A 112,762-nucleotide genomic window follows, 5' to 3' on the forward strand; every position below is an offset into this window, starting at 1 on the left:
GCTTTTCAGCCCCCACCAGCCGCCGTTTCGTGCCAGATCTCCTGAATACTCTCACTCCATGATCAAGAAGTTCTTAGACAAACTGATGGGCAAATCGACGCCCGGCACCTCGGGCGGAAAGCCCCATTTCGGCAAGCGCGAAGAGGTGCCTGCCTCGGTCCACGGCATCAACCCCGAGCTGGTGGACCGCCGCGCCGCCGAGGTGGTGGCCACGCTCAAGCAGGCAGGTTTTGAGGCCTACATCGTGGGCGGTGCCGTGCGCGACCTGCTGCTGGGCCTGCGCCCCAAGGACTTTGACGTGGCCACCAACGCCACGCCCGAGCAGGTCAAGGGCCTGTTCCGCCGCGCCTTCATCATCGGCAAGCGTTTTCGCATCGTGCACGTCGTGCATGGCCGGGGGCGCGAACACGAGGTGATCGAGGTCTCCACCTTCCGTGCCTACCTCGACAACGCCGCCGCCGGCCAGGTGGCAGGCAACGAAAAGACCAGCAAGGCCCAGCTGTCGGGCATGCAGCATGCCGTGGACGCCAGTGGCCGCGTGCTGCGCGATAACGTCTGGGGCCCGCAGGACGAAGACGCCACGCGCCGCGACTTCACCGTGAACGCCATGTACTACGACCCGGTGAGCCAGATCGTGGTGGATTACCACAAGGGCTTGCAGGACGCGAAGAAAAAGACGTTGCGCATGATTGGCGACCCCGCCACACGCTACCGCGAAGACCCGGTGCGCATCATCCGCGCCGTGCGGTTTGCGGCCAAGCTCAGTGCCCTGGGCTTCAGCATCGAAGCCAAGACGGCTGCCCCGCTGGTGCAATCGCAGACGTTGCTGGCCGAGGTGCCTCAAAGCCGCATGTTCGACGAGATGCTCAAGCTGCTGCAGACGGGCCACGCGATTGCCACCATCGAGCAGCTGCGCAAGCTGGGCATGGCCAAGGGCATCTACCCGCTGCTGGATGTGGCCGTGGAGCGCGCCGACAGCGCTTTTGTCAAAGCCGCTCTGGTGGACACCGACCGCCGCGTGAACGAGGGCAAGCCCGTGGCCCCGAGCTTCTTGCTGGCCTGCGTGTTGTGGGAAGACGTGCGCAATGGTTGGACGGAACGCCTGAACCAGCGCCAGCACCCCCTGCCTGCGCTGCAGGAGGCCATCGACGAGGTGTTCGACAAGCGGATTGGTGACGTGTCCGGCCGGGGCAAGCTGGCGGCCGACATGCGCGAGATCTGGGTCATGCAGCCCCGCTTTGAAAAGCGCGTGGGCAGTACGCCGTTTGGCATGGTCATGCAGCCGCGCTTTCGCGCCGGGTTCGACTTCATGCGCTTGCGCGCCGATGTGGGCGAGGTCGAAGAGGCGCTGGCCGAATGGTGGCAGGACTTCCAGGCGGCCGACGACGAGCGCCGCGAAGACCTGATGGACCAGGCCCGCGAAGAGCAGAAGGCTCGCCAGAAGGCCCAACCCGTGGTCAAGCGCGTGCCCCGCGCCGCGCCTGCCGCCGACCCGCGCGGTCTGCCAAGTGCCGAAGGTGCTGCGCCAGATGCCGGACCAGCCGACGGCGACGCCGCGTTTCCATACGAAGGCAGCGCCCCCAAGAAGCGCCGCCGCCGCCGTCGCAAGCCGGGCGGGGCCGGTGGTGGCGAAGGCGCCGCACCCGCCGCTGCGGGCGAGTGACGCAGCAAGCCTTGGCAGTGTCCGTGGCTGAGTGGCCCAACTCCGGGGTGGATGGCGTCAATGACCGCACCGAGGGGGACCGCCCCGCAGTATCCGTATTCATCGGCCTGGGCGCCAACCTGGGTGACCGCAAGGCCGCCCTGCGCGCCGCCCTGGCTGCCATCGTCCGGTTGCCCGGCACGCAGTTGCTGCGTGTGTCGCCGCTCTACGGCAGCGCACCGGTCGATGCCGGTGGCCCGGACTACCTGAACGCCGTCGCCGAGCTGGCTACCACGCAGGCGCCCCAGGCGCTGCTGAAGGCCCTGCAAACCATCGAACAAGCCGCCGGTCGTGAGCGCCCCTACCGCAACGCCCCGCGCACGCTCGACCTGGACATCCTGTGGTTCGGCGGCCAGGTCATCGACACCCCCGAACTCGCTGTGCCCCACCCCCGCATGGCCGAGCGCGCGTTCGTGTTGCACCCGCTGGCCGACCTGGCACCGGAGCGCGTGGATGCCGCGTGGCTGCAGGCCGTGGCGACGCAAGACATTCACGTGCTGGAAGGGCCGCACTGGGCGGCAGACCTGACGCCGGTGTAGGTTGCTCCTGAAATAGGAGCTACTGGCGCTTTCTCAATAAGCGCTAGAGGCCAAAAACACCTGAATTTTCGGTTGCCTGCCGTTGGACGAATGGCATTTCTCACCCATCCACTGCACCCGTTCATCGCAGTCGCCGGCAACTGGCGCAGCCCACCCCCGTGCCGCCGTGGAACCGGCTCCGCCAGGCCACCGGAGGCTCTCTCCCTCTGGGCTGAGGGCTGCGGCTCCAAGCCTGCCTGCGCAGGCTTGGGTGTGCCCGAAGAGACGCAGCCTCCGCGGCGGCGGTGGCACCGAGGCGCCGCAGGCGACTCAGGGGGCTGCTCTTTCTGGGGGTTACCCCTTTCTAGCGCGTTGGTTCGACGCAAACACGTTGTCCTTGGGCAAAGCCTGGCCGGCCTGCACGGCCGCCACCCAGTCGCGGGTCGAAGCGGCGGCGGCAAAGTTGCTGTGGAACACCACGCTGAAGACGCGGTGGATTTCTTCGGCGCTGGCGCTACCTGCCGCGTTGGCATAGGGCAGAGCGCCGCTTGCGTCGCTCAAAAACTCCACCCCCAGGCCCCGGTGCGAGGCTTCGTAGATGGTGCTGGCGTCGCAGTTGTGCGTCATGTAGCCCACCACGGTCAGGGTGTCGATGCCGCGCTCTGTCAGCCATTCGGCCAGGCCGGTGTTCGTGAAGACACTCGCGAAGTTTTTCTCGATATGGTGGTCGGCGGGGCGGCGTGCCACCTCGGGGTGCAGCTGCCAGCGCTCGGTGGCCTTGTCGAACACCGGCGCACCCGACGGCGCGGTGTGCTGCACCACCACCACGGGCACGCCCGCGGCCTGGGCGGCATCCATTGCACGGGTGATATTGGGCAGGGTTTCGGCCACGGGTGGGTATTCGATGGGCAGGTTGCCGCCCGCGAAATACTCGTTTTGCACGTCGATGACGATCAGGGCGCGGCGGGGGGTGGTGTTGGAAGAGGTCATGGTCACGGTCCTTGGAAGATGAAGAAAAAAGTGGGTTGTGTGGAAGGGATAGGGTGAATTGTTCGCGCTTCGGCCAGTTGTCGAAAGTGGCTTGATTGACACTCATCGATAGAATCAGGCCATCATGCCCACCCCTGCCCAACCTGACACCCACCCTGTTTCTCCCCTTGTCCCGGATACCGTCGCGGTGGTGGCTTTTGACGGCATCAGCCCTTTTCACCTCTCGGTGCCCTGCCTGGTCTTTGGCGAGGACCGCACGGCAGAGGGGGTGCACCGCTACCGGCTGGTGGTGTGTGGTGTGGAACCTGGCCCGCTGCGCACCTCCGCTGGCTTTGGCATCGATGTGGGCCATGGCCTCAAGGTGCTGCAGCGTGCGCAGACCATCGTGGTGCCCTCGTGGCGCGATGACCTGGCACCTGTGCCCCCTGCGTTGCGGGCCGCGCTGCGGGCCGCGCACCGTCGCGGGGCGCGCATCGTGGGCTTGTGCCTGGGGGCCTTCGTGCTGGCCGACGCGGGGCTGCTGGATGGCCGGGCCGCCACCACGCACTGGGCGCTGGCAGCGGAATTCGCGCGGCGCTATCCGCAGGTGCAGCTCAGGCCCGAGGTTCTGTACGTGGAGGACGGCCTGGTGCTCACTTCGGCCGGCACCGCGGCGGGCATCGACTGCTGCCTGCACCTTCTGCGCCAGCAGCATGGGGCTGAGGCTGCCAACCGCGCTGCGCGCCGCATGGTGGTCGCCCCCCACCGGCAGGGCGGGCAGGCGCAGTACATCCAGCAGCCGGTAGCCCCCTCGGTGCGCGGCGACCGGCTGGCACCGCTGCTGCAGTGGCTGGGCGAGCACCTGCACGAGACGCACACCCTGGAGGCCTTGGCCGAGCGCGCGGTGATGAGCCCGCGCACCTTCACCCGGCGCTTTCGGCAGTCCACCGGAACCACCGTGGGCCATTGGCTGCAGAACCAGCGCATCGCCCTCGCGCAGCGCCTGCTGGAGGGCGGGGACCAGTCCATCGAAGCCGTGGCCGTCGAAGCGGGGTTTGGTTCGGCGGTGTCGTTGCGGCAGCACTTCTCGGCCAGCGTGGGCATTGCGCCCTCGGCCTACCGGCGACAGTTTCGGCATCCTGAATAAATTATTGCTATAAAATTTGTAGCAATGTTTTACCGCTGGACTGGCGGTAGGGGCAATTTTTATTCAAGAAAATCTACCAATCCTCCAACACTGGCGTGCCGCAAGCCAGTGCACCCGTGGAACTGGCTTCGCCAGGCCACCGGGTGCGTCCCCCTTCAGGGGGAAGCGGCGCAGCCGCTCAGGGGGTCAGTCGACCTTTGCCCCGGAGGCCTTCACCACCTGCTGGTACTTGGCGCGCTCGGTGGCCATGAAGCTGTCGAACTGCTGGGGGGTGGTGGGCACGGGCTCGGCCAGCAGGGCGCCGAAGCGGGTCTTGGTCTCGGGCGCATTGAGGGCTGCCACAAATGCCTTGTTCAGCTTGTCGATGATGGGCTTGGGCGTGGCCGCAGGCGCCACCAGGCCCCACCAGGTGTCGATGGAAAAGCCCTTGAACGTGGCAGACAGCGGTGGCACGCCCGGCAGCGAGGCCGAGGCGTCGAGCGAGGTTACCGCCAAGGCCTTGAGCTTGCCCGCCCGGATGTTGGGCGCGGCGGCCGCCAGGTTGTCGATGTTGAAGTCCACCTCGCCCGCCAGCAGGGCCAGTTGCGCAGGATTGGCGCCCCGGTAGGGGATGTGCAGCGCAAAGATGCCTGCGCGCTGCTTGAACATCTCGCCCGCCAGGTGGCCGGCGCTGCCGTTGCCGCCGCTGCCGTAGTTGAGCTTGGCGGGGTTGGCCTTGGCGTAGGCGATCAGGTCGGCCACGGTGTGGATCTTGAGCTGCTCGGCCTTGGCCGCGTTGATGACCAGCACATTGGGCACGCGCACCATCTGCGTGATGGCCGCGAAATCCTTGGCCGAGTCGTAAGGCATCTTGGAATACAGCCAGGGGTTCACTGCGTGGGTGGCCGTGGCGGCGATGCCGATGGTCAGGCCGTCTGGCGCGGCCTTGGCAATGGCGTCGGCGCCGATGTTGCCGCCTGCGCCGCCCTTGTTGTCGATGATCACTGTGCCCAGCGACTCCCGCACGCGCTCGGCCAGCGCACGGGCGGTCACGTCAATGGGCCCGCCGGGGGCATAGGGCACGATCAGGCGGATGGGCTGGCCGGAGTCCTGCGCAAGCGCGACCGAGGCCGCGAAGGGGGATGAAAAAGCCGCTGCAACAGCGGCACTGGCGATGAGGTGGTTTCTGCGGTTCATGGTGCCATTGTGCAAAAAATAATAAGACTGCTTACGAAAACCGGTGGAAGGCCGGTCATGTCGTGCGCGAAGCGCCGTCTGCCAGCCCCAAATCTTCCACCAGCATCCCCAATTCATGCGACGAGCGGATGTCCAGCTTGAGAAAGATGGCGGAGCGGTGCGTGTCCACCGTGCGCGGGTCGATGGGGCGTTCCGGGTCCAGCTGGGCCAGGGCGCGGGCCACCTCCTTGCTGCTGATGCCGGTGGCCAGCAGGCGCGCCACCTCCTGCTGGCGGGGGCTCAGCGTGTTCCAGCGCTCCCGCAAGGTGTTGCGCCGCCGGGCGTGCTGTGCGGTTTCCTGTGACAGGCGTGCAGCCTTGAGCACGGCGGCCAGCAGGGTTTGTTCGTCGCAGGGCTTTTCGAGCCAGTCCACCGCACCTTGCTTGACGGCGGCGACGGCCGAGGCCAACTCGCCATGGGCAGACAGGAACACGGTCTTGAGCACGGCATCGCGTTCGCGCAGGGCATCGAACACCTGCAGGCCGCTCATGCCATCCATGCGCAGGTCCAGCAGCACGCAGCCAGGGTGTGCCAGGTCGGCGCTGGCCAGGAACTCGGGACCGCTGGCAAACGTGCGCGGCATATGACCGCCAGCGAGCAGCAGGGCGGCCAGGGAGTTGCGCACGCCCTCGTCATCGTCCACGACGTAAACATTGGGGGGGGCGGGGATCGGGGGGCTGTCGGTCATGGCGGAGAGGAGAGGCGGGGCAACCGGATTTCAAACACCGCGCCGCCACCGTCCCGGTTGTTGGCCCGCAATTCGCCGCCCATGCTTTCCACAATGGAGCGGCAGATGTTGAGGCCCAGCCCCAAGCCGTCGGAGCGGGTGGTAAAGAAGGGCTCGAACAGCCGCTCGGCGATCTCGGGCGCCAGGCCGGGGCCCCGGTCCAGCACTTCGAGGCTGGCAAACCTTGCATCGGCCGTGGTGCGCAACAGCAGTTCGTGCTCGGTGGGGGGCGTGGCGTGCGTCTGCATGGCCTGCAAGGCATTGAGGCCCAGGTTCAGCACCACCTGTTCGAGCAGCACACGGTCGGCATTCACGTGCAGCGGGCCCTGGGCAAGGTCCAGGCGCACCGCCACCCCGTGTCGCCGTGCTTCGGCGCGCAGCAGCAGGCCCAGCGACTGGTCCACGGCGGCATTGAGGTCGCAGGGCTCGCGGGCCTCTGGATGCTGGCGCACCCAGCGGCGGATGCGCCCGACGATATCGGCTGCGCGCAGGGCCTGGGCGGACAGCGCGGTGAGGCTGTCGTTCAACAGTTCGGTTTTTCCCTGTGCGGCCAGCGAACGCGCTGCGGCCGCATAGTTGACCAGGGCTGCCAGGGGCTGGTTCAGCTCGTGCGCCAGGGTGGACGCCATCTCGCCCACGGTGATCACGCGCTGCACGCGCTGCAGTTGGGCCTCGCGCTGCTGTTGCTGCTCTTCGGCGCGCTTCTGGGCAGTGATGTCCACCACCGAGCTCATCCAGCCAATGTGCTGGCCGTTGCCGTCGATGAGCCGTGTGGTGTAGAACATGGTGTGCACGTCGGAGCCGTTTCTGTGCCGCAACCTGTTCTCGCGGCCCTGGGGCGAGGCCTTGCCGGCCAGCACAGTGTCGCTGTCGTTCCAGTGGCGATCGAGGTCGTCGGGGTGCCAGTAGGGGTAGGGCGGCAGGGAGCCGATGAGTTCGGAGGCAGCGTAGCCCACCATGTCACACATCGCGGCATTCACGTAGACGATGCGGCCCTCGAGGTCGCGGGCGCGCATGCCGACCAGCAACGAGTCTTCCATCGACTGCCTGAACGCCTGCGCCTGCTGCAGCGCGTAGGTGCGTTCGTGCACACGCTGTTCCAGCTCGATGCGGGCCTGGCGGTTCTCGGCCAGTCGTCGTTCGCGCAGCTGCCAGTACAGCGCGCCCAGCACCAGCAGGCCAGAGGCGAGACTGGCGAGCGCCCAGGCCTGCTGCCGGGCCAGGGCAATGGCCTTGCTGTCGGCCGTGAGGGTCAGGGTCCAGCCCAGGTCGGGCAGGCGCTCTTCAAAGGCCAGATAGCGCTTGCCGGTGCCGGGCACGACGATCTCGGTCCCAGGCTGGCTGTCGCGCTGGAGTGTTTGCCAGGGCACGGGTTGTGGTGCCCAGCGCGCGCCATACTGCTCGTCGAACTGCACCTGTTGCACGTCCTGCTCGGGCAGTGAGCGCGTGGTCTTGTACAGCCAGGGGAATACGGAGCCGAGGAAGACGATGCCGCGCTCATCGGTCACAAAGACCGGGTCGCGCAGTTGCGCCCAGGTGTCCACGATGGGCTGCATCCACACCTTCACGGCCACGACGCCGATCACCCGGCCGTTTTCCACCACGGGTGCCGACGCAAAAAGACCCGGCTCGCCGGTGGTCTTGCCAACGCCGTAGAACCGCCCAGGCTGCCCTTGCAGCGCATCGCGGAAATACGGGCGGTTGCCGTAGTTCTGGTTCACGAAACTGGTGGGCGTGTCCCAGTTGCTGGAGGCGACCGTGAGCCCGTCGGTGTTGATCACGTAGAGCGTGTCCGAGCCTGCATTGGCGTTGATGGCCTGCAGGTAGGCGTTGGCAGCGTTGCGCAGTGATTGCGCGCCGGGGTGGTGCAGCAGCTCGGCAATCAACGGCTGCTGTGCTGCTGTGAAGGGCAGATAGCTGTATCGGGTGGCCACGCCGCGCAGGGCCAGGGCCTGCACCTCCCCCGAGCGCCGCAGGTTGTCCCACTGGTTGTCGAGTTCATTGCGGGTCGCCCATTCACCGGCCCCCAGCACCAGCAGCACCGCTAGCCCCACCACGGCCGCCATGGGGCCCGTGCCGCGCAGTGCATTGCGCCAACGCGATCGCAGCCCCTGGGGAGGCGAGGGGGCAGGAGGAGGGGGCGCCGGCGCTGCCGCTGGCTCAGCCGGAGTGGTCGGCATGCGCGCCCCGGTCAACCGCCGTGCTTGTCTGCCTCGGAGGTGAAGGAATCCGCATAGAACTCTTCCTCTGGCAGGCCGCGCTGCGTGCTGTAGGCTGCGCGCGCGGAATCGACCACGATGGGGGCGCCGCAGGCATACACCTGGTGCCCCGAGAGGTCGGCCACATCGTCCATCACCGCCTGGTGCACAAAGCCGGTGCGGCCTGTCCAGCCGTCTTCGGGCAAGGCGTCGGACACCACGGGCACGTAGGTGAGGTGGGGCATGTCGGCCGCACGGGCCAGCACCCAGTCGTGCAGGTACAGATCACCCGGGCGGCGGCCACCCCAATACAGCGTGGTGGGGCGGGTGATGCCCTTGAACTGCATGTGCTCGATCAGCCCCTTGATGGGCGCAAAGCCCGTGCCCGAGGCCAGCAGCACGATGGGTTTGTTGGAATCCTCGCGCAGGAAAAAGCTGCCGAAGGGGCCTTCCACCCGCAGGATTTCCTTTTCCTTCATGGCGCCAAACACATGGTCGGTGAACTTGCCCCCTGGCATGTGGCGGATGTGCAGCTCCACGCCCGGCGTCTCGGCCTGTGTGTGGGGTGCGTTGGCCATCGAGTACGCGCGGCGGGCGCCGTCGCGCAGGATGAATTCGATGTACTGGCCCGCGTGGTAGCGGAAGGTGTCGGCGGCGGGCAGCTGCAGGCGCACCTGCATCACGTCGTGCGATTTTTTCTCCAGCGTCGATACGCGCACCGGCATCTTCTTGATCGGGTAGGCGCTTTCGTCGGTGACCTGGCGTGATTCGAGCACCACGTCGGTCAGTGGCTGCGCGCAGCAGGTCAGCACCAGGCCTGCGGCCTCTTCGTCGGCTGTCAGTGCCTTGGACTGGTGTTCGCCGTGGTGCACGGCGCCGCTGAGCTTCTTGCACTTGCACGAGCCACAGGCGCCGTCCTTGCAGCCATAGGGCAGGCCCACGCCGCTGCGGATGGCGGCGGACAGGATGGCCTCGCCCGCATTGGCACTGAAAGCGCGGCCGCTGGGCTGCACGGTGATCTGGAACGCTGCAGTCGGGGCAGCCTCGGCGCTGGTCATGTTGTGGGTATCCTTGGAATCGTCTCAAGCTAAGCAAACGGAACCGATTTTGCCCTCAAACCAAAACCCCCTCGGCGCCTTGCCAGCGCGCTTTCGCCGCGAACGCCTGTTGATCGTAGGGTGCGGTGATGTGGGTCAACGTGTGGCGCGCGACCTGAACACCGGTCCTGGCGCCGGGCGCTTGCAGGTGCTGGCACTCACGTCCAGTCCCACCCGGGTGCTGGGGCTGCGCAAGCTGGGAGTTCGTCCACTGGTGGGCAACCTGGACGATGCAACCACAGTGCGACGGTTGTCGGGCGTGGCCACCCGGGTGTTGCATCTCGCCCCCCCGCCGGGCGAAGGGGCTGGAGGAAGTGCCTGGTGGCTGGACCCGCGCACGGTGGCGCTGACCCGCATGCTGCGGCAACGCAGCCTGCCGGTGTCCTTGGTCTATGCCTCGACCAGCGGGGTCTATGGCGACTGCCAGGGTGCCTTGGTGCCCGAGACCCGGGCCGTAGCCCCTGGCACTCCGCGGGCGCAGCGCCGGGTGAACGCTGAAGGTGCCGTGCGCCACCTGGGCCGTACCGGAGTGCGGGCCAGCGTGCTGCGCATCCCGGGCATCTACGCGCCGGACCGCGAAGGTGGCACGCCCGAGGCCCGCCTGCGCAGGGGTACACCGGTGCTCGTGCCCGAGGACGACGTGTATACCAACCACATCCATGCCGATGACCTGGCGCGGGCTTGCATGGCCGCCTTGTGGAAAGGGCGGCCACAGCGCACTTACAACGTGAGCGATTCCACCCACATGAAGATGGGCGACTACTTTGACCTGGCCGCCGACCTGTATGGCCTGCCGCGACCCCCGCGTGTGCCGCGCAGCGCTGCGCAGGAGCAACTGTCGCTGATGCTGCTGAGCTTCATGAGCGAGTCACGCCGACTCGACAATCAGCGCATGTTGAGGGAGCTGGGTGTGCGGCTGTGCTACCCCAGCGTGGCCGAGGGGTTGCGAGGGGGCCTGTGAGGTAAGGCCTTTTGCGGGTGGCCTGCTGGATCAGCAGGGTGCTTGGCCGCCGTTCGAGCGGCAGACCCCGCCGGGCCCAGGAAACCGCCCCGGGCCTGCGCGGGGATAGGTGTTGCCCAGGTTGTCGGTGCAGCGAAAGTCGCCACACTGCGTGAGCCGTGGCTGGGGTTGCGGGGTGCCTGCCTGGGGAAACGGGTCGGGGTAGAGGGGGCGGTGCCTGGAGGGCGGAACCACCACGACACGCGGCTGGTTGGCACGGGCCTTTTCGACTTCGGCATAGCCCTGGGGGCCCAGGCAGTCCAGGTCCACCTGCCGCTGGGCTGCTTCCAGCCGCAGTTCCTGTTCATGGGTCGAGCGCGACAGGCCTGCCGCCACCATATCGAAATTGCGGCGCGAGCGCGCACATTCCGGGGAGCGGGCGTAGTCCTGGGGCTGGGGGGCGGTTGCGGCGGCCTGGGCAGCGCGTGCCCGATCCCGCTCGGCGTTGCGGCGCGCCTCGGTCTCTGCGGCTGTGGCCTCGGCCTGCAACCGCTGCTGCTTGCGCTCCAGCGCCTCTGCGGCAAGCTCGCGATCCAGCTGGATTTCTTCGGGTGTTTTGCGCGCTTCCACCTCGCGTACCGCAGAGCCGCCGGCGCAGGCGCCATCGGTATAGGTCACCTTGCCGGTGCGGGCATCTGTGCAGCGCACCACCTGTGCGTGGGCCACTGCGCCCCACCAGGCAGCGCACACACACAGGAATGGAACGAGATGGCGGGTCGGGATGCGCATGGTCTGCAGCCAAGGTGGGCTAAAAAGGTGGCAGTGGGCTCGCCCCTCTCACCCTCTGCCAGGGTTGGTCAGGGTTTGTCGGGGTTATTGGACTGCTGGCGGGAGCGCCAGTCCTGGGGGTGCGGCGTGTAGCTGCCTGGTGCCATGCGGCCGGGCTGGGCTTCGCGGTTGCGGCGGTCGTCGGCGGCACGGCGGTCGCGTTCAGCCTGGTCGCGCAGGGCCTGGTCACGGTCGCGCTGGCGGCGGTCGGCCTCGCGGGCCTGCTGGTCGCGGCGGTCGCGCTCGCGTTCCCGGGCCTGCCGGTCGCGCTCGGCACGTTCCCGTTCGCGTTCCCGCTCTCTCCAGTCACCGCGGTTGCGGTCGCGCTCCCAGCGGTCATCCCGGTCGCGTCCGCCGTAGTAAATGACGGGAGGGGGTGCGGAATAAGCGGGGTAAACCGGCTGTGGGCTGGAATACACCGGGGGGGCGTTGCTGTGGATGTAGCCTGGCTGCTCGTAGACCCGGTACGGCGCTGGCTCGTAATACGGGTCACCCGGCACCGTGGCGCAGCCGGTTACCGCGGCGCCCAGAACCGCGACAGAAATAAGGCGGGCGAGTGTGTATGTCATGCTGGTCAGACCCTGGCAAGGCGTGGCCGTTCCACCCTGCTCGTAAAGCCCCCGAAAAGCACCCCGGCGGGGTGTTACAAGTTTCGAAGGCTTGCGCATTAAAGCCGCTCCCAATGTAGCGCGTGGGCCTGCGGTTTGGTTGACCTGCATGCCGATGTGCAGGGTAGGACGGCGCCTATTGTCCCGCCCGCTGGTGCGGGAGGCACGGGTGAGAAGTATCAAAAATGATAGCTATCGGTTGTTATGCGAAAAGCGATAGCGGCCAATTTCTATTCGATTTCTCACCGCGGCCAGACGCGGCACCCACTTCAGGCGAGCTTCCTCAATGGTCTTTACTTGGGCAACACCCGGCGGATGGTCTCTGCCAGATCTTCGGCCACAAACTTGGCAACGTAGCCGTCGGCCCCGACGCTGCGCACGTGGTCTTCATTGGCCGAGCCCGACAGCGAAGAGTGGATGACCACGGGCAGTCCATGAAAGCGCGAGTCCTGCTTGATGTTGCGTGTCAGGGTAAACCCGTCCATCTCTGGCATTTCCAGGTCGGTCAGCACCATGGCGACACGGTCCAGCACACTCTTGCCTTCGGCTTCGGCACTCTTTGCAATGGCGTTGAGGCGGTCCCAGGCTTCCTTGCCCGATTTCACCATTTCATAGGGGGCCTTGAGCACTTTGAGTTCTTGCTCGATGAGCGAGCGCGCTACAAACGAGTCGTCTGCCGCCAGGATGATGGTGCCCGGCTTGAGCACCAGCTTGGCTCCGACTTTTTCTTCGGTGACTTCATGACCGTCCGAGGGCGACACCATCTGCAGGATGGCTTCCACGTCCAGCACCTGGGCCAGGCGGGATTCGTCGGTATTGCCGTCCAGGCGGGCAATGCTGGTGACCAGCTTGCCAGCGGCGCCGCTGGTTTCGGCCGAGAGCACCTGCTTCCAGTCCAGGCGCACGATGTCTTCCACCGATTCCACCGCAAACGCCTGCGTGGTGCGCGCGTACTCGGTCACCAGCATGATGTTCAGGCCGGTCTGGGGCTTGCAGCCCACGATGGCGGGCAGGTCCAGCACCGGGATCACCTGGCCGCGCAGGTTGACCACGCCCAGCGAGTACTGCGTCGTGCCCGCAATCGGCGTGATGCTGGGCATGGCCACGATCTCGCGGATCTTGAACACGTTGATGCCAAACAGCTCGGACTTGCCCAGCGCACTGTCGGTGCCCAGGCGAAACAGCAGCAGCTCGAACTTGTTGGTGCTGGTGAGGTTGGTCCGCTCGTCGATGTCCTGCTGCACTGCTTTCATGATGGGTCCTTCGCGCAGAAAAGAAGAAGATACGCGCGTTTACAAATTCTAGGATCAGAACGGCATGCGCAGTGGGCTAAATGTTCAGGCAATACCCGAATAGTGCACCGCAGCATCGTGGCGTGGCAGCGCCGTCACAGGTCGGGTGGCGCGGGGGGGCGATTCAGGCCATGGGTGGCAGGGCCACTCGCTCAAAGTGCACCACCGAGGGGAACGGGTCGTAGAAGTGGTGCAGCAGCTTTTTCCATTCCTGGTATTGCGCCGACTGGCGAAAACCGATCTCGTGGTCTTCGAGCGTGGCCCAGCGCACCAGCAGCACGTAGTCCTGCGGGCGTTCCAGGCAGAGGCCCAGCTCGTGCGACAGATAGCCGGGCATGGAGGCAATGATCCGTTGCGCCTGGGTAAAGGCCTGCTCGAAGGCGGCGTTCTGGCCGGGGCGAATGGTGAGGTGGGCGATTTCGAGAACCATGGTGGTCAGTGGCGCGCTGCGCAGGATGGAGGTGCCCCCTTTTTACTGCATGGACCAGCTGAAAGGACCGTGTGCAGCAACCCGCTCGCTTCCCGCAAGCACAGGGTGGGCTCAGGCAACGCTGCTCTGGGGGATCGCGGATGCCTTCAAGCTGTCGGCCAGGCGGCCCAGCAGTGCAAGCATGGGCGCATCCGATGCATCGCACGCCAGACCCAGGTGGCGCGAGAACGCCAGGGGCCCATCCAGCGGCCGCGTGACCGAGCGGCGTGCATGCGCCGCATGGGACTGAGGCACCACCGCCACGCCCAGGCCGCTGTCCACCATGTGCAGCAGAAGCTCTTCGCGCGCGGCACTGGCCTGCACCTCCAGGGCAATGCCGCGCTCGGCCAGCAGGCGAATGAACGACTGGTGCAGCGGGCAGTAGGGCCACTCGAGAAGCGGCACACCCTGCAGGTCAGCCATGCCGAATTTTTTCTTGAAGCGCAATGGATGCTGTTCGGGCAAGAGCATCACATAGGGCTCGCGCCACAAAGACACGAAGGTGTCGCCAGGCGGCTTGCAATGCTCCGCCACCAGGCGCAGCCGCGCCTCTTGCGCACTGGCAGTGAGCCGGACCAGCGTGTTGGGCAGGAGGTCGGCAATCTGCGCAAACAGCGGCGCGGCCGGGCCCACCATCAAATCGTCCTGCAGGAACACGCCCAGCGTTTCGCGTGGCGCGTCGCGAAAGTCGCGCACCATGGCGCTGGATTGCGCCAGCAGGCTGCAGGCGCGCGGGTACAGACGGTGGGCGGCGGGGGTGGGCGCCAGGCCCTGGCGGCTGCGCTCGAACAGCACGGTGTCGAGCGCATCCTCCAGCCCCTTGATGGCCATGCTGATCGACGGCTGTGCCACAAAGCAGCGGCGCGCCGCCGTGGTCACGGAACGTTCTTCGTAGGCCGCCACAAAGTAGCCGAGGGCGCGCAGGTCAAACAGCATGCAGGTTTCAGGGGCCGAGGCGGCAGTCAGGTCGGGGTGATGGTGGTGACGGTTTCGCGGAAGTAGTCGAGCTGGCCGTTTTGTGAGTGGCTCACGATCCAGGTCAGCGATTCCACTTCGCGCTGTTGTACCGCATAAAAGAAACGCTGGTGGAATTGTGTGATCACCCAGTCGTTGCCCAGGGGCTGGCTGTGGGTATGCACGATTTTTGTGCCACGCGGAAAAATCTCGGTGCCCAGGCGCTGCACCACGGCCAGCAGGTCGGCCTTGTTGCGGGCGACTTGCCAGCTGGTGTCTGCGTCATCGCGGTAGTGGTCGATGCGGAAATCCATGTCATCGGCAACGCTGCCCAGCAGCGTGGGCACGTCGCCTTTTTCAAAGGCGGCCAGCACGCGGTCGATGGGGAAGTTTGTGGTGGGGTTGGTCGTCATGTGTGCGCTCCAGTCGGGGGGTTAAAGGCTCAGAAGCAGGTTCTGGGAGGCGACTGTAGGCAGCACGCGCGGCCCGCACAACGATGGAATTTGTGGGCTGAAACGATAAAAAAATGATGGATAAAAAGTGAATGCAGTCTTGCTGCGGGAGAAAGCGCCGAAGGCAGCTGCTTCGGGGCTGCTCCCATCTCATTCCGTGACGCCAGGCACCTGGCCCAGATAGCGGTGCAGCGCCGCGATGGCCTGGCGCACCTTGGCGGGCTGGGCATCGCGCTGGGGTGTCACCGCCCAGATGTCCAGCGTGCCAAACGACCAGTCGGGCAGCAGCCGCACCAGCCGCCCGGCCTGCAGCGCATCGTGCGAATCCATGCTGCCCACCAAAGCCAGGCCCAGCCCGGCCTCGCACATCTGCTGGATCGAAAGCTGGTTGTTGCTGGCAATGCGCGGCTCCACCCGCAAGGCCCGGGGATCGCCCGTGGGGCTGCGCAGATCGATCAGCAGGCCGCCGTTCTCGCGCGCAAAGCCCAGCCAGCTGTGCGACAGCAGCGCGTCTGGGTGCTGCGGCATGCCGTGGGCCGCCACCCAGCCGGGCGACGCGCACAGATACCACTGCATGCCACCCAGGCGCCGCGCCGCCCAGGTGGAATCGGCCAGACGTCCATAGCGCACGGCCAGGTCGATGCGCGCATTGATGAGGTCGATGGTGGAGTCGTCCACCAGCAGCCGCAGGCGCAGCGCCGGGTGGGCCGCCAGCAGCTCTCCCAGCGCCGGCGCAATGTGCCGGGCAAAGCCCACCGTGGCCGACAGGCGCAGCTCGCCGCTGGGCGCATCGCGTGACGCTGCCAGTTCTGCGCGTGCCTGGTCGGCTGCGGCACACATGGCCGCACAGCGGGCGTGGTAGCGCTGGCCCGCCTCGGTAAGTGCCAGCTTGCGCGTGGAGCGGTGCAGCAGGGTGACGCCGCCGTCGCTTTCGAGCTTGCGCACCTGCTGGCTCACGGCCGAGGTGCTCATGCCCAAAGCGCGGGCTGCACCGCTCATCGAGCCGTACTGCACCACGGCGGCAAATACCGCCATGCGTTTGAGGTCTTCCATGGGTGAAAAAACGTGATTGTGAAGTTGAGCTTCAAAGAGAAGGCAGTTTTAGCCATCTACCACCCGCTTTGACAAGCTCCTATTCTCACTGCATCGCAACTTTGAAACCAAGGACACCGTATGAACATCGCCCTGATTGGCGCCTCTGGCTTTGTCGGCTCTGCCGTGCTGAATGAACTGCTGCAACGCGGCCACCGCGTGACCGTACTGGCCCGCAGCCCCGCCAAGCTCGCCGCCCGTGAAGGCCTCACGGTGGTCGCGGCCGACGCACAAGACGCCGCCCAGGTCGCCAAGGCCGCTGCGGGCCACGATGCCGTGGTGAGCGCCTACAACCCGGGCTGGGAGAACCCCAACATCCACGACGAATTCCTGAAGGGCACCCGCGCCATCATCGACGGCACCAAGGCGGCTGGCGTGCGTCGCTTCCTCATGGTGGGCGGCGCCGGCAGCCTGTTTGTGGCGCCCGGCCTGCAATTGGTGGACACGCCCCAGTTCCCCGCCGAATGGAAGCAGGGCGCCCTGGCCGCCCGCGAAACGCTGAACTGGATCCGTACCGAAAACACGCTGGACTGGACCTTCCTGTCGCCCCCCATCCTGCTGCAGCCCGGTGAACGCACCGGCCAGTACCGACTGGGTGATGAGGCACCGCTGATGAATGGCGACCAGCCTGGCAGCATCAGCGTGGCCGACCTGGCCGTGGCCATTGCCGACGAACTGGAAACGCCCCGCCATGTGCAGAAGCGGTTCACGGTGGCGAGCTGAAACGCCAACGGATGGGAAACAGGCGGGAGTCAGGCGCCGGCAGGGCATAAGACTCCTTTTTTGATAGCTGCTAGCGCTTTATCAATAAGCGCTAGCGGCCTATTTGGCCTTACAAATGGTGTGCTAGCCAATAAACCACCGCATCGGCACCAGCACGATGGACGGGAACAACACCATCAAGAACATCATGGCGAACTGCGCGCCCATGAAGGGAAGCACCCCCCGGGTGACCTCGTCCATGCGCATCTTGCCCACCCCCGCCACCACGTTCAGCACCGTGCCGACCGGCGGCGTGATCAGGCCGATGGCGTTGTTCATGATGAACAGCACACCGAAGTACACCGGGTCGATGCCTGCGGCTTTGACCACTGGCATCAGCATGGGCGCCATGATCAGGATGGTGGGGGTCATGTCCATGGCGGTGCCCACGGCCATCACCAGCAGCATGATGGCGATCATCAGCAGCGTGGGGTTGTCCATGAAGGGACGCAGCAGATCCACGAGCTGGCGGGGGATGTCGGCCACGGTGATCAGCCAGGCGCTGACCATGGCCGCAGCCACCAGGAACATGATCACGGCCGTTGTTTTGGCGGCGCTCACGAACACGGCGGTGAGCTGGCGCCAGTGCAGCTCACGGTAGACCAGCGTGGCCACGAGCAGCGCATACACCGCTGCCACGGCTGCCGCCTCGGTGGGAGTGAACACGCCCATCTTCAGGCCCACGATCACGATGACCGGCAGAAACAGCGCCCAGGTGGATTCCTTGAGGGCCTGTAGTTTGTCTGCGGTAGTCGCCTTGGGGGGCGGGGTGATGTTTTCGCGCTGTGACACCCAGTACCACGCGATGGCGATGGCCACGCCCATCAGCAGCCCCGGCACGATGCCGGCCAGAAAGAGCTTGCTGATCGACACATTGGCGGCCACGCCAAACACCACAAACCCGATGGACGGCGGGATGACGGGCGCGATGATGCCCGCCGACGCAATCAGCCCCCCGGCGCGGGCCTTGTCATGGCCGGCCTTCACCATCATGGGCAGCAGCAGGGCGGCCAGAGCCGCAGTGTCAGCCACGGCAGATCCGGACAGTGCGGCCAGCATGCACGCCGCCAGGATGGCCACAAAACCCAGCCCGCCGCGCTTGTGCCCCACCAGCGTCAGGGCCAGCTTCACGATGCGCTGGGACAGGCCGCCCACGTTCATGATCTCGCCCGCCAGCATGAAAAACGGCACCGCCAGCAGCGGAAACGAGTCTGCGCCGTTGATGACGTTCTGCGCCAGGATCTGGGCGTCAAACAGGTCCAGGTGCCACATCAGGGCGGCGCCCGACACCAGCAGCGCGTAGGCGATGGGCACACCAATGGCCATGGCGGCCAGCAGGGAGCCGAGGAAGATGAAAATGGTCATGGGATGTTGCTCCGGGGCGATTCACTTCGGGCCGCTGGTGCGGTCCAGGTGCAGGTGTGGGATGGCTGCCACCTCTTCGGATTCGGTGACCTGCACCAGCTGGTCGTCCGGCACCTGGCCAGACAGCAGGCGCCACAGGTGCATCAACAGCAACAGCCCCGACGCCACCGCAAACACCACCCCGGATGCATAGAAGATGGCCACCGATGCGCCGGTGACGGGTGCCTCCACATCCCAATTGATGCGGGCCTGTGCAAGGGCGCCGCTGAACAGCAGCCAGGTGCAAAACAGCATCAGCCCATAACTGGCCGCCAGGCAGATGCGTTTGCCGATGGGGGGCAACCGGGTCAGCAGGATGTCGGTGCCCAGGTGGCCGTGCTCCTTGACCGCCACGATGGCCCCCAGGAAGGTGATCCACACAAAAAGCCACCGCGACAGCTCCTCACTGACGGAAATGCCGGAGTTGAAAACGTAGCGCAGCACCACGTTGCCAAACACCAGCAGCACCATCACCGCAAGGGCCAAGGCGATCAGCAGATTGATCCACCGGCAGCACCGGTCGATAAAGGCGTTCAGCATGGTTGTGTCTCCGTCATGGCAAGGCCATTTGATTTTTGGTGAGGGGAGCCGAGCTGTGGGCCCGGCGCACGCGGCGCTGCGGGTCAACGACGGCCTGTGCGGGCTAAAGCGCGGCGCTGCGCAGCAGGCCGCGCTGCGCCAGGTTGCCGATGAAGGCGCGCAAACCAAATTGCCAGGGCGCGGCAGTTTCGCTGTGGGTCACGCGGTTGTGCAGGCCGCCCAGCCAGGCGCTCTGGATGGTGACCACATCACCGAGCTTGTGGGTGAAGCCGCTGCCCGGCTGGTCGCGGTCTTCAATAGGCGCAAACAGCGTGCCCAGGAACAGCATGAACCCGTCGGGGTACTGGTGTGCGGCCAGCGTTTGGGCCACCAGGTCCGTCGGGTCGCGGCTGATGCTGGCCATGGTGTTGATGCCACGCAGCTCAAAGCCGTCCACCCCCGCCACCCGCAGGTGCACGGTTTCGTTGCGCACCTGGTCCATGCCGAAGCCAGCGTCGAACAGGCGGATGAAGGGGCCCAGCGCACACGATGCGTTGTTGTCCTTGGCCTTGCCTAGCAGCAGTGCGCTGCGGCCCTCGATGTCGCGCAGGTTCACGTCGTTGCCCAATGTGGCGCCGACGATGTCGCCCCGGCTGTTGATCGCCAGCACCACCTCGGGCTCGGGGTTGTTCCAGGCCGAATCGGCGCGGATGCCGATGTCATCGCCGCAGCCCACGGACGCCAGCACTGGCGCCTTGGTGAACACCTCGGCGTCGGGGCCAATGCCCACTTCCAGGTACTGGGACCACAGCCCTTTTTCCTGCAGCAGCGCCTTCAGGGCCATGGCCTCGGGCGATCCGGGGCGCATGTCGGCCAGGTTCTCGCCGATCAGCCCGATCACCTGGCTGCGCAGCCCCTGCGCGCGGGTCGCGTCGCCCCGCGCTTGTTCTTCGATCACGCGTTCGATCAGGCTGGCTGCAAACGTGACGCCTGCCGCCTTGACCACCTGCAGATCGCAAGGGGCGAGCAGCCAGGGCAACGTGGGCTGGCGTTGGCCCGGCAGGCTGTTCTGGATCAGTTCATCCACACCGCAAATGCGCCGCCCGGGCGTGTTGTGCGCAGCCTGTGCGGGCAACTCCGTGTCAAGCAGCGTGCTCATGGTCGGGTAGCTGTCGCTCAGGTCAAAAACGCCTTCGGGCCGCAGCGCCACCACGGCCGGGCCGGGGATGGCGCCGTGGGTCCACACACGGCCCACCAGCGTGCCTTGCAGGCCGTCGTCCGGTAAAACCTGGGCATGCGTGTCCGCACCGGCCGCGCGGGCCGTTGTCATGTTGTTCATTTGAAATCCTTCAAAGGTTCATTGCGCGGACCGCACACGTTGTGCGGTGCTGTGCGGTGCGGCAGGCGTTGTCGCCAGCTTCAGTGGTTGTGGCGCGGGGTTTTTTCGGAGATGCGCCGAAAGGTCAGCGCAAAGTCCAGCGTGGCGCCATCGACCAGCTGGCCTGTCTTTTCGCGGTACAGCGCTTCCCACGGTGACTGGCTGGCAGGCACGGGCGGCGCGGGCAGCTCGCGTTGGCGGCGTTCGATCTCATCCGCCGCCACCAGCGCGTCGCAGCGGCCTGTGTTCAGGTCGATGCGGATCGTGTCGCCGCTCAGGAGCCAGCTCAACCCCCCGCCCACCGCGCTTTCGGGCGACGCGTTGAGGATGGAGGGGCTGTCTGCCGTGCCCGACTGGCGCCCGTCGCCCAGGGTGGGCAGTGTGTTGATGCCACGCCGGATCAGCGCGTCGGGCGGCTGCATGTTGACCACCTCCGCAGAGCCCGGCCAGCCGATGGGCCCCGCACCGCGCATCACCAAAATGCAGCCCTCGTCGATGTTCAGCGCCGGGTCGTTGATGCGTGCGTGGTAGTCGTCAGCGCCTTCAAACACCACGGCACGGGCTTCAAAGATGCCTTCGTGCCCGGGGCGGCTGAGGTAGCTTGCGCGAAACGCTTCGGAGATCACCGAGGTCTTCATGATGCCGAAGTCAAACAGGTTGCCGCTGAGTACCAGGAAGCCCGCCTTCTCCATCAGTGGCGCGCTGAAGGGGCGTATCACCTCGCGGTCGCGCGTTTCGCGGCCTTGCAGGTTGTCGCCGATGGTCTTGCCCGTCACGCTGGCGCAATCGCTGTGCAGGCGGCCCGCCTGCTGCAGCTCCCACATCAGGGAGGGTACGCCCCCCGCGCGGAAGAACCGTTCGCCCAGGAACTTGCCTGCGGGCTGCATGTTCAGCAGCAGGGGCAGGTTGTAGGCATGTTCGGTCCAGTCCTTGGCCTCCAGCACCACGCCCGCATGGCGCGCCATGGCCATGATGTGCACCTGCGCGTTGCTGGAACCCCCGGCCACGCTGACCACCGACAGCGCATTCAAAAAGCTCTCTCGCGTCAGGATGCGCGAAGGGCGCAGGTCTTCATACGCCATCTCGACAATGCGGCGCCCGGTCTCGTAGGCCATCTGGCCACGCTCGCGGTAGGGCGCCGGAATGGCGGCGCAGCCAGGCAGCGACAGGCCCAGCGCCTCGGCCACGGCGTTCATGGTCGAGGCAGTGCCCATGGTGTTGCAGTGGCCCGCCGAGGGTGCGCTACTGCAGGCGCGCTGCAGAAACTCTTCTTCATTAATCTCGCCCGCTGCCAGCTGGCGGCGGCTGCGCCAGATCACGGTGCCCGAACCCACCAGTTCGCCGTCGTGCCAACCGTCCAGCATGGGCCCGCCCGAGAGCACGATGGCCGGGATGTCCACGGTGGACGCGGCCATGATGCCAGCCGGTGTGGTCTTGTCGCAGCCCGTGGTCAGCACCACCGCGTCGATGGGGTAGCCGTACAGGATCTCGACCAGGCCCAGGTAGGCCAGGTTGCGGTCCAGCGCCGCAGTGGGGCGGCGGCAGTTCTCAAAGATTGGATGGACCGGAAACTCCATCGGAATGCCCCCCGCATCGCGGATGCCATCGCGCACGCGGCGCGCCAGGTCCAGATGAATGCGGTTGCAGGGCGACAGGTCGCTGCCCGTCTGCGCGATGCCAATGATGGGCCGGCCCGAGCGCAGCTCTTCGGGCGTGAGCCCGTAGTTCATGAACCGTTCCAGATACAGCGCGGTCATGTCCGAGCGCGCGGGGTCGGCAAACCAGTCGCGGGAGCGAAAGGGGCGTCGGGGTGTCTTTTGCATGGGGTTGTCAGAAGAACGCTGTGAAAGAAGGGAAAACCGCCGCTGCCAGCGCGCAGCATTTGGCGGCGCGCCGACGGGGCCGGGCTTTGCTTACTTGCCGCCGCGCGCCTTGGCCAGTTCGCCCATCAGTTCGCTGGTGGTTGCTTCACCAAATTCCTTGCCGTACTTTGTCAGCACCGGCTGCAGCTTGGTGCGCAGCTTGGCCTGTTCGGCAGCAGGCAGCTCGGTGATCTGCATGCCCGCCTTCTTCAGCTCGCCCAATGCGGTTTCGCTGAAAGCGCGGATGGTCTTGCGCTCAAACAACGTGGCTTCGCGCGCGGCTTCCTGCACGATCTTCTGCTCCTCGGCTGACAAGCCATCCCAGGCCTTTTTGGACATCAGCAGCACCCAGGCGCTGTACATGTGGCGCGACAACACCAGGTGCTTTTGCACTTCGTAGAACTTGCTGGCCAGGATGGTGGCCGGTGGGTTCTCCTGCCCATCCACCGCAGCTTGTTCCATGGCCGTGTACAGCTCAGTGAATGGCATGGGTGTGGCGTTGGCGCCCAGGGCGTTGAAGGTGTCCAAAAACAAGGGGCTCTGGATCACGCGCAGCTTGAGGCCCGCCAGATCGTCGGCCTTGTTGATGGGGCGGCGCGAATTGGTCACGTGGCGAAAGCCGTTCTCCCAGAACCCCAGGCCGATGAGTCCCTTCTCGGGCAGCATGGCCAGCAGCTTCTGGCCAAAGGGGCCATCCAGCACCGCGTCGGCTTCCTGCTCGTTGTTGAAGGTGAGCGGCAGATTGAGCACGCCAAACGGCTTGATCAACGACATCAGCGTGGACGAATCTGGCACCGTCATCTCCAGCGTGCCGCCGCGCAGGGCCGACGTCATGCTCACGTCGTTGCCCAGGGAGCCGCTGGCAAACAGCTTGGCGTTCATCTTGCCGCCGCTCTTGGCCTGGAGCCTTTCGGCAAAGTGCTTGACCGCCTGCGCTTGAGGGTGGTCGTCGCTCAGGCCGATGCCAACCTTGAACGTGTGTTCCTTGACTTGTGCAGACACCGGGGCGGCCAGAGCGGCCAGCACCGTGGCGACCACGGCGAGGGTTTTGAATTGCATGCTTTTGTCTCCGTTTTGGAATGGCTGGGGTCTCGATGGCCGAGGTCATCGGCGCCCTGCAGTCCTTTTGCAGGACCGTCATCGACGCAGGCCACAGGTTAGGTAGCGCGCGTGCCGGGGTCCACTGAATCTTTTGCTACGATCCATTCCAAACGCTTATGAGTCCAGACGCATTTCCGGGTAAACCCTTGTCTTTGGCGCAGGCCTGTGCGCGGCTGCGGTTTCGGCATTTGCAGTTCCTGGACATCCTGGGGCGCACGCGCAACCTGCGCCTGACGGCCGAGCAGATGCATGTCACCCAACCTGCGGCCACCAAGATCCTGATGGACATTGAAGAGATCCTGGAGGCGCGTTTGTTCGACCGCCTGTCGCGTGGCATGCGGCCCAACGAACTGGGGCTTTTCACGCTGCGCTATGCCAGTGCCGCGCTCGATGGTCAGCGCCAATTCGTGGACGAGTTCAATGCCCTCAAACAAGGCGGCCATGGCCACCTGACGATTGGCGCCATCACGGGCTCGGCGGCCCATCTGCTGGTGGCGTCGGTGGTCGAGATCCAGCGCCTGCGGCCCTTGCTGGTGCTCAAGATCCTGGAGCAAAGCAGCGACCAGCTGATCCAATGGCTGGCCGAGCGCAAGATCGACCTGATGATCGGGCGCTTTACCGACGAGGCCCAGCGCAGCCAGTTCCATTACGAGCGCCTGTCGGCCGAGCCGCTGGCCGTGGTGGGCGGACTGCACCACCCCCTGCGCGGAGGGGCGGACCTGGCCCTGACCGAGCTGGCCCACTGGCCGTGGATTCTGTACCCCGCCTCTACCGCCGTGCGCAAGGTGTCGGACGACCTGTTTGGCGGCGCAGGCCTGGCGCTCACGGCGGGTGTGGTGGAGACGCCGTCCTTTTTGTTTGCGCTGGAGCTGATGAACACCACCAACATGATGTCGCTGCAGCCCGCCGCCCTGGTTGAGAAATACGTGAACAAAGGACTGCTGTCACGTATCCCCGTGGACCTGCCAGACCGCATGCCCAGCTATGGCCTCATCACGCGGCTGGGGGAGCCGCCGACACCCGCCGCGCAGGCCTTCATCGATGTGCTGCGCGAGACGGCGGGCGCTGGCTTTGACGAGCCGTGATGGCCGATGGTCGTCCCACTTTGGCAATAACCAAAAGTTATCGAAAACGACGGCTTTTTGGGGCTTGTCCACCCCGTTGGGACGGTTTGCATCCCCGTCCTTCCTCACCACGCCGTTATGCTCTGCGCCCTTTGACCGAACCTGCCTGCTGCCCCATGACCGACTCTGCCGACGACACCCCCACCCCCATCCAGGAACCCCGCTTGTGGAGCGACGAGCGCTGGATGGCGCGGGTCATCAAGAACGAGGATGACGATGGCTGGGCCGTGTCCATGACGCTGCATGGCGAGTCCGAGCCTGCGCTGGTGGGCCCCTGGACCATGGGGCGTGACAAGAAGAACCCGAAGCCCCTGGATGTGTCGGCCTTCAACACGCTGGTCAAAACCGCCAGCGAGGTGCTGCGCCGCCACGAGCAGCAGCTGCACGCGCAGCTCAACAAGAACGTGAGCATCACCACGGCCGACGGCCAGCGCCTGCGCGTGGCCCTCGCCATCGTGCCGGACGAAGAAGGCGCCACCGCCACGCTGAGTGCCATGGACGACCTGGGGGAGGAGCTGGCACGTGTGCCCGTGCCCCCCACGTTCAAGCTCACCACCCACAGTGCCACGGCCTGGGCCCAGGGCGGGTTCGAAAAGCCGCGCTGAATGAACCCTGGGTGGCTGCAAAAACGGCACTGCCGGTGTTGCCAATCGCATGGGTGACCGGTGACCACAGGGTAAGCCCCTAGAATTCGCTCGTTGGCCCCGGAGTGTTTCCGGGGCCGATTGCGTTCTCAGGGCGGGGCGAAATTCCCCACCGGCGGTATCTGCGGGCTGAAAAAGCCTGCAGCAGCCCGCGAGCGCCTGCAGGGCAGTTGGAACCTGATCAATGTCTTTTTGGAGTCGCGCAAGAACCTTTTCGGGATGGGATGCTAGGCGCGGGGCGCAGTGGATAGCCCAGCTATCCACAAGCGCCGCAACACCGCAGACCGCCCGAAAAGGCTCTTGCCCGAAGGGTTGGGGTGAAATCGGGCGATTGGAAGCCTTGGTTGCTTGCATGGGCATGAGCCCATGCGGCGCATCCGAGGCTTCCACTCATCCCGATTGCACTCCAACGCGATCTCCAAAAAGACATTGATCAGGTTCTTAAGCCCCGCAGGGTCAGCAGATCTGGTGCGATGCCAGAGCCGACGGTCACAGTCCGGATGAAAGAGATCGCGAAGCCATGGGCCTCCCGCCGGGGTGGTTGCCTGTGTGCGTGTCGGGTGCGCGGTGCCGGGCTGTGCGGGGCTGTCTGATCGTGAGGTCGGGCGTGCCTGCAGGGCCAGGGGCTGTTCGCTGGGCCGCATGCGTGTGGGCAGCTGCCTTGCCATGCAAGGGGCTCTGTTCGCGCGCGCCCTGATTCTGGTAACCCTTTTCTTTGTTCGAGAAAATCCATGAATCAGTCCTTCCATTCCCACCATGCCGCTGCTGCCAATGCCGACCAAAGCGGCCGCACAGCGATTGCGCACCGCAGCGAACGGGTTGCGGTCATCTGCGCCAGCTGGCACCGGGACATCGTTGACCAGGCCCGTGATGCCGCCGTGGCCGAGTTCGCGCGCAGCGGGCTGCCTGCGGGGCAGATCGACCAGTTCGAGGTGCCCGGCGCGTTCGAGATCCCGCTGCTGGCCAAGCGGCTGGCGCAAAGCGGGCGCTACGACGCCATCGTGGCCTGCGCGTTCATTGTCAACGGCGGCATCTACCGCCACGAGTTTGTGACCACCGCCGTCATCGACGGTTTGATGCGCGTGCAGCTCGACACGGACGTGCCCGTGATGTCCGCCGTGCTCACGCCGCGCGATTTTCATGAGCACGAAGACCACCTCAAGTTCTTCCGCGAGCACTTTGTGAAGAAGGGCGCAGAAGTGGCGCGCGCCTGCCTGGACACCATGGCCCAGTTCAAGGCGCTGGAGCCCGCGCACGGGGATTGAGCTGCGCGCAACCGGTTGCCGCCACCGGCTTGGGCGTGCGGCTGGGCCAGAATGGCTCCATGAAAATTCTGGCCCTGTGCGGCAGCCTGCGCGCTGCCTCCATCAACGCTGCGTTGCTGCGCACGGCGGCGCGCGTTGCTCCACCTGGCATGGAGGTCGCGTGGTGCGCGGCGGTGGGTAAGCTGCCGCTTTTCAACCCCGACCTGGAGGCACAACCGCCACCCGCCGCGCTGCGTCTGCACGCCGATGTGGCGTGGGCCGATGCGCTGCTGATCGCGAGCCCCGAATACGCCCACGGTGTGACGGGGGTGATCAAGAATGCGCTCGACTGGCTGGTGAGCCAGGAGGCCTTTGTGAACAAGCCGGTGGCGGTGTTCAATGTCTCGCCCCGCGCACACCACGCCGATGATGCGCTGCGCGAAACACTGCGGACGATGTCTGCGCGCATCGTCGAGCCTGCGTGCCTGAGCCTTCCGTTGCTGGGCGCACACCTGGCAGAAAACGAGATGGCCACGCACCCGCTGGTGGCGCCGGCATTGATCGAGGCGCTGCAGGCCTTGCAGCGAGCAGTGGAACCTGAATAGGCTTGGTTGCTATAAAAAACATAGCTTATAGCGCATGATAGGAAAGCGTTAGAGGCCTTTTTATCGGATTTTCTTCTCTGCGTTGGCCCATGCATGGGGCCCTGCGCGCAGCGAAGTCGTACCGGTCGCCCGCAGGCGCCGATAGCCGTATCGGTGCCCCGGCGCCACAGGGCGCACCAGCCCTTGGCCAGCCTGTCAGGCGGCAGCCAGGCGGGGCACGTGCACTCCCGCCGCTGCGTGCTCGCCGGTTGACAGGCGGAACACCGACACCGCGTCCACCAGCTGCTGCGCCTGCCCCTTCAGGCTGTCGGCGGCCGCAGCGCTTTCTTCCACCAGGGCCGCATTCTGCTGGGTGGCCTGGTCCATCTGCATCACCGCCTCGCCCACTTGGGCCACGCCTGCACTCTGCTCGCTGCTGGCGGCGCTGATCTCGCCGACGATGTCCGTCACGCGGCGGATCGAGGCGACCACTTCGGTCATGGTGGCTCCGGCCTTGTCCACCAGCGCGGTGCCCAGTTCCACACGCTCCACACTGGCGTGTATCAGCGTCTTGATCTCCTTGGCCGCATCGGCGCTGCGTTGGGCCAGGCTGCGCACCTCGCTGGCCACCACGGCAAAGCCGCGCCCTTGTTCACCCGCCCGCGCGGCTTCGACGGCGGCGTTCAGCGCCAGGATGTTGGTCTGGAAGGCGATGCCGTCGATCACGCTGATGATGTCGGCGATCTTTTTGCTGCTGTCGTTGATGCCCTTCATGGTGGTCACCACCTCGGCCACCACATCGCCGCCCTGGACGGCCACGGTGGACGCGCTCACCGCCAGCTGGTTGGCCTGGCGCGCGTTTTCGGCGTTGGCCTGCACGGTGGAACTGAGCTCTTCCATTGATGCCGAGGTTTCCTCCAGCGCGCTGGCCTGCTGCTCGGTGCGGGCCGAGAGGTCGTTGTTGCCCAGCGCGATTTCGGTGCTGGCGGCGGCCACGCTGTGGGCGTTGTTGCGCACGTTGCTCACCACGCGCGACAGGCTGATCTGCATGTCGTGCAGGGCGTTGAGCAGCAGGGCAATCTCGTCCTTGCCCGCCACATGCCGCGCCACCGTCAGGTCGCCCCCGGCCACGGCCTGCGACACACGCACCGCGTTGTCCAGCGGGTTCACCACCGTGCGGCTGAAGGCAATGGCCCCGGCAATGCCCAGCGCGCACACCACCAGCATCACCACCAGGCTGATGGTGGTGGCGCGCTGTGCGGTGGCTGCTGCGCTTGCCGCCACTTCGCTGCTGGCCTTGGCGATCAGATCCCCAGCCTGGTCGATCAGCTGCGAGGGCTCGCGGTCCATGCCCGCCACGGCCTTGTCGCCCACCTGCGGGTCGTGGTCGGCGGCCTTGAAGGCTTCAAACCCCTTGCGGTAGGCCGCGCCCATGTTTTCATGGGCCTTGGCAAACTGCACCACACGCTCGCGGCCTTCACCCGGGGGCAGGGCGGCTGTCAGCTTCTGCGCATGGTCCTTGATGGACTTTTCCTGCTTTTCAAACGCAGCCCAATAACGGGTGAGCTGGGCCGGGTCCTTGCCACGCAGCAGCACGTTTTTCCACTCCTGCACCTGCACCTTGAACTCGTTGAGCATGCTGGATGCCAATCGCTCATGCTCAAAGCTTTGGGCCACGGTGGTCTGGTAGGTGTCCAGCGCCTGGTTCAGGCGGCTGATGCCAAACAGCGCCGCTGCAAACAGCAAAAGCAGCGACACGGTAAAGGCCAGGGGGAGCTTGAGGCTGAGCTTCATGGGGAACTCCTGTTGGGTCCACAAATCACCGCAGTCGCGGGCAAGTCCCGGTGGGCCCTGGTCTTGCCCTGCCATGCTTGGTGGCAGTGGTTCGGCTGCGCCCCCGGCTCGGTCAACCGGCGCGCGCGGTGTGTCGTGCCGGAGAGATTCCCACTGCCATTATGGAGAGGAATGTAAATTTTTGTACATGAATTTTTCACCCATGGCCGAGCGCGTTGCGGTGCGGTGTTTGCATGTGGTCGGTATCAAATTAATAGCAGCTACCGCTTGATGGATAAGCGTTGGTGGCCAATTGGATGCCGAACTTATAAACAAAACGGCCTTGCCGAGTTGGGCAAGGCCGTTCCGCTGTTGGTGCACAGCGTGGGTGGATTCTCCGTGGGCCTGGCCCGTGTTGCCTCGGTGGCTACAAAACCCCGTTGGCCCGCAGCGCCGCAATGCGCGCTGCATCCAGCCCTAGCTCGCCCAGCACCTCGTCGGTGTGCTGGCCCAGCGCGGGGGGGGCGTTGCGCAGCACGGGCGGGTTGGCCGACAGGCGCAGCGGGCTGGCCACGCCGGTGATCTGCTGCACGCCGTCCTGGGCGGTGTCCCCCTCCGCCCAGCGCGGCAGTGCCACGGCCAGGCCGCGCGCCTTCACCTGTGCATCGTCAAACGCCTGGGCGATGGTGTTGATCGGGCCGCAGGGCACGGCCTTGTCTTCCAGCAGCGTGATCCAGTCGGCCGTGGTGCGTGTGCGCGTCACGGCTTCCATGGCAGGGATCAGGTCGGTGCGGTGTTTGACGCGCAGCGTGTTGGTGGCATAGCGCGCATCGGTGGCCCACTGGGGCTGTTCGGCTGCGGCGCAAAAGCGCTGGAACTGCCCGTCGTTGCCGATGGCCAGCAGCATGGCGCCGTCCTGCGTGGGGAAGTCCTGGTACGGCGCCAGGCTGGGGTGGCTGTTGCCCTGGCGTGTGGGCGCGGTGCCCGTGGCCAAAAAGCCGGCGGCCTGGTTGGCCAGGATGGCCATGCCCACGTCGAGCAGCGACATGTCGATGTGCTGGCCCAGGCCGGTGCCGCTGGTAGCGTTGTCGCGCACGTTCAGCGCGGCCACGATGGCGGTGCTGGCGTACACGCCGGTGAACAGGTCGGTCAGCGCCACGCCCACGCGCAGCGGGCCGCCGCCGGGCTCGCCATCGGCGCGGCCGGTGATGCTCATCATCCCGGTCATGGCCTGGATCATCAGGTCATAACCAGCGCGTTCGGCATAGGGGCCGTCTTGCCCGAAGCCGGTGACGGAGCAGTAGATGAGGCGCGGGTTGAGCGCGCGCAGGCTCTCGTGGTCCAGCCCGTATTGCTGAAGGCCGCCCACCTTGAAGTTCTCCACCAGGATGTCGGCTTGCTGGGCCATCTGGCGGATGAGCTGTTGCCCCTCCGCCGTGGCCATGTCGATGGTCACCGAGCGCTTGTTGCGGTTGCAGGCCGTGAAATAGCTGGCCTGCGTGGTGTCGTTGCCCTCCGCGTCCTTCAAGAAGGGTGGCCCCCAGTGGCGCGTGTCGTCGCCTGCGCCGGGGCGCTCCACCTTCACGACATCCGCGCCCAGGTCGGCCAGGATCTGGGTGCACCAGGGGCCGGCGAGCACGCGGGAGAGGTCGAGGACCTTGATGCCAGCGAGGGCGCCTGGGGAGGAGGGGGATGTGGTCATGGGGCTGAATACTATGAAATTGATAGCTGGTAGCGCTTTTCTATCAAGCGCTAGATGCCTAAAACACTTGAAATGTGCTTATGAAAGCCCCGTTTTAACTCCCTCTCCCCTCGCGGGAGAGGGTTGGGGAGAGGGGGAGAGCACCGGCACAACGCACACGCCGCAACCCCCCCCCCCCCCCCCCCCCCCCCCCCCCCCCCCNCCCGCGAGGGGAGAGGGGAGTGATGCGGGCGCTCAGTTGGCGAACGCCGCAATGCCCGTCTGCGCGCGGCCGAGGATCAGCGCATGCACATCGTGCGTGCCTTCGTAGGTGTTCACCACCTCCAGGTTCACCAGGTGGCGTGCCACGCCGAACTCGTCGCTGATGCCATTGCCGCCCATCATGTCGCGCGCCAGGCGGGCGATGTCCAGGGCCTTGCCGCAGCTGTTGCGCTTGATGATGGACGTGCCTTCCACGCTGGCCGTGCCCGCGTCCTTCATGCGGCCGAACTGCAGGCAGGCCTGCAGGCCGATGGCGATTTCGGTCTGCATGTCGGCCAGCTTCTTCTGGATGAGCTGGTTGGCGGCCAGGGGGCGGCCAAACTGCTTGCGGTCCAGCGTGTATTGGCGGGCGGTGTGCCAGCAGAACTCGGCCGCACCCAGGGCGCCCCAGGCGATGCCGTAGCGCGCGCTGTTCAGGCAGGTGAAGGGCCCCTTGAGGCCCTGCACTTCGGGGAAGGCGTTTTCTTCGGGCACGAACACATCGTCCATCACGATCTCGCCGGTGATGGAGGCGCGCAGGCCCACCTTGCCGTGGATGGCAGGGGCCGTCAGGCCCTTCATGCCCTTCTCCAGCACAAAGCCGCGAATGGGGCCCACGGCGCCACCTTCGGAGACTTCCTTGGCCCAGACCACGAACACATCGGCCACGGGGCTGTTGGTGATCCACATCTTGCTGCCCTTGAGCTTGTAGCCGCCATCGACCTTGTAGGCGCGCGTGGCCATGCTGCCGGGGTCGGAGCCGTGGTCGGGCTCGGTCAGGCCGAAGCAGCCAATCCACTCGCCGCTGGCGAGCTTGGGCAGGTACTTCTGCTTTTGCGCTTCGGTGCCGAACTCATGGATGGGCACCATCACCAGCGACGACTGCACGCTGGCCATGGAGCGGTAGCCCGAATCCACACGCTCGACTTCGCGGGCGATCAGGCCGTAGGCCACGTACGACAGGCCGGGGCCGCCGTATTGCTCGGGAATGGTGGGGCCCAAGAGGCCCACTTCGCCCATCTCGCGGAAGATGCTCACGTCCATCTTTTCGTGGCGGAAGGCGTCCAGCACGCGGGGCGCCAGCTTGTCCTGGCAGTAGGCGGCGGCGGCGGCCTGGATGGCGCGCTCGTCGTCGGTCAGTTGCTGGCTCAGGAGGAAAGGGTCATCCCATTGAAAAGCGGCGTGGGCCATATGTGTGTCTCCAGGTCAAACAAGAAGGAAAAGAGGCGAAAACGAATCGACTGGGATGCATCGTAGGCTTTGGCGTAGCACCCCGCAAGCGAGTTCTTTTCATTCAGACATGCGTTTATGGAATGTATGGAATACTGTTGCCGTATACGCCAAGGCGTAGCTACCCTTGCTTCAAGTTCCTCTTCATCATGCGCCGCAACATCCCATCGACCCAGGCCTTGGCATGCTTTGAAGTCGCCGCCCGCCACGAAAGCTACACCCGCGCCGCGCAAGAGCTGTCACTGACGCAGAGCGCTGTCTCGCGCCAGATCCAGGCGCTGGAGGAATTCCTGGGCGTGCAGCTCTTTCGCCGCACGCGCCACGGCGTGGTGCTGACGCCCGCCGGCGCGCATTACGGCCGCCAGGTGGCACGCTGGCTGCAGGGGCTGGAGCGTGACACGCTCGATGTGATGGCGCACCAGGGCGAGGGCGGCACGATCACCCTGGCGGCAGTGCCCACCTTTGCCACCCGCTGGCTCATCCCGCGCCTGCCGCAGCTGGCGCAGCAGCACCCCGACATCGTGGTGCACATCGACACGCAGACACGCCCTTTCTTGTTTGCCGACACCACCTTCGATGCCGCGCTGTACGCGGGCACGCCCGAGCAGGTGGCCCACTGGCCCGGCGTGCAGGCCCTGCTGCTGATGCACGAGGACGTGGTGCCCGTGTGCAGCCCCCGCCTGCTCGAATCCGCCGCGCCCCGGGGCCGGGGCCGCGCCCACCAGCCCGTGGCCGCCGAGGCGTTGGCCGACCTGCCCCTGCTCCAGCAAAGCACGCGCCCCTACGGCTGGCGGCAGTGGTTCGACGCGATGGAGGTCCAGGCACCCCACGCGCTCGATGGCCCGCGCTACGAGCTGTTCTCCATGCTGGCCGTGGCGGCCACGCACGGCATGGGTGTGGCGCTGATGCCGCCTTTGTTGATCGAGGCCGAACTGGCCAGCGGCGAGCTGGTGGTCGCCTGCAACCGCCCGCTGCGGGGCGAGCGCGCCTACTACCTCATCAGCCCCGCGCAAGCGCAGCCGCCCGTGCTGGCGGCGTTTGCGCAGTGGCTGCAGGGCATGGCCGCGGCGGCAGGGGGTGTGCCGCCGGTAGCCGGGGCAGACGGCAAGGGATGACGCGCTTGCATCCGCCCAGGGGCTGAACTAATCTGGTGGCGCTGGAGTCTGTCTGCACATACCGACCCGGGAGTGACCCCATGACCACCTACCATGCCCCGCATTTCGACCCCACCGTGGACGAGATCGAGACCCTGAAACAACTCGAAATGGGCCAAGTCATCACGCTGCCCCATGCCATCAAGGACCATGTGTCCGGTCGCCTGCTGGAGTGGGGCTTCATCACCAAGGGTTCCGGCGGCGAGCTGGCCATCACGGCCAGCGGCCGGCAACTGATCCGCCGACAGGACAACTAGCCTCTACGGCGCCACAGAGCGCCACTGACGGCAAGGCGCCCGCGCAGGCCACTTTTTAGCGCCGGGGCTGCGGTCAATCCTCGCGCAGCCGCCGGGGTATTGCGCCCCGCAAATTTCCCCGCGCCGCGTTGGCCCTATCCTGCCTCTCTTGCCGTCCTTCATTCACGAGGAGCTTCTGTGCGCGCACCGTCCCCCATTCGCAAAGCACTGTGTGTTGCCACCCTGGCGGCATGTGGCCTGCTGATGCAAGGCTGCAGTGCCGTCAAGCTGGCCTACAACCAGGTGCCGCAACTGGCCTACTGGCAGCTGAACAGCTACCTCGATCTCTCAGAAACCCAAACCGAGCGCGTGCGCGACGAACTGGGCGACCTGCACCAATGGCACCGCGACACCATGCTGCCCCGGCATGCCGAGCTGCTGCAGAAAGTGCAGCAACAACTACCGTCAGCCATATCGCCCGACCAGGCCTGCCGCACCTATGACGATGTGCGCGCCCAGATCGACAAGGTGGTCACCCAGGCCGAGCCCAAGCTGGTGTGGCTGGCCGCCCAGCTCACCGATGCCCAGGTCCGCAACCTGCAAAAGAAACAGGCCAGCAGCAATGCCGACTGGAAAAAGGAATGGGTCGACGTGACCCCCGAAAAGCTGCGTGAGCAGCGCTTCAAACAGCTCCTGTCACGCGCAGAAACCTTTTACGGAACCCTGGACGAGCCGCAAAAAGCTGCACTGCGCGCTTTTGTCGCCCAGTCATCGTTTGACCCGCAACGCACCTATACCGAACGCCTGCGCCGCCAGAAAGACCTGGTTCAGGTGCTGCAGAAAATCGCCGAAGACCGCACCAACACCGACCAGGCCCGCAGCCTGCTGCGTGGCTACCTCGCCCGCTTCAATGCATCGCCCGACGCGGCCTACCAGCGCTATGCACAGACGCTGGTGGAAGAAGGTTGCGAAGGCTATTCGCGCGTGCACAACGCGATGACGGCAGGGCAGCGGTTGAAGGCAGTGCAATCGGTGAAGGGGTATGAGCAGGACTTTCTGGTGCTGGCGGCGCAGTGAGCGCTGGAGGATAGAAAGACAAACAAAAGGCTGCACTGCCGCTGAAGCGGCGTGCCCTTGTTCTGGGGGGCCTCCTGCGACGCCTGAAAATTCTCGCGCTCCGCATCTTGGTCGCCAGCGCGAATTGCTGTCATGCTCAGCCCTCATTCCCTCAGGTACTTACTTGTATGCATTTCAGCGGTTGTTGCACGTTGGTCATCGCGATAACCGTGACAGGTTCCGCCATCGCACAGCCCGCGAATCCCGTGGAGAACCCCACTGCGTGCACTGCAGAAAAGGCCGACGTCGAAAAACGCATGGAAGTCGCCCGGTCCAAGGGACAGATGCTGCTACGCCGGCAGCTGGCGGACCAACTGGGGGCGCTGCAAGCGAGCTGTCAGCCGCTCGCGGTCGACCCGGGCCGCGCGGCGAATATTGAAAGGCTGGAGAAGGAAGTCCGGGCGCTCCGGGCAGAGCTTGAAGCTGCCGAGGAACAGTTGCGCAAGTTGAGAAGCGAGGCAAACCGCTGAACGGCGAGTGGACTGCAGGAGCCGTGCCACGGCCTACAGGCTCGGCGTCACGCTGGGGGCTGAGAGATTTCTACGCCAGATTGCGGGCGTAAAAATGAACCTGGGGCAGGGGCTTGTTGGATTCTGTGTGCCGGTGGCCATCGGCCTCGCAGATCCCCAAAAAATGCGCTGAAAATGGCGCTTTAGAAAATGGAAATCCCCTGTGAATCAACCTGTTGCCCATGCCGAGCTGATCGCCACTTTCAAAAGGGCGCAGGCAGACGCCGCCCACAAGCAGGGCCTCATCAAGGCTGTGGGCGCCAAGGGCCCAAAAGCCATTCAGGCGGCTGTCGATACGGCGGCCAAAGCAGCGAAGCGCAGGGATTCGTATGCGGAAAAGCTCGCTGCCTTGGGGGTGGTTCTCGAGGATTGAGCGGGGCACGGCGATGGCATCTGCCACGACAAGGCGATCGGTATCGTAGAGGTACCGGCTGTGGGCGCCGGGAACATATCAATGTGCCCCCTTTTTTTGAAAATGTGCCCCCAGATATGCCCCCCAAAATTCCGGACGGGGGTGGATGGGTCTTGGCGGGCACGGACAGCTAAGGTGCTGATTTCAAAGGCGCAAAAAAAAGTCCGCAAGAGCCTGCGCTCTTACGGACTTGTTCGTGGTGCCCGGGGCCGGAATCGAACCGGCACGCCTTGCGGCGGGGGATTTTGAGTCCCCTGCGTCTACCAATTTCACCACCCGGGCTGGAATTCGTGAAGCCCCAAATTATGGCACAGTAGGGCGCATGAAATATCCGACGATTGAAGACGCGGTTGGTAACACACCGCTGGTGGCGCTGCAGCGCATTGGGGCCCAGGACAACACGGCGCGGGGCAATGTGGTGCTGGGCAAGCTGGAGGGCAACAATCCGGCGGGTTCGGTCAAGGACAGGCCCGCGCTGTCGATGATTCGGCGCGCGGAGGAGCGGGGCGACATCCGGCCCGGCGACACGCTCATCGAAGCCACGTCGGGCAACACCGGCATTGCGCTGGCGATGGCAGCGGCCATCAAGGGCTACCGCATGGTGCTGGTGATGCCTGAAGACCTTTCCATCGAGCGCGCGCAAACCATGAAGGCCTTTGGCGCAGAGCTGGTGCTCACGCCCAAGAGCGGTGGCATGGAGCATGCACGCGACCTGGCCGAGGCCATGCAAAAGCGCGGCGAAGGCAAGGTGCTGGACCAGTTCGCCAACCCCGACAACCCGCGCATCCACTACGAAACCACCGGCCCCGAGATCTGGGAGCAGACCGGCGGGCGCATCACCCATTTTGTGAGCGCCATGGGGACCACGGGCACGATCACGGGGGTGTCGCGGTTCCTCAAGGAGAAGAACCCGGCCATCCAGATCATTGGCGCGCAGCCTGAAGAGGGATCGCGCATTCCGGGCATCCGCAAGTGGCCGCAAGAGTACCTGCCCAAGATTTATGACGCGAGCACGGTGGATGAGCTGGTCTATGTGAACCAGGACAGCGCCGAAGACATGTGCCGCCGCCTGGCGCGCGAAGAGGGCATCTTTGCAGGCATCTCGGCCGCAGGCGCGTGCTGGGTGGCGCAGCAGATTGCCGCGCGCGACAGCAATGCCACCATCGTGTTTGTGGTGTGCGACCGGGGCGACCGGTACCTGTCTACCGGCGTGTTTCCGGCGTGACGGGTTGCCACCGGCTGCCGGGTTCGAGAGTTTGAATCAAATTGGCTTCTAGCGCTTGAAGGGTAAGCGCTAATAGCTATAAAAATAATAGTATTACCATGCACTACGAAGTCCGCCATTGCACCCACTGCGGTACCGCGCTGCAGCCGATCACCCTGGCCGAAGATGGGGGCGACAAGGAGCGGCTGCGCTGCCCCGCCTGCGGCTGGACGCACTGGAACAACCCCACGCCCGTGCTGGCCGCCATCGTGGAGATCGACGGCAAGGTGCTGCTGGCGCGCAACGCGGCCTGGCCGGGCAAGATGTTTGCGCTGATCACCGGCTTCATGGAGGCGGGCGAGTCGCCCCAGGAGGGCATTGCGCGCGAGGTGAAGGAAGAAACCAACCTCGATGTGCAGTCCACATCGCTCGTGGGGGCCTACGAGTTCCTGCGCATGAACCAGATCATCATTGCCTACCATGTGGTGGCCACGGGGCGGGTCCAGCTGTCGCCCGAGCTGGTGGACTACCGGCTGTACGATCTGGCGGACCTCAAATGCTGGCCTGCGGGCACGGGCTACGCGCTGGCGGACTGGTTGCGCACGCGGGGGCATGAGCCCGTGTTTTTTACCGCCGAAGAAAATGCAGAACGGCGGCGTGGCCTGGACGAGCAACCACCGCAGCCGCCAAAGGATTGACGACCATGGACATTCACAAAGAAATCGACACCCGGGGCCTGAACTGCCCCTTGCCCATCCTCAAGGCCAAGAAGGCGCTGTCCGACATGGCCAGCGGCCAGTTGCTGAAGGTGGTGGCCACCGATGGCGGGTCGCTGCGGGATTTTCAGGCGTTTGCCAAACAGACGGGCAACGAGCTGGTGGAGCAGCAGACGGTGGGCGAGGAATACATCCACATCCTGCGCCGTCGTTAGATGTAAAAATAGCTGCCAGCGCTTTCTGGATAAGCGCTGGCAGCTATTAATTTGGAAGCGTTTGAGGCGCTTCCAATGTGGGTTCGGACTGTGGCTTACAGCGCCAAAGTCTTCAGATATTCCCGGAACTGCGCGCCCACCTGCGGGTGTTGCAAAGCCAGCTCCACCGTCGCTTCCAAAAACCCTTCCTTGCTGCCGCAGTCGTAGCGCTTGCCATCGTATTGAAAGGCGTACACGGCTTCGTGCTGCATCAGGCGGGCGATACCGTCGGTGAGCTGGATCTCACCGCCCACGCCGCGCGGCTGGTTGCGGATCTCGTCGAACACGCCGGGCGTGAGGATGTAGCGGCCGGCCACACCCATGCGCGAGGGGGCGACATCGGCCTTGGGCTTTTCGACGATGCGTTCAATGCGGATCAGCGGGCCGCCAGCGGGCTCGCCGGCCACGATGCCGTATTTGTGGACCTGGTCTTCCGGCACTTCCTGCACCGCGATGACCGAGCGGCCTTGCTGGCGGAAGGCGGTGGCCATCTGGGCCAGCACGGGCTGGCCGCCTGGGGGGCCCACCATCAGGTCGTCGGCCAGCAGCACGGCAAAGGGTTCCTTGCCCACCAGCGGCTCGGCGCACAACACGGCGTGGCCCAGACCCAGCGAGCGGGGCTGGCGCACGAACGCGCAGTCCATGTCGTCGGGCTGGATGGAGCGCACCAGCGCCAGCAGTTCCTTCTTGCCGGCGGCTTCGAGTTCGGCCTCCAGCTCATACGCCGTGTCGAAATGGTCTTCGATGGCGCGCTTGCTGCGGCCGGTCACGAAGATCATGTGGCGGATGCCTGCGGCGTAAGCCTCTTCCACGGCGTACTGGATCAGCGGCTTGTCGACCACGGGCAGCATTTCCTTCGGAGACGCCTTGGTGGCGGGCAGAAAACGGGTGCCCAGGCCAGCGACGGGGAAAACGGCTTTGCGGACGGTGGTGGCAACAGTCATGGGGCTCCTTGAAGGCGGGGGGTCGGGGTGTTGTGGTCGTCTTGGATATGCAAGTGTCAGGCCAGAGGCTGCCCGGCCGTTCAGCCCAGGCGTGCCAGCTGGTCGCGCAGGCGGGCCAGCGTGGCGCCAAAGTCGGCGATGCGCTTCTTTTCCTGGTCGATCACGGCAGGGGGGGCCTTGGCCACAAACGCTTCGTTGGAGAGCTTGTTGTTGGCCTTGGTGATCTCACCGTCGATGCGGGCGATCTCCTTGGACAGGCGGGCCTTCTCGGCCACCACGTCGATCTCCATGTACAGGCACATGCGGGCTTCGCCCACCACGGCCACGGGCGCAGCCTGGGCGGCGGCGGCCCAGGCGGTTTCGTCCTCGAACACCTTGACTTCGCTGAGCTTGGCCAAGGCCTGCAGCACGGGTGCCACGCCGCGCATGAAGTCGGTGTCGCCCACGGTGTACAGCGGCAGGCGGGTGGAGGGCGAGACATTCATCTCGCCGCGCAGCGCGCGGCAGGCGTCCACAAGACCCTTCACACGGCCCATGTGGGCGATGGAAGCCTCGTCGATCTTGGCGGCTTGGGCTTCGGGGTAGCGGGCAATGCTGACCGACTCGCCAGGGATGCCTGCGACGGGTGCCACCGTCTGCCACAGCGCTTCGGTGATGAACGGGATGATCGGGTGGGCCAGGCGCAGGATGGCTTCCAGTGTGCGGATCAGCGTGCGGCGCGTGGCGCGCTGCTCGGCCTCGGTGCCGTTCTGGATCTGCACCTTGGCGATTTCCAGGTACCAGTCGCAGTACTCGTTCCAGACAAAGTCGTAGATCGTGTTGGCCACGTTGTCCAGGCGGTACTCGGCAAAGCCCTTGGCCACTTCGGCCTCGGTCTTCTGCAGCAGCGAGCTGATCCAGCGGTCGGCCTGGCTGAATTGCATGTAGCCGTGGGCGGGGCCGCCGGGTTGGCATTCTTCCTTGGTGTGCTCCTTCAAGCCGCAGTCCTGGCCTTCGCAGTTCATCAGCACAAAGCGGCTGGCGTTCCAGAGCTTGTTGCAGAAGTTGCGGTAGCCCTCGCAGCGCTTGCTGTCGAAGTTGATGCTGCGCCCCAGGCTGGCCAGCGCCGCAAAGGTAAAGCGCAGCGCATCGGCGCCGTAGGCCGGAATGCCCTCGGGGAATTCCTTTTGCGTGTTCTTGCGCACGGTGGGTGCGGTCTCGGGCTTGCGCAGGCCGGTAGTGCGCTTGTCCAGCAGCGGCTCCAGCGAGATGCCGTCGATCAGGTCCACCGGGTCGAGCACGTTGCCTTCGGACTTGCTCATCTTCTTGCCCTGCGCGTCGCGCACCAGGCCGTGGATGTACACGTGCTTGAACGGCACGCGGCCCGTGAAGTGTGTGGTCATCATGATCATCCGGGCGACCCAGAAGAAGATGATGTCGTAGCCCGTCACCAGCACGGTGCTGGGCAGGTACAGGTTGAAGTCGTCGGTGGGCGCGTCGCCTTGTTCAGGCCAGCCCATGGTGCTGAAGGGCACGAGGGCCGACGAGTACCAGGTGTCGAGCACGTCCTCGTCACGGCGCAGCTTTTTGCCGGGCGCCTTGGCCTGGGCCTCGGCTTCGTCGCGGGCCACGATCACGTTGCCGTCTTCGTCGTACCACGCCGGGATCTGGTGGCCCCACCACAGCTGGCGGCTGATGCACCAGTCCTGGATGTTGTTCATCCACTGGTTGTAGGTGTTCACCCAGTTCTCGGGCACGAACGTCACCTCGCCGCTGGACACGGCGTCGATGGCCTTTTGCGCAATGCTCTTGCCCGTGGGGTCCTGGTCGCTCACCTTGCTCATGGCCACGAACCACTGGTCGGTCAGCATGGGTTCGATCACCTGGCCGGTGCGGGTGCAGATCGGCACCATGAGCTTGTGCTTCTTCACCTCGACCAGCGCGCCGATGGCTTCCAGGTCGGCCACCACGGCCTTGCGGGCCACAAAACGGTCCATGCCCTGGTACTTGGGCGGTGCGTTCTCGTTGATGGTGGCCTGCAGGGTCAGCACCACGATCATGGGCAGCTTGTGGCGCTGGCCCACGGCGTAGTCGTTCTGGTCGTGCGCGGGGGTGACCTTGACCACGCCCGTGCCGAATTCCTTGTCGACGTACTCGTCGGCGATCACCGGGATCTGACGGTCGCACAGCGGCAGGTTGACCATCTTGCCGATGAGGTGGGTGTAGCGCGCGTCCTCAGGGTGCACCATCAGCGCCACGTCGCCCAGCATGGTCTCAGGCCGGGTGGTGGCCACCGTCAGGCTGCCCGATCCATCGGCCAGGGGGTAGGCGATATGCCACAGCGAGCCGTCTTTTTCTTCGCTCTCGACTTCCAGGTCGGACACTGCGGACTGCAGCTTCGGGTCCCAGTTCACCAGGCGCTTGCCGCGGTAGATCAGGCCCTGCTCGTACAGCTTCACGAAGGTGTCGGTCACCACCTTGGAGAGCTTGTCGTCCATGGTGAAGTATTCACGGCTCCAGTCCACGCTGTCGCCCATGCGGCGCATCTGCGTGGTGATGGTGTTGCCGGACTTTTCCTTCCACTCCCACACCTTGGAGACAAAGTTCTTGCGCGCCTCGGGGGGGGTGGGGCCCATGTCGTAGCGGCTGATGCCCTGCTCTTGCAGCTGGCGCTCCACCACGATCTGCGTGGCGATGCCCGCGTGGTCGGTGCCCGGCACCCACACCGTGTTGAAGCCACGCATGCGATGGTAGCGCGTGAGGCTGTCCATGATCGTCTGGTTGAACGCATGGCCCATGTGCAGCGTGCCCGTCACGTTGGGGGGCGGCAGCTGGATGGAAAACGCTGGCTCGCCCGCCTGGGCGGCGCCGGTGCCCCGGAACCCCGCGACGCCGTAGCCACGGCGTTCCCATTCGGGGCCCCAGTGGGCTTCCAGGGCGGCAGGTTCAAAAGACTTGGACAGGCTGTCGAGGCCGGGTTGTGCTTGGGGCGTGCTCATGGGGTTTGGCAGAAGGTGGAGGCAGGCACGGGGCGCGCCTCAACGGTCAAGAGGGTGGACCGGGCATTTTACGGGAGTGCCGACCGGCGTTAGACGTTCTTCCCCTCGCGCTCGCATCCCACCCACATCCCGCCTGTCGGGCATTTCTCGCCAATTGTTACCTTGTCGCTGGACCGGCCCGCTGTGGCGTCTTGATAATCCCGCCCGGTGGAGCGAGAGAGAGCCCCTGGAGAGGAGGGGCGTGGCTCCATGCGTTTATCCGGGTCAAAAAACACAAGACTTCCGCAAATCGGGATGCAACAGCCACCTCGCCTTGGGGTGATCCGCTTGCCTGAGCCTTGTTTTGCGCAAGTCATGAAACATACAACCAATCGGTCCCATTCATGAATCTTCAATCCGCACTCCGCGTGGGCCTGGCCAAGGTCTTTGTCTATGCGCTGCTGGCGCTTTTCCTCATCCCTGCGGTGACCTATGGGTTCACCCTCTACGCCCAGCACGACCAGGACGCGAGCTTTGTGGCCGGCATCAGCCAGCGCATCGACGCCGAAAAGGGCATGCCGCCCGCCGAGAAGCAGGCGCGCAAGGACTACTACCGCAGCAACCCACCCTCCACCATTTGCGACAACACCTCGCCCGAGGCGCAGGACTACCGCGAAGCCCTGTGCGAGCGCTACTCCGACGTGTGGCAGTTCCACATGGCACGCCTGGTGTCGTTCTGGACCCTGGTGGCCGGCGGCGTGCTGCTGCTGGCCGTGCTGGGCCTGGGCGCACTGGCCTTTGCCGACCGCACGCTGCAGTACACCAGTTTTGTGACCGGCTGGCGCTTGACCACCTATGCCAGCGCCGCCGCGCTGCTGGTGCAAGGGGCGATGGCAGTGTGGCTGTCGTTCTGGGTGACGGCATTCTTCTTTCACAAGTATTCGCCCAAGCTCGTGCTTCTCGTGGGTTTTGTGGTGTTGGCGGGTGTGCTGGTGGCGGTGAGGGGCATCTTCAAACGGGTGGAGTCCAGCAACCAGGCCGTGGGCGAACTGGTGTCCGAAGACGATGCACCCCTGCTGTGGAAGCGCATCCGCCACATGGCCCAGCGCCTCAAGACCGAGCCGCCCCAGCACATCGTGGCCGGCATCGACGCCAATTTTTTCGTGACAGAGGCGCCGCTCACAGTGGGCAACCAGACGCTCACAGGCCGCACGCTGTTTGTCAGCTTGCCCCTGCTGCGCATCCTGGACCAGGCCGAAGCCGATGCTGTGTTCGGCCATGAGCTGGCCCACCTGCGTGGCGGCGATACCCAGAGCAGCGCCCGGCTGGGCCCCAAACTCGTGCAGTACGACCACTACCGGCACGCCATGCGCACGGGCGGGCTCACGGTCATGGTCTCGCCGCTGCTGGACCTGTATCGGATGATCTTTGAGATCGCGCTGGCGCGCGACAGCCGCGAGCGTGAGTTCAAGGCCGACCGGCTGGCCGCCAAGCTCATTTCGCCTGCGGCCATTGCGCAGTCGCTGGTGAAGATCGCGGCCTACGCGCAGTACCGCTACAAGATCGAGACCGAGCTGTTTGGCCGCAATGAGCGGCACGACGACACCACGCTGGGCATCGCCCGCTTTGTGGCACAGGGGCTGGCACCCTATGCGGCCTCCGATGATTTTCTGGACGCCATGAAAACGGCCAATGTGCCGCACCCCTTTGACACGCACCCCGCGATGCCAGAGCGCCTGCGCAACGTGGGCATGGCGCTGAAAGAGCAGGACTACGGCGCCATCGCCGTGCGTGCGCCTGCCGCCACCTGGGTGCAGGAGATCCTGACGGCCGATGCGATCGAGCAGCGCCTGTGGAGCGACTACGAGCAGCAGTTCGCGCAAGACCACGAACGCAGCCTGGCCTACCGCTACGAGCCCGCCACCGATGAAGAGCGCGCACTGGTGCTGCGCTACTTTCCACCCGTGGTGTTTGCGCTCAAGGGGGACAACACCGTAGAGGTCAGCATCGAGGGCATCCGCACGAGCGCCGACGAGACCACCGTGTTCTGGGATGCGGTGAAGGCGCTCGAATACAAAGAGAGCAGCTTTGGCAACGCGTTGATCGTGACCCATCCCGAGAAAAATGCCCTGGGCCTGGGCGCCAAGACCAGCAAGATCAAGCTGTCCGGCCTCACCAAGGAGAAGGACCAGTTCAACGCCGTGGTGGGGGCCTACTGGCAGCGCCACCAGATCATGCGGGCGCAGCAGCGGGGCGGCTGAAGCGTGTTCGCGACCCATCGCGCCCGGCGTGTGCGCGATGGGTCGTTTGCTATCTATCTGATAGCTTCTTGTGCCTGGTGGGCGGTCATCCGTGGCAGTTCTTCTTCTGAGCCCACAAGCTTTTACACTGTGACTGCCCACTCTTCCCAGCCGCCATGCCGAAAGCACCTATCGCCCCCCAGTGCCTCCACCTGAGCTCGCGCGACTACACCGGGCGTGACAAGACCGACGCGCTGCGTGAGTTCTACGGGCGCGAATTGATGCGCGTGGAGCTGCGGCCCTTCGAAGGCGCAGGCGCAACCCAGGACGGGCTGGACTTCGCCAGCACCATGCTGCCCCTGGGCGGTGACTCCATCTACGTCCATACCCAGTGCACACCCAGCCGCATGTGGCGCTCGCCCGAGATGCTTCGCGACGGGGACGACGCCCTGTACTTGGCCGTGGCCTGGGGCGGTGGTGTTTTCCATACGCCGCGTGAAAGCCACTGCCTGGCCGGCGGCCAGTACGCCATCGTCTCCAAGGCCCGTGCGCACGAGTTCATCAATCTCCGGGGCGGGGCCAGCGCCTGCATCCAGGTGCCGCATGCCGCCATGGCAAGGCGGGTCGCGGGGCTGGAGGAGGCGCCGATGCGCATGTTGTCGCCCGACATGCCGGAGCCCGCCTTGGCGATCGGCTATGCGCAACTGCTGGCCCGCAGCCCCGAGCTTTCCGCGCCGCTGCTGCAGTCGGCCCTGTCGCATCTGCAGGAGTTGGTGGCGCGTGTGCTGGCACCCACTGCGCAGACCTCTGTGCAGGATGCCGTGGACGTGCCCCGCCTGGCGCTGATCCGCCGCGACATCCTGGCCCGCATCGACCGGGCCGATCTGAGCCTGGTGCAGATCGCACGGTTGCACCACCTCACCCCGCGCCAGGTGCAGCGCCTGTTCGCGCGGGAGGGCACGTACTTTTCCGACTTTGTGCGCGAACAGCGGCTGATGCGCGCCCGCGCCATGCTGGCCGATCCCGCGCAGCGCCACCGCCGTGTGTTGGAGATCGCGCTGGACAGCGGGTTCGACGACGTATCGGCCTTCAGCCGCGCCTTCCGGCGGCAGTTCGGCATGTCGCCCAGCGAGGCGCGCAGCGGCTGACGGCCCGGTGTGCCCATGTCACTTTGGGCACAGCGATTGTCATTTTGGGCACGGACGGGGCGGGGCGGTTTCCCAAGAATCGCCGCAGTTTTCCGAATGTCACGAACACGCCCATGCGCCTTCACTATTTCGCCCAGCCCACATTGCTGGCGGCCCTTGCCTGCACTGCATCCGCCCATGCCGCCCCCGTCGTCGTGGGCACAGGTACGCCCCTCAGTTGCACCGAGGCCGCGCTGGATGCGGCACTGTCTGGCAGCAACCAGATCACGTTCAACTGCGGTGCAGTCCCGCACACCATCACGCTGACCGGCATGAAAGCCCCAGCGTCGGGAACCACCCTCGATGGCGGCGGGCTCGTCACCCTGGATGCCAACCTCGTCGCGCGGCATTTCTATCTGGGCTCCGGCACCTACGCGCTGGCCGGGCTCACGCTCATCAACGGCCAGGCGGACCACGGCGGCGCCATCTATGCCAACAACGTGACGCTGTCGCTCCGCAACGTCATCTTGCGCAACAACCGGACGCTGGCGGGCGGTGACGGCGGCGCCCTGTTTACCGGGGGCAACCTGGGCTCCCAGGTCAGCCTGCAAAGGGTACGCGCCATCGGCAACAGGGCCGACTATGGGGGCGGCGCCATCTACACCAACAGTGAGCACGACACGCTGACGCTGAACGAATTCGTGGCGCAGAACAATATCAGCGTCAATGGCGGCGGCGCCGTCGACCACCATGGCGCGGCCCTCACCATCACGCAAAGCCTGTTTCAGAACAATTCGTCCACGGCTTCGGGGGCTTCTGGCGGAGCGGTGGGAATCAACCCGATCACGTCGAGCACTTTGTCCATCACCAACACCACCTTTGTGGACAACTCCCTGGCGGACGGCGCCGGCAGTGCGCTCGGCATCACCGGCGTGGCGGGCGGCAGCATTGCCAACAGCACCTTCGCCAACAACAGCGGAACCGTGGCGATCTCTGTCTGGGCCGCCGGCACGCGGGTCACGGCGAGGAACACGCTCATCAGCGCCACGTTGGGCGGCATCAACTGCTACGCTCAGGGAGGGGCCGTGTTGTCCGACGGGGGCAACAACCTGCAGTTTGGCGGAACGGCCGTGCAATCGTGCGGCGCATCGATACCGCAGGCCGACCCGCTGCTGGCCCCGCTGGCCGACAACGGTGCGGGCTACTTCAGCCAGACCCTGGCTTTGCAGCCGGGCAGCCCCGCCATCGATGCGGGCAGCGGTTGCGAATTGGTGGATCAGCGCGGCGTGGCGCGCCCTATCGGTCCGGCGTGCGACATCGGCGCCTTCGAGGCCCCGCTGGCCGTGCCGCCCGGCAATGGCGCGGTCGCCGTGCCTGCATTGGACTGGGCGGGCCTGGCCTTGCTTTCCACGCTGCTGGCGGGCGTGGGGGCACTGCGCCGCCGCAGGGCCGGGTTGCTATGATTTTTATGGCCTTTGGCGCTTGATGGATAAGCGCCAAAGGCCAATTTGGTCCTAGAAACAGCGCCGTGCTGCTCAGTGAGGCACGAACTCCGGCCGGTCATTGTTCTCGGGCTTGAGCGGAGCGGCCGCCTTGCCTTCGGCGCGCTCCTTGCGCCACTGCTGCTTGCGCGCCGTCCACTCGTTCAGGCGGGCGTGGGCCACGGTGCTGTCCTTGGCCATCTGTGCTTCGTCGGCCAACTGGGCCGACAGTTCGAGCCGGATGCCGTTCGGGTCGAAGAAATAGATGCTGTGGAAGATGTGGTGGTCCGTCACACCCAGCACCTCGATGCCGTGGGCCTCCAGGCGCTTCTTGGTGTTCTCAAGCTCCTGCACGGTGTCCACGCGGAAAGCAATGTGGTTGACCCACAGCGGCGTGTTGGGCGAAGGCTCGGCCTTCACGTCGTCGCCCAGGTCGAAGAAGGCGATGAACGAGCCGTCCCGCAGGCGAAAGAAGAAGTGCGTGTAAGGGCAGTATTCACCCGTGCTGGGCACGTAGTCGCTCTGGATGATGTGGTACAGCGGCAGGCCCAGGATGTCCTCGTAGAACTGGCGCGTCTCCTCGGCATCACGCGCCTTGTAGGCGTAGTGGTGCAACTGCTGGATGGCGGCCGGCGGGGGAAGCGTGGCCAGGTCAGGGTTCTTCAGGACAGCGTTCATGCAGAGTCTCCTCGAATTGGTTTTGCAATTCTACTATTCGTAATTGATTTACGTTAAGTTAATTTTTGACTGATCTGTGGCATGCGCTGCATCCGCAGGGGACGCAACGGACTGCCAAAGAAAAAGCCACCTGCAGCATCGCTGCTGCGGGTGGCTTCTTGTTCTTGCACTGAGGGGCAAGGGGGCGCCGCGCATCCCCTGCTGCCTTTGCGCTGTGCGGCTTTACTGCTTCACGGCTTCGATCTGCACCACCAGGCGTACGTTCTTGGGGAAGCCCCATTCCACGCCGTAGTTCATGCCCCACTGGGTGCGGTCGATGGTCGTTTCAAAGTCGCCGCCGCACACTTCGCGCTTGAGCATGGGGCTGTCGTAGCAGTTGAACTGCGTGGCCTTCAGCGTCACGGGGGCGGTCTTGCCCAGCAGCGTGAGCTGGCCGGTCACTTCGCTGACCTTGTCGCCGTTGAAGCTGAACTTGTCGGACACGAACTTGATGGTGGGGTGCTTGGCGGCATCGAATAGGTCGGCGCTTTGCAGGTGCTTGTCGAACGGAGGCGTGCCCGAGTTCACCGAAGTGGTGTCGATGGTGATGTCCACCTTGCCATTCTTGGCTGCGCGGTCGAACTCCACCGTGCCTTGCTTCTTGTCGAAGCGGGCGCGGTTGGTGGTGGCGCCGAAGTGGCCAATCTCGAACGTCACAAAGGTGTGTGTGGGGTCGATGGCGTAGTTGGCGGCCTGGGCGGCACCGGCGGTCATGGCGGTGGCAGCGGCCACGGCGAGCAGGGAGAACAGGGACTTGCGCATGGGTGAATACTCCTGAATAGAGACGACAGAGGAAAAACGCGGAACGAAACCGAAAACAAAAACGAGTGAAACGCTGGTGGGAGGGGACTCGGGTGCTAAAGCTTGGCCACCCCAGTCAGCGCGAGCTTGAACTTGACCGTCACGTCGTCGGCCACCATCGAGGTATCGGCCCACTCGTTCTCGCCGATCTTGAACGCCAGGCGCTTGATGGGCAGCGTGCCGGTGGCCGTGGTGGTGGCGCCGCTCTGGACGAGGGCCACGGGCACGGTCACGTTCTGCGCATTGCCCTTGATGGTGAGCTTGCCCGCCACCTCGAACTTGCCACCGCCCAGCGCCTTGATGCTGGACGATTCGAACTGCGCCTGCGGGAACTTGGGCACGTTGAACCAGGTGGGCTTGGGCAGCTCGGCATCGGTCTCGCGCGATCCCAGCGTGGCGCTGCCGGTATCGACCGTGAGCGCGATCTTGCTAGTGGCCAGCTTGGCCGGGTCAAACGCCACCTGGGCGCTGAACGTCTTGAAGTGGCCGTCCAGCGGCACGCCCATCTGGCGCGCGGTGAACTGCACTTCGCTTTGGGCGGGCACCAGTTGTTGCTGGGCCATGGCGGCCTGGGCTCCCATGGCAAGGGCGGCGCCCAGCACGATGCGGGACAGGGTGGAAGCAGACAGGTTCATTCGAAAACTCCGTTCAAAAGACAGAAAAGAGAAGGTGGGGCGGTCGGCTGGTGCATGACAGGTGCGCATCCGCCAGTGCATCCGTGGAACCGGCTTTGCCGGGCCACCGGGTGCGTCCCCCTCCCGCAGGAGAAGGGGAGGACGCGAAGCGGTTCAGGGGGTGCCTCATCTACCAGGCAGCATCCGCGAGAGCAGGCCGTCGCGGTCCACGATCTGGTGCTTGAGCGCGCCCGCGATGTGCAGCAACACCAAGCCCGCCATCGCAAATGCGGTGATCTGGTGCCAGGGTTTGATGGCCTCGGCCAGTTCCTTGCTCACGGGTACGAAGTCGGGCAGTTGCCACAGGCCCAGGAACACGATGGGGAACCCAGCGGCCGAGCTGTAGGCCCAGCCAATCAGTGGCACGGCAAAAAACAGCGCATAGAGCAGCCCGTGCGTGGCGTGGTGCGCCAGTTTTTGCCAGCCCGGCATGGCCTTTTCGATGGCTGGCGGCAGGGCCGGGGGGCGGTGCGTGGCGCGCCACAGCAGGCGCAGCACCGACAGCACGAGGAGGGTGACACCCGCCCATTTGTGCCAGTTGTAGAGCTTGAGCCGCTGTGGCGAAAACGGCAGGCCCGTCATGTAGATGCCCACGCCAAACAGCCCGATCAGCGCCAGGCCCAGCACCCAGTGCAAAAGCATGGCGGTGCGCGTGTAGCGGTGGGGCGGTGCGTCGGCGGCGGTGCGGGTGGCGGTGGCAGTCATCGGGAAAGAATGGGAGGGTCTGGCAAACAGGGTGCTGGGCGAACCTGCCAGCCCGTTCGGGGCTGACATCCGTCAAGCGATGGGGCAGTGTAGGAAGCCGTCGCCGCATTCGGCTTCAGGCAGATTGATGCTTCAATTCAAAAAAAATGAATTGATAGGGCCTGAGCGCTCAAAGTTCCCCAATGCTGTGCAAGTTGCACCTGCGCGCATCAGCGGGGGAGTGGCTGCGGTGAATGCACCAGGAATGCCCTGGTTGGGTGCGGCCCCAACCGTTGCGGTCTGGGCAGGCTGCGAGGGATGTTCTTTGGGCGGCGAAGGACGGCACCCGGAAAGCAGCCCCTGCAAAAGGCCGTTTACCGGCTGAGCGCGGCCTTCTTCCAGGCCTCGGCAGCGGCATTTTCGTCGCCGCGTTTCTCTGCCAGTTCTGCAAGGTGGCGCCAGGCGCTGGCCCGCAGGCTGCTGTCGCTCAGCTGCTGCGCCGCCTGCGTGAGGAGCTGGTGGGCCTTGCCCCACAGCTGGCGCTTGAGGCAGGCCATGCCCGCCAGGTACTGCAGGCGGGCGTCGCGCGGGTTGGCCTGCTGGGCTGATTCGATGCGGGCCAGCCAGGGGGCGTCGAGCGCATCCAGCCCCGCCTCCAGCGCGCGGACCAGCTTCAGCGCATGGTGTTCGGCCAGGGCGTCGGGCAGGTCCACCATGCGGTCCCACACGGGCAGCAGCCAGGCGCGCACCTGCGTGGCATCGCCACCCAGGGCGGCCAGCCGCTGCGCGGCGTGGATGGCCAGCTCGGGCATGCTGCGCTCGGACGACTCCAGCGACATCCAGGTCTGCTGCAGCTGTGCGGTGTCGTGCGCGCTGTTGATGAGTTCGATGGCCAGGCCCCGCACGATGCTCTGGGCCGCTGCGGGCGAGAACGCACGGTGCTTGCCCAGCAAGCGCGCTGTGTCCAGCGCGTCCTGCGTCTGGTGTGCCAGGCGCGTGGCCTTGAGCCTGATACGCAGCGACAGCGTGCGCCGTGCGGCGCCCTGCGGCAGGGCCGCAAGGCGGTCGAGCGCGGCGCTGGCATCGCGGTCGTCCAGCGACCAGCGGGCGGCCCGCATCTGGGCGCCCTCGCGCATTTCCTGCTCGTTCACGCTGCCGCGCAGCGGCGCCTCCTGCAAGGCGTCCTGCAGATGGCTTTCGCGCGTGGCGCTGTCTTGGAGCGCGTGCGATGCCTCGGCGGCAATCATGTGGGCCAGGGCGCGCAGCTGGCGGCCGTGGGGCACAGCCTCCCCGGCGCTGGCCAGTGCGTGTTCTTGTGACAACGCGGCCACCGCCGCCTTGCGCGAGCGGATGAAACGGCCGCCCAGCATGTGGGTCAGGGCATCCAGCAAGGCCGCGTGCATGGTGCGCTCCTTTTGCTGCACGCGCCAGCGGCGGGCCTGGTGTGGCAGTTCCAGCAGCGCCGCCAGGGCGCGCAGAGCCGCGTAGACGGTGACGAAGCCGCCCACCAGCAGCAGCACCACCATGTTCAGCGACAGGTCGATGCGGTAGGGCGGCCAGTACAGGGTGACGGTGCCCTGGTTGTTGCCCGCGAACAGCGCGGCCGCCACGGCCACGCCAAACAATGCCAAAAGCCAGAGTGCTGCGCGCATGTCGTCAGCGTCCAGCAGCAGCGGTAGCCAGCGCAGAGAGCGTTTCGTCCAGGCGCGGCTGCTCGGCCGCCTTCATGCTGGCCTGGGCGGTCTGCAGCGTGCTGGCCGCGTTCTGCGTGCGGCGCGAGGCCGGGTCGAAGTATTTGTTCAGTGCCACCGTGGCGGCCGCCAGGTCGGCGCGGGCCGATTCAAACTGGCGCGCCAGCACGCCCAGGCGCGCGTTGAGCAGCTTGAGCTTGAGGTTCTCGCGCAGGAAGAAGGTCTGCTCGGGTGCCAGCAGGATCGCCTCGGGCTGGTCGATGCGGCTCACCCGCACCAGGCCCCGGGCCTCGTCGCGCACCACCTCCCAGCTGCGCTGCAGGGCAGCCTGCCACCAGGCCAGGTTGCCCTGGTTGGGTGGCGGGGTGCCTTCTGGGGCGGGTGTTGCGGCCAGGCGGCGGGTGGCGGCGGCCTGGGCCACGGCGTTCAGCACGGGCAGCTCGTCCACCTGGCGCACCAGATCGTCCAGGCGGCCCAGCAGGCCAGCGGTGTCGGTCACCGTGGCGCGGGTCAGGCGGTCCAGGTCGCGGCCAATGGCGCGCTGCACGGGTGCCAGACGGGGCTGGGCGGCGCGTTCTATGCGCTGGTTGGCGCTTTTGAGGGCGGCCACCAGGGGCTCCAGGCTGCCGGTGAGCTGGGCCTGCTGCTGGGCCAGGCGAATGGCGGATTCGATGTCCACCACCAGGTTTTCATCGCGCGAGCGCGACAGGCTTTGCATGAGCTCTTCGAGCTGGCTGCGCTGCAATGCCACTTCGCTCACCCGCGCTTCGGCCACCGACAGGCGGGCGGCCGTCTCGCGCACCAGTTCTTCGGCCTGGCGCGCCATGGTGCGGGCCTCGATGGCCTGCGCGCCCGAGTCCGCAGACTGCCGGGCCAGTTGTTCCTGGATGGAGCTGAGCTTTTGCCATAGCAGGCCGCTGCTCACCAGCGCTGCCGCGGCCACCGCACCCAGCAGCAGCGTCACCGCACCGCCCCGGCCGGGGGCTGCGGGTGCCGCCATGGGCGCTGCGGGTGGTGCGGGGGGCAGTTCGTTGGGGGGCGCGGAGCTCATGCGGCCGATTCTATCGAGGCCACCACGTCTTCCAGCGCTGGACGGCATTCCCGCACCGTGCCAAATCCGGCTGCGCGGGCCGCTTCGGCGATGCGCGGGTGGGTGGCCAGCGCGTGCGCGGCGCCCCAGTGCTGGCCTGGCAGGGCTTCGGCCAGGTGGGCCACGGCTTCAGAGCTGCTCAGCAGCCAGATGGAGCCGTCGTGCGCCGCCTGTTGCGCCAACGCCACCTCGTGCGCCGAAAAATGCGGTGCGCCGCGTTGGTAGACCACCACAAACTCCACCGTGCCGCCCGCCGCCTCGATCTGGCGTGCCAGCCAGTCGCGGCCGTTGCCTTGGCTTTCATGCACACCCTGGGGCGTGTCGGATCTCCCGCGCACGATCAGCACGCAGTCGCCGGGCCGGATCTGTGCAAAGACCTGCTGCCACAGCGCTTCCGAGTCGAACTGGGGGGCATCCGGCGCCGGGCCATCGATGCAGCCAGGCGGCACACCGGCCTGCTCCAGCGCACGCGCTGTACCGGGGCCAGGTGCCCATGCTCTTGTTTTTATAGCTGCCAGCGCTTGTCCATCAAGCGCTGGGGCCTTGTTTGGCTCAAAAAAATGGACCGCCGCATTGCCGCTGACAAACATCAGCGCCCGGTACTGCGAAAGCCGGGCATGCGCCAAGGTGAGTGCTTGCTCTGCCGCCGCATCACGGCAGGGGCCGATGGCGATGAGTGGCAGGGCCACTGCATCCACACCGCGCGCGCTCAGCAGCTTGACCCAGTGTGCAGCCTCGCGGGCGGGCCGCGTGACGATCACCCGGGGCATGGCTTGGCCGATCAATTCAGGGGTTCGGCGCCCCGCGCGCCACCGGCACGCAGGCGCTGCGCAATCGCGTCGCCCAGCGCCTCGGCCTGTGCCAGCGTGGTGACGGCGGCGCTGGCCGCTGCGCGCACCAGCGGGGCCTGTGTGTCCACGTCGCCCCAGGCGGCGTCGAGCTGCAGCACGCCGTCGGTGAACGTGCCATGCGCCGCCAGCGGCATCGAGCAGCTGCCACCCATGGCGCGGCTCACGGCGCGTTCGGCGGCCACGGTCAGCCAGGTGGGTTGGTGCGCAAGTGGCGCCAACGCGTCGATCAGGTCTTGTCGGTCGCTGCGCACCTCAATGCCCAAGGCGCCCTGGCCCGCCGCTGGCAGCATGGCCGTGGGCGCAAACGCAGAGCGGATGCGGGATTCGAGCCCCAGGCGTTTCAGGCCCGCCGCCGCCAGCACGATGGCGTCGTACTGGCCTTCGTCCAGCTTGCGCAGGCGGGTGTCGAGGTTGCCGCGCAGCGGCTCGATCTTCAGGTCGGGCCGCAGGGCCTGCAGCAGCACCTGGCGGCGCAGGCTGGAGGTGCCCACCACTGCGCCCTGGGGCAGGGCGTCGAGGTTTTCGTAGCGGGGCGAGACAAACGCATCGCGCGGGTCTTCGCGCTCCATCACGCAGGCCAGGGCAAAACCCTCGGGCAGCTCCATGGGCACATCCTTGAGCGAATGCACGGCAATGTGCGCGCGGCCTTCTTCCAGCGCCACTTCCAGCTCTTTCACAAACAGGCCCTTGCCGCCCACCTTGCTGAGCGACCGGTCCAGGATCTGGTCGCCCTTGGTCGTCATGCCCAGCAGCTCCACCTGGTGGCCGCGTGCGCGCAAAAGGGCCTGCACATGCTCGGCCTGCCAGAGTGCCAGGCGGCTCTCTCGGGTGGCAATGACGATGGAAAGGGGGGAATGGGCGAGGCTCAAGTTCGTAACCTGTTTGTAATCATTCAGGGGCGCGCGATGCTAGCATGCGCCCGCACTGGGGCTGGTGCGTCCTGGGGTATCTGGGGGGCGCGGCGCCGGGCCACTTTACCCACCTCCCGGAGACCACCGCATGAAACGATCCGACAAGGACCAGCCCCTGATTGACGACATCCGCCTGCTCGGCCGCATTCTGGGCGACGTGATCCGGGACCAGGAGGGCGTGGCCGCGTATGAGCTGGTGGAGCAGGTGCGCAAGCTCTCCGTCGCCTTCCGCCGTGATGCCGACCAGGAGGCCGACCGCGCATTGAAGAAGCTGCTCAAGTCCCTGTCGGGCGACCAGACGGTGAGCGTGATCCGCGCCTTCACCTACTTCAGCCACCTGGCCAACCTGGCCGAAGACCGCCACCACATCCGCCGCCGGGCCGTGCACGAGCGCGCGGGCGACACGCAAGAGGGCAGCATCGAAGTCGCCCTGTCGCGCCTGCGCTGGGCCGGCATCGCGCCCAAGACGATTTCACAGACCCTGGCGGGCAGCTACGTGGCCCCCGTGCTCACCGCCCACCCCACCGAAGTGCAGCGCAAGAGCATTCTGGACGCCGAGCGCGACATCGCCCAGCTGCTGGCCACGCGCGACGACATCCAGGTGCGCGCCCAGCTCTACAACAGCGCCAAGGACGCACTCACCCCGCGCGAACTGGCCGCCAACGAAGCCCTGCTGCGCGCCCGCGTGGCCCAGCTGTGGCAAACACGCCTGCTGCGCTACAGCAAGTTGACCGTGGCCGACGAGATCGAGAACGCGCTGTCGTATTACGAAGCCACCTTCCTGCGCGAGATCCCCAAGATCTACGCCGACCTCGAAAACGAACTGGGCCAGTACCCCGTGCACAGCTTTTTGCGCATGGGCCAGTGGATTGGCGGCGACCGCGACGGCAACCCCAATGTCACCGCACAAACCCTGCGCTACGCCCTGGGCCGCCAGGCAGAGGTGGCCCTGCGCCACTACCTGACCGAGGTGCATTACCTGGGCGGCGAGCTGTCGCTGTCGGCCCGCCTGGTGCAGGTGTCCGCCGAGATGGAGGCGCTGGCCCAGCGCTCGCCCGACACCAACGAACACCGCGTGGACGAGCCCTACCGCCGCGCCCTCACCGGCATTTATGCGCGCCTCGCAGCGTCGCTGAAGGACTTGACCGGCGGCGAGGCCGCACGCCACGCCGTGGCCCCGCAAAACGCCTACGGCAGCGCAGATGAATTCCTGGCCGACCTGCGTGTGATCGAAGCGTCATTGAAGTCGCACCACGGCGAAGCCCTGGCCGCAGAGCGCCTGCACCCGCTGATCCGCGCCGTGCAGGTGTTCGGCTTTCACCTCGCCACGGTGGACCTGCGCCAAAGCTCCGACAAACATGAAGAAGTGGTGGCCGAGCTGCTGGCCATGGCCCGCATCGAGCCTCACTACGCAGGCTTGCAGGAAGCCGCCAAGCGCGCATTGCTCATCAAGCTGCTCAACGACGCCCGCCCGCTGCGCGTGGTGGGGGCCCAGTATTCGGCCCATGCCCAGGGCGAGCTGGCCATCTTCGAAACCGCCCGCGTGATGCGCGAGCGCTTCGGCCACGAGGCCATCCGCCACTACATCATCAGCCACACCGAAACGGTGAGCGACCTGCTCGAAGTGCTGCTGCTGCAAAAGGAAGTGGGCCTGATGAGCGGCACCCTGGATGCCGAGTCCAAGAACCACCTCATCGTGGTGCCCCTGTTCGAGACCATCGAAGACCTGCGCAATGCCGCGCCCATCATGCGCGAGTTCTATGCGCTGCCCGGCGTGGCCGCCCTGGTGCAGCGCAGCGGCGGCGAGCAGGACATCATGCTGGGCTACAGCGACAGCAACAAGGACGGCGGCATCTTCACCAGCAACTGGGAGCTGTACCGCGCCGAGATCGCGCTGGTGGAGTTGTTTGACGAACTGGCCACCAGCCACGGCATCCAGCTGCGCATGTTCCACGGCCGGGGCGGCACCGTGGGCCGGGGCGGTGGCCCGAGCTATCAGGCCATCCTGGCTCAGCCTCCGGGCACTGTGCGTGGGCAGATCCGCCTGACGGAGCAGGGCGAAGTCATCGCGTCGAAATACGCCAACCCCGAGATCGGCCGCCGCAACCTCGAAACCCTGGTGGCCGCCACGCTCGAAGCCACGCTGCTGCAGCCCACCAAGCCCGCCACCAAGGCCTTTCTGGATGCCGCCGCGCAGCTCTCGCTGGCCAGCATGGGCAGCTACCGCGCGCTGGTGTACGAGACCCCGGGCTTCACCGAGTATTTCTTCAACTCCACCCCCATCCGCGAGATCGCCGAGCTCAACATCGGCTCCCGCCCCGCCAGCCGCAAGGCCAGCCAGAAGATCGAAGACCTGCGCGCCATCCCCTGGGGCTTCAGCTGGGGCCAGTGCCGCCTCACGCTGCCCGGCTGGTACGGCTTTGGCTCGGCCGTCGATGCGTTTGTGAACCTGGAAGGCAAAGACCCCAAGACCCAGCTGGCCCTGCTGCAAAAGATGTACCGCCAATGGCCGTTCTTCCGCACGCTGCTGTCCAACATGGACATGGTGCTGGCCAAAAGCGACCTGGCCCTGGCCTCACGCTACAGCGAACTCGTGACCGACGCACGCCTGCGCAAAAAGGTGTTCACCAGCATCGAAGCCGAATGGCACCGCACGGCCGAGGCCCTCACCCGCATCACCGGCGACAAACAGCGCCTCACCCACAACACGGCCCTGGCCCGCTCCATCAAGCACCGCTTCCCGTACATCGACCCGCTGCACCACCTGCAGGTAGAGCTGGTGCGCCGCTGGCGCGCAGGGCAGGGGGATGAGCGGGTGCAGACGGGGATTCACATTTCCATTAATGGGATTGCTGCGGGGTTGCGGAATACCGGCTAGCTGAACGCGGCTGAAATTGAGAGGCCTGCCGGGGATTATTTAGAATTTTCTCCGGTTCTGGATTTTGCTCGCGTGTTCAAGAGGTCGTGAGCGGGTTGAGTATTCATAATAAGAGAGGGAGTGCCCATGAGTGCATTGTTTAGGGCGGTTTTTATATTGATTGCGATGCTGGCTGGTGGTCAGGTGCAGGCTCAAGGTAATTATTCTGATGTGTGCGTTGAAAGTAATATGACGGGTCACATGATCTGCCGCTTGAAGCCTGATGTTTTTACGGAATGGGTATATGGATCGGGGTATGGTATTGCCCCGTATGATGTGCCAGGCGGGTATTCTACTGAGGCTAAAGCTGTTCAGGAAACGATGAACTACCTCATTTATTCAAAGCCCAGCTTCAAAAATATGTGTGCAGTTTCGCACTCGCTTGCCGGCACGACAACCGTCTATACCAGGGATGGTTTTAATTTATCCAATGCACCCGTTCACCAGTCGAGAACGTTGCACATCACAAATGGCTGGATTGTGGATGGAAAATGTAAGGATATTTCAACCGTTGGTGTGGAAATCTCTGCCAAACGCTCCTTTCAATGCAATCATCAGGAGCGCGGTGCGCGCGTAACTTGGGCGCCTGACCTGCAGAGTAGCATGTGTGCTACCCCGACGAATACAACCCCGCCGCCTTGTGAAACATGCCCCCAAACCGCCCTAAAAGGCAACCCCATTCTTGTTCCTACCCGAGAAAAGGTGGAGTTAGCGATGGACCTGGTCAACGCAGGTCCTATGCCGCTGGAGTTTCGTCGGATCTATCGAAGTCATCGGGCACGGGACAAGGATATTTGGTTCAGCGGTTACTTTAACGGCCCCGTCCCAAGTTCGATGGGGCCCGGCTGGCTTCATAACCACAACATCCACCTTGCAGTTGCCGGTATAGATACCAGTGGAGAGATTCATTCAAGAAGCGGCTCTGAAAGCGGCGTGGATGTGGGTACCGGCCCCTTGGTGGTAAGAATTCAAATGGGTGACGGGACGTTTAATTACTTCTATCGTCCAAACACCGGTTCAGCCTTTGTTGGCCGCAACAAGCTTCAAACGCTTGAATTCAATGGTACTCGATGGATATTTAACGATGGTGAAGCCGAGATACGGTATGCCTTTGGTTTGAAGGGGCTTTTGGAAGAGCAGGTATATCGCAATGGCTGGCGCTTGGTCTATGGCTACAACACGCAGGGCCTTCTGGCCGTGGTGCAAAACAATTTTGGCCAGAGTCTGCAGTTTACGTATGGGGGCGCTCCGAATGGCGCGCTGATCTCTGTTACCAGCAGCGATCAGCGCAGCGTGTCGCTGATGTACTCGGATACGGGGTTTCTAACGTCTGTGCGTCAGGCAGACGGCACCACCGTTCAGTACGCATATACCAACGCTACTGCCAAGGTGGGCTCCTTGCTGGCCGGGCGTATTGACGAGCAGGGGGTGCGATACACCACCTTCAATTACGACACGGAGGGCTGGGCGCTCAGTACAGAAAAAGCGGGCGGGGTGGATAAGTACACGGTGCCTACAAATAACGGGTATGTAGATCCTCTTGGCACCAGGCGTAGTCACAGCTTCCGCATCTATGGAAACGAGCTGGTTTTTGTGGGGGCGTCGCCAGCGCCAGCTTCTCCTAGTGAGCTTCCCATCGCTTCCCGCACTGTGCGCTCAGATGGTCTTGTGGAGCTCGAATACGACCAGTCCAGCAACCGGTCTACCTACCAGTGGGACGCGCCCCGCCGCCTCCCCGTCTCCATCACCGAAGCCGTAGGCACGCCCGAATCGCGCACCACCCAAACCACCTGGCACCCCCAATGGCGCCTGCCGGTGACCATCACCGAACCGGGCCGGCTCACCACCTACACCTACGACAGCCTGGGCAACCCCCTGACCCAGACCATCACCGACACCGGTGGTGGCTCCGGCAGTTCGGGCAGTGCCCGCACCACCAGCTGGACCTACCACGCCAGCGGCCTGGTTGCCACCGAAACCGCCCCCAACGGCGCCACCACCAGCTACCAGTACGACAGCGCAGGCAACCTGACGAGCGCCACCAACGCCCTGGGCCATGTGGACACCTACACCCACGACAGCGCAGGCCACGTGCTCAGCCACACCGCGCCCACCGGCCTGGTCGCCACCTACACCTACGACGGCCGGGGCCGCATGCTCACTGCCAACCGGGGCGGGCAGCTCACCACGCTCACCTACCGCGCGAGCGGCCAGGTTGCCACCGCCATCCTGCCGCACGGCCACAGCATCACCTACACCTACGACCCCGCCCAGCGCCTCACGGATTGGAGCGACAACCGAGGCAACTCCGGCGCCTACACCCTGGACGCCATGGGCAACCGCACTCTGGAAGACATCCGCAATGCCCAGGGGCAAACGGTATGGCGCCTGGCGCGCTCCATCAATAGTCTCAACCGTGTAGCCTCTGCCATCGTAGGGGGGCAGACGACCACCTATGGCTACGATGCCAACGGGGACTGGGTGTCTACGACCAACGGTTTGAACCAGACAACAAGACAAAGCCTGGATGCCCTGCGCCGCACCAAGGCCATCACCAAGGCCATCACCAATGCCGAAAACGCCACTGCATCCCTGACTTACAACGCCCTTGACAGCGTTACACAGGCCAAGGACGCCAAGAACGTAGCCACCACCTACACCCGCGACGCCCTGGGCAACGCCACCACCGAAACCAGCCCCGACAGCGGCACCGAAACCGCCCAGTACGACGCCCTGGGCCTGCCCCGCACCATCACCGACGCTCTGGGCCAGGCCACCACCATCGAACGCGACCTGCTGGGCCGCCCCACGCTCATCACCTACGCCGACGGGCGCACCACCACGCTGCGCTACGACCTCACGGCCACCAGCAAAGGCTTCCTGGGCGAAATCGTGGATGCCAGCGGCACCACCACCTATGAGCGCGACGCCCATGGCCGCGTCACCACCAAAACCCAGGCCCTGAACAATGGTGACACCCGCAGCGTCAGCTACGGCTACAACGCCCAGGGCCTGCTGGCCAGCACCACCTACCCCGGTGGGCAGGTGCTGCAGCATTTGTACGACAGCACCGGCCAGATCACCGGCCTGACCTGGGCGGGCCAGCCGCTGGTCACCGGCATCACCTGGAACCCCCTGGGCCAGCCCACGGGCTGGAACTGGAGCCTGCCCGGTGGTGCGGCCGCCATCCCGGCCACCCGCAACTACAACACCGCAGGCCAGGTGTCCAGCACCGAATTCAGCGGCTACCAGTACGACGCAGCGGGCCGCATCACAGCGATCAGCCAAGACCTGTGGCAGCCTGCCAGCACCAACCCTCAAGACAGCACCCTCAGCCACGCCACCAAGCTCTGGACCGTCAAGTACGACCTGGCGGGCCGCATCATCCAGTTTGGAGACACAGGGCGCACCACCACCTACACCTACGATGCCAACGGCAACCGTAAAACCAGCGTCCAGACCACCACCGTGGGCACCCCTGGCACCCTCAGCCGCACCTACGGCAGTGCCAGCACCCACAACCGCCTGCTGGGCTTTACGCAAACCACCACGGCAGGCAGCAACACCGCCAACACCAGCGTCACCTACCAATACAACAGCGCAGGCGACCTGCTGGGCGACGGCCTGACCACCTACCGCTACGACAGCGAAGGCCGCCTGGAAAGCGCCAGCACCGGCCAGGGCGAAGACGCCCCCACCACCAAATACGCCCACAACGCCCTGGGCCAGCGCGTGTTCAAGACCGAGCCGCTGTACAGCAGTACCCCGGCCAGCGGCAGCAGCAACAAAAACCTCAACAACCTGCTGGCCGACGACGATGAACCGCAGGCAGAACCACCCGGCCTCATCCAGCAAATCCTCAGCTTCTTCAGCAAACTCTGGAGCCCCAGCACCAGCGACGCCGAGAAGCTGGGCTACAGCTACGTGTACGCAGAAGACGGCAGCCTGCTGGGCGAATACGGCTCGGGCGGCAGCAACAGCACCGGCACGGCCCAATACATCTATTTACCCACCGCCAGCGGCCCCATGCCGATTGCGGCAGTGATCAAAGGCCAAACCTATGCCGTCCACAGCGACCACCTGAACACCCCCCGCAAACTCACCCAGCCCGACGGCCAGGTGGCATGGCAATGGGCGTACAGTGCGTTCGGAGACGAACAGCCCACCATCGGGGCCAAGCGATTCACCAGCGAGACCACCACACCGACCACGGGCGCCACCAGCATCCCGGAAGTCACGTTCAACCTGCGGTATCCGGGGCAGTACTTCGACAAAGAGACGAAGCTGCACTACAACTACTTCCGCACGTATGCGCCGAGCACGGGGCGGTATACGCAGGGGGATCCGATTGGGTTGGATGGGGGGTGGAATCGGTTTGGGTATGTGGAGGGGAATCCGCTGCACCATGTCGATCCTCGTGGTTTAGATAATCCTGGGATGGGGCCTTATGCTGTTGGTGCAAGCGTTTACTATTATTCAGGTGGGCCAGGTCACGTGGGAGTTTCTGTAAATGACAGTAGATCATTTGGTTATTACCCAACGTCTCCATCAAAAACAAATTATGAACTGATATTTCCGGGGGTGCCGGGAACTGTTGAATTGGATAAATTCTACCAAAGTCAACCAGATAAAGCTGTGTGGTTGGAGGGGAGTGTGGAGAGTGTTGAGCTGCTGAAAAGAATAATTAAGAAAAATAGCTTAAATCCAGAGGTCTACACACTGCTGTCTAATAATTGCACAACTTTTGTTTCAAAGGCTCTTAGAGATTCTAATTTTGAAAAAATACCGTACTCAATCGTGCCGTTGAATTTTATAGAATCATTGGAGCGCCTCCATGGAAAATAAAAAGTACGCATTAATTTTAATGCCTGTATTTTTGTTTTTTTCTGTTTTGTTATATTTTTTCATAAGCGATTTTGATGGGAAAACCGTTTGGAGTCATTCTATGAATTTTAAAATTCAAAAATTTAGCGAAGAGTGCCTGAATAAATCCGTGCTGATGAGTGGAGGGTCGGGAATAGAGCCTGTTGGAATTCAAGGTGCTTTTGTTACGAACATATCATTGAATAGTTTTTTTGAGAGAAGTGTAACCTCTACGGTTATATCAAATAGTTATGATGTTTTAATAAAATTCTCTAAAGTAGACTTCAAGCCCAGTAATGAAGATTTGTTATCTATAGAAGCATCTTTGCAGCGATATAAAGAATTCTTGGAAGTTAATTGCGTTTAATGTTTTATTTTCAAAGCCAGGCGTTGGAGTCATTTTGCCTTTTCCTAATCGCGCACAACTCCCCGACCTTCTGAGATTGAATAGATATTGGGGTCAGGTCTCAATACTGTTCGGTTAGGAGATTTTCCCTCGTTTGCGCACCGTCACCGGCAGCGGCTGCAGCATGACCGCCGTGCAATCCATAGGCACATGCCGGGGCGCTGCCCAGTCATGGCTGGCATAGGGCGAGTTTCTGCGCTTGACCATGCGTTTGTTCCTTTTGCCCGTAGTGCGTGTCGCCCGCAATCGTGCACAGGCTGCCAGCACTTGCTCAAACCAGCGCTTGCGCCGTATCGGCTGCTGTGGGGGGAAACGCTCCGGACTGCGGGAGCGTTTGGCGCAATAGCTGCACATGGGCTGAGAAGCTTTGCTGTGCATGCGATATCTGCAGTCTTGCCGCACCCTTGGTGCAGGGGAGCAACGGGGTCAGGTCTTGCCTTTTGCCTCAACCGCGCAACACTCCCCACCGGGGTTTGGTTGGCAGCTATTCAAAACTCCTAAATTGATAGCTGGTAGCGCTTGTCTATCAAGCGCTAGCGGCTAATTTGGCTCCAAACCCGCCAAGGCCAGCAGGCTCCACTCCCTGCTGGCCTTGGCGTCATCGTTGCCGGGGCGACATCCCATGCCATCAGCCTCCCCAGCATTTCCTCGACCAGCCACGGCCACCCGCACCTGCTGGGCGACGGCCTGACCACCTATCGCTACGACAGCGAGGGGCGCATGGTGAGCGCCAAAAAACAAGGGGGCAGGTTGTAGAGTTTTCGAGGCATTCCAACACCAACAAAAAGGGCTCCCAAAGGGAGCCCTTTCTGCCTGCCCGCCCCTGCGGTTCAGTTAACACTCCTCATGGCAGCGCCACCCGCAAATGCAAAGTGCCACCACCATGGGAAGTCCCGCAACTGCTTCAACCAAACTCAAGCAGTTGGTCTACCAATTACATGGCGCTGAATTCGCCCGAAGGGATCTTGCCGGTGCGCAGGGCTTCCGCAGCCTGGGCACGCACGGCAGCGCGGTCAGCGGTGGAGGTGTAGGTCACCACACGCGAACCAGCAGGTTCCTGGCTGCGCGTCTGGGCCACGGTAGCGGCTTCAGCGGCCACTTCAGCGCGGGTGCGGTTCGTTTCGAACTTCAGGGCGAATTGCGAGCTGTCGGCTTCGTCAGCCTGGGCGCCAAAAGAAGCGAAAGCGGCAACAGCAGCGACGGAGAGGAAACGGGCGGTCTTGTTCATGATGAAAATCCTTGAAGGTTAAAAAGCGTCTCAAAAAAGCCGGGTCAAGAACCATTCCTGAACCGGGTTCGGTGAGTCGCCTTGCGGGTTCGGCTCATCGATGGGATGAACTGTACGCCGATGGTGTTCACGGAAAAACTACCTGGTCGCAAACTAACTGTTCCAGTATTGGAAACAATCTTTGAGGCCGCCTTGACCTCCTGGGCCACGCAGGTGCGCCGTGATGGCGAGTGATGTGGGTGGGGTGGGTGGGTTGGGTGAGGTGGGGCTGAGATGCCCATCGCCCCGCAGCGTGGCGGGGGAGGCATCTGCCGGTTTGCGGCAGACGCCGTGCATCAATCCCCCAGCAATTCGCCCACAGCCTTCAGGTCTTCGACCCGGTCGCACACGGCCTTCACGGCCATCATCACCGGGATGCCCAGCAGCAGGCCCCACAGGCCCCACAGCCAGCCCCAGGCGAGCACGCTGACGAACACGGCCACGGGGCTCATGCTGCTGGTGCGGCTGGTGAGCCAGGGGGTGAGCAGGTTGCCCACCAGCGTGTGGATGACCATGGATGCACCGCCGATGGCCAGGGCCATGTCCAGGGTGCCGAACTGCAGGAAGGCCACCAGGGCCGATGCGCCGGTGACCAGGGCCGAGCCTATGTAGGGTGCGAGATTGAGCACCCCGGCCACCACGCCCCACACGGCGGCGTTCTCCAGGCCCAGGGCCCAGTAGGCAAGGCCGGTGGCCACACCCACCAGCACGCTGGTGAACACCTGCACCATCAGGTAGCGCTGGATCTGGTTGGTGATGTCTTCCAGCACGTGGATGGTGACCTTGCGCCGCTCCAGGCTAGTGCCCGCGATGCGCAGCAGCTTGTTGCGAAACAGGTTGCCCGATGCCAGCGCAAAGTAGGTAAGGAACACCACCACCGTGAGCTGCCCCAGCGCGGACATGAGCCCCATGGTGCCGCTCCACAGGTAGTCGCGGATGTTGAAGGGCGGGCGCTCCACCACCACGCGCTGCACGCCGCGCCGGGGTGGGCTGGCGGCGGCGCTGTTTTCGTTGGCGGCCTGTTCGATCTGCGTGGCGGCCTTTTGCATGGTGTCGAGCGGGCTGCTGGCGCCGCTGCGCGCCTTGATGCTGTCGCGCACCTTCTTGGCGGCCACGGGCAGCGAGTCCACCAGTTGCGCGGCGCCGTCGCTCAGCGACCAGGCGGCGCTGGCCAGGCCAAACACGATGGCGATGAGCAACACACCCGCCCCCAGCCAGCGGGGCACATAACAGCGCCGCAAGACTTCCACCACAGGCCGCAGGGCGGTGGTGAGCAGCAGACTGAGCATGATGGGGATGAACACGGCGCTGGCCCAGTGCAGCAGGGCCACGCTGGCAAACAGCGCCAGCAGCGCGAGCGAGAGGTTGCGCACGTCCACGGGCATGTGGAGCATGAGCGGGCCGGGGAGGAATGCGCTGGCGGGGGTGGAGGCGGTGGCGGCCGCATCGGGGTGGAGGGTGGGCGCGGCGGCAGCCTGCGCGGGCGCCTGGGCAATGGTGGCCCCGGTGGCGGCTGCCGTGGTTTCGGGTGTGGCTGGTGGGGGAGGGGCGGGCTGGGCCGTGGGGGCCAACGGTGGTGGCGCCGGTGGGGGCTGCGTGCCTGCGCCGGGGCTGCCGGTTGCCGGCGCGGCCTCCGGTGCGGGCTCGGCCGCGAGCGGGGCGGGGGATGAGTTGGGCGGCAACGGGGGGGCGGCGGGCGCGGTCATGCGCGAATTGTGCGGCAGGTGTTGCCGGGGTTGTGTAGGTGCCCACCCCTGCTGTGCAGGGGCGCCGCCAAAGTGCGATGCAAATCCGGCGCTTATTGGCCGATGGCCGCTGCCTCCCCCCACTAGGATGGCGCAATGCCATTGGACCGCATGCACCTTTTCGCCGTCACCTTCAATACCACCACTACCAGGGGCTCGTGCGCATGAAACACCACCGATCCCTCGCCCGGGTGCCGTTCTGGGCGGCTGCCACCGCCGCCGTGGCGGCCGTGCTGCTGCTGGGGGGCTGCTCGTCCCTGGACGTGCCGCGTGCCGACAACTACCCCGTCAGCGACCAGAAAAAGGCGCGCGCCGTGCACCACTGGGATGTGCTGGCCGACGACGTGGCCAGCCGCGTGGCCGGCAAGATCAGCGCCTGGCCTGCGGGTGAGTACCCCATCTATGTGGCGCCGTCCGCGGGCGATACGAGCTTCAACAACGGGTTTCGCAAACTGCTGATCACGCGGCTGCTGGACAAGGGCGTGACGTTGTCCACCCAGCCCACTGCGGTCACCATGACGTTCGAGACGCAGCTGGTGCAGCACGAGGCGCGGGTCAACAGCATGGGCCCCTTGCCCTGGACGCGCCTGGCGCTGGGCGTGGGCGTGGCGCGCGACTGGTACCTGTACCACCAGAGCGCGGGCTCGATGCTGGCCGGTGTCACGGCCCTGGGCCTGGTGACCGACCTCACGCAGTACGCCATCAGCGGCCCGGCCGCAGGCGGCCCCACGCGCACCGAGGTGCTGATCACCACGTCGCTGGAGGGCGGGGACCGCTATCTGGCGCGCACCGCCGATGTGTACTACATCGAGCAGGAGGATTCGGTGCTCTACAAGACCAAGGCGCCCGAGATGCCCCCACCGCCCCCGCCCGCACCCCCGCCGCCCACGCCCGTGAAAACCTGGCGGGTGGTTGCACCATGACGGCCCGGCCATCCTTCTGCGACAGGGTGCCGACCCGGGCGCCCGCTGTGGCGTTCTCGTTGGTGGCATTCGTGGCAATGGGCCTGCTGCAGGGCTGCGTGACCAACCCGATGCACAGCTACTACTACGGTGACCGGGCGGGCGGAATATCGCGCAGCAACCTCATCGAGCTGAACGACCGCGCCACCGATGCGCTGCTGCAATACGCACCGCTGGACGCCAACCAGCCCGTGCTGGTGGCCACGCTGGTCAGTGTGGACCGGCTCACGGAGTCATCGCGGCTGGGCCGCATCTTCTCCGAGCAGATCGCGGGCCGCATGGTGCACCGGGGCCTGAAGGTGACCGAGGTGAAACTGCGCGAGAACCTGCTGCTGCAGCGCGACCAGGGCGAGCTGCTGCTCTCGCGCGAGGTGCGCGAGGTGAGCCAGGCGCAGGACGCGCAGGCCGTGGTGGTGGGCACGTATGCGGTGTCCACGTCGGTGGTGTACATCAGCCTCAAGCTGGTGAACCCGGTGGGCAACACCGTGGTGGCGGCGCACAACTATGCGGTGCCCATGGATGAAAACGTGCGGGCGCTGCTGGCCGGGCGTTGAGCGGTGAGCATGCAGGAAAGCCCCCTTGAGGGGTTGTTTCTTTTTTTGCTATTAAAAATATAGCTGTTAGCGCTTGTGAATAAAGCGCTGGAGGCTATTTCCCACCAATTTCTCAATGCAACATGAGTGCGCCGGCTGTCTTGCTCTTGCCAGCGCGGGCGGGTGGGTTGCACAGGCCGCAGGTGAAGTGGCGGTTCTCGTACAGCTCGGTCACAAACTGGCCACTGCACTGGCTGCACTTGGTGCGCGTCAACATGCCGGCATCCACGAACTTCACCAGGCGCCAGGCGCGGGTGAACGACAGCAGGGGTTCGATCTCGGCCGTGGCCACTTGCTCGTTGTACAGGCGGTAGGCCTTGGTCAGCAGCTCCACCGAATCCAGGTCCACGCCCTTGGACAGGTATTCGTAGATGTTCAAGAACAGCGAGCTGTGGATGTTCTCTTGCCAGGTCAGGAACCAGTCGGTGGAGAAGGGCAACTGGCCCTTCGACGGTGACTTGCCCGCGATCTCCTTGTACAGCCGGATCAGGCGCTCATACGACAGCGTGGTTTCCGATTCGAGCACTTGCATGCGGGCACCCATCTGGATCAGCATGGCCGCGCGTTCGATCTGTTTGGATTCGTTCAGCACGCTCTTGGCGGGGGCTTTGGCAGCGGGGGCGTTGGTGGACATGGCGGGCTTTCGGTGGAGACTGGGAGAAGAAGGCCGTGGGCAGATGCTTCAGAGCACTTCCGACACGCGGCTGGCCATCAGGATGTTGGCGTGCAGCGTGTTGGTGGCTTCGTTGCCCACCTTCTTGGCAGAGTGGTTGGTGAGCAAGCTCCACACCAGGTTGTCGTCCACGCGGAAGCTGCAAAGCAGCGTGTTGCGGGAGGCCAGTTTCATCACTTGCGCTGCCGACAGAGATGCCAGAATATCGGCAGACTCTTCGTTCATGCCCAAGCGGAACACGGCTTCGGCCTTGTCCTGGCGAATCAGGGTCTGGGCCAACATCAGGTAGGTGAGGTTGGCTTCGCGGATTTCAGCGAGGAGTTGTTCGTTGGTCATGGCAGCTTCCTTTTTTCCAGTACCGGGTCTTGCGTTTTCTGCTGATTGCAGGTTTTGCGTGATCCGTTGAAATGGATTGTGAAACCGCCCCAATCAGAAATTAAGTCGGGGTTTGGCTGTGCCGCGTGTCTGGTTTCGCGGTGGGCCATGTAGGAATTTGCCCTACAAGCCGATCAGGCACCGTCCGGCATTTCACAGGGTGTGGCTTGCTGCGGCCTCGGGCCCGTGTGTGCGGGATCTGCTCATGGTTTTGATAGCGCCTGCAAAACCATCTTTTTTGCGCTTTTGCAACCCTTGCCGCCTGATACGGACCGACACCCCCCCCGTTCAGAGCCGCAAAAGAACCCAGCGAGGCGGTTTTGGCCAGGCGTTGCGTTGCAGGGCGGTGCGCGTGGTGCGGCAAGACGCAGCCACGGCGCCTGAAGTTTTTTGGGGTCGCTCTCAGCCTTTTTCGACGGGCCGCGTGGGGTCGCTGCACCACTCGCTCCAGCTGCCCGCAAAGAGTGCGGTCGTGCCCAGGCCTGCAACCTCCATCGCGAGCAGATTGGGCACGGCACTCACGCCGCTGCCGCACTGGTGCACCACGGTGGCGGGGTTGCGGCCGGCCAGCAGGGCGTCGAACTCTGCGCGCAGCACGGCGGCAGGCTTGAAGCGGCCGTCGGTGCCGATGTTCTCGGCAAAGGGGCGGTTGAGCGCGCCTGGAATGTGGCCCGCCACGGGGTCCAGCGGCTCCACTTCGCCCCGGTAGCGGGCGCCAGCGCGGGCGTCGATCACGGTCTGGCCGGGCTGCTGCAGGCGCGCGAGCACGTCGCTGGCCGTGGCCAGCTGGCGCAGGGGTTCGCCCAGCCGGAAGTTGGACTGGAAGTGTGCGGGCTCGTCGCCGCTGTTCACGGCCCCCCCGTTGGCCTGCCAGGCCTGCAGCCCACCGTCGAGCGCTGCCACCGCGTCATGGCCCGCCCACTTGAGCATCCACCACAGGCGGCCACAGTAGTTGGCGCCCTGGCGGTCGTACACCACGGCCTGCATGCCGTTGGCAAAACCCACGCTGGACAGCCACATGGCAAAACGCTCGCGGCTGGGCAGCGGGTGGCGGCCGCCGGATGCGGGCTGGTCGGCCTCTTGTGCCGTGAGCGTGCCGGTGGCGCCGGGTGCACCGTGCTTGGCGCTCAGGTCGTTGTTCAGGTCGGCGTACACGGCGCCGGGAATATGGGCTTGCGCATATTGCTGCGCGCCTGCCGTGGGTTGCATCAGGTCGAAGCTGCAGTCAAACACCATCAGCGGCGCACCGCTGGCGATGAGGGCTTGCAGGTCGGGGGCGGAGATGAGCGTGGTGTAGGGGGTCATCGGCAGAAAATGGGCAAAGTGACGGAGTGCGTCGAAAGGGGTTCCATTGTGGCCATCTTGGTACGCGGTGTGCTCGTCACTTCGTATCCATCAGTGTTCTTCGGCAGGTGCCCCGGGCGCAGCCCGCGCACGCAGGATGGTGGCCACAATGCCGCTGCCCACGATGAGTGCCATGCCGATCCAGCCGATGGGCGGAATCTTGTCGCCAAACAGCAGCACGCTGTAGACGGCGGCAAACACGATGCCCGAATACTGCAGATTGGCCACCACCAGCGTGCCGCGCTGGGTCTTGGCGCTGGCGTAGGCCTTGGTCATGCACAGTTGGCCGCCCGCTGCCAGAACCCCGATGGGCAGCAGCCACAACGCCTGCCAGCCCGGCCAGTCCGAGGTGCCGGTGAACAGCATGCCCACGCCGCCCGCCACCGCAGAGCCTACGGCGAAGTAGAAGACGGTGCGCGATTCGGGTTCGCCCAGGCGCGACAGCGCCACCACCTGCATATAGGCAAATGCAGCCGTCAGGCCGGACATCAGCCCGATCAGTCCGGCAAAGGCCTGGTTCTGGTCCAGGCTGGGGCGCAGCATCAGCACCACGCCCACAAAACCGACCAGCACGGTCAGCACCAGCGGGCCTTGCAGGGCAGGGCGCGGGGTGGCTGGCGAGGGGCGCCAGGCCAGCAGCGTGCCCCCGATCAGGAAGGCGGCGATCCACACGCTGCTCATGTAGTTGAGCGTCATGGCCGTGGCCAGGGGCAGGTGGGCAATGGCAAAGAACCAGGCACCGAGCGATGTCACACCTACCAGGCTGCGCCAGGCGTGCATGCCAGGGTATTGCGTGGCAAGCCGCACCTTTTGCGAGCGCGCCAGCAGCCACAGGATGAACATGCCGATGAGGCCCCGGTAGCACACCAGCTCGGCCGAGTTGAAGAAGTCCGATGCGATCTTGACGCACACGCCCATGCTGGCAAACAGGAACGCGGCCAACACCATCCAGAGGGCTTGCATCGGGTTGTGATCTCTTGAAGCGCGCCGTGGGGCGCAGAAATGAAAATAGCTGCCAGCGCTTATTTTTTAAGCACTGGCAGCTATTGTAATGAGAGCAGACCACGGCGGGCCTGCAGATTGGCGGGGTTTTGCCGCCGTATTCAGCGTTTTGGCGTGGCCGGGTCGATGGTGTCCGAGCCCATCGCCTCACGGTACCACTCGTGGAAGTGCTGCATGCCGTCTTCCATGGGGCTTTGGTAGGGGCCGACCTCGTTGTCGCCGCGCGCCAGCAGCGCCTTGCGGCCTGCGTCCATGCGCTCGCCGATTTCGTCGTCCTCGATGCAGGTCTCCATGTAGGCGGCCTTCTGTGCCTCGACGAATTCGCGCTCGAACGCCGCGATCTCTTCGGGGTAATAGAACTCCACCATGTTCAGCGTCTTGGTGGGGCTGATGGGGTGCAGCGTGGACACCGTGAGCACATGCGGGTACCACTCCACCATGATGTGCGGGTACAGCGTGAGCCAGATGGCGCCATATTTGGGCGGCTTGCCTTCGCGGTAGGCCAGCAGGGCTTCGTGCCAGCGTTCGTACACGGGGCTGCCGGCCTTGCCCAGGCGGTTGGCCACGCCCACGGTCTGCACCGAGTAGTTCTTGCCGAACTCCCAGCGCAGGTCGTCGCAGGTCACAAAGCTGCCCAGGCCGGGGTGGAAGGGACCGACGTGGTAGTCCTCCAGGTAGACCTCGATGAAGGTCTTCCAGTTGTAGTTGCACTCGTGCAGCTCCACGTGGTCGAGCACGTAACCGCCAAAGTCGAGGTCGGCGCGCGGGCCCATTTGGGCCAGGTCGGCGGCCACGTCGTAGCCGTTGTCTTCAAACAGCAGGCCGTTCCACTCGCGCAGCTTGTAGTTGTTGAGATTCAGGCACGGGTCGTGCGCGAAGTGGGGTGCACCCAGCAGTTCGCCCTGGGGGTTGTACGTCCAGCGGTGCAAGGGGCAAACGATGTTGCCGCCCGCGCTGCCCTTTTGCTGGGTGTTCAGCGACCCTTTGCCCTTGAGCATGACGGCCTGGCGGTGGCGGCAGACGTTGGAGACCAGCTCGACGCCACCCTGGGCGTTGCGCACCAGGGCGCGGCCCTCGCCCTCCTGGGGCAGGGCGTAGTAGTCGCCCGTATTGGGCACTGCCAATTGGTGCCCCACGTAGCGGGGCCCGCGCTGGAAGATGGAATCCAGCTCGCGCTGGAACAGCGCATCGTCAAAGTAGCTTGAAACTGGTAGTTGGCTTGCGGCCTGCTGCAGTTGAAGACTTAAATCAGACATGGGTGACCTGACCTAAAGACTCCCCACAGGGGGAAAGTGCGGGAGGTGCGCCTGGGAATGCGCATCTGGAAAAAAGGAAACCGGCTAGGAGGCTAGCCGGCTCGACTGGAATGGGATTATAGGCGGTGGGGTTATTCCCGCACCCCTGCTACGTGAATAGAAAACATCGCTTTCTGAAAATAGAGCGGCGTCACGGATCGGACCGCATCTGACACGGATGGTGTACCGGTGCGCCTAAAATCACCGGTTTTTCACCCGCGCTCTGCCGCCCCCTCCATGCCCAAGGCCCCTGCAACCCCCGCTCCTCCCGCCGAACCTGCCAGCTACGAGGCAGCCCTGGAAGAGCTGGAGCAACTCGTGGCCCGCATCGAGTCGGGCCAGTTGCCGCTGGACCAGATGCTGGCCGGCTACCAGCGCGGCGCCACGCTGCTGGCGTTTTGCCGCCAGCGGCTGGATGCCGTGCAGGACCAGATCAAGGTGCTGGACGAAGGGCAACTGCAACCATGGAACCAGGAATGAGCGCGGTGCCAATGACTTCTGCGAGCCAGCCCCTGGATATAAATCTCTGGAGCCAGAACCACCTGGCCCGCGTGGAGCAGGCCCTGTCGCAATGGGTGGGCGATGGCGCACCCGCCGGGCTGGGCGACGCCATGCGCTACGCGGTGCTCGATGGCGGCAAGCGGCTGCGGCCCCTGCTGGTGCTGGCAGCCTACGAGGCGGTCTGCAGTGGCGCATCGGCCTCTGCGGTGTATGACGATGCCGCGCTGCGCGCGGCCTGTGCGGTGGAGCTGATCCACGCCTACTCGCTGGTGCACGACGACATGCCCTGCATGGACAACGATGTGCTGCGTCGTGGCAAGCCCACCGTGCACGTGCAGTTTGGCGAGGCCCAGGCGCTGCTGGCGGGCGACGCCCTGCAGGCCTTTGCGTTTGAACTGCTCACGCCCGACAACACCCTCATCCCCGCGGCCACCCAGGCCACGCTGTGCAGGCTGCTGGCGCGGGCCGCGGGCTCGGCCGGCATGGCGGGCGGGCAGGCGATCGACCTGGCCAGCGTGGGGGTTGCGCTGACCGAAGCGCAGTTGCGCCAGATGCACCGCCTCAAGACCGGCGCGTTGCTGCAGGGCAGTGTGCTCATGGGGGCGGTGTGTGGCCACGCCGTGGGCGCGGCCTACCAGGCGCTGTCCGACTACGGCGCGGCCATGGGCCTTGCGTTCCAGGTGGTCGATGACATTCTGGATGTGGTGGCCGATTCCGCCACGCTGGGCAAGACCGCTGGCAAGGATGCCGCAGCCGACAAGCCCACCTACGTGTCTTTGCTGGGGCTCGCGCGGGCGCAGGCCTACGCCCAGGAACTGCTGGCCGAGGCGCATGCGGCCCTGGCCCACAGCGGCCTGCCCGACACCCGTGCGCTGGGCGCGCTGGCGGACATGGTGGTGCGCCGCTCGCATTGAGCCAGGCCCGATGATCCGTGCTGCACCCTGTTCATGCCCCATGCAGTGAAATCAATGCAAAATTGGCCGCTAGCGCTTGACTGTAAAGCGCTGGCAGCTATAAAAAGAATAGCTAATGTCAACTACGTCCTTTCCCCTGCTGCAGACCATCAATGACCCGGCAGATCTGCGCAAGCTTTCGCGCGCAGACCTCAAGGCCCTGGCCACCGAACTGCGCGGGTTCGTGATCGAAAGTGTCGCGCAGACGGGCGGGCATTTGAGCTCCAACCTGGGCACCGTGGAGCTGACGGTGGCGTTGCACCACGTCTTCAACACCCCCGAAGACCGCCTGGTGTGGGACGTGGGCCACCAGACCTATCCGCACAAGATCCTGACGGGCCGCCGCGACCGCATGCACACGCTGCGCCAGTTGGGCGGGATCTCGGGCTTTCCGCAGCGGGCCGAGAGCGCGTACGACACGTTCGGCACCGCGCATTCGAGCACCAGCATCTCCGCCGCCCTCGGCATGGCGCTGGCCGCCAAGCGCAAGGGCGAAAATCGCCATGCCGTGGCCATCATCGGTGACGGTGCCATGAGCGCCGGCATGGCGTTCGAGGCGCTCAACAACGGCGGTGTGGCCGATGCCAACTTGCTGGTGGTGTTGAACGACAACGACATGAGCATCAGCCCGCCCGTGGGCGCGCTCAACCGCTACCTCGCCCAGCTCATGAGCGGACAGTTTTACGCTGCCGCCAAAAACGTGGGCAAGACCGTGCTGCGCCCCGTGCCGCCGCTGCTGGAGTTCGCCAAGCGCTTTGAGCAGCATGCCAAGGGCATGGTGGTGCCCGCCACGCTGTTCGAGAAATTCGGCTTCAACTACATCGGCCCCATCGATGGGCACGACCTTGATTCGCTGATCCCCACGCTGGAGAACATCAAGAGCCTGAAAGGCCCGCAGTTTCTGCACGTGGTCACCAAGAAGGGCCAGGGCTACAAGCTGGCCGAGGCCGACCCCGTGGCCTACCACGGCCCGGGCAAATTCGACCCCAGCGTGGGCCTGACCAAGCCCGCCACGCCACCCAAGCCCACGTTCACCCAGGTGTTCGGCCAGTGGCTGTGCGACATGGCTGCGCACGACACGCGCATGGTGGGCATCACGCCCGCCATGCGCGAGGGCTCAGGCATGGTCGAGTTTGAAAAACGCTTCCCCGACCGCTACTACGACGTGGGCATCGCGGAGCAGCACGCCGTCACGTTCGCTGCCGGCATGGCCTGCGAGGGCGTCAAGCCCGTGGTGGCGATCTACTCCACCTTTTTGCAGCGTGGCTACGACCAGCTGATCCACGACGTGGCCTTGCAGAACCTGCCCGTGGTGTTTGCGCTGGACCGCGCAGGCCTGGTGGGGGCGGACGGCGCGACGCATGCCGGGGCGTATGACATCCCGTTTGTGCGCTGCATCCCGAACATGAGCATGGCCTGCCCGGCCGACGAGCGCGAATGCCGCCAGTTGCTCAGCACCGCCTTCGAGCAGGACCACCCCGTGGCCGTGCGCTACCCGCGTGGCAGCGGTGCTGGTGTGGCGCCGCTGGCGGGGCTGGACAGCCTGCCCTTTGGCAAGGGCGAGATCCGCCGCGAACGCCAGGGCACCGACGCCAAGGCGCCACGCATTGCGATCCTGTCGTTTGGCACGCTGCTGTACCCTGCGCTCGAAGCGGCCGAGGCGCTGGACGCCACAGTGGTCAACATGCGCTGGGCCAAGCCCATTGACGCGGCGCTGCTGCGTGAAGTGGCCGAGCGCCACGATGCGCTGGTCACGCTGGAAGAGGGCGCGATCATGGGCGGCGCGGGCAGTGCCGTAACCGAAGCGCTCAACACCCTGGGCATCGTGCGCCCGGTGCTGCAACTGGGCCTGCCGGATGTGTTCATCGAACATGGCGACCCTGCCAAACTGCTTGCGCTGCAGGGTCTGGATGCCGCAGGCATCCAGCGCGCGATAGCGCAGCGTTTTCTGCAGGCTTAGCGCGCTCTCCAGCGGCTTTGGCGGCGGCCTGCCTCAGGCGAAGGGGCGGCCTGGGAGCGTTGTTTTTGCCTGTGACGCTGTACGGGGTGGCCGCGCTTGCTTCGCGTTCCCGTGGTCTCCCTTTTTGGCCAGCCCTTCCAGCGGGTGACCTCTGTGGCGGCACACGGCGTCTGTGCGTGGCGGCGGCTGTGCAGGGGAAAACCTAGAGGGGCTGCCGCCCTCCCTACTTCTACAATTGCGACAAAAGGCAACAGGCCCCGGCCTGCGTGGCGTCGCAATGGCACCATGCGTTCCTGCCTGTCAACAACACCCCTGGAGACAAGTTTTATGGATCGCCGTTCTCTCATCAGACACGCAGGTATTGCAGGGGTGCTGGCCACCGGTGCGGCGCCGGCGGTGTTTGCGCAGGCATCCATCCGGTGGCGGCTCGCTTCCAGCTTCCCCAAGTCGCTGGACACCATCTATGGCGCCGCAGAGGTGTTTGCCAGGGCCGTGAAAATCATGACGAACGGCCGCTTCGAAATCTCCGTCCACGCCGGGGGCGAGCTGATGCCGGCGTTTGGTGTGGTGGATGCTGTGCAGGGCGGTGCAGTCGAGATGTGCCACACCGTGCCGTACTACTTTTATGGCAAGAGCCCGGCCTTTGCGCTGGGCTCGGCCATTCCATTTGGCTTCAACGCCCGCCAGATGAGCGCCTGGATGCTCCATGGCAATGGCCGCAAGCTCATGGACGAGTTTTATGCGGGCTTCAACATGGTCAGCTTCGCAGGCGGCAACACGGGCACACAGATGGGGGGCTGGTACTTGCGCGAGATCAAGAGCCCCAGCGACTTCAAGGGCATGAAGATGCGCCTGGGCGGCGGTCTGGTGGGCGATGTGATGTCCCGGCTCGGTGCCATTCCGCAAAGCATTCCGGGGGGCGAGATTTACCAGGCCCTGCAAAAAGGCACGATCGATGCGGCCGAATGGGTGGGGCCCTACGACGACCAGAAGCTCGGTTTCAACAAGGTGGCCCCTTACTACTACTACCCCGGCTGGTGGGAGGGGGGGCCGGAGATCGACTTCTTCATCCATCGCAAGGCATTTGACAGCCTGTCGGCCGACAACAAACTCATTGTCGAGGCGGCCGCTGCCATCGCACACACGGACATGCTGGCCAAGTACGATGCCCTGAACCCCACCGCCCTCAAGCAGCTGGTGGCGGCCAAGACCAAGGTGCTGCCGTTCTCGCAAAGTGTCATGGACGCCGCATTCAAGGCCTCGATGGAAGTCTTCGCGCACAACGACTCCAAAAGCCCCGAGTGGAAAAGGATCTACGGAGACATGCGCAACTTTCAGCGCGACCAGATCCTGTGGTTTCGTTTTGCCGAAGCGCGATACGACACCTTCATGTCGGCGCAGAAGATATAGGGGCAACCCCCTGATGCGCTTCGTGCCTTCCCACTTCTCTCGAATTGCTGCGCTATTCGGGAAGGGGGACGCAGCCAGTGCGGCGGGGCGGCCCTTGCACGGCTGCCCTGGCATGGGGCGTGCCAGGGCAGCCGGTCTGCGGTGGCGCTTGCGCGCCGTGCACTCAACAGCCTTTGTTGACTCATCGGGGCCGATGCTTGCAGAACCCTGAAGCCCTTCGGCGATGGCCGGGATTTCACGGGAAAACCCGCAAATCCTGCACAGGGCATGTTCCTACAATCGATTCCGGTAAGAAAGTTCTTGGGCCAAGGGTTACCGCCCTGCGCGCCAAGTTGTGCAATCGAGTTTTCGGAGATAACCACATGGATCGTCGTTCAATCATCAAGCATGCGGGCATTGCTGGCGTGCTGGCCGCCGGGGTGGCGCCTGCTGTTCACGCACAGGCTGCTGTGCGCTGGCGCCTTGCATCGAGCTTCCCCAAGCCCCTTGACACCATCTACGGCGGTGCCGAGGTGTTTGCCAATGCGGTGAAAGCCATGTCGGGCGGCAAGTTCGAAATTTCGGTGCACGCTGGCGGCGAACTGATGCCTGCCATGGGCGTGGCTGACGGCGTGCAGCAGGGCTCGGTGGAAATGTGCCACACCGTGCCGTACTATTTCTACGGCAAGAACCCCGCTTTCGCGCTGGGCTCGGCCATTCCGTTCGGCATGAACTCGCGCCAGATGAACGCGTGGATGATGCACGGCAACGGCCGCAAGCTCATGGACGAGTTCTATGCAGGCTACGGCATGCTGAGCTTCGCAGGTGGCAACACCGGCACGCAGATGGGTGGCTGGTACCGCAAGGAAATCAAGTCGGTCGCTGACCTCAAGGGCTTGAAGATGCGCCTGGGCGGCGGCCTGGTGGGTGAAGTGATGCAGAAGATGGGCGTGGTGCCACAGAGCCTGCCCGGTGGCGAAATTTACCAAGCTCTGGAAAAGGGCACCATCGATGCAGCGGAATGGGTCGGTCCTTATGACGACCAGAAGCTGGGCTTCAACAAGGTGGCGCCTCACTACTACTACCCCGGCTGGTGGGAAGGTGGTCCCGAGGTGGACTTCTTCATCAACCAGAAGGCATTTGACGCACTGTCCCCCGAAAACAAGGCCATCATCCAGGCCGCTTCGTCGCACGCCGCCGTGGACATGCTGGCCAAGTACGATGCCCGCAACCCCGTCGCCTTGAAGCAACTGATTGGCGCCAAGATCAAGCTCCTGCCCTTCACCAAGGATGTGCTGGACGCCTCGTTCAAGGCTTCCCAAGAGGTGTATGCCGAGAACGATGCCAAGAGCCCCGAGTGGAAGAAGATCTATGCGGACTTCCGCAACTTCCAGCGCGACCAGGTGGCATGGTTCCGCGTGGCCGAAGGCCGCTTCGACAGCTACATGCAGACCGTCAAGCTCTGAGTCCGGGTTAATCACCACGACACAAAAACCGCGCTTCGGCGCGGTTTTTTTATGGGCGCCGTTGGAGCGTGTGGCGAGTGGGCCCTCCAGGCTATCTTGCGGAGAGAGCGCCGCGATCGGGCGAAGGGGCTGGGGCCAGGGTCTCAGGCACCCACATGGGCGTGGCAGAAATGGCCAGACAGGCAGTGCTGGCCAGCCTTCCTGGGTGGGGCCGGGAGCATACACAGAGCAGGTCTTTTCACTGCTCATAGTGCTCATAGGGGGCTCCATCCCCTTTGTCGGCAGGTCCAGGTCAGTTGGTTTCTGCTGCAGCGGCAGGTGCTTCTAGCGTGGTACTGCGGATAGGTGAAGGAGCACCTTGAGTTCTTGAAAGAGGGCAGTGCAGCAGGCTCCGAAAGAGGCCTTCAGCTGGCGAAGGCATGCAGGAATGCAGGAGGGGCTTCACGAGGCCTTGGAGGCCGCATGGAACGCTCGCCTGCCCTGCGAAGGCCCATGAAAAAAGGCGGGCATCCCTTTTGGGATGCCCGCCTTGCTGCGAACCGTGGCAGCTCAGAACTGCCGAAAGGTGCTGAGCTCTGTCCTCATGCGTTCAAACTCCTGGATCAAGGCCGGTGTAGCGCCATAGAACACGGTGAATTTGCCCGCCAGGGTGCGCACATACAGACGCGGCGCGATGAGCCAACTGAATCCACGGACCCGGATCAGCCGCACGTAGGCCAGGTCGTCGTAGGCCATTTCCTTGTCCCACACCCAGCGCTGGTGCAGGCCTCGCTGGTCCAGGCGTGTGGTGCTCACCATGATGCTCCACCAGGTCCAGGCCATCAGTGCAAGCCCCGCAATGAACCACCCGGTGCCGGTGCCCACTGAAGTGCCCAGTGCGCCCCGCGTCCACAACTGGGCGAACCACAGGGCGCATCCACCCACGATCACGGTGGCCAGGAGCCGGAAGGAGCGCGAAAACGCGGGGCCCACGACCGTGCCGCCCTCTGGTGCAAATCGAAAGGGCTCGGGCAGGGGCAGTGGCGTGAAGTTCAGCATGGCAATGAGGGGGCTGGAGAGGGCCTGTGCATCACTTTGCCGGTTCCGACGCTGCTTCAGCCGGGGCGTTGCCGAATGGGTTCTCGCCAGCGGTTTCTCCGCCTGCATTGGGCGTGTTTTCCGAGCGCATCAGGTCATCGGCGGGTACGTCGATCTGGACCTTGTCGGTATCGATGATCTCCTGCTTGGGCAGGAACATGGTCACTGTCTGCGGCACAAAGATCACGATGGTCACCAGCAGCAGTTGCATGATCACCCAGGGGATCGCACCCATGTAAATGTCGCTGGAGAGCACGGGTTTGGGAATACGCCCTTCCTTGAACAGCGTGTTGGCGATACCGCGCAGGTAGAACAGCGCGAAGCCAAAGGGCGGGTGCATGAAGCTCGTTTGCATGTTCACGCACAGCAGCACACCGAACCAGATCAGGTCGATGCCCAGCTTGTCCGCGACCGGGCCCAGCATTGGCAAGATGATGAAGGCGATTTCGAAGAAGTCGAGGAAGAACGCCAGGAAGAAGATGAACAGGTTCACGACGATCAGGAACCCGATCTGCCCACCGGGCAGGCCCGACAGCAGATGCTCGACCCACTTGGCGCCATCCACGCCCTGGAACACCATCGAGAATACGCGGGCACCGATCAGGATGAACACCACCATGGCCGTCAGGCGCATCGTGCCTTGCATGGCCTCCCACATCAGCGACAAGGTCAGGCGCTTGTGGATGGCAGCCAGGATCATGGCGCCCACGACGCCCATGGCACCGGCTTCGGTGGGGGTCGCGATGGCGGTGTCGATGCCGGGCAAGCCACCCATGGAGCCGAGCACGGCAAAGATCAGCAGGGCCGAGGGGATGATGCCGCGCAGGCACTTGAGCCAGAGCTTGGCCCCCGACATGGTGCGCGCTTCCTTCGGGATGCCCGGCACGTGCTGGGGCTTGAACACACCCAGCATGAAGGTGTAGCCCGCAAAGATCAGCACTTGCAGGATCGAAGGGCCCCAGGCGCCGCGGTACATGTCGCCCACCGAACGGCCGAGCTGGTCGGCCATGACGATCAGCACCAGCGAGGGCGGCACCAGCTGCGTGATGGTGCCCGAGGCCGCCAGCACGCCCGTGGCGTAGCGCATGTTGTAGCCGTAGCGGATCATCACGGGCAGCGAGATCAGCGCCATGGCAATCACCTGGCCAGCCACGGTGCCGGTGATGGCGCCGAGGATGAAGCCCACGATGATCACCGAGTAACCCAGGCCGCCGCGCACGGTGCCAAAGAGCTGGCCCATGGAGTCGAGCATGTCTTCAGCCAGGCCGCACTTCTCCAGGATGGCGCCCATGAAGGTGAAGAACGGGATCGCCAGCAGCAGCTCATTGCTCAGAATCCCGAAGATGTTGATGGGCAGGTTGGCCATGAAGACGGCCGGGAACCAGCCCATCTCGATGGCGAAAAAGCCCGAGGCCAGCCCCAGCGCGGCCAGCGAGAAGGCGACGGGGAAGCCGATCAGCATCACCACCACCAAGCCCGCGAACATGATCGGGGCAAAGTTTTCCATTTGCATTTTGTTGTTCCTGAAAATCCGGAATTGAGATCGCGGTGCGGGTGGCTTGGCAGCTCAGCGGCAACGCAGGTTCATGGTTGGGCGCGATGGGCCTGATTACTGAACCGGTTTCTCGTAGTGGGTGTTCATCTCGTAGATGCCGCGCAGGTAAGCCACGCGCTTGGTGATCTCTGCCAGGCCCTGCAGGAACATCAGTGAAAAGCCAACTGGCATGAGCATGATGGCGGGCCAGCGGATCAGGCCCCCGGCGTTGTTCGACATCTCGCCAGAGAAAAGTGCGCGGGTGAACAGCGGCCAGCTCAGGTAGGCGATCAGTGCCATGGCCGGCAGCAGAAAGACGACCAGCCCTGCAATGTCGACATACACCTGCTTGTTGCCACGCAGCTTGCCGTAGATGATGTCCACGCGCACATGCTCGTTCATGTACAGCACAAAGGGGGCGCCCAGCATCACGGTGGCGGCAAACAGATACCACTGGATTTCGAGCCATGCGTTGGAGCTGAGGTCCAGCCCGTACCGGATGAAGGCGTTGCCTGCCGATATGAGCGCCGCGGCGAGGACGGTCCAGGTTGCAATCTTGCTGAGTTGGCTGGAAATCCAGTCCATGCCCAGGGCCAATTTGAGTAGTGCTGACACTTGGTGTCTCCTGCGAGTATAAAAACGGTGATGCAGGCCCAATGCGCTGTTGGGTCTGCTGGTGTCTGGAAGTTACGCGGATACTACCCCTTTGCCGCTGAAGAAAGCCTGACGCGGAAACCTGGGGTTTTCCTTAGGTGGGGTTGTGCCGTCTTCCCCCACAGCCCCTCTCACCAGACCTTCCCGTCGTTGGCGCAACCCCCCACCTCCTGTTTCCAGCCTGCAAGGGTTTTGCACCCGGGACAGGCCCGCAAAGCCTCTGAGGGACTGCCGGCGGCATCTCTTTTGCTATGACAGATGTCGGGGTTGCGCTGGGCGGAGGTCCGCCAGCCTTCAAGCCCGTGCGCGCGGGGCGAGCTTGGGGCGTGTGAAGCGCCACCACGGCAGCACCGTGTTCATGGCCTGCACCTCGCCGCAGTGCCAGGGGGCGTAGCCCGGCAGGGTGGCCATCTGGGCGAGCCATTCGGGGGTCTGCAGCAAGGTGCGCAGTGCCAGTGTGGCGGGCTGGTCCAGGCTGGATTTCAGGCAAGCCAGGTGGTAGCACTCGTGCACCAGCGGCACAAAATCCAGCCCGCGAGCCCGGGCGGCCACTTCGATGCCCATGCCCACATCGGCTGCTCCCGCTGCCACGGCCTGGGCGATGGCGGTGTGCGACGGCTCGTTGAGCGCGTAGCCCTGGATGGCCGAGGCAGAAAGGCCCGCCTGGGCGAGCAGGTCGTCGAGCAGCACGCGGGTGCCCGTGCCCAGCGGCCGGTTGAGAAAACGGGCGCCGGTGCGCGCCACGTCGGCCAGGCTGCCCAGCCCGAGCGGGTTGCCCGGTGCCACGATGAGGCCCTGGGTGCGCTGGGCAAAGCCGATGATCTTGTGCAGCCCGGGCTGCAGCAGCGGCTTGTAGGTGCGTGCGGTCAATGAATCGGCGGCAGGCTGCTCCACCGTATGAAAGCCCGCGAGCGTGCAGCGGCCCTCGTTCAGCGCGCGGATCGCGTCCACGCTGCCGGTGAAGCGGATATCGAGGTGCAGCGCGCCCGCATCGGCCTGTGCGGCGGCGTGGGTGCGCAACGCCACCAGGGCATCGTCATGGCTGGCGTACATGGTGAGTACATGGGCGTTGGGGTCGAAGGCCACGGCAAACGCGCGCTCCAGGTCGGCATGCAGTGCGGCAATCTGTGGTGCCAGCCGCGCCTGGGCCTGGCGCTCGGCCCACAGCAGCTTGGTGCCGAACTCGCTGAGCTGGGCCGACTGGCCCTTGCCCCAGATGATCAGCTCGCCGCCCAGTTGCTCCTCCCAGCGCTTGAGCGCGCCCCAGACATGGCGGTACGACAGGTCCAGCCCCCGTGCGGCACCCGAGATGGAGCCTTGTTCTGCCACCGCCTGCAGCAGTTCGGGCAGCGGGTTGCGGATCAGGGCGTTGCCTGCATCGCGGCTGAGTGTGTAGTGAAGTTGGACCCTATGCACGGGAGTTCATATCGCTGGACATTGCTTGGGTGCCTACGATAGCCGAACCCATGTCCACTCTCTCGGAAAGCGCGAGCACAGCGCTGCAACTCACCCTCTCGTCCGACCCCGTCCTCTGGACCATCGTGGGCCGTTCCCTGTCTGTCAGCGCCACCGCCTGCCTGATTGCCTGCGGCGTGGGCCTGGTGCTGGGCGCCTGGCTCGGCGTTGCCCGCTTTGCCGGGCGGGGAGCCGCGCTGGCGGTGCTCAACACTTTGCTGGCGGTGCCGTCGGTGGTGGTGGGGCTGGTGGTGTACCTGGTGCTCTCGCGCAGCGGGCCGCTCGGCTCATTGGGGTGGTTGTTCAGTTTCAAGGCCATGGTGCTGGCGCAGGCCATCCTGGTCTTGCCGGTGGTCACGGCGCTCACGCGCCAGGTGGTGGAAGACGCCGAACGCGCGCATGGCGAGCAGCTGCGCTCCATGGGCGCTGGCCCGTTGCTGCGCAGCCTGCTGCTGGCCTGGGACGAACGCTATGCCTTGCTCACGGTGCTGCTGGCATCGTTTGGCCGCGCGATCTCCGAGGTGGGCGCGGTGATGATCGTGGGCGGAAACATCGACGGCTTCACGCGCGTGATGACCACCGCCATTGCGCTGGAGACCAGCAAGGGCGACCTGCCCCTGGCGCTGGCGCTGGGCATCATCCTGCTGGCCGTGGTGCTGGCGCTCAATGTGCTGATCGCGCTGGTGCGGCGCTGGCGCGAACGCGTGGATGGTTCTGCGTCCAGCACGCCCGTGGGGGTGGCGGCATGAGCGGGCCTTTGGCAAACCCCTGGGTCGATCTGCGCCAGGTGACGGTGCGCTACGGCCGCGTGCAGGCGCTGGACCAGGTCACGCTGCGCATCGCGCCCGGCGAGCACGTGGCACTGGTGGGCGCCAATGGCAGTGGAAAAAGCACACTGCTGCGTGTGCTCAACGGCCTGGCCGACGCCAGCGGCGGCGGCTTTCAATGCAACGCGGCCTTCCGCCAGGCCATGCTGTTCCAGCGCCCGCACATGCTGCGCACGAGTGCGCAGAACAACGTGGCACTTGCCTTGTGGCTGCGCGGCACGCGGTGGCGCGATGCGCGGCTGCAGGCCATTGCCGCCTTGCAGCGTGTGGGGCTGCAGGACATTGCCGCGCAGAACGCACGCACCCTGTCGGGTGGCCAGCAGCAGCGTGTGGCGCTGGCCCGTGCCTGGGCGCTGCGGCCCGATGTGCTGCTGCTGGACGAACCCACCGCCAGCCTCGACCCCCATGCCAAGCGCGAGGTGGAGGCGCTGATGGCCGACTTTGCGGCCAGCCACAGTGCGGCAGGCCCGGCGCACCCCGTGACCATGGTGTTCAGCAGCCACAACCTGGGCCAGGTCAAGCGCCTGGCCAGCCGCGTGATCTACCTGGAGCACGGCCGCTTGGTGGCCGACCTGCCGGTGCACGATTTCTTCAACGGCCCCTTGCCCGAGGCCGCCCGTCTGTTTGTCAAAGGAGAACTGGTATGACGAGAATTGACCCCCACGCTCCCCACTTCGTGTGGTCGCTGCCCACCAAGGGGGCTTTTTCATCTTGGGGCGGCTCCGCGATGAAAAGTTTCAAGCCTTTTTGTGCCTCAGCGCTTTTTTATAAAGCGCTAGCAGCTATTGTATTTGTAGCATCTGGCCCCGTGCTTGCGCAGAACATCACCATGGCGTCCACCACGTCCACCGAACAATCGGGCCTGTTCGGCTACCTGCTGCCCGAGTTCAAGAAGGCCAGTGGGCTCGACACCAAGGTGGTGGCGCTGGGCACCGGGCAGGCCCTGGACATGGCGCGCCGGGGCGATGCGGATGTGCTGTTCGTGCACGACCAGGTGGCCGAAGAGAAGTTTGTGGCCGACGGCTGGGGCGTGAAGCGCTACCCCGTCATGTACAACGACTTCATCCTGGTGGGCCCCAAGGACGACCCGGTGGGCACCAAGGGCAAGGACATCGTGGCCGCGCTGCAGAAGCTGGCCACGGCCAACGGCAACTTTGTCTCGCGCGGCGACAAGAGCGGTACGCACGCGGCCGAGCTGCGCTACTGGAAGCTCGCGGGCGCCGACGCCGCCAAGGGCAGCGGCTACAAGGAATGCGGCTGCGGCATGGGCCCGGCGCTCAACATCGCCGCATCGAGCGGCGCCTATGTGCTGGCCGACCGGGGCACCTGGCTCAACTTCAAGAACCGCGCCGACTTGGCCGTGCTGGTCGAGGGCGACACCAAGCTCTTCAACCAGTACGGCGTGATGGTGGTCAACCCCGCCAAGCACCCGCATGTGAAGTCGCAAGACGCGCAGAAGTTTGTGGACTGGGTGGTGTCGCCCGCCGGCCAGCAGGCTATCGCGGGCTACAAGATTGGGGGCGAGCAGCTGTTTTTCCCGAACGCGGGCAAGTAAATCCCCCTGAGTCGCTCCGGGCCTCCTCCGGGAACGCCACCGGTGGCCTGGCAGAGCCGGTTCCACAGTGGCACTGGCTTGGGTCGCGCCAGTTTCTAGCCGGGGGAAGCTGTGCGGGCTGCCACATTAGTCGTCATCACGGTGGTGGCTGCTGCGCCAGATCGCCCGTACCAGCCACAGGCCACCCACCACCGCGCCAAAGAACCCCAGGAAGCCAAAGGCAGGCAGGCCAAACAGCGTGGGCCCGCCCTTGACGGTCATCACGATGGACGAGCCGATGATCAGCGCCGCAATCACCAGCGCCATCGCGAGCCGGTTGGCCGACCGGTCGATCTGGTCGCCCACACGTTTGAGGTGGGCCAGCTCAATGCCCACTTGCAGGTGCCCGCGCCGCGCATTGCGCAGCAGCCGTCCCAGGTCGTCCGGCAGTTGTTCCACGGTGGCCAGCGCACGCCGCAAGGTGCTCCAGGCACGCCCGGCCAGCGCCTGGGGCTGGTAGCGCTCGCGCACCACCTGCTTGAGCAGGGGCAGGGCCTCGGTGGCCATGTGGAATTGGGGGTCGAGGTTGCGGCCCATGCCTTCGAGTGAAATGAAGGCCTTGATCAGCAGTGCCAGATCCGGCGGCAAGCCCAGGTGGTGCTCGCGCAGGATGGCACTCACGTCGGCCAGCATCTGGCCCAGGCTCAGCTGGGCCAGCGGCACGCCGTGGTATTGGTCCACGAAGGCCTCCACCTCGGTTTCCAGCTGGCCCAGGTTCACGCCTGGCCCGTCGCTGGTCCAGTCCAGCAGCACATCGGCCACTGCCTGGGGTTGGTGTTCCACCATGCCCAGCAGCAGTTGCAGCAGTTCGTCACGCCGGCGCTGGGACAGGCGGCCCACCATGCCAAAGTCGATGAAAGCAATGCGGTTGCCCGGCAGGTAAAACACGTTGCCGGGGTGTGGGTCGGCATGGAACAGGCCGTCCTGCACGATCATTTTGAGCACCGCCTGTGCACCCCGTCGCGCCAGTACCGCGCGGTCAAACCCGGCCTCGGGCGTCAGCGCAGTCAGTGCACCGCCAGGGGTGCCGTCAATGAAGTCCTGCACATTGATGCGTTCGCGGGTGTGGGCCCAGTGCACGCGTGGGATCACGATGTGCGGGAGCGTGGCCATGTGGGCCGCAATGCGCTCGGCCTGGCGGCACTCTCCCGCCAGATCCAGTTCGCGGCGCAGCGAACGTGCGAACTCGCGCACCAGTTGCTGGGGCCGGTAGGGCTTGAGCGCGGGCAGTTCGGCCTCGGCCAGCGCGGCCAGGCGCAGCAGAAGGCGCAGGTCGGCGTGGATGATGTCGGCAATGCCAGGGCGGCGGATCTTGACGATGACCTCGGTGCCATCCTGCAGCCGGGCACGGTGCACCTGTGCAATGGAGGCTGCAGCCAGCGGTGTGGTGTCAAACCAGGCAAACACAGCTTCTGGCTCGGCACCCAGGTCTTCGCGCAGCTGCGGACGCAAGGCGTCAATGGGAACCGAGGGCACCTGGCTGTGCAGCTTTTCGAATTCGGCGATCCACTCGGGTCCGAACAGGTCGGCCCGGCCCGCCAGGATCTGGCCGAACTTCACGAACGCCGGGCCCAGCTCTTCGAGCGCCAGTCGCACCTGCACGGGGGGCTCGACACGGGCCAGGTCGGCCGCGTGGGTCCAGTTGAGGGCCTGGCCAGCGCGTTCCAGCCGGTCGGCCAGGCCCAGGCGGCGCACGGTGTCGCCAAACCCATGGCGCACCATCACGCCCAGAATTTCCTTGAGGCGCCCCAGGTCGCGGGCGGTGTCCAGCGTCTCGATCAGCATGGGGCGATGATAGTTCTCAGAACCCCAGGCTGGGCTTGTTCACCATCAGGTAGAACACCACGGCCATCGCCACAAAGGCCGGGTAGCCCAGCGCCTCCCACCATCGCGTGTAGCGCCAGTACAGCGGGGGCAGTACGCCATCGCCGTGTGCCGCCTGCGCCGCGATGTCGCGCATGCGCAGCTGCAGCCACACCACGGGCAACCAGCAGGCACCGGCCACCAGGTACAGAGCGATGGACACGGCCAGCCACGGCGTGCTCCAGGGCAGCCCGGCCATGGCCGCCATGCCCAGCCCCGTGGCGGGCTGGATGAACACCGTAGGGGTTGTGAACCACCAGTCCGCGCGCACTACCAGGCGGCTGACCACCGCCTGGGCCTGCACGTTGCCGCTGCGGTTGGTGAAGAACATGTAGAACGCCGAGCCCAGCCCGGTGCCCACCAGCAGCACGCTGGAGATGATGTGCAGCCACTTGAGGGTGAGGTACAGGCTCATGGATGGGGCGGCGAGGTGGTGGTGTCCTGCAGCAGCACCCACAGGATGGCGGCGATGGGCAGGTTCTTGGTGAGCGGCCCGAAGGGGTGCAACCACCACGCGGGGTGGATGAGCGTGGCCAACAGTGTCATCGCGGCCATCAGCAGCAGCGCTGCCCAATATGCGCTGCGTCCGGGTCGGAACGCCAGCCACAGCCCCAGCGCGGCATCGGCAGCCGCCCCGGCCAGGATGATGGCTGTGGGCAGCCACGGTGCACGGCCTTCCGTCCACGCAGAGGGCAGGCCCGCCAGCAGTTCGCGGCTTTGGCCGTGGAGTTCCCATACGCTGACCAGGGCGGTGGTCAGCCAGATGGCCACCAGGCTGTGGCGCAGCAGCTTGTGTTGTGCAAGGCTCATGGTGTTACCGGTTCATCCACCACATCCGTCACCATGCCCCACTTTGCAAACTCCGGCGCAAAGGCCGCCAGCGGCAGCAGGCTGGTGCTGGTGTGTGCACCGTTCGGCAGGGGTTGTCCGGCCGCCAGCTGGCGGGCCAGCAGGATGGCGGCCATGCAGGGGATTTCGGGGCCGTGGTCGTGGTCGGCTGCGATGTGCCATGCGCGGCGGCACGGCTGGCCTTGTGCATCGTTGCCTGCCACGCGCACCACCATGCCACCCAGGGGTGTGCCCAGGAAGTCCAGCACACCGCCGGTGTGGTGCATCAGCCAGGCCAGCTTCTCGGGCTGGCGCAGCACGCCCCAGTGGCGCAGCGCCGCGATGGCGGCAAAGCTGCGCTGGGCCAGGCCCACCTCCAGCGCGGCGCGGAAGGTAACGCGGTCGCGGGCCTGGTAGTGGTCCGGGAAGATCTCCAGGTCCGGGATGTCGCAGACCGCCCCCAGGCGCGGCTGCAGCCGGTGGAACTGCACGGGCTCGGGATGCGCCCAGCCCCGCTGGGGGTGCCAGCGGCCGCCGGCCCACACATCAATGGGCAGGCCGCAGTAGCTCAGCACCGCCGTCAGCGTGGCCTGGCCGCGCGGCGCACGCTGCGCGGGGGCGATGCAGATATCGATGCTGTCGATGTGCTGCCAGCCGGCGCACAGGTGGTCGATGACGGCCGAGGACAGCGCGGGAACGGTGCTGGCGCCAGCGATGGCTGTGCGCCCGGCAGCAGCAAACGCGGCCTGCATCGCGGCTGGAAAGTCGCACACGAAGCGGCGGCCATCGGCCAGGTCAATGTAGTGCGCGCCCGCCTCGGCGGCAGCCTGGGCCACGCTGTAGCCCTGCGCCTGGAACGGCCCTGCGGTATGGATGACGAGGCCCACCCCCCACTGGCGCAAGGTGGCTGCCAGACCCGGGGCCTGGTGGTCGAGGGCGACACCCCGGGCGCCGTGGCCCAGCGTGTTCGCCAAGGCTTGGGCACGGGATGCATCGCGGCCTGCCACCAGCAAGGCAATGTGGTGGCGCGTGGCCGCGTCGCCCACCAGCGCGCGGCAGATGCGTGCGCCAAAGTTGCCGTAGCCGCCCAGGACCAGCGTTTTGAGTGTTGCCATGGATCAGTGGGTGGACGACGGTGCCAGGGCCGCTCGGGGTGCTGAAAACGGTGTGTGTACCACTGCCGTGGCCGAACCGGCCGGGTGCAGCGAGGCCTGCAGCACGGCGCGCTGGGGCTGCATGTGGGTGTGGTACCAGTCGGGCACGTTGGCTGCCGGAATGGGCTTGCTGAACACATAGCCCTGGATGCAGTGCAGCCCGATGGCGGCCAGTGTCTGCAGCTCCTCCACGGTCTCCACACCTTCCACCACTACCGACAGGCCGAACTCCCCGGCCAATGCGCTGATGTGCCGCAGCAGCCTCTGGCGTCGGCTGTCCTGCGGCAGCTTTCGCACGAAGAGGCGGTCGCATTTGATGCCTGCAATCGGCAGGTCGGCCAGCATGCCCAGCGACGAGTAGCCCGCGCCAAAGTCGTCCATCCACACGGCAATACCCATGGTGCTCAGGTCTTGGATGGCGGTCACCATCTCCGAGCCCAGCGCAATGATGGCGTGTTCGGTCATTTCGAGCTTGAGGGTGGTTGGCGGCAGGGCACGCTGGGCCAGTTCTTCGCGCAGCCAGTGGGCAAAGCGTTCGTCCAGCAGTGTGATGGGGGCCACGTTCACGCTGATGGCCATGTCGGCCAGGCCCCGGGCTTGCCACGCCTTTGCGCTGTCGAGTGCATTGCGAAGGATCATGCGATCCACTTCAGCCGTCTTGCCCTGCAGCTCGCACACCAAAAGGAAGGTTTCGGGGTTGATGGCGCCCAGGGTCTTGTCGGTCATGCGCAGCAGGGCCTCGAACTGCACCCCATGCTGCTGAAAATCAACGATGGGCTGAAAGTGCAGCGCCAGGTTTTCCGGGTGCAGAAGCCTGTGCAGATGGTCTGCAATGAGCGACAGCTGCATGTCGCGCTGGGCATCTTGTGCACTGGCCGATGACCGCATCATCGACAGCCCGCGCCGCAAGAGCTGCTGGCGGCCTGCGTCCCAGCGCATATTGCTCATTTGCTCCATGGCGACCGCGATGGCAAACACCAGCACGATGACCAACAGGGCAATGCCGTCGGACTCGCCATGCGGGTTGCCCGAATGTGGTGCGAAGGTGTTGACCAGCATCCAGTGCAGCACCAGGATGGCGGCGCCGCACGATACCTTGTCTTCCCAGGTTTGCGTACGGTAATGGGGCGTGAGCACACTCAGTTTGGCTGAGCGGTGGCGAATGGACGTGTAGGCGGCAATGCCCACGGCGGTTGCCATCGACAGCGCAATGGCCAGCCCGTTCACCTGCGAGAAGCTCTGCACATGGCCCCAGGTGATGGTGAAGTGCGCGGCCAGCATGCCGGCCGCCAGCCATGCCCCCGCCCACACGATGCGTGCCTTGCTGGAGCTCGTGCTGAGTGTGGGGATGGTCAAGCGCGCACTCACGGCCATGATGAGCAGACCGCTGAGCGCGGGCACCAGTTCCAGCACATGGTGCGCCAGCTCGGCATACATCAACAGGCCCACCACATCCAAGGCCCAGACAATGCAGCCAATGCACAGGGCGGCCTGCGACGCGCTGATGCGACGGCTTGATGGATCGACTGAAAAAGCCGTGTGTTCGACCAGGCGCTGGCACACATGGACCACCAGCGACGCGAAGATCCAGAACAGCAGACTTTGGAGCAGCGGTGGAAATCCCACCGCAAACGCCAGTGTGGCGTCATGCCAGTTTGCAACCATTTCCTCCCCTTGTTCCCGCCCTTGTTATTGGCAGTCATCATACGACCCTCGGGTGGGGCTCGCGGCTTCCTTGCCGCGCTTGGAGCGCTTGGGCAGGGTCCTGGGATGTCGCAGTCAGTTCACGATGGCAATACCCTTCACCTGCGCGAAAACGGCCAGCCCTGGGGACAGCGCCAGCGCCTGGGCGGAACGCTGGGTGACCCGCGCCAGCAGCCGTGTGGCGCCCGCGTCCAGTGCCACCATCATCTGTCCGGGGCTGTCTTCGCCCAGGGCCACCACGGTGGCTGGCAGGACGTTGAGGATGCTGGTGTCGCTCGGGGCGGTGAGCGCCAGGCTCACATCGCGCGCCTGCACGCGCAGCCGGATGTGCTCACCCGTGGCGCGTGCCGCGGGGCTGACCAGCAGCAGGTGCCCGCCACCGAATGCCACGGTGGTGATGTGGTCGTGTGCATCGTGTTGTTGCACGGTGCCTTCGATCACCGTAGCGGCGGTGTCGCCATGGGCCAGGGGCAGGTCCAGTCGTACGATCAGTTCATCGGTGCGGCCCTGGGCCAGCACGCGGCCCTCTTGCATCAGCACCATGTGCCCTGCCAGCCGGGCCACCTCGTCGATGGAGTGGCTCACATACAGCATGGGGATGTCGAGGGTGCGTTGCAGCCGTTCCAGATAGGGCAGGACCTCGGCCTTGCGCTGCGCGTCCAGGGCGGCCAGGGGCTCATCCATGAGCAGCAAGCGGGGGCTGGTGGCCAGCGCGCGTGCCATGGCCACGCGCTGGCGCTCGCCGCCCGACAGGGCCTGGGGCCTGCGATCCATCAGGGGGCCAATGCCCAGCAGCTCCACCGCCTGCTCGAGCGCCACCTTGCGGTGTTGGGGGGGCGTGCGCCGGAGGCCATAGTCGATGTTGCCGCGCACGCTCAGGTGGTCGAACAGGCTGGCCTCCTGGAACACATAGCCGAGGCCGCGTTCGTGTGCGGCCCGCCATATTTTCTGTGCATCGTCCTGCCACACATCACCGTTGACCACCACACGGCCAGGCTGTGCGCGCGTAAGCCCGGCAATGGCGCGCAGGCAGGTGGTCTTGCCGCAGCCTGAGGGACCGAAGAGAGCTGTCACGCCACGGCCGGGCAGTTGCAGGTCTACGTCCAGCGTGAAGCCGGGGTGGGCCAGCTTCAGCTGCGCGGTGATCTGCGAGGAAGAGGCGGGGGCTTCCATCACTGCACCATCGACGATGTTTTGCGGCGAGTGAGGTTCAAACCCAGCAGCACCACAAATGAAAACAGCACCATGCCCCCGGCCAGCCAGTGGGCCTGGGTGTATTCCAGCGCCTCGACATGGTCATAGATCTGCACCGACACCACACGCGTCACGCCAGGGATGTTGCCGCCCAGCATGAGCACCACGCCAAATTCGCCCACGGTGTGCGCAAAGCTCAGGATCGCGGCGGTGATGAATCCCGGACGCGCCAGCGGCAGCGCCACCGTAAAGAACCGGTCCAGCGGCCCCGCACCCAGCGTGGCCGCCGCTTCGAGCGGGCGCTGGCCAATGGCTTCAAAAGCGTGTTGCAGCGGCTGGACGGCAAAGGGCAGCGAATAGATGAGCGAGCCCACCACCAGCCCCCAGAACGTAAAGGGCAGGGTGCCCAGCCCCAGCCATTGCGTGAACTGCCCCAAGGGTCCGTTGGGGCCCAGCGTGACCAGCAGGTAAAACCCGATCACCGTGGGCGGCAGCACCAGCGGCAGCGCCACCACGGCCGACACCGGGCCGCACCAGCGCGAAGGCGTGTGCGCCAGCCACCAGGCCAGCGGCGTGCACAGCACCAGCAGCAGCACCATGGTGGTGCCCGCCAGCCGCAGCGTGAGGCCGATGGCCGCCAGATCGGCGCTGGAAAAGGGCATGGTTGTAGCGAGTGGATTGTCGGGGATGTTTGTTGAATGTTGAGCGGCAGGCAAAGCTCAGCAAAGCGGCTCTGGCCGGGCGCTCCGGCGCAGACAGTACCAGAGGTACGGCAAGACGGGGCACCCACGCCAGAAGGGCTTTGGTAGTCGCGCTCCCTCAGAAACTATAGCCGTACGACTGGATGATCGCGCGCGCCTTGTCGCCGCGCAGGTAGGTGAGCAGTGCGGTGGCCGCCGCGCTGTCCTTGCCGGGTGCCAGCAACACCGCATCCTGGCGGATGGGGTCGTGCAGGCTGGCGGGCACTTGCCAGGCCGAGCCGCTGCGGATCTTGCCATCTGTCATCACCTGCGACAGCGCCACGAAGCCCAGCTGAGCGTTGCCGGTGGAGACAAACTGGAAGGTCTGGGCGATGTTTTCCCCCTGCACCAAGCGTGGCTGCAGGGCGTCGGTCACGCCCAGTTTGTCCATCACCTGCATGGCCGCCGCGCCATAGGGCGCCAGCTTGGGGTTGGCAATGGCCAGGTGCTTGAAGTTGCCTTTCTTGAGCACATCACCCTGCGCATCCACGATGCCGGCTTGCGCGCTCCACAGTACCAGCGTGCCCACGGCATAGGTAAAGCGCGAGTGGGCCACGGCCTTGGCCTCGCGCTCCAGCTTGGCGGGCGTGGTGTCGTCGGCCGACAGCAGCACCTGAAACGGCGCTCCGTGGGTGATCTGCGCGTAGAACTTGCCGGTGGCGCCGAACGAGAGTTCCGCCTTGTGGCCGGTGTCGGCCTCAAAAACGGCGGCGATCTTCTGCATGGGGGCTGTGAAATTGGCGGCCACCGCGACGGAAACGGTGTCGGCCTGCGCCGTTTGAAGTGCGCCGAAAACGAAGCCAACCGCCACGAAGGTGCGAGCGGCGTGTGCGAAGGGATGTGGCATGGGAGCAGGGCGCAAGAAGCGCTATTCTGTTTATGAATAGCGAAAGTATAGACGCGCCCTTCGGAGCCAGGCTCCTGCGGGTGACCTCAGCTTTCGATGCACACCTGGTTGCGTCCCGTCGCCTTGGCGCGGTAGAGGGCCGCATCGGCCCGCTTCAGTGTGGCGTCGATGCCCGTGTCGTCGGCACACCACTGCGCCAGCCCGATGGAGGCAGTGATGTAGACCTCCTGGCCATCGCGCAGGGCGACCGCCGTGGCCTGCAGGGCAATGCGCAGTCGCTCGGCTGCGTGGGCCGCCTCGGCCAGCGGGGTGCCCGGCATGAGCACTGCGAACTCTTCGCCCCCGAAGCGGGCGGGCATGTCCACCACGCGCAGCTGCGCCACCAGAAGCCGAGCGAGTTGCCGCAGCACGTCGTCGCCACCAGCATGCCCATAGTGGTCGTTGACCTTCTTGAAAAAATCCACGTCGAGCATGAGCACACAAAACGGCTGGCCAGACCGGTGGCTGCGCGCGATTTCGTGTTCGGCCTTGTCGTAGAAGTCGCGCCGGTTGCTCAGCTCGGTCAGCGCGTCGCTGCGTGCCATGCGTTCCAGCTGGGCCTGCACCCTCTTCTTTTCGGTGTGGTCGAACACCGTGGAACGGCTGGCCACAAAGTTTCCCTGGGTGTCTTGGATCGCGGTGGCACTCACCAGAATGGGCATGGCCGCGCCCGAGGCCCTTTGGAGCTCCATCTCCAGGTCTTTGACGTGGCCTTCGCGCATGAACTGGGGAAAGCGCTCCTGAAAGATCTGCTGGCTTGTGGGTGTCAGGAAGTCGGCGTAGGCGCGGCCCTGAACCTGCGCGAGCGGAAGGCCCAGCCAGCGCAGCTCGGTCTGGTTCATGCGAAGCACGCGGCCTTCCTGGTCCAACGAGTGGTAGCCACAGGGTGCGTGGTCGTACAGGTCCTGCACCTGCTCGCGCGCGATCACCGCCACGTCGCGGTCGCCGCGCATGGCGGCTTCGCTGCGTTGGGTGGCGTGGAACTTCCCTACGAGAGCGGCCAGCTCTGATACCCGCAATGGCGTGCTGGACTGCAGCGGCGCTTCGCTGGTTTGATTGATGGCGCGGGCCACGGTTTTCATCTGGCGCAGCAGGTATTGCGAGAACGTCATGGCCGCCACCAGCGACAGGCCCACCCAGAGCAACCCCAGCCCTGCCATGTGCCACAGCATTTCTGCGAGAGGGGCGTGCAGGATGGTCTGTGGCACGGCCATGCCCAGGTACCAGTCGAAGCCGAACACGGGCCGCACGAGGTTCATGGTGGGGGTGCCTTCCAGTGTGGACCCCAGGAATGCGGTGGGTTTTCCTGTGGCCAGGATGCCCTGCCGGAACGAGGCGCTGGCCCGGTGGCCCACGTACCGCGCGGCATCGTGGCTGCGCGCAACCACGGTGCCTTCGGCGTCGGCAATGCCGGCAATCCAGCCTTTGGGCAGGCGTTCTGCTGCCACGAGGCTGTTGAGGGATTCCACGGCCAAGATGCCGCGCAGGGCGTACGTGGCCTCGCCTTCGCGTGCCAATGGCACGGTGAGGGCCACGACCTGGATCGGGCTCACCGGGGAGGAAAACGGCCCCGACACGTTGGGGCTTTGGGTGCGCAGCGCCGCTTCTACGCGGTCGGCGGCGTTCACGGGCATGCCAGTGCGGCCCAGGGGCGCGGCCGTCAGAAACAGGATGCGGTCCTGGGTGACCAAGGTGATGGCGCGGATGTCGGGGTCGCGCGCGACAATGCGCTTCGCATGTGCGTACAGGCTCGGCACGTCCACCGCCAGGGCGGCGTCGGACTCGGCCAGCGCGTTGAGGGTGCCCAGGGTGCTGTGCAGCTTTTCGGCCACGGCGTGGGCCAGTTCATCGCTGTGGCGTTCCAGCTGCTCCACCAGGGCGCGCTGCTGGAACTCCTTGAACTCCCACACCACCGAAAGCGCAAACACCAGCAGGGGCAGGGTGGTCAGCAACGACAGGCCCAGCAGCCACGTGCGCAGGTTCAGGCGCAGGGTGGGTGGGGCGGGCAGCGCGGGCAAGGACATGGGGCAACAGCGTACCGGCTTTTTGCACAGCGCGAAACGCCGTTTCCCTGCAGCGATGGGTGTTGCCACCACACGTCATCCGTGTCCTGATCCGTTGGAGTCCCGGACCGTGAGCAGCGTCACCAGCTTGCGCGTCAGCGGCGCCGCCAGCATCACTGCAGGAAAGGCAAGCAGCCACCCCGTGAGCCAAGCACCCGCCCAGAGACCCAGAAACCCCTGGTCCACCGGCACGGCACGAAACGTGGAGATGCCGGACACCAGCAGCGACATCACGCCCGACAGGATCAGGCTGAACAGCACGGGGCCGTAGCGGGCGGGAATCATGCCGTGACCTGCTCGCCAGGCTGCTCAGCCATGGCCACACCGCCCGGGCGCTGCAGGGTCTCTGCGAAATGCCGGCCGAACATTCGGGCGGTCTTGGTGTCGCCTGGCACAAATGCGTCTGGCGCTGCACCATGGCCCGCCTGCGCCATCAGGCCCGACCAGGAGCCCAGCCGGTTGGCCGCTTCGTCATACGGCACCCCGGCATGCTGTTCCGGCAGGATGGGGTTGCCCACCCACACCATGCCGTGCTGCATGCCAAACACAAACATCGACAGCAGCGTGGACTGCTTGTCGCCTGCAGGCAGTGACGACACGGTGAAGCCCGCCGCGAGCTTGTTCTTGAGCTGCTGCGTTTTCCACAGACGCCCGGTGGCGTCCATGAACGTCTTGAACGGCCCGGACACCCCGCCCAGGTAGGTGGGCGAGCCGAGGATCAAGCCGTCGTAGCGCAGCAGATCATCGGGCGTACGGGCCAGATCTTCGGCCTGGAGCAGATCGGCCCGGATGCCGGGCACGCCCTGGGCGCCCTCCAGCACCTGGCGGGCAATGTGGGCGGTGTGCCCGTGGGCGCTGTGATAAATGATGGCGATGGTTTTCATTGCATGGATTCCAGACAGGTGGTTTCGAGGGGGAAAAGAGTGGGGAGGCGTCGTCGCGACATCACACCAGGGCGATGGCGAGCGCGGACAGGTACAGGCCAAAGCCAAACACGGTGTGGTTGACCAGGCTGCGCAGGCAGTTCCTGAGCGGCGTAGCGGTGCGTGATGCGGCAAAGCCCGCGCCCATGGCGGGTTGCATCACCAGCAGCGGTGCCGCCACGGTGCAGATGCCTACGGCCAGCGCAGGCAGCAGGGTGGGGTGGTGTACCCAGACGGCGCCCTGGATGCCGACCAGCACGGTGGCGAAGGCCACGCCCACGGCGTAGTGCGTGAGCCAGCCCCAGGCCAGCTCGCCCCGGATGGGCGCCGCCTTGGCGATGGCTGCGTGGGCGAACTGGCCCCGAAACAGGTGGCCCACCCAGCGGCCAATGAACGCGAAGTTGAGTGTGGGGACGCCCATGCGCCGGAGCAGCAAAAGCCACGTGTCCATGATGGCGGTGGCGCCGATGCCTATCAGCATGGCGAGGGGAATGTCTTGCAGTGGGAGTGTCATCAAAGCACCTCGAAAAGTTGACGGAAGGAGGTTTTGAATGGAATATAGAAGTTCAAGTCAACTTGAAGTCAAGGGGTTTTTGATGGACATTGCGGAAGTCGCCAAGCGCTCCGGGCTGCGGGCATCCACGCTGCGGTATTACGAGGAAAAAGGGTTGCTGCGCTCCGTGGGCCAGCCCGGAGAGCGCCGCCGGTTTGCGCCGGGCGTGCTGGACCAGCTGGCGCTGATCGCGCTCGGTCAATCGGCGGGTTTCTCGCTGGATGACATCCGCGCCATGTTTTTGCCCAGCGGCGAGCCCAGCATTGACAGGCAACTGCTCTCGGCCAAGGCCGATGAACTCGATGCCATGGTCAAACGCCTCAAGGCCATGAGCAATGGCCTGCGGCACGCGGCGGCCTGCCCGGCGGAGAGCCACGCGCAATGCCCCTCGTTCCAGCGGTTGTTGAAGGCTGCTGCGGACGGCGCGCTGGCGCGCCAGCAGAAGCTTGCAAAACCGGTCACGGGGCTGCACCGCAAGGCTGCGTGAAGAGAACGCGTGAAGGGGCCGCTCAGGCATCATCCACGGATGCCTGTTGTTTCTCATTCCCTCACGGATGCGCTGGGCCATGCCTTGGCCGACAAACGCATCGACATCCTGCGCCAGATCGGCGCCTGTGGCTCCATCTCGCAGGCCGCGCGTGCCGTGGGCGTGAGCTACAAGGCGGCGTGGCAGGCCGTGGACACGCTCACCAACCTGGCGGGCACGCCGCTGGTGGCCCGGGCCGTGGGCGGGGCGGGGGGCGGCGGCGCGCAGCTGACCGAGGCGGGGCACCAGCTGCTGGCGGCGGCCGATGCGATGGCGCAGGCGCGGGGGGCTGTGCTCTCGCGCTGGCAGGCCACGCCGCACGCGGGCTCTGCGCTGGCGCGGCTGGCGGTGCGCACCAGCATGCGCAACCAATTGCCCTGTGTGGTCGAGCGGCTGTTGGTGCAGGGGCAGATCGTGGGGGTGCAGCTGCGCCTCGGGGTCGATGGTGCCGGTGGTGCAGATGGTGCGGTGCTGGCCTCCCGCATCACCCGTGAGAGCGCAGAGCTGCTGGATCTGCAGCCCGGGCTGGCCGTGCAGGCGCTGTGCAAGGCCACGGCAGTGCGGGTGGAGCGGGGAGGGCGCCTGGCGTCTGCGGGGGCGGTGGCCAGTGCCCCCGGTACCCATCGCCTGCCAGCAAAAGCCACGCGCGTGGTGCGGGGCGAATCCGGCGACGAGGTGTCTGCCGAACTGGTGGGTGGCTTGCAGATGGTGGGCTTTGCGGCGCCCGGCAGTGGCCTGCGCGCGGGCAGCACGGTCGTGCTGGTGGTGGAAGACAACGCCGTGGTACTGGCCTTGGCCGAGGTTTGACGCCAGACCTGTCGCTGGCTTGGTTTGCTACTTATTTAATAGCTATTGGCGCTTTTATAGCAAGCGTTAATGGCAAATTTGGCTTAAATTTTGCGCTGTGCACCGCCGATCAGCGTCCCCGCTGCCGATCAAAACCCCTTGGGATGGCCTAGTTTGCGGTACACCGTGGCGCGGCTGATGCCGAGCACGCGGGCGGCTTCTGCCACGTTGCCACGGGCGTCTTGCACGGCCTGGCGGATCAGGGCGGTTTCGGCCTCGCGCAGTGGCGCTGCGGCGGGGGGTGCACCCGCCAGCACCGGGGACAGGGTGGCGACAGGGCTGGCGCCACGGGCGTGTTCTGGCAGTTGCGCCAAAGCCTGCAGGCGCAGTCCCGACCACAGGGGCAAATCGATCGGCTGCGCCGGGTGCCGCCGGGCAGCATCGAACAACATGGCCCATGGCAGGGCCAGCAGGTCGCTGGCATGGGTGGGTGCCCCCGGCGTGCGCAGCGGCTGGGGCACCAGTTGGCGGGCCATGCTGTTGGCGCCCACCACAAACCCATCGCCGTCCAGCGTCAGCAGGCCGTCGCCCTCGCTGCCCAGCGGGCAACCGGGCCAGTTCACGCGCAGCAGCAGGGCATGGGGCAACTGCCGCAGCAAGGCGTCTTCCATGGCGCGGGCCGATCGGGCCACCAGGTGGCGCAGCTCGGGCCGCTCCGGCACATCCACACCGGTCAGGTCCAGCATGCCCACGCACTGGCCCTGGGGGTCGAACAGGGGGGCGCCTGCGCAGCTGTAGCTGGCGTTGTCGTCAAAAAAATGTTCGCCCCGGTGCAGCCACACGGGCTGCAGCTCGGCCAGCGCTGCGCCGATGGCGGTGGTGCCCACGGCCGCTTCGGACAGGTCGATGCCCACGCGGCCGATGGCGCTGGCGCGCGGGTCGCCCTGGTCGCAATGGCCTTGCACATCGACCACGATGCCGCGTGCGTCGGTCAGCATGGCGAAGTAGTGCATGCCCGCAATGGCGCGGGTGAGCTGCTGCAGCACGGGCCGTGCCGCGCGCAGCAAGTGTTGGTTCTGCTCCCGGCTGCGGCGAAGCGCCGTGGCACTGACGGCATCAAACGCCACACGTTGGGTGGGATGGAGCCCCTGGGCCAGGCAGCGTTGCCACGACCGCGCAATCCAAGGCTCCACCTCTGCGCGCAGGGGCGCTGCGCCGTCCGCCAGCAAGGTCTGGCGGGCTTGTGCAATGAGCGCATGGCGGTGGGTGGGGGAGGTGGGCGCGGAGGACAGCATGGTGAACCGAATCCTTGAGCTGCGCATGATGCGCCGGTGTGCGCTGCAACATGTTTCATTTTGAGAATATCCAGCCATGGCTGCTGGAAATCTAGGGTTGTCCCTAGGGATGCAGGGCAGGGTGCGGCAGAAGATTCGTCTGCTTATCCAGCCAAAACCATTCCAGGAGACAGCCAGATGCAAGTCCAGTTCACGGTCAACGGGCGCGCTGCCAGTGTTGACGTCCCCCCCAATACCCTGCTTGTCCATGCGCTGCGAGAGCACCTGCTGCTCACCGGCACCCATGTGGGTTGCGACACCAGCCAGTGCGGGGCGTGCACGGTGCATGTGAACGGCCGGGCCGTCAAATCCTGCGCGATGCTGGCGGTGCAGGCCCAGGGGGCCGAAGTGACCACCATCGAAGGCATGGCAGCCGCTGACGGCACCATGCACCCCATGCAGGCGGCGTTCAAGGAATGCCACGGCCTGCAGTGCGGCTTCTGCACCCCCGGCATGGTGATGAGCGCGGTGGACCTGTGCAAGAACCACCCCAACGCTGGCGAAGGCGAGATCCGCGAGCTGCTCGAAGGCAACATTTGCCGCTGCACGGGCTACCAGAACATTGTTCGCGCAGTACAGGTCGGCCAAAAGGCCATGGCCTCGGCCTAAGCCGGCTTTGCCTTCAACCGGCTAACGTCGTTGGGCCGCCTTGCCGTGCTACAGCACTGTCTGCGGCCCCCCGCCTAGTTATCCGGCTGAATGCAAACCCGGTAGTCCCGTCCCGAATTTCACACACCAGGAGACAACCATGGGTGCATCCGACTTTTCCAAGCTGCCGCACATCGGCGAATCGCTCAAGCGCAAGGAAGACTATCGCTTCCTGACCGGCGCGGGCCAGTACACCGACGACGTGGTGCTGGCCGCGCAAAGCCACGCGGTGTTTGTGCGTTCGCCGCACGCGCACGCCAAGATCAACAGCATCAACGTGGATGCCGCCAAGGCCGCACCCGGCGTGCTCGGCGTGTTCACCGGTGCCGACGTGGCGGCTGACAACATCAACGGCCTGCCCTGCGGCTGGCTCATCACCAGCACCGATGGCCAGCCCATGAAGGAGCCACCGCACCCCATCCTGGCCCAGGGCAAGGTGCGCTATGTGGGCGACCACGTGGCCATGGTCGTAGCCCTCACGCAGCAGCAAGCGCGTGATGCCGCCGAGCTGGTGGAGGTGGATTACGACGTGTTGCCCGCCGTGGTCAGTGTGGTCGATGCGGCGGCAGGCACCGTGGCGGGCGCAGGCCTGCACGATGCCGCGCCCGACAACCACTGCTACAAGTGGGCCATTGGCGACAAGGGCGCCGTGGATGCGGCCTTTGCCAACGCCGCGCATGTGACCAAGCTGGACCTCGTCAACAACCGGCTCATCCCCAACGCGATGGAGCCGCGCGCCGCCATTGGCTCGTACAGCCGCGCCAACGACGAATACACGCTGTACGTCAGCAACCAGAACCCGCACGTGGAGCGGCTGCTGATGACCGCCTTCGTGATGGGTCTGCCCGAGCACAAGGTGCGCGTGATCGCGCCCGACGTGGGCGGCGGCTTCGGCTCCAAGATCTTCTTGTACGCAGAGGACGTGTGCCTGACCTGGGCGGCCAAGAAGCTCAACCGCAACATCAAGTGGGTGGCCGACCGCAGCGAGTCCTTCGTGTCGGACGCCCATGGCCGCGACCATGTGAGCCATGCCGAGATGGCGATGGACAGCCAGGGCAAGTTCCTGGCCATGCGCGTGCACACCGACGCCAACATGGGCGCCTACCTCAGCACCTTTGCCAGCGCCGTGCCCACCATCCTGTACGCCACGCTGCTGGCGGGCCAGTACACCACGCCGCAGATCTATGTCGAGGTGGACGCGTGGTTCACCAACACCGCGCCGGTCGATGCCTACCGCGGCGCGGGCCGGCCCGAGGCCACCTACCTGCTCGAGCGCCTGGTCTCGCGCTGCGGCTGGGAGATGAACCTGCCGCAGGACGAGATCCGCAAGCGCAACTTCATCACCAGCTGGCCCTACCAGACGCCCGTGGCGCTGCAGTACGACGTGGGCGACTACCACGCGTGCATGACGCAGGCGCAGGAGCTGGCCGACGTGGCGGGCTTTGCGGCGCGCAAGGCGGCCAGCGAGGCCAAGGGCCTGAAGCGCGGCATCGGCTACAGCAGCTACATCGAGGCCTGCGGCATCGCGCCGTCCAACATCGCAGGCGCCCTGGGTGCACGCGCTGGCCTGTTCGAATGCGGCGAGGTGCGTGTGCACCCCACGGGCAGCGTGACGGTGTTCACCGGCTCGCACAGCCACGGCCAGGGGCACGAGACCACCTTTGCCCAGGTGGTGGCCGCGCGCCTGGGCATCCCGGTGGAAAACGTGGACATCGTGCACGGCGACACGGGTCGCGTGCCCTTCGGCATGGGCACCTATGGCTCGCGCTCCATCAGCGTGGGCGGGGCGGCCATCATGAAGGCGCTGGACAAGATCGAGGCCAAGGCCAAGAAGATCGCGGCGCATTTGATGGAGGCCAGCGACGCGGACATTGACTTTGCCAACGGCGAATTCAGCGTGCGGGGCACCGACAAGAAGATTCCGTTCGGATCGGTGTCTTTGGCTGCCTACGTGCCGCACAACTATCCCCTGGATGTGCTGGAGCCGGGCCTCAACGAAACCGCGTTCTACGACCCGACCAACTTCACATTCCCCGCCGGCACCTACATCTGCGAGGTCGAAATCGACCCGGCCACGGGCAGCACGCGCGTGGACAAGTTCACTGCGGTGGACGACTTCGGCACCATCATCAATCCCATGATCGTGGAGGGCCAGGTGCACGGCGGCCTGGTGCAGGGCATCGGCCAGGCGCTGATGGAAAACTGCGTGTATGACCGTGAGACGGGCCAGTTGCTTACCGGCAGCTTCATGGACTACGCCATGCCACGTGCCGACGACTTCCCAGAGTTCAAGCTGGGCCACGTGTGCACCCCCTGCACGCACAACCCGCTGGGCACCAAGGGCTGCGGCGAGGCCGGGGCCATTGGCTCACCACCGGCGGTGATCAATGCCGTGCTCGACGCGCTGCGACCGCTGGGCGTGAAGGAGTTCGATATGCCCGCATCGCCGCACCGCGTGTGGGAAGCGATTCAGAACGCCAAGGCTTGAGGAGAACCAGCATGTACGCATTTACCTTTGAAAATCCCTCCTCCACTGCAGCCGCTGCACAGCTCATCGCCCAGGGTGGCAAGCTGCTGGCCGGTGGCCAAAGCCTGCTGCCATCGATGCGCCTGCGCCTGGCCAACCCCGAGAAGATCGTCGACCTCAACAGCATTCCCGAGCTGGCGGGCATCCGCCGCGAGGGCAATGCGCTGCTCATTGGCGCCATGACGCGCCACATGGATGTGGCCAACAGTGCCGACGTCAAAGCCGCCATCCCCGCACTGGCCGACCTGGCCGCACACATTGGCGACCGCCAGGTGCGCGCACGCGGCACACTGGGTGGTTCGGTGGCCAACAACGACCCGGCCGCCTGCTACCCCAGCGCGGTGCTGGGTCTGGGCGCCACGGTCATCACGAACCAGCGTGAGATCGCAGCCGACGACTTCTTCGTGGGCATGTACACCACGGCGCTGGAAGAGGGCGAGATCATCACTGCGATCCGCTTTCCGATTCCGAAGCGCGCGGCGTACCTCAAGTTCAAGCAGGCGGCGTCACGCTTCTCGCTGGTGGGCGTGTTTGTGGCGCAGACCGATGGCGGCGTGCGCGTGGCCATCACCGGTGCGGCCAGCAGCGTGTTCCGCCATGCGGGGCTGGAGGCAGCGCTGAACCAGAGCTTTACGCCCGCATCGGCGGCGGCGGTGAAGATTGATGCGAGCGACCTGAACGCCGACATTCATGCGAGTGCGGCGTATCGCGCCAACCTGATCAGCGTGCAGACGCAAAGGGCCGTGGCGCAGATGCTGGGTTGAGATCCGTAGGTCGGGTGAGCGCAGCGTAAGCCGACATTGCTGCGCCACTCTTTCCGCGGGTGTCGGGTTACGCCCTGCGTGCTAATTCGACCTACGGGGCTGCGAGGCCAGTTGCAATCGCCTTGGGTGGCATGCAAGGTTAATTTTTGAATGAAATTGGTCTCTAGCGCTTATCTATAAAGCGCTAGTAGCTATAAAAATTATAGTAATGAACGTTTCCCCTCCTGCGCCCATGACCGCCCCCGCGCTGTCCTCCATCGACGCCCTGGTGTTGGCCTTGCAGGGCGTGGGCTACTTTGCCGACCGGCGGCTGGCCACGGCCGTGTTCCTGGCGCTCAAGCTGCAGCGCCCCCTGCTGCTGGAGGGCGAGCCCGGCGTGGGCAAGACGGCGCTGGCCCAGGCGCTCTCCAAGGTGCTGGAACGCAGCCTGATCCGCCTGCAGTGTTACGACGGGCTGGAGCAGCGCGAGGCACTGTACGAATGGAACTACGCTGCCCAGCTGTTGCACATGCGGGCGGCGGAAATGTTGACCCCCACGCTCCGCACTGACGTGTCGTCGCTGCCCCCCGAGGGGGCGCTCGCCGCCTTGGGGCGGCCCGGCGGCGGCTCGGTCGCGCCCACGGCCACTGCCGCGCGTGATATCGAAGCAGAGGTCTACCAAGACCGCTACCTCATCCGCCGCCCCCTGCTGCAGGCGCTGCAGGCCCCGGCGCCTGGCGCCGTGCTGCTCATCGACGAAGTGGACCGCGCCGACGAGCCCTTCGAGGCGTTTTTGCTCGAATACCTGGGCGAGTACCAGGTGAGCATTCCAGAGATCGGCACCGTGCGCGCCACGGCCACGCCGGTCACCATCCTCACCAGCAACCGCACGCGCGACCTGCACGATGCCGTCAAGCGCCGCTGCCTGTACCACTGGCTGGACTACCCCGAGCGCGAGCGCGAACTGGCCATCGTGCGTGCGCAGGTGCCGGATGCCAGCGCCGCCTTGGCCATCCAGGTGGCGGATTTTGTGGGCCGTTTGCGCAGCCAGCCATTTGCCAATGCCTTCCAGCGCGCGCCGGGCATCGCAGAGAGCGTGGAGTGGGCCAAGGCGCTGGTGGCGCTCGACACCATCGTGGTGGACCCGGAAGTGGTGTCCGACACCGCAGGCATTTTGTTCAAACAGCGCGAGGATGTGGCGGCGCTCACGCGCCACATGGCGGTGCAATTGCTGCAGCCCGCTGATGTCGACGCCTGAGGGCGCAGCCGTGGCAGAGGGCAAGACCATTTCCCAACTGGGCGATGCCCGGACTGGCAAGCTGGCCGACAACCTGAGCGGCTTTGGCCGTACCTTGCGCCGCGCCGGTGTGCGCGTGGACGCCGCCCGCATGGCGCTGGCCCAGCAGGCGGTGATGCTGGTGGGCCTGCGGCGTGAGGATTTCAGTGCCGCACTGGAGGCCGTGCTGGTCAGTCGCGAGCAGGACCGTTTGGTCTTCCGCGAGTTGTTCGACGCGTACTTTCGCAACCCCAACGTGGCGCAGAAGCTGCTCGCGCAGATGCTGCCCAGCGCTGAGTCCAAGGCCGAGCCCGCCAAGCGCCGCCCGCGCGTGAGTGAGGCGCTGGCCCCCGTGCGTGCGGCCCGCAACGCGCCCCCGCCGCGCGAGGACGAGAAGATCGATTTCGACGCCGCCATGACGGCCAGCGACCTGCAGCGCCTGCGCCACGCGGACTTCAACCAGCTTTCGGCCAGCGAATACTTGCTGGTGGAGCGCCTGGCGCGCGAGGTGCCCTTGCCTCTGCCGCGCTATGCAGCCCGACGTACCCGCCCTGGTGTGCGTGGCAGCCGCCCGCACTGGCCGGGCGCCATGCACCACGCGGCCCGCAATGGGGGCGAGGTGCTGCGCATTCCGCTGCTGCAGCGCCGCCAGCAACCGCTGCCGCTGATGGTGTTGGTGGATGTGTCGGGCTCCATGGAGCGTTACGCGCGGCTGCTGCTCGCCTTTTTGCATGCAGCCACCGCGCCGCGCCACACCGGTGACGCCGTGCGCCGGGATGTGTTCGCCTTCGGCACCGGGCTGACCGACCTCACGCCGGCCTTTCGCCTGGCCGACACCGACGCGATGCTGCAGCTGGCCAGCCATTCGATCAGTGACTTTGCCGGGGGCACCCGCATGGGTGACAGCCTGGCGCAGCTGCGTTTGCAGCATGCCCGGCGGTTGGTGGGGCGGCGCACCCTGGTGCTGCTGATCAGCGACGGGCTGGACACGGGCACGCCCGAGGTGCTGGCGCAGGAACTGGGCTGGCTGCGGCGCCACTGTGGCCGGTTGCTGTGGCTCAACCCGCTGTTGCGATTTGAGGGCTATGCGCCCACGGCACGCGGCGCGGCCGAGCTGCACCGCCAGGCCCACGGCATGGTGGCCGTGCACAACCTGAGCCGCCTGCAAGACCTGGCGGCCAGCCTGGCTGCCGTGCTCCGGCAGTGACTGATTTCAGAGACAACCATCGTCCATACACCGAGAGGAATTCACCATGGAAATGCAAGCCAGCCGCACCCTTGCCGTGAGCCAGCAGCAGGCCTGGGAGGCGCTCAACGATCCTGAAGTGCTCAAGCTGTGCATCCCCGGCTGCGACAAGGTCGAGGCGACCGGTGACAACCAGTACGCCGTCGCCATGGCGCTCAAGATTGGGCCCGTGTCTGCCAAGTTCGCAGGCAAGATCACGCTGTCGGAGATCGTGCCGCCCGAGAGCTACACCATTGCCTTTGACGGGTCGGGTGGCGTGGCGGGATTTGGCAAAGGCAATGCACAAGTCAAACTGGTGCCTTTGCCCGCCGATGCCGCAGGGCAGGCCAGCTGCGAGCTGCACTACACCGTGCATGCCACGGTGGGCGGCAAGATCGCGCAGCTGGGCCAGCGGCTCATCGACGGCGCCGCCAAGAGCATGGCCGAGGATTTTTTCAAGCGCTTTGACAACGAGATGCAGCGCCGCCATCCGCGCGCAGCGGCGGACGATGGTGCGGCCTCTTCCGAAGCGCCCACCGAGCCTGGGGCGCTGGCGGCGTCGGCGGGGGAGGATATTCCCCCCAGCGGCATACCGGTTTGGGTGTGGGTGGTGGGCGCGGCGGCGCTGGTGCTGGTAGCCTGGGCGATCAATTAACTCCCTCTGTGCCGGGGACTGGGCTCCCCCTGAGCCGCTTCGCGTCTTCCCCCGAGGGGACGCCTCCGGTGGACCGGCGAAGCCGGATCCACGGTGGCGCTGGTATGGGCACCGTGCGGCTTCATACGCAGTGGGCGTGGATGGCGGATTTCTGAGTGAGCCGTGGCAATGAATGGGTGATGAAACGATGGAAAACCTGGATGTGATGGTGTTGCGCACGCTGCAGGGCTGGCGGGCCGCCGGGCGGCGGGCGCTGCTGGCGACGGTGGTGCGCACCTGGGGCTCTTCACCCCGGCCGGTGGGCTCCATCATGGCGCTGTGTGAAGACGGGTCTGTGGTGGGTTCGGTCTCGGGCGGATGTATTGAGGACGACCTGATTGACCGCCATACACGGGCCTATGCGCAGGGCGTGCCCACGGCGGATGCAGGCAAAGACCACTGCATTCCGAGTGGCCCGCCGACATTTGTGAAATACGGCGTCACCGCGGACGAGGCGCACCGCTTCGGGCTGCCTTGTGGCGGCACGCTGGAGTTGCTGCTGGAGTACGACCCTGACCCTAATAGCCTGGCAACACTGATCACCGCGCTGGAGGCCGGGCGCCTGATGCAGCGCAGCGTGCGCCTGGCCGATGGGGTGGCCACGCTGACGCCTGCGGCAGCGCCGACCGAGCTGGTGGTGGATGCCGAGAAGCTGACCAACACCTTTGGCCCCGAGTACCGGATGCTGCTGATCGGCGCAGGCCAGCTGGCGGAGTACCTGGCCACCATGGCGTTGTTCAATGGTTTTGCGGTGACAGTGTGCGACCCTCGCGAGGAATACCGTGGCAGCTGGAACGTGCCCGCTGCCACGGTGGTGAGCGACATGCCCGACGACGTGGTGCTGGCCTTCAAGCCAGACCGGCGCAGTTGTGTGGTGGCCCTCACACACGATCCCAAGCTCGATGACCTGGCGCTGCTGGAGGCGCTGAACACCGACGCGTTTTATGTAGGCGGCATTGGCTCGCGCCGCAACAACGAGGCGCGCCATGCCCGCATGATCGAACACTTCGACCAGACCGAAGAAAGCCTGGCGCGCCTGCGTGGGCCGATTGGCATCTACATCGGCAGCAAGACGCCGCCCGAGATTGCGGTGAGCGTGATGGCCGAAATCCTGGCCGTCAAAAACGGCGTGACCCTGCCGCGCGACATGGAAGTAGCCCAGGCCAAGAACGACCGGGAACTGGCGCACAACGACCCGGGTGTGCTGGTATGTGGGGTGCGCGCGGCTTAGATGTGCACTAACGGGGCCGGGCCCGCAACTGCAACTGCTGCCGCACGTGGTGCAGCAGCCCTTCACAGGCGTCTTCCACCAGGTCCAGCACCTCTTCAAAGCCAGCGGCCCCGCCGTAGTAAGGGTCGGGCACCACGGGGCTGTCGAACTGTTGGCAGAACTCGGTCATGCGGCGCAGCTTATGGGCGTGCTCTGGCTGGCAACGCTCTTGCGCCAGTGTCAGGTTGTCCCAGTCCATGGCCAGGATCAGGTCGTGTTGCCCGAAGTCCCTGGGCAGCATCTGCCGTGCGCGCAGGCTGGAAAGGTCGTAGCCCCGTTGCGCCGCGTGCCGCTGGCTGCGGTCATCCGGCGCCTCGCCGGGGTGGTAATTGTGGGTGCCCGCTGAGTCCACACGCACCTGATCGGCCAAACCACTGTGAACCACCTTGTGCCGGAACACGCCGTGGGCCGTGGGGCTGCGGCAGATGTTGCCCATGCACACAAAAAGCACGGAGTAGGTGGCCGCAGGCGCGTGCTCGTCTTGCATGTCTTGTCCGCAGGTTCTCAGGCCGACATCACCACCGGGCCGCCCTTGGCGATGCCACGCTGGTAGGCGGGGCGCGCCTCCATGCGCTGTTTGTAGGCCTGCAGGTTGGGGCAGGCGCTGGCCTTGCTGGCGCGCGAGAGGGCGGCCTCCACCGCAAAGCTCATCTGAAAATCCGCCATGGTGAGGTGCTCGCACGCAAACCAGCGGTGGGTGCCCAGGTGTTGCTCCATGAAGTCGAGCGCGGTGTTCACGTTGGGGTCAATCACCTTTTCCTGTACCTTGCCACACAGGGCTTTGGCGATGGGCTTGACGAAAAAGGGCATGGGCTGGGTCGGAATCGTCATGAACACCAGCTTCATCACCAGCCAGTTCATGAGCGAACCCTCGGCGTAGTGCATCCAGAAGCGGCACTGGCGGTACTCTGGCGTGCGCGGCGCTGGTTGCAGATGGGCCAGGTCACCGCCCGCCTGGGCGCCGTAGGTCTCCACCAGGTATTCGACGATCGCGCCAGACTCGGCGATGACCTCCTTGCCGTCAGTGATCACCGGCGATTTTCCCAGCGGGTGGATCTTCTTGAGCTCGGGCGGGGCCAGCTTGGTGGCCTTGTCGCGTTGGTAGATCTTGAGCTCGTAGGGAACGCCCAGTTCTTCGAGCAGCCAGAGAACGCGCTGCGAGCGCGAGGTTTCAAGGTGGTGGACGGTGATCATGGGTGAACATTTGAACAGTTTGCCGGGGCGCGGTACAAACCTGCGGGTGGCAAGGACGGCCCTGAAAAGCAAAAAGCCCTCTGGCGAGGGCTTTTTGCAGAGGACCCACCGCAGTCGGCCCTTGGCGATCTGGCGATCAGCCGCCCTTCTTGGAGCGCTTGCCAGGGTTCTTCTTGCTGCGGGTTGCCACACCGCGCTCTAGGCTCACGCGTTGGCCACGGCCGCCGGTTGGCAGGGTGTAGCCGGGCACGGGCGTAGGGCGGGGAGTGCGCTTGCGGTCTGCTTCGGTGACGATCTTGTTGCCCATGGTAGGTCTCAGAGTTGGTGGAAAAAAGGGAGATTTTAGGCCACAGCCGGGTCGCCGGGATTTTGACCGGTGTTTGGCAGGACCTTTAGGGGGTGACAAAACCTGCAGCCACGCCTGCAGCCACACCCGCGCCATGGTCGGTGGACAGGGCCTGCGTGCAGTGGCGAGGCAGTTCAAAACCCCGCGCTGCGTCTTGGATGGCAGTCGTGCGGATGACGGGCGGCTTGGCCCACACGCCACCAAAGATGGTGGCAAAGGCGACGTCCGCCGCATCCCGCCCCACGCCAAAACGCAGCAGGCCCATGGGGATCGCCGTGCCAGACGGGTCAAAGATGTACCAGCGGTCGCCCAGGTACACCTCCACATATGCATGAAAATCGGGCGGTCCGAGGGCCGGGTCAGCGCCATAGTCGGTTCCGGTGGTGAAGCGGGCCGGGATGTTGATGGCGCGGCACAACGCAATCATGAGATGGGCGAAGTCGCGGCAGACGCCCACCTGCTCCACCAGCGTGTCCACCGCAGAGGTGTTCGAGTTGGACGTGTTGGACGTGAACGCCACATGCCGCTGCACCCAGTCGCATATCGCCTGCACCCGGCTGTGCCCTTGCCACAGGGCTCCAAACTCATTCGTAGCCAGGCGCAGCAGCCGGTCGGACTGGCAATACCGGCTGGGGTAGATGTAGCCCATCACCTCCTGTGGCAGACGCCTCACCGGCACTTCTGGCAGTTGGGCGGGGTCGACGCGGTAGTGGTTGATATCCACCGTGGCGGAATACGTTAGCTCCAGCGTGCCAGGCTCGCCATGCAACCGCAGGTAGCGGTTGCCCGTGGCTGGATCGGTATGAACGTGGTGGGCAATGGGCTGGTTGATGACCAGGCGCTCCGCGCTCACAGACTGGTTGGGTGTCTGCGCAGCGTGGATGTTGAAGACAAAATCAGCGCCGTGCTGGTCCACCTCGTAGCTCAGATCAATCTGCAGTTCCATGCGCACGCGGTCATGGCTGGGTTGGGCTGCAGGGGCCGCTGGCGCGGGGTAGGGGGCGGGCCAGGTGGCAGCGTTGCGGTTGTTTGACTGCAGGGGAGGGCTTTGGGTGTTTGCCATGGGCATGTCCTTCGTGCGCTGCATGCCGGGGCATCCGGCACAGCAGCGTGACTTGAGGATAGTCTCTTCTTTCGCGCCCGATGTAGGCGAACGGCCCGCTGCAATGCCCGCCCGTTACCCATTCAGGGGCGCCGGCAGGTCACCTCGTCAGGCAGGTACCGCAAGGCGTGCCAGCATCTCGGTCTTGCCGCTGCGATCTGCTCGCAGGATCAGCCCTTCACCCGAACGGGTATTGGTCTTTGCCAGATCGGACAGCACAAACATATGGGTGACCCACACTTCAAAACGGCCCGCCCGCAGCGATGCAGCAGAGAGTCCCGCGCGCAGTTCCCGCAGATGGCTCGCTCCCGTGGTCTCTGGGCTGCCGTGGGGCGAGCCCAACGCAGGCCAGACCTGGGGCGTACCAAAGGCAAGGGTGGCACTGTCCACACAGCGGCACCAGGGGCTCGAAAGAACCTTGCCCGGTTGCAGCTGCCTTTGCTGAAACCACATGCCCACGCTCCGCGCCTGCGCCCGGCCTTCTTCGCTCAGATTGCGTTGGGTACTGCAGTCACCCACGCGAAACCCGGGTGGGTCAAACGTGCCAGGGGCCAGCGAGTGGCGGAAGGCTGCCACCACACCACCCTTGCGCAACAGGGCCTCGGCGTCCGAGTCTTGGGCCGCCCAGCTGCGCAGGCTGGCAAAGGCCAGCCCGGCGCCCAACACCGCACGGCGGTCAACGCGGGGCTCAGGCGGCAGGCTGGAAGGCATAGCCGTTGCCCGACGCCGCCACGCGGCCAAAGGCCGGGAACGGGAAGTGGAAGCCGCCCAGCATGGCGTTGCTGGCGGTAATGCGCTGGAACACCTCGCGCCGCACCTTGCGCGCAGCCTCGGCGTCCATGTCAAACGTCACGGCCCAGTCGGGGTTGCGTGCGAACAGTGCGGGCACATTGGTCAGGTCCGCCACGTAGAAAAACCTCTGGCCCGACGAGGTCAGCTCAAACAGTGTGTGGCCTGGCGTGTGGCCATAGGCCGCCACAGACTTGATGCCCGGCGCCACTTCCGCATCGGCCGCAAACTGCATCAGGGTGTCGGCGGGCATGGTGGCAAAGGTGCGCCGCACGTTCTCGAACGCGCCCTTCATGCCTGCGGGCGCTGCGGCCATGCGGGCATCGTCCATCCAGAACGCGTGTTCGGCCGCGGGCACCATCACCTTGGCCTTGGGGAACACCAGCTCACCGGCCTTGTTGCGGATGCCATTGATGTGGTCCCCGTGGTAGTGGCTGATGAGCACGGTGTCGATGTCGGCCGCCTGCAAGCCGGCGGCGCGCAGGCTGTCGAGCAGCTTGCCCGTGGTGGCGCCGCCAAACTCGCCCAGGCCGGTGTCGATGAGGATCTTGCGTCCGCCCGTCAACACCAAGAACGGCGTGTAGGGCACGTCGATGTAGTCCGTAGGCAAGCCCTGGGAGGCCAGCAGCGCGCGCACTTCGGCCAGCGGTGCGTTTTTCACAAACTCCTCGCCCAGCGGGCGGCGCGTGATGCCGTCATTCAACGCGATCACTTCGGCATCGCCCACCTTCATGCGGCGGAAGGCGGGGCTGGGCAGGGTGGGCGTGCCGAGGTTGGGCGCGTTCTGAGCCCAGACGGGCAAAAAGGATCCCACGGCGTAAACGGTGGTGGCCAGGCTTGCACCCAGGAAGTGGCGACGAGACAGCATGAAACTCTCCGGTAATGAGTTGAACTGATGAGTCGCAACTGTAACGGTGCCAAGAGTTTGCCGTTTGCCGATGCGCTAACCTGTGTGCAACGTGGGGCTTTTGCGGGTAATTGGGGTTAACCCCTTGGCGGAGTCTTATTCGACCGCGAAGGCATCGCGCAGCGCATCGCAAAAGGCAGCATTGCCGCTGACCGTCAGGGTGATCGTGGTCCGGGGTGGGGAGGGGCTGCCTGCCGCCGCGTGCAGCTGCCCGGCGGACTCATCAAATGTCAGCACCAGCGGTGTCCTGACTTCCTGCGCACCCTGCAGGTCGTATTGCCATTCGCCCCCATCTTCCGAGGGGCCCCGGACATCGGGGAAATGCTGGTGTGCCCAGGCCAGCATGGCACTGATCTCGGCGTGCAACGCGGGAATCTGTGCGGACGACACGCTGGCCATGGCATCAAAAGTACCCACACCGTCCGCATCCTCGCTGTAGTCAAAGTCCAGGTAGTTCAGGTTCATGTTTGTCATTCAAGAGGGCGTCATGCCCGGGTGAGGCCGGCGCAGCCGAGGACCAGCACCCCAGCAACGCCGTCGGGGTGATGTGCGGCGGGTCACGCCCGAAGTATTGCCGGGTCAGTTTGGTCAGAACGGTTTGCTCAAACGGCGGCAACAGGTCAGCAGTGTCTCGCTCTATGGGAACGAAGCGGCTCGTTGCCGAGGTCTTGGCTCCCCCGCTCCGATTGTCTTGGATGGAGTCTTTGGCCGGGAGGAGTTCGCCCCTCAAGGCTTGTGTGGGTGCTGGGCCGGACGCCGACCAAATTGCACTTATCGCCGATTGCCGGTGCCGAATTTGCACCTTTATAGGCACCTAGCGCAAGCTGTGTCTATCCAAATAGCTCCTAAATTAATAGCTAAATGCCTTTGTGGCAGCTTTGGTGTTGCACCACCACCTGTCGGGAAAACCCTGAACCTTGCTCGCTTCCATCCGTTCACAATGCGGCCAACTGGTCTTACCAATTTACCTTTGAGCCAATTTCTGCATGCCTTTTCAACCCATAGAGCCCCGCCGCTTGTACCGCCAGATTGCCGACCAGCTGCGCCAGCTCATTCAAAGCGGCGAATTTGCCGTGGGATCCAAACTGCCC

General features: G+C 65.2%; 104 protein-coding genes and 1 tRNA gene (1 of these 105 cut by a window edge). 42 read left to right on the forward strand and 63 right to left on the reverse strand.

Annotation, left to right across the window (positions count from 1 at the left end; genetic code table 11):
• The first annotated feature begins 58 nt into the window (after positions 1-58).
• A complete protein-coding gene (gene pcnB, locus ASE52_RS08400) occupies positions 59-1,663 on the forward strand; it encodes a polynucleotide adenylyltransferase PcnB (RefSeq protein ID WP_057225379.1) in 1,605 nt (534 codons plus the stop codon).
• A 47-nt stretch (positions 1,664-1,710) separates the two neighbouring features.
• On the forward strand, positions 1,711-2,241 hold the full coding sequence (gene folK / locus ASE52_RS08405; protein WP_057225567.1) for a 2-amino-4-hydroxy-6-hydroxymethyldihydropteridine diphosphokinase: 531 nt from the start codon (positions 1,711-1,713) through the stop codon (positions 2,239-2,241).
• A gap of 333 nt (positions 2,242-2,574) precedes the next feature.
• Here folK and ASE52_RS08410 read toward each other — a convergent pair whose 3' ends face one another.
• On the reverse strand, positions 2,575-3,210 hold the full coding sequence (locus ASE52_RS08410) for a cysteine hydrolase family protein (protein WP_010459254.1): 636 nt from the start codon (positions 3,208-3,210) through the stop codon (positions 2,575-2,577).
• Between the two features lie 124 nt (positions 3,211-3,334).
• On the opposite strand from ASE52_RS08410, the gene ASE52_RS08415 reads away from it, so the two are divergent.
• On the forward strand, positions 3,335-4,336 hold the full coding sequence (locus ASE52_RS08415) for a helix-turn-helix domain-containing protein (protein ID WP_057225381.1): 1,002 nt from the start codon (positions 3,335-3,337) through the stop codon (positions 4,334-4,336).
• Between the two features lie 186 nt (positions 4,337-4,522).
• Here the strand turns inward: ASE52_RS08415 and ASE52_RS08420 are convergent, their stop codons facing one another.
• The 4 genes from ASE52_RS08420 to ASE52_RS08435 are packed head-to-tail and all read right to left on the reverse strand — an operon-like array spanning position 4,523 to position 9,534.
• Entirely contained in the window at positions 4,523-5,512 is a 990-nt protein-coding gene (locus ASE52_RS08420) for a tripartite tricarboxylate transporter substrate binding protein (RefSeq protein WP_057225569.1), read from the reverse strand.
• A 55-nt stretch (positions 5,513-5,567) separates the two neighbouring features.
• Entirely contained in the window at positions 5,568-6,239 is a 672-nt protein-coding gene (locus ASE52_RS08425; RefSeq protein WP_057225383.1) for a response regulator, read from the reverse strand.
• A complete protein-coding gene (locus ASE52_RS08430) occupies positions 6,236-8,458 on the reverse strand; it encodes a PAS domain S-box protein (RefSeq protein WP_057225571.1) in 2,223 nt (740 codons plus the stop codon). Before ASE52_RS08430 ends, ASE52_RS08425 begins: the two co-directional genes overlap by 4 nt.
• Positions 8,459-8,469: 11 nt before the next feature.
• Positions 8,470-9,534, reverse strand: a complete 1,065-nt coding sequence (locus ASE52_RS08435; protein ID WP_057225385.1) for a CDP-6-deoxy-delta-3,4-glucoseen reductase — start codon at positions 9,532-9,534, stop codon at positions 8,470-8,472.
• A gap of 49 nt (positions 9,535-9,583) precedes the next feature.
• Between ASE52_RS08435 and ASE52_RS08440 the strand changes: the two genes are divergently transcribed.
• Positions 9,584-10,534 carry an SDR family oxidoreductase gene (locus ASE52_RS08440; protein WP_057225387.1) on the forward strand — a complete coding sequence of 317 codons (951 nt, stop codon included), beginning with the start codon at positions 9,584-9,586 and terminating at the stop codon, positions 10,532-10,534.
• Positions 10,535-10,564: 30 nt separating this feature from the next.
• Here the strand turns inward: ASE52_RS08440 and ASE52_RS08445 are convergent, their stop codons facing one another.
• From ASE52_RS08445 to ASE52_RS08475, 7 genes are all read right to left on the reverse strand, one after another.
• Positions 10,565-11,302 carry a DUF4124 domain-containing protein gene (locus tag ASE52_RS08445; RefSeq protein ID WP_057225389.1) on the reverse strand — a complete coding sequence of 246 codons (738 nt, stop codon included), beginning with the start codon at positions 11,300-11,302 and terminating at the stop codon, positions 10,565-10,567.
• 68 nt (positions 11,303-11,370) lie between these two features.
• Positions 11,371-11,910 (reverse strand): hypothetical protein, encoded by a 540-nt coding sequence (locus ASE52_RS08450; protein WP_029413205.1) that lies wholly within the window; start codon positions 11,908-11,910, stop codon positions 11,371-11,373.
• Between the two features lie 332 nt (positions 11,911-12,242).
• Positions 12,243-13,202, reverse strand: a complete 960-nt coding sequence (locus tag ASE52_RS08455) for a chemotaxis protein (protein WP_010459269.1) — start codon at positions 13,200-13,202, stop codon at positions 12,243-12,245.
• A gap of 163 nt (positions 13,203-13,365) precedes the next feature.
• Complete coding sequence (locus tag ASE52_RS08460) at positions 13,366-13,671, reverse strand: antibiotic biosynthesis monooxygenase (RefSeq protein ID WP_057225390.1); 306 nt, start codon at positions 13,669-13,671, stop codon at positions 13,366-13,368.
• A 111-nt stretch (positions 13,672-13,782) separates the two neighbouring features.
• Complete coding sequence (locus ASE52_RS08465) at positions 13,783-14,646, reverse strand: LysR family transcriptional regulator (protein WP_010459273.1); 864 nt, start codon at positions 14,644-14,646, stop codon at positions 13,783-13,785.
• A 26-nt stretch (positions 14,647-14,672) separates the two neighbouring features.
• Positions 14,673-15,077 (reverse strand): hypothetical protein, encoded by a 405-nt coding sequence (locus ASE52_RS08470; RefSeq protein WP_010459275.1) that lies wholly within the window; start codon positions 15,075-15,077, stop codon positions 14,673-14,675.
• Between the two features lie 189 nt (positions 15,078-15,266).
• A complete protein-coding gene (locus tag ASE52_RS08475) occupies positions 15,267-16,169 on the reverse strand; it encodes a LysR family transcriptional regulator (protein WP_057225392.1) in 903 nt (300 codons plus the stop codon).
• A gap of 120 nt (positions 16,170-16,289) precedes the next feature.
• Between ASE52_RS08475 and ASE52_RS08480 the strand changes: the two genes are divergently transcribed.
• On the forward strand, positions 16,290-16,931 hold the full coding sequence (locus ASE52_RS08480; RefSeq protein WP_010459279.1) for an NAD(P)-dependent oxidoreductase: 642 nt from the start codon (positions 16,290-16,292) through the stop codon (positions 16,929-16,931).
• Between the two features lie 123 nt (positions 16,932-17,054).
• On the opposite strand, the gene ASE52_RS08485 is transcribed toward ASE52_RS08480, so the two are convergent.
• From ASE52_RS08485 to ASE52_RS08505, 5 genes are all read right to left on the reverse strand, one after another.
• Positions 17,055-18,335, reverse strand: coding sequence for a TRAP transporter large permease subunit (locus ASE52_RS08485; protein WP_010459281.1), 1,281 nt, complete (start codon positions 18,333-18,335; stop codon positions 17,055-17,057).
• 21 nt (positions 18,336-18,356) lie between these two features.
• On the reverse strand, positions 18,357-18,914 hold the full coding sequence (locus tag ASE52_RS08490) for a TRAP transporter small permease (protein ID WP_010459282.1): 558 nt from the start codon (positions 18,912-18,914) through the stop codon (positions 18,357-18,359).
• Positions 18,915-19,017: 103 nt separating this feature from the next.
• The gene (locus ASE52_RS08495; RefSeq protein ID WP_057225394.1) at positions 19,018-20,232 is read right to left on the reverse strand and encodes a fumarylacetoacetate hydrolase family protein; all 1,215 of its coding nucleotides are present in this window, start codon (positions 20,230-20,232) and stop codon (positions 19,018-19,020) included.
• A gap of 80 nt (positions 20,233-20,312) precedes the next feature.
• Positions 20,313-22,094 carry an IlvD/Edd family dehydratase gene (locus ASE52_RS08500; protein ID WP_010459286.1) on the reverse strand — a complete coding sequence of 594 codons (1,782 nt, stop codon included), beginning with the start codon at positions 22,092-22,094 and terminating at the stop codon, positions 20,313-20,315.
• 90 nt (positions 22,095-22,184) lie between these two features.
• Positions 22,185-23,192 (reverse strand): TRAP transporter substrate-binding protein, encoded by a 1,008-nt coding sequence (locus ASE52_RS08505; RefSeq protein WP_010459288.1) that lies wholly within the window; start codon positions 23,190-23,192, stop codon positions 22,185-22,187.
• Positions 23,193-23,350: 158 nt separating this feature from the next.
• Between ASE52_RS08505 and ASE52_RS08510 the strand changes: the two genes are divergently transcribed.
• The 4 genes from ASE52_RS08510 (at position 23,351) to ASE52_RS08525 (ending at position 26,851) form a co-directional block, all read left to right on the forward strand.
• Positions 23,351-24,319 (forward strand): LysR family transcriptional regulator, encoded by a 969-nt coding sequence (locus tag ASE52_RS08510; RefSeq protein WP_035197426.1) that lies wholly within the window; start codon positions 23,351-23,353, stop codon positions 24,317-24,319.
• Positions 24,320-24,474: 155 nt separating this feature from the next.
• Entirely contained in the window at positions 24,475-24,963 is a 489-nt protein-coding gene (locus ASE52_RS08515; RefSeq protein WP_057225396.1) for a hypothetical protein, read from the forward strand.
• Positions 24,964-25,733: 770 nt separating this feature from the next.
• Positions 25,734-26,267 (forward strand): 6,7-dimethyl-8-ribityllumazine synthase, encoded by a 534-nt coding sequence (locus tag ASE52_RS08520; RefSeq protein WP_057225398.1) that lies wholly within the window; start codon positions 25,734-25,736, stop codon positions 26,265-26,267.
• Positions 26,268-26,326: 59 nt separating this feature from the next.
• Positions 26,327-26,851, forward strand: coding sequence for an NADPH-dependent FMN reductase (locus ASE52_RS08525; RefSeq protein WP_057225573.1), 525 nt, complete (start codon positions 26,327-26,329; stop codon positions 26,849-26,851).
• Between the two features lie 195 nt (positions 26,852-27,046).
• Here ASE52_RS08525 and ASE52_RS08530 read toward each other — a convergent pair whose 3' ends face one another.
• From ASE52_RS08530 to ASE52_RS08540, 3 genes are all read right to left on the reverse strand, one after another.
• The gene (locus ASE52_RS08530; RefSeq protein ID WP_010459299.1) at positions 27,047-28,624 is read right to left on the reverse strand and encodes a methyl-accepting chemotaxis protein; all 1,578 of its coding nucleotides are present in this window, start codon (positions 28,622-28,624) and stop codon (positions 27,047-27,049) included.
• A gap of 406 nt (positions 28,625-29,030) precedes the next feature.
• Positions 29,031-30,305, reverse strand: a complete 1,275-nt coding sequence (locus ASE52_RS08535; protein ID WP_057225400.1) for a CaiB/BaiF CoA-transferase family protein — start codon at positions 30,303-30,305, stop codon at positions 29,031-29,033.
• 234 nt (positions 30,306-30,539) lie between these two features.
• Entirely contained in the window at positions 30,540-31,736 is a 1,197-nt protein-coding gene (locus ASE52_RS08540) for an acyl-CoA dehydrogenase (protein ID WP_057225402.1), read from the reverse strand.
• A 188-nt stretch (positions 31,737-31,924) separates the two neighbouring features.
• Here ASE52_RS08540 and ASE52_RS08545 point away from each other — a divergent pair, with 188 nt between their 5' ends.
• The 4 genes from ASE52_RS08545 to ASE52_RS08560 all read left to right on the forward strand — a co-directional run bounded on the left by ASE52_RS08545 (position 31,925) and on the right by ASE52_RS08560 (position 34,751).
• The gene (locus ASE52_RS08545; RefSeq protein WP_057225404.1) at positions 31,925-32,890 is read left to right on the forward strand and encodes a LysR family transcriptional regulator; all 966 of its coding nucleotides are present in this window, start codon (positions 31,925-31,927) and stop codon (positions 32,888-32,890) included.
• Positions 32,891-32,970: 80 nt separating this feature from the next.
• Entirely contained in the window at positions 32,971-33,186 is a 216-nt protein-coding gene (locus tag ASE52_RS08550; RefSeq protein WP_010459881.1) for a hypothetical protein, read from the forward strand.
• Between the two features lie 177 nt (positions 33,187-33,363).
• Entirely contained in the window at positions 33,364-34,242 is an 879-nt protein-coding gene (locus ASE52_RS08555; protein ID WP_057225406.1) for a DUF6279 family lipoprotein, read from the forward strand.
• Between the two features lie 167 nt (positions 34,243-34,409).
• Positions 34,410-34,751: a DUF1090 family protein gene (locus ASE52_RS08560; RefSeq protein ID WP_082606819.1), complete on the forward strand. Its 342-nt coding sequence runs from the start codon at positions 34,410-34,412 to the stop codon at positions 34,749-34,751.
• 70 nt (positions 34,752-34,821) lie between these two features.
• On the opposite strand, the gene ASE52_RS25930 is transcribed toward ASE52_RS08560, so the two are convergent.
• Together ASE52_RS25930 and ASE52_RS08570 are read right to left on the reverse strand one after the other, a co-directional pair.
• Complete coding sequence (locus ASE52_RS25930; RefSeq protein ID WP_158004150.1) at positions 34,822-35,190, reverse strand: hypothetical protein; 369 nt, start codon at positions 35,188-35,190, stop codon at positions 34,822-34,824.
• A 209-nt stretch (positions 35,191-35,399) separates the two neighbouring features.
• Positions 35,400-35,484, reverse strand: a tRNA-Leu gene (locus tag ASE52_RS08570).
• Between the two features lie 40 nt (positions 35,485-35,524).
• Between ASE52_RS08570 and cysM the strand changes: the two genes are divergently transcribed.
• The 3 genes from cysM to ASE52_RS08585 all read left to right on the forward strand — a co-directional run bounded on the left by cysM (position 35,525) and on the right by ASE52_RS08585 (position 37,337).
• Positions 35,525-36,427: a cysteine synthase CysM gene (cysM, locus tag ASE52_RS08575; RefSeq protein ID WP_057225410.1), complete on the forward strand. Its 903-nt coding sequence runs from the start codon at positions 35,525-35,527 to the stop codon at positions 36,425-36,427.
• Positions 36,428-36,525: 98 nt separating this feature from the next.
• Positions 36,526-37,104 (forward strand): NUDIX domain-containing protein, encoded by a 579-nt coding sequence (locus tag ASE52_RS08580; protein ID WP_057225412.1) that lies wholly within the window; start codon positions 36,526-36,528, stop codon positions 37,102-37,104.
• 5 nt (positions 37,105-37,109) lie between these two features.
• Positions 37,110-37,337 (forward strand): sulfurtransferase TusA family protein, encoded by a 228-nt coding sequence (locus ASE52_RS08585; protein ID WP_010459874.1) that lies wholly within the window; start codon positions 37,110-37,112, stop codon positions 37,335-37,337.
• 95 nt (positions 37,338-37,432) lie between these two features.
• On the opposite strand, the gene galU is transcribed toward ASE52_RS08585, so the two are convergent.
• Together galU and ASE52_RS08595 are read right to left on the reverse strand one after the other, a co-directional pair.
• Positions 37,433-38,320, reverse strand: coding sequence for a UTP--glucose-1-phosphate uridylyltransferase GalU (galU, locus tag ASE52_RS08590; protein WP_057225414.1), 888 nt, complete (start codon positions 38,318-38,320; stop codon positions 37,433-37,435).
• An 80-nt stretch (positions 38,321-38,400) separates the two neighbouring features.
• Positions 38,401-41,298, reverse strand: a complete 2,898-nt coding sequence (locus ASE52_RS08595) for a valine--tRNA ligase (protein ID WP_057225416.1) — start codon at positions 41,296-41,298, stop codon at positions 38,401-38,403.
• A 383-nt stretch (positions 41,299-41,681) separates the two neighbouring features.
• On the opposite strand from ASE52_RS08595, the gene ASE52_RS08600 reads away from it, so the two are divergent.
• From ASE52_RS08600 to ASE52_RS08610, 3 genes are all read left to right on the forward strand, one after another.
• Complete coding sequence (locus ASE52_RS08600; protein ID WP_057225418.1) at positions 41,682-43,538, forward strand: M48 family metallopeptidase; 1,857 nt, start codon at positions 41,682-41,684, stop codon at positions 43,536-43,538.
• A gap of 155 nt (positions 43,539-43,693) precedes the next feature.
• Positions 43,694-44,665, forward strand: a complete 972-nt coding sequence (locus tag ASE52_RS08605; RefSeq protein ID WP_057225420.1) for a helix-turn-helix transcriptional regulator — start codon at positions 43,694-43,696, stop codon at positions 44,663-44,665.
• 113 nt (positions 44,666-44,778) lie between these two features.
• Entirely contained in the window at positions 44,779-46,107 is a 1,329-nt protein-coding gene (locus ASE52_RS08610) for an IPTL-CTERM sorting domain-containing protein (RefSeq protein ID WP_057225422.1), read from the forward strand.
• A 72-nt stretch (positions 46,108-46,179) separates the two neighbouring features.
• Here ASE52_RS08610 and ASE52_RS08615 read toward each other — a convergent pair whose 3' ends face one another.
• From ASE52_RS08615 to hemC, 8 genes are all read right to left on the reverse strand, one after another.
• Entirely contained in the window at positions 46,180-46,803 is a 624-nt protein-coding gene (locus tag ASE52_RS08615; RefSeq protein ID WP_057225424.1) for a VOC family protein, read from the reverse strand.
• A gap of 222 nt (positions 46,804-47,025) precedes the next feature.
• Complete coding sequence (locus tag ASE52_RS08620; RefSeq protein ID WP_057225426.1) at positions 47,026-47,604, reverse strand: YceI family protein; 579 nt, start codon at positions 47,602-47,604, stop codon at positions 47,026-47,028.
• Between the two features lie 95 nt (positions 47,605-47,699).
• The gene (locus ASE52_RS08625) at positions 47,700-48,278 is read right to left on the reverse strand and encodes a YceI family protein (RefSeq protein ID WP_057225428.1); all 579 of its coding nucleotides are present in this window, start codon (positions 48,276-48,278) and stop codon (positions 47,700-47,702) included.
• Positions 48,279-48,443: 165 nt separating this feature from the next.
• Entirely contained in the window at positions 48,444-49,022 is a 579-nt protein-coding gene (locus ASE52_RS08630) for a cytochrome b (protein ID WP_057225431.1), read from the reverse strand.
• Positions 49,023-49,375: 353 nt separating this feature from the next.
• Positions 49,376-50,653 carry a heme biosynthesis HemY N-terminal domain-containing protein gene (locus tag ASE52_RS08635; RefSeq protein WP_057225433.1) on the reverse strand — a complete coding sequence of 426 codons (1,278 nt, stop codon included), beginning with the start codon at positions 50,651-50,653 and terminating at the stop codon, positions 49,376-49,378.
• A 4-nt stretch (positions 50,654-50,657) separates the two neighbouring features.
• Entirely contained in the window at positions 50,658-51,743 is a 1,086-nt protein-coding gene (locus tag ASE52_RS08640; RefSeq protein ID WP_057225435.1) for a uroporphyrinogen-III C-methyltransferase, read from the reverse strand.
• The gene (locus ASE52_RS08645; protein WP_057225437.1) at positions 51,740-52,552 is read right to left on the reverse strand and encodes a uroporphyrinogen-III synthase; all 813 of its coding nucleotides are present in this window, start codon (positions 52,550-52,552) and stop codon (positions 51,740-51,742) included. The genes ASE52_RS08640 and ASE52_RS08645 overlap by 4 nt, the downstream gene beginning before the upstream one ends.
• Before the next feature lie 11 nt (positions 52,553-52,563).
• Positions 52,564-53,502: a hydroxymethylbilane synthase gene (gene hemC / locus ASE52_RS08650; RefSeq protein WP_057225439.1), complete on the reverse strand. Its 939-nt coding sequence runs from the start codon at positions 53,500-53,502 to the stop codon at positions 52,564-52,566.
• Positions 53,503-53,632: 130 nt separating this feature from the next.
• Here hemC and ppc point away from each other — a divergent pair, with 130 nt between their 5' ends.
• From ppc to ASE52_RS25615, 3 genes are all read left to right on the forward strand, one after another.
• Positions 53,633-56,422, forward strand: coding sequence for a phosphoenolpyruvate carboxylase (gene ppc / locus ASE52_RS08655; protein WP_057225441.1), 2,790 nt, complete (start codon positions 53,633-53,635; stop codon positions 56,420-56,422).
• 1,167 nt (positions 56,423-57,589) lie between these two features.
• A complete protein-coding gene (locus ASE52_RS08665) occupies positions 57,590-61,306 on the forward strand; it encodes an RHS repeat-associated core domain-containing protein (protein WP_158004151.1) in 3,717 nt (1,238 codons plus the stop codon).
• A complete protein-coding gene (locus tag ASE52_RS25615) occupies positions 61,296-61,691 on the forward strand; it encodes a hypothetical protein (protein ID WP_140426198.1) in 396 nt (131 codons plus the stop codon). Before ASE52_RS08665 ends, ASE52_RS25615 begins: the two co-directional genes overlap by 11 nt.
• A 973-nt stretch (positions 61,692-62,664) precedes the next feature.
• Here the strand turns inward: ASE52_RS25615 and ASE52_RS08670 are convergent.
• Together ASE52_RS08670 and ASE52_RS08675 are read right to left on the reverse strand one after the other, a co-directional pair.
• Positions 62,665-62,958 carry a hypothetical protein gene (locus ASE52_RS08670; RefSeq protein ID WP_057225447.1) on the reverse strand — a complete coding sequence of 98 codons (294 nt, stop codon included), beginning with the start codon at positions 62,956-62,958 and terminating at the stop codon, positions 62,665-62,667.
• 335 nt (positions 62,959-63,293) lie between these two features.
• Positions 63,294-64,703, reverse strand: coding sequence for an AI-2E family transporter (locus tag ASE52_RS08675; protein WP_057225449.1), 1,410 nt, complete (start codon positions 64,701-64,703; stop codon positions 63,294-63,296).
• Between the two features lie 203 nt (positions 64,704-64,906).
• Here ASE52_RS08675 and ASE52_RS08680 point away from each other — a divergent pair, with 203 nt between their 5' ends.
• A complete protein-coding gene (locus tag ASE52_RS08680; protein WP_029413384.1) occupies positions 64,907-65,665 on the forward strand; it encodes a hypothetical protein in 759 nt (252 codons plus the stop codon).
• The gene (locus tag ASE52_RS08685) at positions 65,662-66,258 is read left to right on the forward strand and encodes a FlgO family outer membrane protein (protein WP_241776961.1); all 597 of its coding nucleotides are present in this window, start codon (positions 65,662-65,664) and stop codon (positions 66,256-66,258) included. The genes ASE52_RS08680 and ASE52_RS08685 overlap by 4 nt, the downstream gene beginning before the upstream one ends.
• 112 nt (positions 66,259-66,370) lie before the next feature.
• On the opposite strand, the gene flhC is transcribed toward ASE52_RS08685, so the two are convergent.
• From flhC to ASE52_RS08710, 5 genes are all read right to left on the reverse strand, one after another.
• A complete protein-coding gene (gene flhC, locus ASE52_RS08690) occupies positions 66,371-66,931 on the reverse strand; it encodes a flagellar transcriptional regulator FlhC (protein WP_010459839.1) in 561 nt (186 codons plus the stop codon).
• A 48-nt stretch (positions 66,932-66,979) separates the two neighbouring features.
• Entirely contained in the window at positions 66,980-67,306 is a 327-nt protein-coding gene (flhD, locus tag ASE52_RS08695) for a flagellar transcriptional regulator FlhD (RefSeq protein WP_008902803.1), read from the reverse strand.
• Positions 67,307-67,747: 441 nt separating this feature from the next.
• The gene (locus ASE52_RS08700) at positions 67,748-68,650 is read right to left on the reverse strand and encodes a sulfurtransferase (protein ID WP_057225451.1); all 903 of its coding nucleotides are present in this window, start codon (positions 68,648-68,650) and stop codon (positions 67,748-67,750) included.
• A gap of 90 nt (positions 68,651-68,740) precedes the next feature.
• A complete protein-coding gene (locus ASE52_RS08705; RefSeq protein WP_029413377.1) occupies positions 68,741-69,652 on the reverse strand; it encodes a DMT family transporter in 912 nt (303 codons plus the stop codon).
• A gap of 140 nt (positions 69,653-69,792) precedes the next feature.
• A complete protein-coding gene (locus ASE52_RS08710) occupies positions 69,793-70,947 on the reverse strand; it encodes an aromatic ring-hydroxylating dioxygenase subunit alpha (protein ID WP_010459831.1) in 1,155 nt (384 codons plus the stop codon).
• Positions 70,948-71,223: 276 nt separating this feature from the next.
• Between ASE52_RS08710 and xseB the strand changes: the two genes are divergently transcribed.
• The 5 genes from xseB (at position 71,224) to ASE52_RS08735 (ending at position 77,255) form a co-directional block, all read left to right on the forward strand.
• Positions 71,224-71,466 carry an exodeoxyribonuclease VII small subunit gene (gene xseB / locus ASE52_RS08715; protein ID WP_057225454.1) on the forward strand — a complete coding sequence of 81 codons (243 nt, stop codon included), beginning with the start codon at positions 71,224-71,226 and terminating at the stop codon, positions 71,464-71,466.
• Positions 71,463-72,401, forward strand: a complete 939-nt coding sequence (locus tag ASE52_RS08720; protein ID WP_057225456.1) for a polyprenyl synthetase family protein — start codon at positions 71,463-71,465, stop codon at positions 72,399-72,401. The genes xseB and ASE52_RS08720 overlap by 4 nt, the downstream gene beginning before the upstream one ends.
• Positions 72,402-72,516: 115 nt before the next feature.
• Positions 72,517-74,400 (forward strand): 1-deoxy-D-xylulose-5-phosphate synthase, encoded by a 1,884-nt coding sequence (gene dxs, locus ASE52_RS08725; protein WP_057225458.1) that lies wholly within the window; start codon positions 72,517-72,519, stop codon positions 74,398-74,400.
• Between the two features lie 327 nt (positions 74,401-74,727).
• Positions 74,728-75,810, forward strand: coding sequence for a TRAP transporter substrate-binding protein DctP (gene dctP, locus ASE52_RS08730; protein ID WP_010459823.1), 1,083 nt, complete (start codon positions 74,728-74,730; stop codon positions 75,808-75,810).
• A gap of 362 nt (positions 75,811-76,172) precedes the next feature.
• Positions 76,173-77,255 (forward strand): TRAP transporter substrate-binding protein, encoded by a 1,083-nt coding sequence (locus ASE52_RS08735; RefSeq protein ID WP_010459821.1) that lies wholly within the window; start codon positions 76,173-76,175, stop codon positions 77,253-77,255.
• A gap of 549 nt (positions 77,256-77,804) precedes the next feature.
• Here the strand turns inward: ASE52_RS08735 and ASE52_RS08740 are convergent.
• The 4 genes from ASE52_RS08740 to ASE52_RS08755 form a co-directional block, all read right to left on the reverse strand.
• Positions 77,805-78,293, reverse strand: coding sequence for a hypothetical protein (locus ASE52_RS08740; protein ID WP_010459819.1), 489 nt, complete (start codon positions 78,291-78,293; stop codon positions 77,805-77,807).
• A gap of 31 nt (positions 78,294-78,324) precedes the next feature.
• On the reverse strand, positions 78,325-79,845 hold the full coding sequence (locus tag ASE52_RS08745; RefSeq protein WP_057225460.1) for a TRAP transporter large permease subunit: 1,521 nt from the start codon (positions 79,843-79,845) through the stop codon (positions 78,325-78,327).
• 96 nt (positions 79,846-79,941) lie between these two features.
• Positions 79,942-80,481: a TRAP transporter small permease subunit gene (locus ASE52_RS08750; protein WP_029413374.1), complete on the reverse strand. Its 540-nt coding sequence runs from the start codon at positions 80,479-80,481 to the stop codon at positions 79,942-79,944.
• 333 nt (positions 80,482-80,814) lie between these two features.
• Entirely contained in the window at positions 80,815-81,936 is a 1,122-nt protein-coding gene (locus tag ASE52_RS08755) for a substrate-binding domain-containing protein (protein ID WP_057225462.1), read from the reverse strand.
• A gap of 50 nt (positions 81,937-81,986) precedes the next feature.
• Here ASE52_RS08755 and ASE52_RS08760 point away from each other — a divergent pair, with 50 nt between their 5' ends.
• The 3 genes from ASE52_RS08760 (at position 81,987) to ASE52_RS08770 (ending at position 84,357) form a co-directional block, all read left to right on the forward strand.
• Positions 81,987-82,724, forward strand: coding sequence for an ABC transporter permease (locus ASE52_RS08760; protein WP_057225464.1), 738 nt, complete (start codon positions 81,987-81,989; stop codon positions 82,722-82,724).
• A complete protein-coding gene (locus ASE52_RS08765; protein ID WP_035196750.1) occupies positions 82,721-83,449 on the forward strand; it encodes a phosphate ABC transporter ATP-binding protein in 729 nt (242 codons plus the stop codon). Before ASE52_RS08760 ends, ASE52_RS08765 begins: the two co-directional genes overlap by 4 nt.
• Before the next feature lie 80 nt (positions 83,450-83,529).
• Positions 83,530-84,357, forward strand: a complete 828-nt coding sequence (locus ASE52_RS08770) for an extracellular solute-binding protein (RefSeq protein WP_057225467.1) — start codon at positions 83,530-83,532, stop codon at positions 84,355-84,357.
• A 126-nt stretch (positions 84,358-84,483) separates the two neighbouring features.
• On the opposite strand, the gene ASE52_RS08775 is transcribed toward ASE52_RS08770, so the two are convergent.
• From ASE52_RS08775 to ASE52_RS08830, 12 genes are all read right to left on the reverse strand, one after another.
• A complete protein-coding gene (locus ASE52_RS08775) occupies positions 84,484-86,181 on the reverse strand; it encodes an AarF/UbiB family protein (RefSeq protein WP_057225469.1) in 1,698 nt (565 codons plus the stop codon).
• Between the two features lie 16 nt (positions 86,182-86,197).
• Positions 86,198-86,674, reverse strand: coding sequence for a DUF2269 domain-containing protein (locus ASE52_RS08780; protein WP_057225471.1), 477 nt, complete (start codon positions 86,672-86,674; stop codon positions 86,198-86,200).
• Positions 86,671-87,069, reverse strand: a complete 399-nt coding sequence (locus ASE52_RS08785) for a DoxX-like family protein (protein WP_057225473.1) — start codon at positions 87,067-87,069, stop codon at positions 86,671-86,673. Before ASE52_RS08785 ends, ASE52_RS08780 begins: the two co-directional genes overlap by 4 nt.
• Complete coding sequence (locus ASE52_RS08790) at positions 87,066-88,202, reverse strand: saccharopine dehydrogenase NADP-binding domain-containing protein (protein ID WP_057225476.1); 1,137 nt, start codon at positions 88,200-88,202, stop codon at positions 87,066-87,068. Before ASE52_RS08790 ends, ASE52_RS08785 begins: the two co-directional genes overlap by 4 nt.
• 3 nt (positions 88,203-88,205) lie before the next feature.
• Positions 88,206-89,906 (reverse strand): EAL domain-containing protein, encoded by a 1,701-nt coding sequence (locus ASE52_RS08795; protein WP_057225478.1) that lies wholly within the window; start codon positions 89,904-89,906, stop codon positions 88,206-88,208.
• 114 nt (positions 89,907-90,020) lie between these two features.
• Positions 90,021-91,118 (reverse strand): molybdenum ABC transporter ATP-binding protein, encoded by a 1,098-nt coding sequence (gene modC / locus ASE52_RS08800; RefSeq protein ID WP_057225577.1) that lies wholly within the window; start codon positions 91,116-91,118, stop codon positions 90,021-90,023.
• Positions 91,118-91,801 carry a molybdate ABC transporter permease subunit gene (gene modB / locus ASE52_RS08805; protein ID WP_057225480.1) on the reverse strand — a complete coding sequence of 228 codons (684 nt, stop codon included), beginning with the start codon at positions 91,799-91,801 and terminating at the stop codon, positions 91,118-91,120. The genes modC and modB overlap by 1 nt, the downstream gene beginning before the upstream one ends.
• A 157-nt stretch (positions 91,802-91,958) precedes the next feature.
• The gene (gene modA / locus ASE52_RS08810; RefSeq protein ID WP_241776962.1) at positions 91,959-92,726 is read right to left on the reverse strand and encodes a molybdate ABC transporter substrate-binding protein; all 768 of its coding nucleotides are present in this window, start codon (positions 92,724-92,726) and stop codon (positions 91,959-91,961) included.
• Between the two features lie 86 nt (positions 92,727-92,812).
• Positions 92,813-94,789, reverse strand: coding sequence for a diguanylate cyclase (locus tag ASE52_RS08815; RefSeq protein ID WP_057225483.1), 1,977 nt, complete (start codon positions 94,787-94,789; stop codon positions 92,813-92,815).
• A 75-nt stretch (positions 94,790-94,864) separates the two neighbouring features.
• On the reverse strand, positions 94,865-95,113 hold the full coding sequence (locus ASE52_RS08820) for a DUF2798 domain-containing protein (protein ID WP_057225485.1): 249 nt from the start codon (positions 95,111-95,113) through the stop codon (positions 94,865-94,867).
• A complete protein-coding gene (locus ASE52_RS08825) occupies positions 95,110-95,712 on the reverse strand; it encodes a flavodoxin family protein (RefSeq protein ID WP_057225487.1) in 603 nt (200 codons plus the stop codon). The genes ASE52_RS08820 and ASE52_RS08825 overlap by 4 nt, the downstream gene beginning before the upstream one ends.
• Before the next feature lie 61 nt (positions 95,713-95,773).
• Positions 95,774-96,265 (reverse strand): DUF2938 domain-containing protein, encoded by a 492-nt coding sequence (locus ASE52_RS08830; protein WP_057225489.1) that lies wholly within the window; start codon positions 96,263-96,265, stop codon positions 95,774-95,776.
• An 82-nt stretch (positions 96,266-96,347) separates the two neighbouring features.
• On the opposite strand from ASE52_RS08830, the gene ASE52_RS08835 reads away from it, so the two are divergent.
• Positions 96,348-96,791 carry a helix-turn-helix domain-containing protein gene (locus ASE52_RS08835; protein ID WP_057225491.1) on the forward strand — a complete coding sequence of 148 codons (444 nt, stop codon included), beginning with the start codon at positions 96,348-96,350 and terminating at the stop codon, positions 96,789-96,791.
• Between the two features lie 39 nt (positions 96,792-96,830).
• On the forward strand, positions 96,831-97,637 hold the full coding sequence (locus ASE52_RS08840; RefSeq protein WP_057225493.1) for a TOBE domain-containing protein: 807 nt from the start codon (positions 96,831-96,833) through the stop codon (positions 97,635-97,637).
• Positions 97,638-97,765: 128 nt separating this feature from the next.
• Here ASE52_RS08840 and ASE52_RS08845 read toward each other — a convergent pair whose 3' ends face one another.
• Positions 97,766-98,911: a helix-turn-helix domain-containing protein gene (locus ASE52_RS08845; protein ID WP_057225494.1), complete on the reverse strand. Its 1,146-nt coding sequence runs from the start codon at positions 98,909-98,911 to the stop codon at positions 97,766-97,768.
• 177 nt (positions 98,912-99,088) lie between these two features.
• Here ASE52_RS08845 and ASE52_RS08850 point away from each other — a divergent pair, with 177 nt between their 5' ends.
• The 7 genes from ASE52_RS08850 (at position 99,089) to ASE52_RS08880 (ending at position 107,294) form a co-directional block, all read left to right on the forward strand.
• Positions 99,089-99,559 (forward strand): (2Fe-2S)-binding protein, encoded by a 471-nt coding sequence (locus tag ASE52_RS08850; protein WP_057225497.1) that lies wholly within the window; start codon positions 99,089-99,091, stop codon positions 99,557-99,559.
• 139 nt (positions 99,560-99,698) lie between these two features.
• Complete coding sequence (locus ASE52_RS08855; protein WP_057225499.1) at positions 99,699-102,086, forward strand: xanthine dehydrogenase family protein molybdopterin-binding subunit; 2,388 nt, start codon at positions 99,699-99,701, stop codon at positions 102,084-102,086.
• 11 nt (positions 102,087-102,097) lie between these two features.
• Positions 102,098-102,889 carry a xanthine dehydrogenase family protein subunit M gene (locus ASE52_RS08860; protein WP_057225501.1) on the forward strand — a complete coding sequence of 264 codons (792 nt, stop codon included), beginning with the start codon at positions 102,098-102,100 and terminating at the stop codon, positions 102,887-102,889.
• A gap of 232 nt (positions 102,890-103,121) precedes the next feature.
• A complete protein-coding gene (locus ASE52_RS08865; protein ID WP_057225503.1) occupies positions 103,122-104,126 on the forward strand; it encodes a MoxR family ATPase in 1,005 nt (334 codons plus the stop codon).
• Positions 104,113-105,351 carry a VWA domain-containing protein gene (locus ASE52_RS08870; protein ID WP_057225505.1) on the forward strand — a complete coding sequence of 413 codons (1,239 nt, stop codon included), beginning with the start codon at positions 104,113-104,115 and terminating at the stop codon, positions 105,349-105,351. The genes ASE52_RS08865 and ASE52_RS08870 overlap by 14 nt, the downstream gene beginning before the upstream one ends.
• Positions 105,352-105,397: 46 nt before the next feature.
• Complete coding sequence (locus tag ASE52_RS08875) at positions 105,398-106,024, forward strand: carbon monoxide dehydrogenase subunit G (protein ID WP_010459765.1); 627 nt, start codon at positions 105,398-105,400, stop codon at positions 106,022-106,024.
• 187 nt (positions 106,025-106,211) lie between these two features.
• Positions 106,212-107,294 (forward strand): XdhC family protein, encoded by a 1,083-nt coding sequence (locus ASE52_RS08880; RefSeq protein ID WP_029413362.1) that lies wholly within the window; start codon positions 106,212-106,214, stop codon positions 107,292-107,294.
• Between the two features lie 7 nt (positions 107,295-107,301).
• Here ASE52_RS08880 and ASE52_RS08885 read toward each other — a convergent pair whose 3' ends face one another.
• From ASE52_RS08885 to ASE52_RS08910, 7 genes are all read right to left on the reverse strand, one after another.
• Positions 107,302-107,820: a low molecular weight protein-tyrosine-phosphatase gene (locus ASE52_RS08885; RefSeq protein WP_057225507.1), complete on the reverse strand. Its 519-nt coding sequence runs from the start codon at positions 107,818-107,820 to the stop codon at positions 107,302-107,304.
• A 17-nt stretch (positions 107,821-107,837) separates the two neighbouring features.
• Positions 107,838-108,527, reverse strand: coding sequence for a glutathione S-transferase (locus ASE52_RS08890; RefSeq protein WP_057225509.1), 690 nt, complete (start codon positions 108,525-108,527; stop codon positions 107,838-107,840).
• Positions 108,528-108,663: 136 nt separating this feature from the next.
• Positions 108,664-108,834 carry a hypothetical protein gene (locus ASE52_RS26020; protein WP_010459758.1) on the reverse strand — a complete coding sequence of 57 codons (171 nt, stop codon included), beginning with the start codon at positions 108,832-108,834 and terminating at the stop codon, positions 108,664-108,666.
• Between the two features lie 85 nt (positions 108,835-108,919).
• Positions 108,920-109,819 carry a transglutaminase family protein gene (locus ASE52_RS08895; protein WP_035196774.1) on the reverse strand — a complete coding sequence of 300 codons (900 nt, stop codon included), beginning with the start codon at positions 109,817-109,819 and terminating at the stop codon, positions 108,920-108,922.
• Positions 109,820-110,083: 264 nt separating this feature from the next.
• Positions 110,084-110,686: a histidine phosphatase family protein gene (locus ASE52_RS08900; protein WP_057225511.1), complete on the reverse strand. Its 603-nt coding sequence runs from the start codon at positions 110,684-110,686 to the stop codon at positions 110,084-110,086.
• Positions 110,664-111,632, reverse strand: a complete 969-nt coding sequence (locus tag ASE52_RS08905) for an MBL fold metallo-hydrolase (protein WP_057225513.1) — start codon at positions 111,630-111,632, stop codon at positions 110,664-110,666. The genes ASE52_RS08900 and ASE52_RS08905 overlap by 23 nt, the downstream gene beginning before the upstream one ends.
• A gap of 135 nt (positions 111,633-111,767) precedes the next feature.
• Complete coding sequence (locus tag ASE52_RS08910) at positions 111,768-112,136, reverse strand: hypothetical protein (RefSeq protein WP_057225515.1); 369 nt, start codon at positions 112,134-112,136, stop codon at positions 111,768-111,770.
• A 521-nt stretch (positions 112,137-112,657) separates the two neighbouring features.
• Between ASE52_RS08910 and ASE52_RS08915 the strand changes: the two genes are divergently transcribed.
• Positions 112,658-112,762: the beginning of a FadR/GntR family transcriptional regulator gene (locus tag ASE52_RS08915; protein ID WP_057225517.1), read on the forward strand. 594 nt of this gene lie beyond the right edge of the window; only the first 105 of its 699 coding nucleotides appear in the window; it begins with the start codon at positions 112,658-112,660; the stop codon falls past the right edge of the window.

Source organism: Acidovorax sp. Root275, from assembly GCF_001428965.1.
Classification (GTDB): domain Bacteria; phylum Pseudomonadota; class Gammaproteobacteria; order Burkholderiales; family Burkholderiaceae_C; genus Acidovorax; species Acidovorax radicis.

Coding starts and splice junctions, on each gene's coding strand:
- pcnB (WP_057225379.1), top strand. CDS start 59: ATGATCAAGAAGTTCTTAGACAAACTGATGGGCAAATCGACGCCCGGC.
- ASE52_RS08410 (WP_010459254.1), bottom strand. CDS start 3,210: ATGACCTCTTCCAACACCACCCCCCGCCGCGCCCTGATCGTCATCGAC.
- ASE52_RS08415 (WP_057225381.1), top strand. CDS start 3,335: ATGCCCACCCCTGCCCAACCTGACACCCACCCTGTTTCTCCCCTTGTC.
- ASE52_RS08420 (WP_057225569.1), bottom strand. CDS start 5,512: ATGAACCGCAGAAACCACCTCATCGCCAGTGCCGCTGTTGCAGCGGCT.
- ASE52_RS08425 (WP_057225383.1), bottom strand. CDS start 6,239: ATGACCGACAGCCCCCCGATCCCCGCCCCCCCCAATGTTTACGTCGTG.
- ASE52_RS08430 (WP_057225571.1), bottom strand. CDS start 8,458: ATGCCGACCACTCCGGCTGAGCCAGCGGCAGCGCCGGCGCCCCCTCCT.
- ASE52_RS08435 (WP_057225385.1), bottom strand. CDS start 9,534: ATGACCAGCGCCGAGGCTGCCCCGACTGCAGCGTTCCAGATCACCGTG.
- ASE52_RS08445 (WP_057225389.1), bottom strand. CDS start 11,302: ATGCGCATCCCGACCCGCCATCTCGTTCCATTCCTGTGTGTGTGCGCT.
- ASE52_RS08450 (WP_029413205.1), bottom strand. CDS start 11,910: ATGACATACACACTCGCCCGCCTTATTTCTGTCGCGGTTCTGGGCGCC.
- ASE52_RS08455 (WP_010459269.1), bottom strand. CDS start 13,202: ATGAAAGCAGTGCAGCAGGACATCGACGAGCGGACCAACCTCACCAGC.
- ASE52_RS08460 (WP_057225390.1), bottom strand. CDS start 13,671: ATGGTTCTCGAAATCGCCCACCTCACCATTCGCCCCGGCCAGAACGCC.
- ASE52_RS08465 (WP_010459273.1), bottom strand. CDS start 14,646: ATGCTGTTTGACCTGCGCGCCCTCGGCTACTTTGTGGCGGCCTACGAA.
- ASE52_RS08470 (WP_010459275.1), bottom strand. CDS start 15,077: ATGACGACCAACCCCACCACAAACTTCCCCATCGACCGCGTGCTGGCC.
- ASE52_RS08475 (WP_057225392.1), bottom strand. CDS start 16,169: ATGGAAGACCTCAAACGCATGGCGGTATTTGCCGCCGTGGTGCAGTAC.
- ASE52_RS08480 (WP_010459279.1), top strand. CDS start 16,290: ATGAACATCGCCCTGATTGGCGCCTCTGGCTTTGTCGGCTCTGCCGTG.
- ASE52_RS08485 (WP_010459281.1), bottom strand. CDS start 18,335: ATGACCATTTTCATCTTCCTCGGCTCCCTGCTGGCCGCCATGGCCATT.
- ASE52_RS08490 (WP_010459282.1), bottom strand. CDS start 18,914: ATGCTGAACGCCTTTATCGACCGGTGCTGCCGGTGGATCAATCTGCTG.
- ASE52_RS08495 (WP_057225394.1), bottom strand. CDS start 20,232: ATGAACAACATGACAACGGCCCGCGCGGCCGGTGCGGACACGCATGCC.
- ASE52_RS08500 (WP_010459286.1), bottom strand. CDS start 22,094: ATGCAAAAGACACCCCGACGCCCCTTTCGCTCCCGCGACTGGTTTGCC.
- ASE52_RS08505 (WP_010459288.1), bottom strand. CDS start 23,192: ATGCAATTCAAAACCCTCGCCGTGGTCGCCACGGTGCTGGCCGCTCTG.
- ASE52_RS08510 (WP_035197426.1), top strand. CDS start 23,351: ATGAGTCCAGACGCATTTCCGGGTAAACCCTTGTCTTTGGCGCAGGCC.
- ASE52_RS08515 (WP_057225396.1), top strand. CDS start 24,475: ATGACCGACTCTGCCGACGACACCCCCACCCCCATCCAGGAACCCCGC.
- ASE52_RS08520 (WP_057225398.1), top strand. CDS start 25,734: ATGAATCAGTCCTTCCATTCCCACCATGCCGCTGCTGCCAATGCCGAC.
- ASE52_RS08525 (WP_057225573.1), top strand. CDS start 26,327: ATGAAAATTCTGGCCCTGTGCGGCAGCCTGCGCGCTGCCTCCATCAAC.
- ASE52_RS08530 (WP_010459299.1), bottom strand. CDS start 28,624: ATGAAGCTCAGCCTCAAGCTCCCCCTGGCCTTTACCGTGTCGCTGCTT.
- ASE52_RS08535 (WP_057225400.1), bottom strand. CDS start 30,305: ATGACCACATCCCCCTCCTCCCCAGGCGCCCTCGCTGGCATCAAGGTC.
- ASE52_RS08540 (WP_057225402.1), bottom strand. CDS start 31,736: ATGGCCCACGCCGCTTTTCAATGGGATGACCCTTTCCTCCTGAGCCAG.
- ASE52_RS08545 (WP_057225404.1), top strand. CDS start 31,925: ATGCGCCGCAACATCCCATCGACCCAGGCCTTGGCATGCTTTGAAGTC.
- ASE52_RS08550 (WP_010459881.1), top strand. CDS start 32,971: ATGACCACCTACCATGCCCCGCATTTCGACCCCACCGTGGACGAGATC.
- ASE52_RS08560 (WP_082606819.1), top strand. CDS start 34,410: ATGCATTTCAGCGGTTGTTGCACGTTGGTCATCGCGATAACCGTGACA.
- cysM (WP_057225410.1), top strand. CDS start 35,525: ATGAAATATCCGACGATTGAAGACGCGGTTGGTAACACACCGCTGGTG.
- ASE52_RS08580 (WP_057225412.1), top strand. CDS start 36,526: ATGCACTACGAAGTCCGCCATTGCACCCACTGCGGTACCGCGCTGCAG.
- ASE52_RS08585 (WP_010459874.1), top strand. CDS start 37,110: ATGGACATTCACAAAGAAATCGACACCCGGGGCCTGAACTGCCCCTTG.
- galU (WP_057225414.1), bottom strand. CDS start 38,320: ATGACTGTTGCCACCACCGTCCGCAAAGCCGTTTTCCCCGTCGCTGGC.
- ASE52_RS08595 (WP_057225416.1), bottom strand. CDS start 41,298: ATGAGCACGCCCCAAGCACAACCCGGCCTCGACAGCCTGTCCAAGTCT.
- ASE52_RS08600 (WP_057225418.1), top strand. CDS start 41,682: ATGAATCTTCAATCCGCACTCCGCGTGGGCCTGGCCAAGGTCTTTGTC.
- ASE52_RS08605 (WP_057225420.1), top strand. CDS start 43,694: ATGCCGAAAGCACCTATCGCCCCCCAGTGCCTCCACCTGAGCTCGCGC.
- ASE52_RS08610 (WP_057225422.1), top strand. CDS start 44,779: ATGCGCCTTCACTATTTCGCCCAGCCCACATTGCTGGCGGCCCTTGCC.
- ASE52_RS08615 (WP_057225424.1), bottom strand. CDS start 46,803: ATGAACGCTGTCCTGAAGAACCCTGACCTGGCCACGCTTCCCCCGCCG.
- ASE52_RS08620 (WP_057225426.1), bottom strand. CDS start 47,604: ATGCGCAAGTCCCTGTTCTCCCTGCTCGCCGTGGCCGCTGCCACCGCC.
- ASE52_RS08625 (WP_057225428.1), bottom strand. CDS start 48,278: ATGAACCTGTCTGCTTCCACCCTGTCCCGCATCGTGCTGGGCGCCGCC.
- ASE52_RS08630 (WP_057225431.1), bottom strand. CDS start 49,022: ATGACTGCCACCGCCACCCGCACCGCCGCCGACGCACCGCCCCACCGC.
- ASE52_RS08635 (WP_057225433.1), bottom strand. CDS start 50,653: ATGCGCGCAGCACTCTGGCTTTTGGCATTGTTTGGCGTGGCCGTGGCG.
- ASE52_RS08640 (WP_057225435.1), bottom strand. CDS start 51,743: ATGAGCTCCGCGCCCCCCAACGAACTGCCCCCCGCACCACCCGCAGCG.
- ASE52_RS08645 (WP_057225437.1), bottom strand. CDS start 52,552: ATGCCCCGGGTGATCGTCACGCGGCCCGCCCGCGAGGCTGCACACTGG.
- ppc (WP_057225441.1), top strand. CDS start 53,633: ATGAAACGATCCGACAAGGACCAGCCCCTGATTGACGACATCCGCCTG.
- ASE52_RS25615 (WP_140426198.1), top strand. CDS start 61,296: ATGGAAAATAAAAAGTACGCATTAATTTTAATGCCTGTATTTTTGTTT.
- ASE52_RS08670 (WP_057225447.1), bottom strand. CDS start 62,958: ATGAACAAGACCGCCCGTTTCCTCTCCGTCGCTGCTGTTGCCGCTTTC.
- ASE52_RS08675 (WP_057225449.1), bottom strand. CDS start 64,703: ATGACCGCGCCCGCCGCCCCCCCGTTGCCGCCCAACTCATCCCCCGCC.
- ASE52_RS08680 (WP_029413384.1), top strand. CDS start 64,907: ATGAAACACCACCGATCCCTCGCCCGGGTGCCGTTCTGGGCGGCTGCC.
- ASE52_RS08685 (WP_241776961.1), top strand. CDS start 65,662: ATGACGGCCCGGCCATCCTTCTGCGACAGGGTGCCGACCCGGGCGCCC.
- flhC (WP_010459839.1), bottom strand. CDS start 66,931: ATGTCCACCAACGCCCCCGCTGCCAAAGCCCCCGCCAAGAGCGTGCTG.
- flhD (WP_008902803.1), bottom strand. CDS start 67,306: ATGACCAACGAACAACTCCTCGCTGAAATCCGCGAAGCCAACCTCACC.
- ASE52_RS08700 (WP_057225451.1), bottom strand. CDS start 68,650: ATGACCCCCTACACCACGCTCATCTCCGCCCCCGACCTGCAAGCCCTC.
- ASE52_RS08705 (WP_029413377.1), bottom strand. CDS start 69,652: ATGCAAGCCCTCTGGATGGTGTTGGCCGCGTTCCTGTTTGCCAGCATG.
- ASE52_RS08710 (WP_010459831.1), bottom strand. CDS start 70,947: ATGTCTGATTTAAGTCTTCAACTGCAGCAGGCCGCAAGCCAACTACCA.
- xseB (WP_057225454.1), top strand. CDS start 71,224: ATGCCCAAGGCCCCTGCAACCCCCGCTCCTCCCGCCGAACCTGCCAGC.
- ASE52_RS08720 (WP_057225456.1), top strand. CDS start 71,463: ATGAGCGCGGTGCCAATGACTTCTGCGAGCCAGCCCCTGGATATAAAT.
- dxs (WP_057225458.1), top strand. CDS start 72,517: ATGTCAACTACGTCCTTTCCCCTGCTGCAGACCATCAATGACCCGGCA.
- dctP (WP_010459823.1), top strand. CDS start 74,728: ATGGATCGCCGTTCTCTCATCAGACACGCAGGTATTGCAGGGGTGCTG.
- ASE52_RS08735 (WP_010459821.1), top strand. CDS start 76,173: ATGGATCGTCGTTCAATCATCAAGCATGCGGGCATTGCTGGCGTGCTG.
- ASE52_RS08740 (WP_010459819.1), bottom strand. CDS start 78,293: ATGCTGAACTTCACGCCACTGCCCCTGCCCGAGCCCTTTCGATTTGCA.
- ASE52_RS08745 (WP_057225460.1), bottom strand. CDS start 79,845: ATGCAAATGGAAAACTTTGCCCCGATCATGTTCGCGGGCTTGGTGGTG.
- ASE52_RS08760 (WP_057225464.1), top strand. CDS start 81,987: ATGTCCACTCTCTCGGAAAGCGCGAGCACAGCGCTGCAACTCACCCTC.
- ASE52_RS08765 (WP_035196750.1), top strand. CDS start 82,721: ATGAGCGGGCCTTTGGCAAACCCCTGGGTCGATCTGCGCCAGGTGACG.
- ASE52_RS08770 (WP_057225467.1), top strand. CDS start 83,530: ATGAAAAGTTTCAAGCCTTTTTGTGCCTCAGCGCTTTTTTATAAAGCG.
- ASE52_RS08775 (WP_057225469.1), bottom strand. CDS start 86,181: ATGCTGATCGAGACGCTGGACACCGCCCGCGACCTGGGGCGCCTCAAG.
- ASE52_RS08780 (WP_057225471.1), bottom strand. CDS start 86,674: ATGAGCCTGTACCTCACCCTCAAGTGGCTGCACATCATCTCCAGCGTG.
- ASE52_RS08785 (WP_057225473.1), bottom strand. CDS start 87,069: ATGAGCCTTGCACAACACAAGCTGCTGCGCCACAGCCTGGTGGCCATC.
- ASE52_RS08790 (WP_057225476.1), bottom strand. CDS start 88,202: ATGGCAACACTCAAAACGCTGGTCCTGGGCGGCTACGGCAACTTTGGC.
- ASE52_RS08795 (WP_057225478.1), bottom strand. CDS start 89,906: ATGGTTGCAAACTGGCATGACGCCACACTGGCGTTTGCGGTGGGATTT.
- modC (WP_057225577.1), bottom strand. CDS start 91,118: ATGGAAGCCCCCGCCTCTTCCTCGCAGATCACCGCGCAGCTGAAGCTG.
- modB (WP_057225480.1), bottom strand. CDS start 91,801: ATGCCCTTTTCCAGCGCCGATCTGGCGGCCATCGGCCTCACGCTGCGG.
- modA (WP_241776962.1), bottom strand. CDS start 92,726: ATGCCACATCCCTTCGCACACGCCGCTCGCACCTTCGTGGCGGTTGGC.
- ASE52_RS08815 (WP_057225483.1), bottom strand. CDS start 94,789: ATGTCCTTGCCCGCGCTGCCCGCCCCACCCACCCTGCGCCTGAACCTG.
- ASE52_RS08820 (WP_057225485.1), bottom strand. CDS start 95,113: ATGATTCCCGCCCGCTACGGCCCCGTGCTGTTCAGCCTGATCCTGTCG.
- ASE52_RS08825 (WP_057225487.1), bottom strand. CDS start 95,712: ATGAAAACCATCGCCATCATTTATCACAGCGCCCACGGGCACACCGCC.
- ASE52_RS08830 (WP_057225489.1), bottom strand. CDS start 96,265: ATGACACTCCCACTGCAAGACATTCCCCTCGCCATGCTGATAGGCATC.
- ASE52_RS08835 (WP_057225491.1), top strand. CDS start 96,348: ATGGACATTGCGGAAGTCGCCAAGCGCTCCGGGCTGCGGGCATCCACG.
- ASE52_RS08840 (WP_057225493.1), top strand. CDS start 96,831: ATGCCTGTTGTTTCTCATTCCCTCACGGATGCGCTGGGCCATGCCTTG.
- ASE52_RS08845 (WP_057225494.1), bottom strand. CDS start 98,911: ATGCTGTCCTCCGCGCCCACCTCCCCCACCCACCGCCATGCGCTCATT.
- ASE52_RS08850 (WP_057225497.1), top strand. CDS start 99,089: ATGCAAGTCCAGTTCACGGTCAACGGGCGCGCTGCCAGTGTTGACGTC.
- ASE52_RS08855 (WP_057225499.1), top strand. CDS start 99,699: ATGGGTGCATCCGACTTTTCCAAGCTGCCGCACATCGGCGAATCGCTC.
- ASE52_RS08860 (WP_057225501.1), top strand. CDS start 102,098: ATGTACGCATTTACCTTTGAAAATCCCTCCTCCACTGCAGCCGCTGCA.
- ASE52_RS08865 (WP_057225503.1), top strand. CDS start 103,122: ATGACCGCCCCCGCGCTGTCCTCCATCGACGCCCTGGTGTTGGCCTTG.
- ASE52_RS08870 (WP_057225505.1), top strand. CDS start 104,113: ATGTCGACGCCTGAGGGCGCAGCCGTGGCAGAGGGCAAGACCATTTCC.
- ASE52_RS08875 (WP_010459765.1), top strand. CDS start 105,398: ATGGAAATGCAAGCCAGCCGCACCCTTGCCGTGAGCCAGCAGCAGGCC.
- ASE52_RS08880 (WP_029413362.1), top strand. CDS start 106,212: ATGGAAAACCTGGATGTGATGGTGTTGCGCACGCTGCAGGGCTGGCGG.
- ASE52_RS08885 (WP_057225507.1), bottom strand. CDS start 107,820: ATGCAAGACGAGCACGCGCCTGCGGCCACCTACTCCGTGCTTTTTGTG.
- ASE52_RS08890 (WP_057225509.1), bottom strand. CDS start 108,527: ATGATCACCGTCCACCACCTTGAAACCTCGCGCTCGCAGCGCGTTCTC.
- ASE52_RS26020 (WP_010459758.1), bottom strand. CDS start 108,834: ATGGGCAACAAGATCGTCACCGAAGCAGACCGCAAGCGCACTCCCCGC.
- ASE52_RS08895 (WP_035196774.1), bottom strand. CDS start 109,819: ATGGAACTGCAGATTGATCTGAGCTACGAGGTGGACCAGCACGGCGCT.
- ASE52_RS08900 (WP_057225511.1), bottom strand. CDS start 110,686: ATGCCTTCCAGCCTGCCGCCTGAGCCCCGCGTTGACCGCCGTGCGGTG.
- ASE52_RS08905 (WP_057225513.1), bottom strand. CDS start 111,632: ATGCTGTCTCGTCGCCACTTCCTGGGTGCAAGCCTGGCCACCACCGTT.
- ASE52_RS08910 (WP_057225515.1), bottom strand. CDS start 112,136: ATGAACCTGAACTACCTGGACTTTGACTACAGCGAGGATGCGGACGGT.